Genomic DNA, 115,343 nt, shown 5'->3' with positions numbered 1-115,343 from the left:
AGTATAATATTTTATTAGATCTTAAGAGAATTTAAAGTGGGGCTATCTTATAAAGACTAGTCCCACTTTGTTTTTTTTAACTTTGTATGGATGATTCTTATTCCTGATCTTCAACTGATTATTTTAGTTTACCTTAAGAATATAATATAAGTTTTTCCTAAGTACACGACAAAAATCTAAAGCAATTGATATTTAGAGGATTGTACTTATTTTTAGACAGCAATAATCTTGATAAGTAGTCAAGTCCAAGTTTAAATACACTCATAAGCCTATTGCCATGATTCTTGATTGTGATAGGCTTAATAGTATCAATATCCTAGCATTCATAGGGGGGTAACCTTGTTTTTTTGCACAACACTTTTTTAAAGTATTTTAAAGGAAAATCAACGGATGGGTTTTAACAGATAAATGAGAAAATATTGTTGTTTTGGTTGAATAATTCACAATAAAAACGGAAGTGAATTTTTCGATTTGGACAGGTTATTTTCGATTTCAATTTCCACAAGAATACTTTTTTTGTCCTGAGATAAATGAGTGTTGTATATTTATTTTCTAGTATTTTCTTCCTGATTAACCTTTTCTCTACAATCCAATCTGTTTCAACTTTTTAGTAAAGATTGTTTTATATTCTTCTTTGTACTCATCAGTTAAAAAGCTTCGATCTATTAAGTCATATACTTTATTAGCTTGCTTAGAGAAATCTTTATAGATATTATTCCTTACAATTGCTGTAATACCTAAACTCATTGCAAGTTCATCAAAGTTTACTTGTTTAATCTTTTTCTTACGACCACTTAGGGTTAGTGCTAAATCTTCTTTTTCATCAGGAAAGACTAAATTCAGATTTAAAAGGTCATACGCTGGAGAAAATAAGATACCCTTATCTGTGTGCATTAAAGAGAAGTTCTTTAGGTGCATGTCGTTATTACCTGTTATAAAGCTAAACAAGACAAGTCTAAAGTATTTGATTGTATCTAAGCCCGAATTGGTAGCGTATCGTTTAATGATCTTCCCTACACGCTCATAGGAGCTTTTGTATTTTTGTTCAGTTAACAATTCTGATAACTGACATAAATCTTCTACATGAATTTTTTTGTTTTTCACTCGATCAAAACGCTTGGTAATATAAGCCAGCTCACCGGTAGAGGTGCGAATCAAAGCATGTTGTGCGGTTTCAATTTTAAATAGCTTAGCTAGGTGCATGGTCAAGTCTTCTACTTGTAGCATAAAAGCAAAATTAGGAGATTGAGGCTTGAGGATATAATCCCCCCATAAACTGACTAAGGTTAATCGTTTACTACCGTTTTCACTGTTTAAACTTAAGGATATCTTAGGTTGTACCCCTGTTAACGCTAATCGTTCGTTTACCGTTATTTGTGCTAACTTATCTAATTTTTCTTTATCTAATTCTAATATAGGAACTTTTGTAGTGCCAAAGAACTTCTTCGAACAAGTAGTATGATATTCGCCTGTTTCAACAGGCTTATAACAAAATAAACAGTTATTCATGATTTGCCGCCTCCATCGGATAAATTGAGACCGCTCCAATAGTGTCTCTACATAAGTTGATTAATAATTCAAATCGATCTCGGGGATTGAGCTTCCAATGTTTTTCTCCGATATCTAATAGCCATCCTTCAGGAATTAACCCATCGAAAAAAGGAAAGAGTACATTGCTATGATAGGTTTCTTCAGATAGGGGGAGCGTTAGGCTAATTGGATGCGGATGAGGTGTTCTTAGATAATCTTGATTATAGTAAAAGGAATATCCATCATCTCCTTCCAGGAGATAACCAGCTAACTGATCTTGAAAGTATATTTTAGCTTGTCGTGCCATTATTCTCTAGTTTGATCAATTACACCAACTTCTTTACCAAATAAAGCTAACACATCGTTTACTTTGTCTAAACGGAGTGTTTTTTTACCTTGTTCTAAATCACGTACAAAACGCAAGCCTACACCAGCATTTAGGGCTAAATCTTCTTGCGTAAGCTTTAATTCTTTTCGCTTTTGCTTTACAAATACTTGTATTGAATCCATATCTATACCTTTTCAGGTATAAATATACATAAAAAATGGAATAATACCCCTTCGGGTATAGTTTGTGTGAGATTCAATATTTTATACCCGATAGGTGGTATTTTATGAATTAAATAAAGCGTTTTTTCCTTCAAATGGTCTATTTAGATACTAATCCTATTACTTTTTTAGGAATTGTCCACGATTATTCAAATAACAACAAAGGCTTTACTGTTTGGAAAGGCTTATTAGAAGGGTGATTGACCTGCGGAAGGATTTGATTAAATTTGTGACAAATGTAAATCTTTTTTTATGAATGAATCTATTAGTAATCAGATAGTAGATAAGATTTCTAAATCTAAGCGTGGAGAAATTTTTTTCGCTATTGATTTTGTTAAATATGGTACAGCTGACAATATTTGACAAATACTCTCTCGTTTAGAAAAAGAAAACCTTATTGAACGATTAACCCATGGTATTTATATAAAACCAAAGCAAGATTCTTTATTAGGAACAATTTATCCTAGTATAGAGGAAATTGAAAATGAGATTGCAAAAAGAGATAAGGTGCGTATAGCGCCAACTGGTGTATTAGCGTTGTATCTATTAGGATTAACAACCCAGATCCCCTTAAAGACTGTTTATTTGACTAAAGGATCTCAAAGAGAAATTAAGGTTGGAAATAGGAAGATTAATTTTAAGAGAACTGTCCCTAAAAACCTTATGATAAAAGATGATCTGTTACATTTAGTAGTACAGGCTTTTAAAGAGAAGGGGCAAAGAGAAATTACGGATTCTTTTTTAAATGCGATTAAATTAGCTGTTGATAAAATAGATCAACAAGTGGTAGAATCTCAATTGAAATTTGCTCCGGTTTGGATTCAAAAAGAAATTAAAAAACTTTATTATAAACAGGAGTATGTGGATTAATTTATCTGAAGAACAAAGAGTTGCTGTACTAAAAAAAGCTGAAGTTGTTTATGGACTACCAGCTTTTGTAATAGAGAAAGATTGGTGGGTTTGTATTCTTTTAAAGGCAATATTTCAATCTAAGTATGCAGATTCTATTATATTTAAAGGAGGAACTTCTCTGAGTAAGGGCTTATAATTTAATACAGTGATTTTCAGAAGATATTGATTTGATTATTGACCAGCGTTTGCTGGGGTTTGGTAAGCTTGATTCTAAAACACAAATTAAAAAACTTAGAAAAGCTTCTGGAGGATTTATTATTAATGAATTTAGAGAAGAGTTAATACATCAATTAACTGAGTTGGGAGTAGATCCGAATTTATATGAAATTAAGCACACAGCACGTCAATGTAGAGACGATTTATCAACCGTGTCACACAGATAACATCCACAATCATATAGGCGTAAGGTGTTACGCCCATATGATTGTGTGCTGATCACATCCGTAAACAACAAAAGCACAAAAAAATTAATACAATAATCCAAATTGCCATAAAGGAATAACATTCAGAAAGCCAGTTTCTATATCATCTTTTACAACATAACTGTTCTCAATATTTTTAATTTGTTTTTGGCTTTTGTTTTTGCCTCCTATTTCAAAGGTTATATTCTCAATTAAGAAATCTGAGTCAGCAGAAGATATAACATTATGTTTTACTCGTGTCTGATTTAAGAAGAATGTTTCACGAATATTTCCAATATTTGAAGAATCACTTGCTAGGTTGTAAATCAAATTGGTATTGTCTAGATAGATTTTATCTACCTTGCCTAATCCTCTAATTCCCCCAGTATTGTTACGTAGTTGAGTGATTAGCCCAGCTTCTTCAATGTATAGACAATAGTCAGCAATATTATTTCTACTTACAGATAGCATTTCAGCTATTTTACTCATATTAGGTTTAAAAGGAGCACTTTGAGAAACGATAGCTAATAATTGTTTTAATTTTCTACCTGTAGCCACATTCATATTAGCATACATTGGAATATCATTCTCTAAAGTCTGATTAATTATCTGAGCCAAACGAATATCAAAGTCTTGTTCTAAGGCAAAAGGATAATAACCTTTCTTTAAGTAATCAGTATAGTATAATAAAGGCCTTTCTATCTCTGGAATATTAACCTTATGCTGTAGTACTTCTTGTAATGTATATGTTTTAGCAGAAATGTTATGAAATAGTTTCAGATACTCTCGAAAAGACAAACCTTGCATATTATAGATAATAGCTCTACGACTTAAATCAGAAGCTCCCTTTTTAATATCAAGTACAGATGAGCCCGTAAATACAACTTTTAAATTTTTATGGTAATCATAAATCAGTTTGAGGTCTTTTGCCCAATCAGGGTATTTATGAATTTCATCAATAAATAAATACTTGCCTCCAAACTTGACAAAGGTATCAACTAACTCAATGATTTTATTATCCACAAAATAAAAGTCCTCTGCGGTAATGTAAAGTGTTTCTGTAGGACTTAAATTCTGTTTGATATATTGCAGGACAAGAGTAGTCTTACCTACACCACGGGGACCAATTAGACCTATCATTCGATTTTCCCAATTGATTTGATTATATATGTAGCGAAAGAAATCTGTGTTAGCCTCATTGATTAACTTGTTTGAATACTCAAATAACCGTTCCATACTGTTTATTTTATTACAAATATAAGTATAAATGCACTCACATAGTGCATTTGTTTTAAATAAATGCACTATGTGAGTGCTATTTTATCTTTTTTTGTTGTTACGGATTGTAAATCTGAGCCATCGGGAGTTAATTGAGCCTTGAAAAGCGATAAGTAAATAATCGAGTAGGAGGCTGAAGAAATAATCTTCAGCCACCTACTCGATTATTTGATTTAACTCGTTTATAGGCTAAATTCAGATTTGAGAGACTTAGGATTTGTTCTAGTAAATCTAACTGTCCTAATTGTACTTCCATGAGGTTGTTTTCAGTTATCCCAATAAAAGTCTGCTACTGCTTGATAGCTCTCGGGTTCTGGCCTATCATTGTTGTCAAGGTAGTTATCAATATTAACCGATATTTTCTGCATTCTTCCCTTCATTAGGTAACATTTATTTACTACTCACTTAATTAAGTTCGGTCCTTCTGTGTTTTGTAAGACTTCTTGGTATTGCCAAGCTTGTTGCAACACATACTATGACCTCTGCTGACTTCTTACAGCTATTGTTATCCGTAGTTCTGTAAAAAAAACTCCCTACGTCTGTAAGACCTCTCCAGGTAAGAACAATAACTTTCACCTCATGTACCTGCTATATTTACCCGCATATCTCTGTACAGTTTGGGACTTCAGTTTGGGCTACAACCTTATCCGATACTCTATATGAAGATGAACATGATCCTTTGATACCACACCTTTTAAATTTGAATATCTTCTACTAGACTGATTTGAATAATAAAAATACGATAAAATCAAATTTTAAATAGAAATACTTTGAAATGTTTTTTAAAATAGTTTTTTATAAATGATTATTTGTTTTTTTATTAATATTTTTTATGTTTTTTAATTTTTTATTATTTAAGTTATCCTTGTAGGTGTGTTTTGTTATTTTGTTTTTTAATTTTTTTTAATTAAATTTATGTAAATTTTAATAAATATGTTTTATTGGGATTCGATATGTTTTTTAAGTATAGTAGTACTGAATAATAGAAAGGAAAATTAACCATTTAATAAAATTTATATGAGTCAGAATTATTTCAACTTAACCTTCTTGCTGTTTATTTGCTTTAATATCTTATCTTATGGACAAGGTGAATCGGAGCATATTAAGCTAGTGAATACTGGTTTATTCAGTGTTCTCCCAGAAACCATTGTGTCTACTCGTCTTGATTTTACAAATACAGCTTCTGGTGTTTTTGTGAATGATGGGAGTATATATTATTATAAGGATTTTACAAATGATGGCTATTATGGGATTTCTTCTTTTACGAAGAGTTCTTCTACTTTTTTTATTTTATCTAATTCTGGCTTAGCCAAGCGAATCGCTGGAAATAGTTTGGCTTCTTTTTACAATATTGAATTTTCTAGCGAATTAAATGGTATTGCTTTTGATTTAAGTAACAATATTGATATTTCGGGTTTGGCTCATTTTAAAAATGGTATTGTAAAAGTAGATTCAACAAAAAATAGAGCTACTTCAGTGTCTAAAGGTATGGTTACTTTCTTGGCTGGGGCTCAACATGAGAATGTTGGTAATCATAGTTATATTGAGGGAAAAGTGGAGAAAATAGGAAATGAAAATTTTGAATATCCTATCGGAGATCAAAATTTTTATCGAGCAGCATCCATTGGCGCACCCCAAGATGTTCTCGATGCAGTAGTGGCAGAGTATAAATTAAATGATGCTGCTTTCTTTGCTGATCGAAAATTAGGTACAGGTGTGGTGAAGGAAGTGAATACTAAAGAGTACTGGAAACTGGAAGGAAAGTTAAAGGAGGAAGAAACTGTCATTTTATCCTTGACTTGGGATGAAAATACCACGTTACCTTCCTTGTTGAAAAATCCAGAAAAAGAACTTCATATCATTCGCTGGGATGAAAAGCAAAAGATTTGGGTTGATGAAGGAGGAGTGGTAGATATGTCCACCCGTACAGTTACAACACCAGCAAAAATTAAAAAGTTTGGTTATTTCACACTAGGAACCGTACATGATGATTGGATTCTATATGATGGAGTTGTCATCTATAATTTAGTGACACCCAATGGAGACGGGAAAAACGACTACTTTATTATTGACAATATCCAAAAATATCCCAATAATCGCGTTGAAATCTATAACCGTTGGGGGGTAAAGGTGTTTGAAACCACGCAATACGACCCGAATGGCGATGGAAGTAGCAATGTATTTGCAGGATATTCAGACGGTAAGATTACCATAGATAAAAAGAAGAAGTTACCAAGCGGAACGTACTACTATATTGTGACGTATGAATACAAAGATGCCAACGGTAGTCGCATGATCAAGAAAGCCGCTAACTTACATTTAGAGACCAATTAAACCACAAGTAAATGAAAGCAAGTAAAATAGTAAAAACGATAGTTTTTGGAGGTGTAGGTTTGTTGGGAGTAGCGCAATTGTATGGTCAACAAGATCCGCAGTATACCCAATATATGTACAATCACTCCAATATTAACCCTGCTTATGCTGGGAGTAGAGAAGGATTGAATATTTTTGGTTTGTATCGTACCCAATGGGTGGGTTTAGAAGGAGCACCTAAAACAGCTACTTTAGCTGTGAATACACCACTTGGTGAATCTGGTTTGGGCTTAGGAGTAAGCTTTACAAACGACCATCTAGGGGTGATGGATGATAATACGTTTGCTGTAGATTTATCCTATGCGGTAGACCTAAATTACCAATATAAATTAGCCTTTGGTCTGAAAGGATCAGCCAATTTATTGGATGTTAATTACAGTAAATTACACATTTATAACCCAACAGATCCCGTAGCTGAAGACGATATTAAGAATGAATTCACACCGAATGTTGGGGCAGGTTTCTTCTTGTATTCCGATAAAGCCTACGTCGGATTATCTGCGCCAAATTTATTGACAAGAACGCGCTATGACGATAATGAAGTAAAGACCATGCGTCAAAAGATGCACTTGTATTTAACAGGGGGTTACGTTTTTGAGTTAAATCCAAATTTGAAGTTTAAGCCAGCGACCATGCTCAAAATGGAACAAGGATCTCCATTGCAAGTGGATGTAAGTGCAAACTTTATGTTTTTGGATAAACTTACTCTTGGAGCAGCTTATCGCTGGGACGCTTCTGTCAGTGGACTTGTAGGATTCCAAGTGTCAGAAAATATTTTTGTAGGTTATAGTTATGATGCAGAAACAAGTAAGTTAGCGCGTTATAATTCAGGCTCTCACGAGATATTTATGCGTTTTAGTTTGTTTAACAGCTACAAGCGCGTTGCTGCGCCGAGGTTCTTCTAAAAGAAAGTATTATGGTAAAACAAATCATACGAGTTGGAATATTGATTCTTGCCTTGAGTCTTGGACAGTTAAGCTATTGTCAGATTAAGAAAGAAAAGCAAGCGGATAAAAGCTTTGATCGAACCGCCTATATTGATGCCATTCAGATTTATGAAGGAATGGTAGAAAAAGGATATGTCAATGGTTCTATTCTACAAAATTTAGCGGATGCTAATTATTTCAATGGAAAATTGTTAGAAGCGAATAAATGGTATACCGAATTGTTTGAAGGACAATACGAAGATAAAAACTTAGGACAACTACCATCTGAATATTACTACCGCTATAGTCAGACTTTAAAAGCAGTCAAGAATTACGAGAAAGCAGATGAATTGATGGAACAATTCTCGCGCATCGAAAAGGAGGATCAAAGAGTAACGGAGTACAACAAAGATAGAGCCTATCTCTCGCGTATTGAAAAGTATGTGAACCAATATGAAGCTGAACTATTGCAGATAAACAGTGCGTTCTCTGATTATGGAGGAACAATTATAGGAAATGATTTTGTCTTTACTTCGGCTCGAGCAACGGATCATCAGCATAAACTCAAGATTCACTCCTGGACCAATGAGGGCTATACAAGTTTGTATCGTGCAAAAATAGACGGAAGTGGAATGGCAAATCCAGAACGCTTTCCTCTAGATGAAGCGCCTTATGTCAATGACGCAACGGCTGTGTTTAACCAAGATGGTACCATCATGTTCTTTACAAGAAATAATGCGAAATCCAATGGTAAAAGTAAACAAAACAAAGATCACAACTCATCGTTGAAAATTTATAGAGCATTAAAGCAAACGGATGGGTCGTGGGGACGAGTACTGGAATTGCCCTTTAATTCGGATAATTTCAATACAGCCCATCCGGCTTTAACTCCTGATGATAAATGGCTGTATTTTGCCTCTGATCGAGATGGAGCTATAGGACAATCCGATTTGTATCGTGTGGCTGTGTTTAAAAATGATGGCTATGGTCCAGTAGAAAACCTCGGTCCAAGCATCAATACAGAAGGAAGAGAGAATTTTCCTTTTATTTCATCAGACAATCAACTCTATTTTGCTTCTGATGGATATCCAGGTCTAGGAGGAATGGACGTATTTGTTACCCAACTCAATGGCGATGGTACTTTTGGTCCAATTGTCAATATGGGAGAACCCATCAATAGTAGTATGGACGATTTTGGTTTTTACTTGAAAGATGGTACTGGATTTGTGAGTTCCAATCGTGCGGGTGGAATGGGATCAGACGATATCTATAAATTGACAGAACGATCATGTGTTAAAAAAGTGGAAGGGAAAGTGTATGATATTGAAACGAAAGAAGTACTTGCTAATGCCAAAATTGTCGTTTCAGATGGGCTATACGAAAAGAGTACTACATTGCAAAGCAATGATAAAGGACAGTTTACAATTTCAGATTTAGGGTGCGGTATAAAATACCGTATCAGACCTGAAAAAGAAGCTTATAACACAGTAGAATTGGTGTTTTCATTTGAGCGTGATTCAGAGGTAAAAACGTTTGATATTGGTTTAGAACGCGCAGTGAAACCTTTGCAGGTGAATGATGACTTATTTAAACGTTTACAGTTAAAACCAATTTATTTTGATTTTGATAAAACAATCATACGCAAGGATGCTGCGATTGAATTGATGAAAATCGTAGAAGTTATGCAGCAATATCCAACCATGAAAATAGACGTTCGTTCCCATACAGATAGTAGAGGAAATGATACATATAATTTGAACCTATCTGATCGCCGTGTAAAAGCCACTATTGAGTGGATGACTAAACAAGGTATCGAAGCTAGTCGTCTGACTGGACGCGGCTATGGAGAAACACAATTGCTCAATGGTTGTAGCAATGGCGAACATTGTACAGATGCAGAGCATCAAGTCAATAGACGAAGTGAATTTATTATTAAAGAAATTTAAAATATAGGGAAATATAATTTAAACAACTAATCACATGAAAAAGAAATGGATTTTATTTGGTGCTTTTTGTACCGGAACAATAAGTTACGCTCAAGTTGGAATAGGTACGGCTACTCCTAATCCTTCTTCTCAACTTGAAATAACTTCTGATAAAAGAGGTGTTCTAATCCCTCGAGTTGAATTGAAAAGTATTACTGACAATGGTACGATTACCAATGGGAATGTTGAAAGTTTATTAGTATATAACTTAACAGATTCGGGAGGTCTACAACCAGGGTATTATTTTTGGAAAGGAAATAATTGGAATCGTTTTTTGACAGAATTAGATGTTAAAGAATGGAGTAATACAAAAAATAAAAAATTTGTAGTTGAAAATGATTTACTTAAACTATATGATGAAAACGATGATGTTATTTTTATAGATATTCAAAGTTTAAATATTGTTACTACCTTAATAAAGGATGCATCAGGCAACGGCAAGTACACCTATAAAAATGAGGCAGGGACAGAGGTTGTAATAGATGTTCAGGCTGATGTGATCAATAACTTTGAAGATATCATCAATCAAACCGATGTACAGGAGATTATCAATAACATCATTAAAAACGTAGGAGGAAACGTTCACTATGACGGAAATTCCTTTACGTATGTCAATGCAGATGGAGATACAGTTACCTTGGATATGTCAACGATAATCAAGGCCAATGAAACCATTACTACCTTAGTAAAGGATGCATCAGGTAACGGCAAGTACACCTATAAAAATGAGGCAGGGACAGAGGTTGTAATAGATGTTCAGGCTGATGTGATCAATAACTTTGAAGATATCATCAATCAAACCGATGTACAGGAGATTATCAATAACATCATTAAAAACGTAGGAGGGAATGTTTACTATGACGGAAATTCCTTTACGTATGTCAATGCAGATGGAGATACAGTTACCTTGGATATGTCTACAATCATTAAGGCCAATGAAACCATTACTACCTTAGTAAAGGATGCATCAGGCAACGGTAAGTACACCTATAAAAATGAGGCAGGGACAGAGGTTGTAATAGATGTTCAGGCTGATGTGATCAATAACTTTGAAGATATCATCAACCAAACCGATGTACAGGAAATCATCAACAATATCATTAAAAACGTAGGAGGGAATGTTCACTATGACGGAAATTCCTTTACATATGTCAATGCAGATGGAGATACAGTTACCTTGGATATGTCTACAATCATTAAGGCCAATGAAACCATTACTACCTTAGTAAAGGATGCATCAGGCAACGGCAAGTACACCTATAAAAATGAGGCAGGGACAGAGGTTGTAATAGATGTTCAGGCTGATGTGATCAATAACTTTGAAGATATCATCAACCAAACCGATGTACAGGAAATCATCAACAATATCATTAAAAACGTAGGAGGGAATGTTCACTATGACGGAAATTCCTTTACATATGTCAATGCAGATGGAGATACAGTTACCTTGGATATGTCAACGATAATCAAGGCCAATGAAACCATTACTACCTTAGTAAAGGATGCATCAGGCAACGGTAAGTACACCTATAAAAATGAGGCAGGGACAGAGGTTGTAATAGATGTTCAGGCTGATGTGATCAATAACTTTGAAGATATCATCAACCAAACCGATGTACAGGAAATCATCAACAATATCATTAAAAACGTAGGAGGGAATGTTCACTATGACGGAAATTCCTTTACATATGTCAATGCAGATGGAGATACAGTTACCTTGGATATGTCAACGATAATCAAGGCCAATGAAACCATTACTACCTTAGTAAAGGATGCATCAGGCAACGGCAAGTACACCTATAAAAATGAGGCAGGGACAGAGGTTGTAATAGATGTTCAGGCTGATGTGATCAATAACTTTGAAGATATCATCAATCAAACCGATGTACAGGAGATTATCAATAACATCATTAAAAACGTAGGAGGGAATGTTTACTATGACGGAAATTCCTTTACGTATGTCAATGCAGATGGAGATACAGTTACCTTGGATATGTCTACAATCATTAAGGCCAATGAAACCATTACTACCTTAGTAAAGGATGCATCAGGTAACGGCAAGTACACCTATAAAAATGAGGCAGGGACAGAGGTTGTAATAGATGTTCAGGCTGATGTGATCAATAACTTTGAAGATATCATCAACCAAACCGATGTACAGGAAATCATCAACAATATCATTAAAAACGTAGGAGGGAATGTTCACTATGACGGAAATTCCTTTACATATGTCAATGCAGATGGAGATACAGTTACCTTGGATATGTCTACAATCATTAAGGCCAATGAAACCATTACTACCTTAGTAAAGGATGCATCAGGTAACGGCAAGTACACCTATAAAAATGAGGCAGGGACAGAGGTTGTAATAGATGTTCAGGCTGATGTGATCAATAACTTTGAAGATATCATCAACCAAACCGATGTACAGGAGATTATCAATAACATCATTAAAAACGTAGGAGGGAATGTTTACTATGACGGAAATTCCTTTACATATGTCAATGCAGATGGAGATACAGTTACCTTGGATATGTCTACAATCATTAAGGCCAATGAAACCATTACTACCTTAGTAAAGGATGCATCAGGCAACGGTAAGTACACCTATAAAAATGAGGCAGGGACAGAGGTTGTAATAGATGTTCAGGCTGATGTGATCAATAACTTTGAAGATATCATCAATCAAACCGATGTACAGGAGATTATCAATAACATCATTAAAAACGTAGGAGGAAATGTTTACTATGACGGAAATTCCTTTACGTATGTCAATGCAGATGGAGATACAGTTACCTTGGATATGTCTACAATCATTAAGGCCAATGAAACCATTACTACCTTAGTAAAGGATGCATCAGGCAACGGTAAGTACACCTATAAAAATGAGGCAGGGACAGAGGTTGTAATAGATGTTCAGGCTGATGTGATCAATAACTTTGAAGATATCATCAATCAAACCGATGTACAGGAAATCATCAACAATATCATTAAAAACGTAGGAGGGAATGTTCACTATGACGGAAATTCCTTTACATATGTCAATGCAGATGGAGATACAGTTACCTTGGATATGTCTACAATCATTAAGGCCAATGAAACCATTACTACCTTAGTAAAGGATGCATCAGGTAACGGCAAGTACACCTATAAAAATGAGGCAGGGACAGAGGTTGTAATAGATGTTCAGGCTGATGTGATCAATAACTTTGAAGATATCATCAATCAAACCGATGTACAGGAGATTATCAATAACATCATTAAAAACGTAGGAGGGAATGTTTACTATGACGGAAATTCCTTTACGTATGTCAATGCAGATGGAGATACAGTTACCTTGGATATGTCTACAATCATTAAGGCCAATGAAACCATTACTACCTTAGTAAAGGATGCATCAGGCAACGGCAAGTACACCTATAAAAATGAGGCAGGGACAGAGGTTGTAATAGATGTTCAGGCTGATGTGATCAATAACTTTGAAGATATCATCAATCAAACCGATGTACAGGAGATTATCAATAACATCATTAAAAACGTAGGAGGGAATGTTCACTATGACGGAAATTCCTTTACATATGTCAATGCAGATGGAGATACAGTTACCTTGGATATGTCTACAATCATTAAGGCCAATGAAACCATTACTACCTTAGTAAAGGATGCATCAGGTAACGGCAAGTACACCTATAAAAATGAGGCAGGGACAGAGGTTGTAATAGATGTTCAGGCTGATGTGATCAATAACTTTGAAGATATCATCAACCAAACCGATGTACAGGAGATTATCAATAACATCATTAAAAACGTAGGAGGGAATGTTTACTATGACGGAAATTCCTTTACGTATGTCAATGCAGATGGAGATACAGTTACCTTGGATATGTCTACAATCATTAAGGCCAATGAAACCATTACTACCTTAGTAAAGGATGCATCAGGCAACGGCAAGTACACCTATAAAAATGAGGCAGGGACAGAGGTTGTAATAGATGTTCAGGCTGATGTGATCAATAACTTTGAAGATATCATCAATCAAACCGATGTACAGGAGATTATCAATAACATCATTAAAAACGTAGGAGGGAATGTTCACTATGACGGAAATTCCTTTACATATGTCAATGCAGATGGAGATACAGTTACCTTGGATATGTCTACAATCATTAAGGCCAATGAAACCATTACTACCTTAGTAAAGGATGCATCAGGTAACGGCAAGTACACCTATAAAAATGAGGCAGGGACAGAGGTTGTAATAGATGTTCAGGCTGATGTGATCAATAACTTTGAAGATATCATCAACCAAACCGATGTACAGGAGATTATCAATAACATCATTAAAAACGTAGGAGGGAATGTTTACTATGACGGAAATTCCTTTACGTATGTCAATGCAGATGGAGATACAGTTACCTTGGATATGTCTACAATCATTAAGGCCAATGAAACCATTACTACCTTAGTAAAGGATGCATCAGGCAACGGCAAGTACACCTATAAAAATGAGGCAGGGACAGAGGTTGTAATAGATGTTCAGGCTGATGTGATCAATAACTTTGAAGATATCATCAATCAAACCGATGTACAGGAGATTATCAATAACATCATTAAAAACGTAGGAGGGAATGTTCACTATGACGGAAATTCCTTTACATATGTCAATGCAGATGGAGATACAGTTACCTTGGATATGTCTACAATCATTAAGGCCAATGAAACCATTACTACCTTAGTAAAGGATGCATCAGGTAACGGCAAGTACACCTATAAAAATGAGGCAGGGACAGAGGTTGTAATAGATGTTCAGGCTGATGTGATCAACAACTTTGAAGATATCATCAATCAAACCGATGTACAGGAAATCATCAATAACATCATTAAAAACGTAGGAGGGAATGTTTACTATGACGGAAATTCCTTTACGTATGTCAATGCAGATGGAGATACAGTTACCTTGGATATGTCTACAATCATTAAGGCCAATGAAACCATTACTACCTTAGTAAAGGATGCATCAGGTAACGGCAAGTACACCTATAAAAATGAGGCAGGGACAGAGGTTGTAATAGATGTTCAGGCTGATGTGATCAATAACTTTGAAGATATCATCAACCAAACCGATGTACAGGAAATCATCAACAACATCATTAAAAACGTAGGAGGGAATGTTCACTATGACGGAAATTCCTTTACATATGTCAATGCAGATGGAGATACAGTTACCTTGGATATGTCTACAATCATTAAGGCCAATGAAACAGTAACAACCTTAGCAAATGCAAATGGAGTTCTTACCTATACTAATGAAGCTAATGTACCAGTAGTAGTAGATATTCCTGCTTTAGTTAAGTCTAATGAAACCTTAACGGTTCTTGAAAATATAGTAACGCAAGAGAGCGAGGAGAGTGGAGAGATTGTTGATATTTATACGCTAACCTACAAAGATGAAGCGGGAGATTTACATCCAATCGATATTAAAGTATTAGTGAAAGGAACAGAGACAGTAACTACCTTGGTTTATGATCCAATGGAGCATGTATTAACTTATAAAAATGAAAAAGGAGAAGTTACTAACTTAAAATTGACAGATTTAGTTGGTGATGGAGAATCGTTAACTAAGTTGGAATTTGATGCAGCGACCAATTCTTTACTATATACAGATGAGGATGGAATTATTCATACGATTGAAATCGAATCAATTAATAAACACCCTTGGTTAGATTCCTCAACACATAATGTCGCTACTAGTAGTACAGCTGATATTTATACTAAAGGATGGGTTGGAATTGGGTTTACTGAACCATCTGGCGCTCCTAATGAGAAGTTAAGAGTTAATGGAAGTATCACAGCTGTAAATAGTTACTATGCAGATTATGTATTTGAAAAGTATTTTGATGGGTATTCATCTTTAAAATATGATTATAATTTTAAAGGTTTAGATGCTGTTGAAGATTTTATTAAAGAAAATCGTCACTTACCTGGGATAACGCCTATTCATGAATTGAGTAAATCAGAGGACGGCTATTCTTTTAATGTTTCAGAATTATCAATTCAACTTTTAGAAAAAACAGAAGAATTGTATTTGCATATTATTGAGCAAAATAAAGAATTAGAGGAAAAGGAGTCAAGAATTAAAGAATTAGAGCAAGTTAACCAAAATGTTCAGCAAAAAGTAGAGCAATTAGAGCAAGTTAACCAAAATGTTCAACAAAAAGTAGAGCAATTAGAGAAAATGCTTCTAGACTTCATGCACAAAAACTAACTTTTTAAAATTATTAATTATGCGTTATAATAATACGATATACAAGGGAATGAAAGATATAATTTCATTACTATTGATCCTTTTTATAGGTATCTTTTCAAGTATGGCCCAAACTAATATGACTAAAATTAAAGATGGTACTATTTCTGGATCCGCTGCTGTACCTGGTTTGGGAGTAATACTTGAATTAGAAAGTGTTAATAAAGGATTTTTGACTCCAAGATTGACCACACAACAAAGAGATGCAATTGCAGTTGCCAATAGAACTGATGGTTTATTGATTTACAATAAAACAACAGGCTGTTTTAACTATTGGAGTGAAGTACAAGATACCTGGTTGAGTTTATGTGGTACGCCGCCTCCTGCTGTATTTGAAATTAGTGCAATACAATGTTCAGAGATAACGGTAAATGGAATATTTAAACAAGGAGAATATTTGAAACCTTCAAATTATTTGACTATACCTGTAACAGTAACACAAGCAGGTACCTATGATATTTTAGCTGCAACAAATAATGGTTATTATTTTTCAACTAAAGGAACTTTCCCAACCTCAGGAACATATACTTTGATTGCAGAAGGAGTAGGAACTCCTAATGTGGGCTATAATGTTGGTGAGAATGGAGATTTATTGACTATCTCATTAAACAATAAGCCTAGTACATGTGTTACTAAGTATGTCTTTGTAGACAAAGCAAGTGTTAGCTATGAAATAGATTGTAATGGTGCAATAGTTCAAGGTGACTATATGATCGGTAGATCGTTAGATGGGAATAATAAGATTGTTTTAGAGGTTGACGTGCAATCAGTAGGATATTGGAGTATATCAACTAATACAGTCAATGGTTATTCATTTAGAGGATCTGGGACATTTACGCAAATTGGAGGTCCTCAAACCATAGAATTATTGGGAACTGGAACACCAATAGTTTCAGGCTCAAATTCATTTAATTTGACTTCAAATTCTGATGCTGGTACAAGTACAAGTTGTACGGGTGTTCAAGTTGTAGTACAAGCTATTAAGTATACTGTAGATTGTTCTCAAGCAATTGTTGCTGGGGTGTATAAACAAGATGAAGCCATGACAGCTTCTAATACAGTAACGATAAAGGCTAATGTACAAGCAACCGGTGAAACCACAATTCGTACAAATACTGTGGGCGGTATTTATTTCACTTCAGGGCCACTTTCTTTTGATTCACTAGGTGAGAGGGATGTTGTATTAACAGCTGTTGGAACACCAACTACTCCGGGTGTAAATACCTTTACTTTAGATGCATCACCAGGTATGGTTGCTACTTGTGGATTTGATGTTACAATAACAGGACAACCTGTAGCTTATAGTTTAACTTGTTCTACTATAGTGGTAAATGGAACGTATGCTCCTAATATAGCCATGAATGCTACGAATACAATGACATTAAGTGTAAACGTTCAATATCCAGGTGCTTATACTATATCTACCAATACAGTAAATGGAGTGACGTTCTCAGCAAGCGGTACATTTACTTTGACCGGTACACAAGATGTAACATTACAAGCTTCAGGTACAGGTCTAACAGGAGGTACTCATCGATTTACAATTACATCAAATAGTAGTTTAGGAAGTAATACATGTAATAAAAATGTAGAGTTTGTTTATCGCAAAATAAATGTCCTTGGATTAGGAGGTGGTACCTATCAACCTGGAACGGCTAGTAATACGCAAAGTACAAGGGCTATATTACAATCACCTGCGAATTTTGGACCTACAGGAAAAGTTCAAGTAGATGGTATTACGATTGTTAATGGAGGTACAGGACAAGGAGCTACATTGAGAAATAACATCAATAATAATAAAATAGACGTAATTGTAATTGGTTATAATTACTTACCATCAGCAGCATCGATTGCCATTTTAGAAGACTTTGTTAAAAATAAGAAAGGGGTATTGATTCACTCTCAAGAGAATGATGCTACAGGGGCTAGGGATTTAATTAATGCAATAGCAAACTCTGCAACTACTAATGTATCAGGTACTGGAACTACTTATATCAATCCAATTTTAAATATGGATAATATATTGCTAAATGGGCCTTTTGGAGACATCCGAGGTAAAGCAGGAGGAAGTGATGTGAATAATTCTTATTACGTAACAGGTTTTTCGAATGAATATACTAGCTTTTCTCATCAACAAGGTAATACTTCTCGTTCTTGGTTGATTAAGCACAATACACTAGGATATATTTATGTTGGTGATTCTGGATGGACCTCTGGTGATGCTACTAATAGTTCGACAACTATTTGGCCAGCTGCTATGACAGCAGGAGGATTGCCAATCTCTAAAGCATATAATGGAGGTACTTTGGTTTATAATAGTATTTTATACGCTAATATTATGACTTGGGCTATCCAATATGTACAAGAGAATACAAATGTAGATTATATAGTTCCATAGCGAATGCAATGAATAATAATTGAAAAAAATAAGCTTGATTAATTCAAGCTTATTTTTTTATATTGAAGTCATCTTGATTTTTTAGTTCTATCACCAATAGTGTCCTAAACGTTAAAAAAAAAGCAAAAAAAAAGAGTGAATTAAGAATCTCAAATTATATTTGAGTTGCACACCAAAAAACACTCTCTATGACAAATGTAACTTTATTTTCTCAAATAATCCAAAAACTAAATCCTTCAAAGTTTAAGAAAATCGTAAAGGAAAAGTAAACAGATAAATATAACAAGGGCTTTGATAGTTGGAGTCATTTAATCTCTATGTTATTTTGCCATTTTGCTCGAAGTAAATATGTTCTTGATATTAGTAATGGACTTCGCTCTGCTATTGGAAACTTAAATTATTTAGGTTTAAGTATAGCAGAATCTAAATCAGCGGTAAGTTATTAGAATAAAAAAGATCCTATGAGCTCTTTAAAGAGTATTATTTTGTTTTGCTCGAAAGTTTAGTGTCCAGATGATAAAAAGATCAGTAATTGAAACTGTTAACGATGAATTAAAAAATGTATGTCAGGTAGAACACTCTAGACATAGATCGCCTATTAATTTCTTTACTAACCTTATCGCTGGAATTATTACATATCATTTCTTGCCTAAGAAACTTGACATAAGATATGAGAAAGTAAAAACTAATCAATTAGCCTTGTTATAATCGAACTCAGGTATTTAAGAAAATCAATCAATATGGGAGATCACTTTTAGGCTTTAAAACAAAAGTAAACACTGTATTATAGGAAAAATACATATCCACAACTCTTGAGCTTGATTCAAAAAAGAGGCTCCTATTTAGAAGCCTCTAAAATCAATTGTTGTTTATTAGCTCATTTATGAGCTACTTGAAAAAAGTGTGAGTTTTGTAGTTACTTCTTTTAAATCTAGTAACAAAGATTAAGTTGAGAATTAATAATGACTTATTCTCTTGATTAAAACATGTAAATTAAAAATAATAACTTTATCGCTTCCTGCATTTACTGCTTTAACAACAATGCAAAGCTAATTCTTGAACTCTTATTCAAGCTTATATAAAAACGAATAAAAACTGCGTTAATCACCATTCTCTTTATATTTATTTCTGAATTGCAAAGGAGTTAGACCTGTTTTTCTTTTAAAAAATACTGTTAGATGATTAGCTTCTTTAAATTTTAGTTTAAATGATATTTCATTTATGTGTAAATCTTTATATAATAACAATCTCTTAATTTCCATAATCATTCTTTCTGATACCCAGGCATAAGGAGTGATATTATCAGTTTTTTTAAATGCATATTCAATTGATCGAACACTTAGTTTTAATTCAGAGGCATACATTTTTACAGTCATACTTTTATCTATCTTATTATTAACTAAATGTTTGAAATTAGATACAATTAACTTATCGTGTGAAATATTTAGCTGTTGAGTAGTAGATTTATCAATAGCATTTTCTAAAATTAGTAATGTATTGAAAAGGTAATTATTTAAAATATATTGCTGTTTAGGGTAAAAACTTTTGTTTAACTCTTTTTTGATAAGTGTAAATAATAAAGTTAATTCTTCATACTGCCCACTTATATCAATTGACTGTAAATGATCAGTTAAATCAAAAAGTTTTGTATTATAGAAAAACTGAAAATGTAGCTCATCAATACAAAAGAATTCTTCAGTAAACATCAAAATCTCAGACTTATAATTTATAGGCTGACAATATTGCTCTACCTGATTCTTTGAGACTATTAAAACTCGTTTAGGAGCGACATCAATTGAAACAGAATCTAAATAATATGTTCCTTGTCCTTCCAAAAACAGATGAATACAAAAAAAAGTTAATTTATGAGGATAAAACAAGTGTTGATCCCTAATTTGTACTAATTTATTAACATCTTTGCAGTTGATGTATAATCTATTGTTAAATCGGTGAAGAAAAGGTTCCAAAGGTAACTTATTCATAAGTAAAAACAGTAGTGTTTGTTTTAGAGTAATCTCAATAATGACTAATATTACTCATTATTTTCTTTGTACAAAAGAAAAGAAAATTAGCTATACAATCTTATATTTTAACGAAAGTAATATGTATATCCCCACAAATAAAAGAGTAATTTGAGATAGAGTCTTTAAATATACCTATCTACCCCTGAGTAAGAGTTTTTTGTGAGATCTAAATATTATTGTACAGTGTTTGAGATTAACTTTTTGTAGTTATAAGTATGTAGATCCGAAATGTTTTTTTTCAGTTTGCAAAAAATATAAATTATAATAGCTTGTAATAAATACAGCATAAATCCCTTTCTTTCAATGTAAAAGCTTTATTTGATTACTCTGGTTGATAAAAACAAGTACACGCCCATTAACGTTTGATTAAGCTTGTTTTAAATAATGCCAAATAGAGAATAAAAACTTTTATCTATATCGCAGGGTGATTAAGATAAATTAAATTGATGCAAACTACTAAGGTTAAATATCAAACAAGGTTTACTGAGAAATCGATTTCACTTAGATTATCTGTATATACTTGTAGCTTAAATCACTAGGATAGAGCATTTCATATCCTTGAATGCTAGTTAACTGATTCTTTGTTAGACTTATAAAATTATTATATTAGGATTGTGTTGATTCTGTTTTATACTTAATTACCCAATAACTAAATGTTGCTGACTTAATTCCTACATTTTTACATTTTTTGCTTGTTTTAATGCACTTGCTTTGTAATGCTTTACAATAGTTACTTTATTGATCATAAAAATAAGCAAGAAGTTAGTATAAGTCAAAGAACCTTTAAATATACAAAAAAGGTTTGGAAAGCTTCAGAGTTGGTTTATGAACAAACCGGTTGCGAGTCATTAATCTCTATAGAGCAAGAGAAACAAAGATTAAAACAAGTTTATAACACTAACTCAGTATTTGCAGATATTACCTATAGTTAGGTATGATTGTATGCTACAATAAAAACATCTAATATTTTATTAGATATTAACAGAATTTAAAGTGGGGCTATCTTATAAAGACTAGCCCCACTTTGCTTTTTTTAACCTTTGTATGGCTGATCTTGATCCATGTAATCCTCAAGAGACTGTTTTAGTTTATCTAGAAACATAGTCCTTGAATAACTTCTTGTTTTCATGCGGTGAAAGGTGTGGTGAATATTATCTGAGATATTAATTTGGAAAACTTGCCCTAAAGCTTTTGATAGTTTTTTTATTTTAACCTTACCATGATTTACAGATTTTGTCACATACAAGGCATATATTAGTTCTATTAATGCGCTATTTGATTCAGACCAGGTTATAGCGTTTTGGGTGGCTGTACCTATAAGGGAATTGTAAGAGGTTGTTTTATTGTTTAAATACGCACTTAGAAGTTCATAGGTTATAATACGTGCTATTTTATAATCATAAAAGGTTGAGAATTTAGGGTTTATTTCAAAACTAAAACTATTTACCAGATGTGTTTTATTTATGTGCCCTGTTGTAAAGTATTCTATATCTCTATGTGAAGCCTTTGTTTTATAATATTTATAGATATCACTATATAGGTGGTATTTTTTATATTCACTGTGGAGTTGTTTTAGTTTTTCTTGAAAGTATATCTTAGCAGATACTATATCACTTGGAGACTCGCACTTAAAACCGTATAATTTATTGTAGAAGATAAGCTTTCCAAGAATTAAAGGTTTAATGTTTTTAAAAAAATCAATTTCTTGCTCTTGACTGGTAAAACCATAAACAAGAACTTGTTTTTTGATTTGTTTTAAAACAGCTTTTAAAAACTCGATCATTTCTAATGTACTTGAAATAGAAACAGATTCTAATGCCCCTAGTTCAGCTTCTTTTTTGATAATCTGACTAAGGGCATTTTTTGTTGTTGTTGTTTGATTCATGAGTTGTAATTTTTATTAAGGTTGGTTTTGTTTTTAGATTTATCATAAATGTTGGTTTTTGGATAACTGTGCTAAATAAGTAAAAATATTAATCTTAATCAATACGTATTTATACGTATAATTACGTAAAAATACGTATTGACTTTATAGTTTAAAGTATTAAACTTTATGGATTAATTATAAATCAGTATTTTTATGAAAATTTCAAATCAAAGTGGTCAAGTGATTACAAAACAAAAAGCTATTGAGTATATCACTGAGTTTAAAGCTCAGTATCCAGATGCGATAAATAGCTATTATGTAGGGATAGATAAACTACAAGCGCTTTTGAGTCAAACCAATTGTATAGGTATGCGTATCTATCCAGGGCTCAATAAACAAACCGCTTTAACCAATATGGTTTTAGTAGGAGTAGATCAAAAAGGGCAGGATATTAGCGATGGAATTATCCTAGAGGAATTAATCACTTGTCCTCCTGCTTGTTCGTATGATAATACTTTGGGATAAAAGCAAGCTTTATGTATCAATGGGGGTAATAGTATTAACTTTATTGTTTGGAATTATACCCTTTTGTCTTTACTTGTATAAAAGGCGAAAGGGTATTAATTGTGATAAAGCTTATTTGGGAATTGTTTTATTGTTTTTTATTGCTTCTTTGTACGAGACAATAGCAAGTCTTATTTTAAAGATTAATGTTCTTGTTTGGTTCCAAGTTTATTCCCTTTTAGAGTTTATAGCTCTGTTTTACCTTTTTATAAACTTATTAAATAGAAAACCAAAGGCTTACTTTTACCTGTCTTTAGGTCTTTTTGTAATAGTTTATCTGTTTTCATTCCGCTTTTTAACAAACCATCATTTTCTGGTATCAAAAACTATAAATAAGGTCTTTGTGATGATTTTTGTGATTGTTTCTAGTTTTATTGTAATTAATCAGAATTTTATTCAAAAAACAAGTCTAAGACTCTTTAAAAGGGCTGATTTTTATATGGTAATAGGCCTTTTTGTTTATTATAGTGTGACTATACCTTTGTTTGTGTTGTGTAGTTATAGAGTGGATAACAAATTATATTTTTTAGATTATTGGTTAATTAATATTCTAGGGAGCTTAACCCTTAGAATTGTAATATCTATTGTAATATGGAAAATAAAATAACGCTTATCTTTTGGCTGGCCACAATCTCGGCCACTGCTTTGTGTGGTGTGGTTATAGCTATTGTGATATTATATCAGAAAAATCTTAAGGAGTATCAAATCAAACTTTTAAACAACCGACTTAGTATTATTTTAGAAGCTGAGCACAAGGAAAGAGCTCGCATCTCAAGAGAACTTCACGATGGGGTGTGTAACGAGTTGGCATGTGTGTTAAGTTATCTACAGATAATAAAACTCTATCAAGATAAAAAGACAAAAAAAGATGCCTTAAAACAGATAAAGAAAATAACTTTAAACACTTATAAGCAGCTTCAAGAGCTGAGTTATCATTTATCTCCACCTTATATTGAGGATAATCCTTTAGAGTGTATTTTATCTGATTATATAGGCCGAATTAACAAGACAAGTAGTATTGAGTTTAGTTATCACTATGAGCCAGTTAGTTTTGAGTTAGATCAAAATGTAAAACTAACTTTTTATAGAGTAGTTCAAGAGCTGATACAAAACATCATAAAGCACAGCGGGGCTAGTAAGGTAAGTTTAAGACTTCTTTGGGATAAGGGTAAACTTATCTTATTAATTAGTGATAATGGAATAGGCTATGATTCTGATATAAAAAGTGATAACGCCCAAAAAGGTATAGGTCTTAGTAATATACATGCTAGATTAAAACAAATTAATGCTGATTTTAGGCATATAAGAGAAGAGAATTCAAATGCAATAGGTATTTATTATGCAAAGCAAAATAATAAAAGTAGCAATAGTGGATGATCACACAGTCTTTCGAGATGGTTTTGAATTGATCATATCTAAGATTAGCTCTGTAGAGGTGGTCTTAAAAAGTTCTAATGGGTTAAAATTATTACAAGGCTTAAAGACAATAGAGGTTGATATTGTGTTTTTAGATATTCAGATGCCTAAAATGGATGGTTATCAAACAGTGGCAGAGTTAAATAAAACTTATCCTTCTTTAAAGGTAATTATACTTTCTAGCTTTTATGATCATCATAGTATCGCTAGAATGCTTAAGTTTAATATCTCAGGATACTTAAGTAAAAAAGCCAAATCTAAGGATATTGAAAAAGCTATTTTAACAGTTAACAAATCATTAGAGTATTTTGGTAAAAGGGTTAGAAAGGTTCTAATAAAACTTAGCTTTGATATAGAAAACACCACATGTGTTTTCTCCCAAAGAGAATTAGAAATTATAACTCTTAGCGCTAGACAGCTTAGCTCCTCTGAAATAGCTGATAGCTTACATATTAGTTGTAGGACAGTTGAAAAACACAAAGAAGGTTTACTTGAAAAAACAGGATCTTATAATTTTACAGGTGTTGTTTTATATGCAATTTCAATGCATTATATTAAAAAACAGGATTTTATAAACAGTTATAAAACCTCTAAAAGAAAATGAATTATAAAAAAAAACTAACTAGCCTACAGCAAAAAAGATGTAATTAATTGCTTTAAATCACATTATAACAAGAAAAATAAACTAGAGTCTTTTGGTAATAGAAGATTAATTCTTACTAATTGAAGTCGTCTTGACTTTTGTAAAATAAAGAAGGGTTATAGAAATTTGTGTCGCTAAACAAACAAAACCTACAACTCCATATACCAAGTACTCCAAACTACCATCTTCAAAATTACATAGTTACTACATTAGAAAAATAGTTGATCTTCCTATTTTTGGTAAACAAACACTGATAAAATTGAAAGCTCGAAAATTCTATTGTTCTACATTAGAATGTCCTTTGAAAATCTTTACAGAGCGATTTAAATCGATCTTTTCTTCTTATCAAAGAAGAAGTGATAGGTTAACTAAAAAGTTATTGAATTTAGTTATTCTAACAGGAGGTAGACCTATTGAGAAAATATGCGCAGAATTTTCTGTTACTATTAGCGATACTTCTTTACTTCGAATTATAGCAAAACAAGAGCTTCCAACAACTACTAATGTTACACATTTAGGTGTAGATGATTGGGCTATTCGAAAAAGAGAACGCTATGGAAGTATTCTTATAGATCTAAATACCAATAAACCAATTGGTTTGTTAAAAGATAGGGAAGAAAACACATTTTATCATTGGCTTACTCAAAACAAACAAGTACAGTTAATTTCAAGAGACAGATTTATCAATTATCAAAGAGCTTCTACACAAGGAGCACCCCAAGCTTTACAAGTTGCTGATCGTTGGCATTTACTAAAGAACTTAGGAGAGACTGTTCGAAAGATTTTAGATAGAGAATATGCGGTTATTCAAAAAATGAGAAAAAAAAATACTATGACAATACAACCAGAAAATAAAAGGCAAAAGACTAAAACGTCAAATCATCAATTACAACGTTTTACCCAAGTCAAAGAGCTATTAGCTCAAAGTAAGAGTCATAGAGAAATAAGTAAATTGCTTCATATGAGTCGTGTTACAGTAAAAAAATATGAGCTGTATGATGAGTTACCTACGATACATTGTCAAAGCTCAACAGGTATAGAAAAACATCTCGAATATATCGAATCACGAATTATTCAAGAACCAACAATTCTACTTAAAACTTTACATTTTGAATTGAAAAATCGTGGATATACAGGCGCTTATAACACATTATCAGACTCACTTAAACGATTTCAAATTTCAATTGGAAAAGCTGCTAGAAACAAGGTGATTTTACCATCAAACTTAGTGTTTTGACGTCCTTCACGTACAATGATATTGTTTGTGACTAAAAAGGAGAGAATCAATAAGGCACAAAAGCATATACTAGATCAGTTTTATGAGTTATCACCTACCTTACGTTTTACATTGGAGGTAGTCAGAGAGTTTCGATGTATGATGTTTGAACAAAAATGTAGTGATTATTTTTATACTTGGATTGACAAAATAAACCTCAGTGGTATCCCAGAGTTTCAGAGTTTTTCTAAAGGGCTTTTAAAAGATACTAACGCTATTAAAAATGCAATAGATTTACCATGGAGTAATGGGCCTGTTGAAGGGAATGTAAATAAACTTAAGACTCTAAAGAGACAAATGTATGTCAGATGTTCAATTGATTTGTTAGAAAAAAGATTGGTGCTTTCGATAGATTAACCACCAAAAGTGGGGAAGATCCACTTTAACGGATTCGTGGTGCAGTATAGAGTGGAATATTCAGTATAGAATTAGATATAGTACCTCACTTACGCTATGTCAAAACCGATAGTAGGATTGTTTATTAATTAATGCTTGGTTAGATAGCTTTTGTTCTTTACTCAATAGATTTGAAACCATACTTTCTAACTGAATGGCGTGGAAATTCATAACTTTTATTGAATAAAAAATGCTCCAAAAGTTAAATACTTAAGGAGCATTTCTATTTATATATTTTAACTATTTAGAATTCAAATAATTAATCGCTTCATTTACCACTCTATCTACAAAAGTAGGTGAAGTCATCTGTGATACTTCACTATCTGTTAGTGGAGATACATGAATATTTGGCTTAACACCAACACCTTCTATTACCACCCCATCAGCATCTTTCATTGCTAATAATGGCATATAGAATGTTAATTTACCTCCTGCAACTTCATCTCTAGTACCTCCATTGAAATCATCTACAGCGCCTAATCCTGCTGTTGCTCCAGCACTATAGTCACCTACACTTACGACTTGATTTCCTTGAGATTTTAACATTAGCGTAGTAATTTCAGACATACTTGCACTACCTTTATCTGTTAAAATAGCAATAGGAATATCCGCTGGAATACCAAAATTATGTGGTTTAGTTTTAGCCTCTACCCATGGAGTGTAATTAAATCTACCATTCCCTTCTCTTGTTCTTTGATAAGCAAATACAGCATTTTTAGTAATAAAACGATCTGAAATAAAACGTGCATCAACAACAGCACCACCTCCATTAGAACGTAAATCTATTATTATTTTCTTGATTTCACCTTTATGTAAAGGATTTAAGAACTTCTGATAAAATTCTCCTCTAGTTAAAACTTGGCTTAATGCACCTGTTAATTCTGGAAATCTATAACCAAAATTAACGTGATTATCCATAAGACCTATAAACTCACCTACATAGAATTGTGTCGCTTCATTATATAAGTTTCCGTATGGAGCAACCGTTTTATATTTAGGCAACGCATTATATGCTCTTAAAGCATTTTGGGTAGCAAGCATTAATTCATTACTAACCACTTCAGTTTGGTTAAACTTCGCTGCCTCTTCTATAAATTCTTTATACGCTTTTGAATTAGAATACTCATTGTATTCTTTTAGTATATTAAAGGTCACCTCTTTAATAGCATTACGCATATTAACATCTTCAATTGCCTTTAATTCGTCAGTAGCTTCTAAAATATCTTCAGTCAATAATAGTGCATTGCCTTTTCCAGGATTTAAATAATTGTTCGCTAATGTTATTTTTAAATTATTTGTTACTGCAAATTGACTAAAAGAGAAATAATAGATATCTGGATTAGATTTTAAATTTCCTGCAATGATTCCAAAACTACTTGTATTAGACTTATATCCATTAGCAGTCACTCTATCTTTCATATAATTATACTTCTGTGCAAATGGATACACGTAAGGTCTTACTGTATCAAGTATTCCTCCATAGAGTGTTTCAGTTCTAATAATATTTTTATTAGTTGCAGGAAACTGAATCTTTACATAGAAATGGCGATCTATTATTGGATGTGCAATCTCTTTGAAGTACTGAAAAGCAGTTAAATAATCTTCATGTATTTGACCATCATCCTCATTAGGTCTACCATAAGTTTGTAGAGCGGCGAATTTAGGATAATATGTCTTATATACATTATCCCAGTCTAAACCTCCTTGATTTTTCTGCTCGTAAAAATAATTATACTGTTGATCCATTGTCTTCCAAAAAACTTCAAATAAATCGGCATAAGATTTTACATCTTCTGAAGTAAATCTTCTCGGATCAGTAATTGTAATATCATCAGTAGAACAAGAATTTAATACTGTTAGAGATGATAATGATAATATAGATAAACTAAATATTGTTATTTTATGTTTTACTCTTTTCATCGTGTGTAATTTTATTAAAATTTATAAGCAGCTCCTATAGAAATCATGTGCGAATCTCTAGTATTCTTTTTATTCCCAGGACTATCGTATTTATAAGTCTCTGTAAGACCATAAAGATAATTATAGCCTACATAGACATCTATTTTATCTATCGCATAACCAACTTGAACCTGTCCTTGTAATCCCATAGATAATCTACGTAACTGATTTTCATTCTTCTTAAAATCATATTTTTCAGAAACTGTTGTATAATTAAATGAACCATCAAGCTGTAACTCAGAAAAAACAGGATACTGCCCTTTAGTTTTCATTTTTGCCCAATATTCAGTGTAGATACCTCCTGCTGCTTTAACCCAAATCCCATTAGTATGATATGGATTGTTAATTAAGTATCCACCAACGAGTAAGGGTACTGATATAAAATCATTACTATACTTAGAATACCATCCTTCGCGACTACCTGTTCTTTCAAACTCATAGTTTCTTTGTAAGTATGAAACTCCTGTAGAGACAAATATATTCTTCCATACGGCCATTTCTGCAGAAACATTAACCCCAAAACCTCCACGAGAATTATACTTAGAATCTACTAAATTCGAAATATTAGTATTTAATGAGGTATTAGTATACCCTAAATCAACTCCTACTTTGAATCGGTTTTCTTTTTGTTCAGTTTGCGCATGGAGACTCATGCTAAACATTGAAAGAAAAATAGCTGTTAAGCTACCTAATTTTGTTGAAATCATAATTTATTATTTATTTAGTTGCTCTAAAATAGATAAAAATACTATGTATTTAAAATAATTTTAACTTAATAAAATATGATAAAAAAGATTATGATTATAAAAAAAAACAATAATTACAATATAATTAATTATATAACATATTAAACGATATATTAATAAATATTTGACATTTGTATCGTATGTTGTTTAAATTATACTTTTAGTGAAATATTTGAATTTTTATATAAAAAATTACTTTGTTAATATCAGTATAGGTTTTTTAGAAGTATTATATACCCTTAAAAAAGATACTTATGTTAAAGCTTAATGTAAGGGAGTGAGTTTGTTTAAAGGGTATCACATTACAAAATAGGTAAGTCTACAAGATAAGTGAATAAGAAATCATGTGCTCTTGTGTAGTGAATTGGTAAGTAGATCGATGGAATGTAATGAAATTTTCAAAGTGGCATAAATCAAACCGGAAAGAGGCAATTTAATTGTAATAGAGTTTTTTGTTAAAAACAAAAAACACATCAATTATTACTAATGATGTGTTTAAAAATACTAATATTTGCAAATTTAAAGCGAGCTTAGATGTGAAAATTAGTTCTAATACTGTGCTCTTTTTACATTTACGGCATTGAAACCTTTTTGTCCTTTCTCTACGTTATATGTTACATTATCACCTTGTTTAATGTCTTCTTCTAAACCAGTAGCGTGAACAAAAATATCTTCATTTCCATTTGTTATAAATCCGAATCCTTTTGTTTCATTGAAAAATTTTACTGTACCTTCTTGCATAATCTTAATTATTAATTTAATATTTTAATTGTCCCTAATAAAGTATTTACCTAGGGATTTTATTTTAGATAATTTATTCTATAACCCTCTTAATTTATAAACTAGATGGTTTTTTTTTAAATAGTTGAAGGTATAGTTGTAATATCCATCCATTCATACTTTTTGATATAATCATTTCTTCTAGGGTAAGATCATTTCTATGATCTAGGTGTTGTATTTCTATTCTATTCATATATATTGTTATTGGCTTGAAATTCTTTGTGGAATTCATAACCTATTTGTTTTTTATAATAAGATAATTTGGCTATTTAGTATAACTAAATGAATCTTTTTGTGTAAATATTTATTCTATTAAATGGATTTGTATTACTTACTTTAGTTAGATATAATCTTCTTAAATGCGTTGTGCAATCTAAACTCAATATTATAAATAAAGTATTAACTATCTAACTTTTTAATATGATTGTTAAAAATAATATTAGTGGTTAGATTTAAGTCTTTTATAAGTTGTAAGACATAAAAACACCTAATAAATGGTTGTTTTTTTTATTCATATTATATAGAAGGAGTATTTTTTAGATACTTTAAAAGATGTTGATTAAATTGAAAAAGAACAACTTATTTAAATCATCAATTACTTTTATTAAAAGAGGATAAATATTTAAAATCATTCAATGTCTATTTTTTATTTACTTTAATACAGTAGAGGTGTTGTATAAAAGATAACCATGTTTTGAGTACATGAAATTTTGCTTAAAAAAATAAAAAAATGATTTTTTTAAAAGTGCTATTAAATAATAGAATTTATTTTATACTGAAGTTTAAAGAGTAATAAATTCTTAATATAGTGTAGAACTACTAAAGTACATAATAAGCTATTATTTTGATTAAAAATTTCGCCTATTCATATTTACATCGGCAAATGTAAGTATATTATTTGTAATAAAAAAATAATTTTCATTATTTTACCTAAATATACTCTACCTATAAACAATAAGAACGTTATAATTGGTTTTGGAAAGAGTGTTTCTCTAAAACAAATTATTTTTTAAAACCCAAAGCGTTATTTTATTTACGATAATGCATACTTTGGTAGAATCATAGATTATAGAAGACACTTGATGAAAAATAAAATTATAATAGGACTTATAATAGTGTTGAATCTTTTTGTTATTGGTTATTATACTAATTTGCAACAAGAACAAAAAGTACTAAGCAATTACACTACAGGGTTTAAAGGAGTAGTTGTAGAGAAATTTAATCCTCGTGAAAAACTACCTCATACCTTTTTAAGAATTAAAATTCAAGATGATAAATTAATCAATGTATATCCCACTACTATCATTGGAAGCTATGCTGTAGTGGGGGATAGTATTATAAAAATGGAGAACTCAAATCAATGTATCGTCAAGAAAAGCAATGGAGTGATAGAGCATTTTTCTTTTGAAGGTCAGTATATTGAATTTTTAAATGAGTAAGGAGAAAATCAACAATTAGAAATAAACATTACACAGATGAAAACAACAAAACCACTTGTAGGTAAAAGCTTTAAAAAGATAACACTCTTAGTTTTTACTTTGTTTACTTGTCTGCTGGCTTTTGGTCAAAACAACCAGATTAAAGATGTTATTTTAGTGGATGCGACACAGCTTAAAAATAAAGATAAAATTGCACAGCCTGTTCTGTTTAATAAGAAGGCAAATGAATGGATTATAGAGCTAAACCAGCATGATGTATTTATTTTTAAAGTGATTAAAGAAATAAAATTAGAAGATATTCCTCGTGGATATCAAATCCTACCTCTTGATTCTTTTATTGATGATTCTATATCTAGATATGAGAAAGTAAATGGGAAAAAACCAGAGCCTCCATATTTTGGAGGAACACATATAGAGACTATGATTTATAAAAACTTATATTTAAAGGTTAAAGATACTGAAGAACGATATTATAAGGTGTCGATACGATATGAGTGGAAGATTGCGTAATTAAAAATAAGCCTCTTAACATGAATATATGATCAAAAATTGTATGGATACATTGGTAAAGGGAATGAAATGTTAAAGCTTTTCAAAACCTAACTATTAATGGGAAAAATGAAATAAAATTATCTCTACAAGAATATAAATCACTAAATAACAAGATAGAATGCAAATAAATATCAAATACATTATACTTTTATTATTTACACTTCAAGGCAGTATAGCTCAAATTAAAGATCCAATAATTCTGAATATAGACAACAATACTAGACTTAATGTCGATAAAAATAATAATTATAATTATGTACAAATTGATACACAAGAAGAAAATAATCTGCTTTCAAAGTTAACATTTGATCATATTAATTATGATATTCATATACAATATGTTTTTAAAATTGTAGAAGAACTAAGTTCGTTAGATGCTGATATAAAATATAAAGAAATGGATATTCTTCTTTTTATTAGTTATAGTGATTGTAAATATCAAGAACTAATGGAATATCAAAACAACAAGAACCTACCTCCTATATTACATGGGTCATTTACATTTGATAATGTAATTATTAAGGACAGTAGAGATAAAAACAATATTAAATTGTATAAAACAACAAATAATAATATTCAGGGCTACTTAAATAAGCGTTTTGATTAGTACTTAGTATAGTTAATTATTAATAAAACTCCTATTATTGTACAACATCCACCTGAATATATAGAACGAATAACAACACAATTGAATGTCAATAATATGAGAAACTATATTTTATCAATTATCCTATGTCTTATTGCTAATATTTCATTAGCCCAAGTTAATATTACTGATACAATTTTGGTAAACATAACCAAAGATAAAAGCTACAGACTACTAGAAGAAGAAAATAAAATCTCAAGTGTTTTTTTGCCTTCAAATGATGGAGGAGCTCGTCTAGATACTTATGAATTTACATTTCTTGAAGAAGTGCCTACTCATGCTTTTACAAAAGAATACTCTATAAAGGATTTTGATAAGTTTATGTTAGACTACTACTACAATAATATCTATAATAAAAAATTCTTAGATCTTGGCAGAATGTATTTTGGTAATTATAATTTTACAAACCTTTTTGTTAGGGTAAAATCAGGAAACAAAGAGAAACTATATAAGGTTAGGTTTAACTATATATCCGTCTCATATTAATTCCCCAAAACAATTTTATAGACTGATCTCTTATAAGATAGTTGTGAAACTTTAATTACGGGAACTTTTTTATTTCCTTCAAAAAGAATTATTCTATAGAGTTGATTATTTATTAAGGTGTAAATATTTTCTTTTAAAATGAAAAAGACCACTGTAGGCAAAGGCTATATGTAAGTGGTCTTTTTGGGCTTTATTTTTAATTTCTATCCTAGTAGTCCTTATCCATATAATCCTCAAGTGATTGTTTTAATTTATCTAAAAACATGGTCCTTGAGTAATTTCTTGTTTTCATCCGATGAAAGGTGTGATGAATATCATTTAGGGTAATATTAAAGTATTTCTGAAATAGATAGGCTATTTTTCTTATTTCTAAATCTCCTTGATTAATAGCTCTACTAGCATATAAAGCGTATATAAGTTCTATTAGTGCTGCTGAGGAATCAGACCAAGATAAGGCATTGTTTATGGTTATGCTTTTAGAAAAAGCAGGAGGATCTATTTGATTTAATCTTATACTTAGATACTCATAGAGTAGTTCACTTGATAAAATACGAGAGAGTTTATAATCATAATATGTTGAGAATTGAAGATCTATTTCAAATGCAAAGCTGTTTACCCCTTTTAAAACATTGATATTACCTCTTGTGTAATATTCTATATCTTTATCTGTTCTTTGACTTTTGTAGTATTTGTAGAACTCAGAACTAGTATAGTATAGCTTATATTCAGAAGATACTTGTTTTATTTTTTTTAAGTAGTATTGTTTTTGAGTTTTGCATGCAGTATTGGGAGAGTGGGTTTCTATTTTATATATTTTGTTATAATACATTAACTTGGAGAGAATCTTGGGTTTAAGAATCTTAAAGAAATAGATTTCTTCTTCTTGATTTGAAAACCCATGAGTTATAATCATTTGTTTTTGCTTTTGTAAAATACGGCTAAGGTATGTGGTCATGTATTTAGCCTCTTTAATAATTTGACTTGGATCTAGAGTTAACTTTGACTCTTCTTTAAGGATTAAGTCTTGAGTGGTTTTGCTGTTGAGTTTTATCATAATTTATTTGTTATTGGTTAATCTAAGTGTAAGAAATAAATTATTGTAAAGTTGTTTACAAGAGATTAAATTACTGATTTTGAGTCTTATATGTGTTAAAATCTTTACTTGTTGTGATTTTTAAGCTAATAAGTCTTAATTTGTAATGTTTTGTAAAACAATGAATTATGATTTTGTGTGATATTATAACAAAAGTCTGTTAAGATTTTCTTGTTATTCTGTAAGGTTTATTTAGGTAATGAGATTAGATTTAATTAAAGATTTTAGCGGTGTATTACAGCAGTGTTTTTCGATGTTTTTAGAGGGGTTAAATGATAAAACAGTTAATACTTTAGATCATAGATTATTACAGCATGCCTGTTTTGTTTTTGATAAGCTGCTTTATTTTGTATGCGCGAAAAAGTATTTTGGATTAAACCTTAAATTATACCAAAACCCTGATGCAAAATCTTTTGTTGTTATTAAAAAGCAAAGTGCAAAGTGGGATATCTCAGGGATGATAAAAAGTGATGAGTTATTTGGATTAGAAAACTCCGAAATTATTAATTGGTTAAAAACTACTACATCCAATGATGTGTTAAGCTTTAAAAAAGTGATAAGTCAAGTAATTATTAAAGATTCAAATGCCATTTTGTTATTAGGTTTTAGTATTAATACATCTTCAGTGAATCAGGTATTTTATATCTGGGGAATAAGGGTTAAGATTAAATCAATTCCCTCTGGGAATATTCTAATTAGTAAACAGCAAAGAGAGGTGTATAAAAGATACTATCAGGATTATTGTTTCTTAAAACAAGAAAATCCTAGTATTAGTTTAAAGTGGTTTACCCAAGAGATAAATATGCATCCTAAGACCTTTCAGCGTAATTTTAAAAAATATTTAGGTACTTCTTTCTATGACTATCATATTCAAAACAGACTCATTGAATCGTTACTTCTTTTAATGTTCTCTTCTTATTCTGTATCAGAGATTGCCTACAAATGTGGTTATGAAAGTTATAGAGGGTATTTAAGAGCTTTTAATAAAGACCAAAAGTACCAACCTTTATATTATCGCAACCTTTAAGAGATGATATTAGAGTTATTTATTTGATATATTTTGATTTTAATTTTAATTTTATAATTAATCAAAAATATTTAAATTAAATATGTCATTATTGTAAAAAAACAGATATAGTTTTGTTTGTGTGAGTATTTATTAATTTTGTCACATAGTAAAAACCTTAATAAAAAATAATGACTGCCCAAGAACTTAAATCTATTGCAGAGAATGCTTTAGAGCAGCAATATAATGGATTGATTTCAAATCTAGAAGAGTGTGCCAAGCAAGGAAAGAATATATATTTTACTGAAGAGTTATCTGATATATTATTAGATAAATTAATTCTAAAAGGTTATAGAATAACACCTGTTGTAAAATACAAGTATAGCTTTTTGTTTCAGAAGAAAAAAGTAAAGTATTATAAGATACAATTCTAGTGGTTAGATAAAAAGTATTAATAGTTAGACTGGGCTGTAAAAGAATGCGCCTAGTAACAAGCTTTAACCTTAATTAAAAAGTGAAGGTGGGAGTAAATTATTATGATTTATCCCACCTTTATTTTTTGTGATTGACTTAAAAAATGTAGCTTAATTTTCGCATTAAACTACTCTTAGGAGACCATTTAAAATAACAACATTTTACTTGTCTTTGGTTTCAAGGCTTTCAAAGTAGGCCTATTTGTCCTTTTTTATCATAAAATTGTCCTTTATATAGACACTTTTGTCCTTTTTGTACACAAGCCTATCTATATATATAATAGAGCTTTGTGAATCAATTTAGTAGGTAAAAATAACACAGTAACTAAATTAAAGAGTTTGTGCCTTTAGAATTTTCGTATTATTTATAGGCTGTTTTTATTATAAAGACCTCGCGAGTTTTTATAAATGTGGTGGATTGATTTAAAAAGCTAAAGTAAATCAACTAAGTAGAAGTTTTTGTTTGTTAACCTTAAAAATGAGATTATATATTTTAAATCAACTAGTAAGAGGCTAGTTGTTGTAACTAAAAATATTTATTATTATGAAAGCACTTATTAAAAACCTACTGATGCCATTGGCCGTTTTTGCAATGCTAACAGTAGGTGCATTTACTATAAATGCTAGTGAAAAAACAGATAATGCTGTTAACATAGAATCTGTAATGGATTTTGAAGTTGCTGATCCATATTATGGGGATCACTATATTAGAATTCCTGACCCTTCTGGACCAGGTTTTATTTTTGTTAAATTAGATGAAGATGAGGTTGAAGAAGGGAATTGTACTCTAACTGTACTTAATGTGAGATGTACAATTAAGATAGATGGCATAGATCATGATTTATGGGGAGAATCTCCTTTAGGGGGATATGCGGCTCTTTATAAATTATAAGAGTTTACAAAATTAATCTTAAAAATGATAAGGGAGGGGGACTAAGTATCCCCCTCTTTTTCATCCAATTAGAGGGTGCTTATAGAATATTTATTATAATCAAGTCCATTTTTTATCCATGGGATGTTTTTCTTGTTTTTTAAATGATAATCAAACCAGTCTAATACTCTTATACTTAAATCACGATTCTCAATAGGATCTGAAGAAAGAAAGCCATGAATTATATTTTTATAAAAAAGAGCCATTACTGGTTTTTGTTCTCTTTTAAGGGCTACAAACATCTTTCTAGTATTTTCCCAATCAACATTGTCATCTTGTAATCCTGTAAAAAGAAGCATCGCAGTTTTGGTTTTATATGCGTTTAGTATAGGGCTATTGTTGTAATATTTTTCAGGGTTATCCGAGAATTTAACTCCCATATTTGGTTGTTCACTTTCAACTATAAACCAATCAGGCATTCTTCTATAATAGTTATATGAAAACATTGAACCAATTAAATCATGAGCTCCTGCCCCAGGGACAGAGGCTTTAAATATATCAGAGAGTACAGATATGGCACTTGCTTTATATCCACCAAAAGAATGTCCTATTAGCCCTAGATTGTCTTTGTCAATTGTAGGTTCAATTTCTAGGGATTTGTTAACAGCATTAGTAACACAATCAACAGCGCTAATTCCTGGCCCTTCCTCAGTTACATATGTCTGAGTACTTAGAACAAAATATTCATTTTCAGTTAGTAATGAGCTGTTAAAACCTGAATTAGAAGTAACGTGTACTGGAATTGAAAATTCATTATAAGCTGGGTTTAATTTTAGATCATATATTTGAACAATCATAGGATATTTCTTTTTAGGATCATAGTTTTTAGGATAGAAAAGGTAACCATTAAGACTTTTATTAAACTTATCTGTGAAAGTGAAATCAACTCTTTTTCTCCATTTATACAAATCTTTATTAATATCAGATTCCATTACTGTGCTAACTCTCTTATTTTGAATAGCTAATATCTTTGTTGGTAAATTATAATCTTCTATTTGAAAAAGTACAGTGTTATAATCAGTACTAAACGTCTTACTTGATGTTGGCCTAAGAGATAAATCATTAATAGTCGTGTAAATAGGCTTTATTTTTTGTTTATCAAACATGTATATAGTTTTGTTGTTTTCTTGCGTACCTATAAAATAAAAAGGCATATTAGTATCTACATAAGAAGCATAAGATGGTATTGACTCTTTGTTTACTAGTCTACTAATGTGTACTTTGTCTGTATTTTTAAATTGAGTTAGGTTTATAGTTTTTCTATTTTCTAAATTATAAGAAAGCAAATTGCCATTATAAGCATAAAAGATGGTTTTTGAATCCTGTGACCAAATAGGGGAAAAGCCCTTACTTAAGTTATCAATATCAAAGGAATGCTTTTCTAATGTTTTTATATTTAATATTTCCCATTTATCTTTAGCGCGGTTAACTGGGTATAGAATGTGTTTTCCATCAATAGATGGATAAAAAGGGGATTGGGAAGTCATTGATAATGATGTAACATTTTTTTGTTTATTTATATCGTATAATGAATATTCTATAGGAGGGAAGTAAGTACCAAAGTCTATATCTTTAAAATAGTTATAAGACAATAAATAACCTGGGATACCTATATTTAAATAGTCTTTATCAATTTCCCTTTCTAATGGTAAAATAGTGTCTTGTTTATTTTTGTAAACAAAGGCTTTATAGATTTTTTTATACTTTGTTTTAAAATCACTAGGAACTAGTTGTTTAGAATTTCCTTGCCATATATCTACATATTCACTCTCTGGTATAATCTTATTAGAGTTGAGCTGATAGGAAACAAAAAGGTCATTATTTAAAAAAAAGCTTATTTTTAGGTTTTCAATATCTTTTTTCTCACTAATATCTATAATTCCTATTTTATTAGAGTTAAGATCTATTACATGGAGTTTATCGTTAATGTGTATAACAAAGCCATCTTGATTAATATTCCATTGTAGTGTCTTTATATTGTCTTTTAAATCAATAATTTTATTGGATGTAAAATCTTTTAGATCTACCTGTATTAATTCTTTCTTTTTACTTAGTACAACAAGTTTATTTGAATTACGCGATAAGTAATATTTATCTATTGCTTGAAGAGAGAGGTTGGTTTTAATTTTTTTAAGATTCTCACTGAGTTTAGTGATAGTAAATTCACTGTTATTTTTTAAGGTAAATAATAGATTTAGTTCAACATTAGTATCAAACTTTACTACCTCTTTAATTAGTAATGAATCATTCTGGTTTAAAGAAAAAATAGCAAGGTCTTTTTTGATATTCCCAACAACAACTCCTTTGTTTAAAAATGACTTATAAAAATTAGAAACATGTGTGAAATCTTTTTTTTCTTTTGTTGTTGTATTTACAAAGTATGTTTTTTTAGGTCTTGGATTTTTGTTGTATCGTTTTCCTACAACAGCCCATTGTCCATCTGGAGATAAAGCTCCAGTGGACAAACTACTCCATGTTAGATCATCGTCAAAGAAATTATTTTTTTCCGTTTCTTGAGAGACTGCCTTTTGAAAAGAATAAAGGCAAAGAGTAAGAAGTATTAATATTTTTAATATTGTTTTCATAATGTTATAGTTTAAGGTTTACAACAGTGTCATTTTTAGCTATGAAATTAATATAGCTTGGTCGGAATGGATCTATTGTAATGGGAGTGTTCTTAGGGACTTTAATGTTAAATTGCCCATATTTATCAGTAAAATGAAAAGAAGTCCCACCTTTTGTATTATTTAAAAAGTCAGTAATTACATAGATATTCTCTAAAGGAGTTCTAGTATCGGATTTAGAAATAGTTCCTGATACTGTTACTAAACTATCAGGGTTTACGTCTTGTAAAAAACGTGATAAAGCTTTATATCCAATTGGATTCTTTTCTTCAAAATCTTGAATTACCTTTTGAGGTAAAGGTTCTAATTCTATATTTAAAATTTGACTTTTGGTAAGTCCTGTAATATCTTTAGGTTTTTTATATAGATAAGAAATAGGAATAATGGAAAGAGTATCATTTTTATCAATAGTTATTTTGTAGTATCCTTGTTTATTTATAAATACTCTTTTGTTTTGTCCATAAGCTATTGTTTTTTTAGGTGATTCTTCTTTTAGAAAACTTGTTATATCTTTTGAAAAAGCCCATTTGTTTTTAATGTTTACAGTTGTAACCCCCAAAGAAACACTTTCTGTGTTTTTAACTGTAATTCGTCCTTGTATGGTAATACTGCCATCAAGATTCTCTAGGCAAGTGCTAGGCTGTGATTGCTTTTCTATCGTATTTAATTGTTTGTCTTGACAAGACAAGAAAATAAATAGGTTAACAATACATGTAATTATCAATATTATTTTTGCTTTCATTTTTGTATGTTTTAAAGGTTAGTATCCTGGGTTATTAGGAAGTAAGTTTTTGTTTATTTGTAACTGTTTATAGGGGATAGGGAATAAGTTGTGGTAAGGCTGAAAGTTTGGTTTTATGAGTTTTAAATCTTCAAGCCGATCAGTTATTTTTAAGTCAATAAAGCGCCTAGCATTCTCTGTAAAGAATTCCTTGCTACTTTCTTCTAAGTAATTTGTTATAAATTCTTGACTACTTAAGGTATAAGGTAGGTTCTCTAAGCCTCTTTTTTGTCTTACAATGTTTAGGCTTTCGATGGCTTGTTTTGTGTTTTCTTGCCTAAATTGGCTGTAGGCTAACTGAAAGTATACCTGCTCGATTCTGTAGAAGATTGAGAACTCGTCTGTGTTATTTTGTTGATTTTTGTATTTGTATACTTGATAAAATTCTTGATTATTAATATTTATCTTTTTTAACCACTGTTGTTTTCGTTTGTCATTATTGTCAAAAAGACTTAGTAAGTGATTACTCACGGTAGAGCTATTGTTTGTGAAATTAGAAAAAAGATAGAGTGATGCTTCTGATGTTATATCAGAGGCAAGTCTTGGTGCTATTTGCCAAATTGTACTTTTGGCATCTTTTTTAAATGTTCTATCTAGGTTGTCCTCTATACTGTATAATTTTTGATCTAAAATCAAGTGAGCAGTATTTTCAGCCTTGTCATATTTTTTCTGTAAAATATAGTTTTCAATTTGTAAAACCTGTACTATGGATTTATTTATATAGAATTTATTGGGATCTCTATATGAGTAATCTAGCAGCTCTGCAGCTAGAGTAAGATCTGATTCTATTTTTAAAAGTACTTCTTGATAAGGAAGCTTTTGTAAAGACTTATTTAGATTGTAGTTCGTAGATGTAGTATAGGGAATATCTCCATAGAGAATGCTTAAGTAATGGTAATATAAAGCTCTTAGCGCATAGGCTTCTCCTAGGAGAGACTTTTTTAACTCTGTTTCTAAAAAAGCAGAATTTGTGACTCCTTCAATAAAAGTATTAATAGAATATATGTTTTGATAAGAATTATTCCACCATGTGGCTATTCTAGAATGATTATCTAAAATAATATTTTCATATATGTCTTTGGTTGTAGTTACTGTGCCTGAGTAGTCCAGCTCGTCTGTAAAAAGACTAAGACTATAGCTAACTCCTGTACTTGATTTGTTAAAAATAGAAGGATTAGTTATTAAATCAAGGTAAAGGCTATTTAGTGCTGCTTTAGTAGTTGCTATATCTTTATAGACTTCAGACTGATCTATTTTATCATTTGGCATGTCTACTTCTATTTGACTAGTACAAGAAGTAATAAGTATGCCTATAATAAAGGAGATTGTTATTTTATATATATAGGTAGTGTTTTTCATGATTTTTAGTATTAAAAGGTTAGTTGAGTCCCAAAGGAAATTGTTCTAAGAGGTGGCAGTCCTCCAAAAGAAATAAACTCAGGATCCATTCCTTTATAAGAGGTAATTGTTAAAAGGTTTTGCCCTTGTAAGTAGAGTTTTACAGATTTCATTTTAAGCTTTGGCATTTTTAAAGTATAGGATAGAGCTACGTTTTTTAGTCTTATATAGGAAGCATCGGAAATGGTGGCAGTACTTTCTGTAAATGGTAGGCTATTATTCGGATTACCTATAAAGGCAGGCATATAGGTCGCATTTGGATTTGACTCAGAGTAGTAATCTGCCATAGCTGCAGGAAGATTAATAGATGCTATTCCAGGGGGGCTATAATATTTATTTATATTGTAATTATTTGTTTTAATGAAATAGAATAAAAAGTCAAGACTTAAGTTTTTGTAAGATATTGTGTTTTGTAACCCTCCAAAAAACTTTGGTGCAAGGCTGACTATATGTTGTTCGTCAAGAGATGTTATTTTTCCATCTCCACTGTAGTCTTTGAATGTAAAATTTCCTGTTTCTGGGTCTAATCCTTCATATTTATAGAGTTTTACAATGTTTATCGGTTTACCAATAACGTAAAAACTGCTTTCGGTTCCTTCTTCGAGTCCAGGGTAAGAAAGGAGTCTATTTTTAGAAAAAGAGATATTAAAACTAGTGTTCCAAGAGAAATCTTTGGTCTTTATGTTTTGACTAGAGATAGCAAACTCCCAACCTTGATTTTCTACAACAGCTAGAGAGTTACCATTAATAGAGGAAAATCCTGTTGTGCTAGGGAGAGTCATACCAACTAACTGATCTGATGAGCGATTGTTATAATAGGCAATAGAAGCATTTATGCGATCTTTAAAAAAACTAAGCTCTGTGGCTACTTCAAATTTTTTAGTTTTCTCCCATTTGTAGCTTGGGTTAAAAAGTGCAGTTGGTTTTAGAGTAGGCATATCATTGTAGATAGCTCCCACTGAGTAGGTATCTAAATAAGCATAATCACCGATATTATCACTACCTGTTATTCCGTAACTTGTTCGTAGCTTACCAAAGGATAACCAAGGAATACTTTTAGCAAAATCTTCTTTAGAGAATATCCATGCTGCTCCAACAGCTGCGAAATTTCCAAATTTATAATCATTTCCAAACCTGCTAGATCCGTCACGACGAGCTGTTAGATTAATAAAGTATTTAGAGTTATAAGAGTAGTTGATTCTAGTAAAGATGGAAGCATATTTATATTGATTTTTTACATTAGGGGAGAAGGCTTTTTCTTTTGCCGCTCCAATATTTTTAATAAAAGCATTAGAGGCAAAATTTTTACCATAAAACTGAATGGCTTCTGAGTCTGTTTGTTGGTATGAAAAACCTAAAAGCGAGTTTATTTGATGTTTACCTTTTGATAAAGCGTAGTTTAATTGAGGCTCTATTATAAAGCTATTGTGATTTTGATTTGAGAGGCTAGATTCAGAATATTCACTTGTTGGGTCAAATGCTGGATTATACATCGTGTGTGGTGAAATTTGTCTTTCTTCAAATTGATTTGTTGTATAACCAATGTTTAGTTTTGTGTATAGGTTTTTTAAAAGCCCATAAGAGATATTAGAGTTTAGTATAATAGTTGAGGTTTTATTCTCGTAAGTACCCTTTAGCTGTGCTAAGGGGTTTATGAAAGTGCTGTTCTCCCAATTTAGGCTTCCATCTTCTTTGTATAACGCAGGAGCATTAGGAGGTAAGGTAAGGGCTTGTCTTGTAAGATCCATAGTTGGTAGGTTATTACTTTGGTTAGAGTAGGTAGTAGAGGAGTTTACTGATAGTCTACTGTCTTTACTTTTATAATTGTAACTAAGTAGAGCTGAGTTTCTCTTATAACCTTTATCTGTTGGAAAAACAGTTGTGTTTTCGCTATGAGAATAATTGATATTGAAATTTGAAAACTCATTACCACCTCTTACTCCTAAAGAAAACTCTTGCCCTGTTGCAGTGTCTCCGATTAGCTTTTTTTGCCAATTGGTATATCTGCTTTTATCCCATACTCCATTTATATCATATGCACTAGCTGGAATTTCTCTATTGCCGTTTATATAAGCCTCTTCACGCATTTTTATGTACTGGGAAGTACTCATCATATCTAAATATTTACCAACTTTGCTAAAACTAGTAGAAGAGTTTAGGGTAAAGCTAGTTTTAGATTGGTTCCCTTTTTTTGTGGTTATCAGCACCACACCATTAGCACCACGCGATCCGTAGATAGCCGTGGCATCGGCATCTTTTAAGATTTCGATACTTTCTATATCATTGGGATTTATAGCATTTAAAGGGCTTATATTGGCAGATAATATTTCTGCTGATAAATTACCATTATTCATACCAAGAGCATCAGAGATAAATGGTACCCCATCGATAACATAAAAAGGATTGTTTCTTCCTGTTGCTTTTTGAGCTAAAAAGTTTTGTCCTCTAATCTCAATATCAATTCCACCGCCAGGGATACCTGTGAAATTTGTGATATTTACCCCTGGAGTTCTTCCTTGAAGAGCTTGAAGAGGATTATTAATAGGTTGAACTTCGATATCCTTGGCAGTAACACGAGCGATGCTTCCTGTACGCTCACGGTCTTTTACAGAGTAGTAACCAGCATTTATGACTACTTCATCAAGAGTGCTTATCTCTTGAGTTAATTTAATATTTAAAAAGGGTTGACCTGTGTAGGTAATTTGTTTAGTTGCATAGCCCATCATTGAAAAGACTAGGGTTTGTCCTTTGGCTATTTCAATTGAAAAATTACCATCTATATCTGTTATAGTTGCTATATTAGAATCTTTTACCATAACATACACTCCTGGTAGCTCGGCTGTGGAGTCACTAACTTTACCAGTTAGTTTTATTTTGTCTTGATAATCTAGATAAAATAGATTATCTTTAGACACAGCATAGGTAGGATAGATAAGAATGAAACTTAACATCAGAGCTATCCTGTAACCAGACTTGGTTAATAATTGAGTTTTCATAATTGTAATAATTGAATTTGACACAAGAAGACTTTTAATTCTAAAGATTTCCATTACAGAAGTATCTAAATAAGCCTTTGTATCAAGGGTTAGTTATTGGTTTATACACAATTGTTTTAATAGGACTATCTCCCTTTGCTCTTTGGCATGTCTCCCAAAATGCATAGTAAGAGCTTAGGGAGGATAGTCATGGACTTTTAGTATGACGTAAAATCCCTTTAAGCCATACAATGTGTTGTTTGTGTTTTGTGCCTACAGACTTAACTACTTTTAAAACCTTCTTACTAGTTAATTTCAAACAAACCCAACTAATCTAGCAGTAGTCTGTAAGCGTTTTTTTTCATAATGTGATAGTGTTTTATTTGGTTAATAAATACAACAGTGGATTGTATTGTTTCATAGCGTTTTTATTCTTACTAACTAATCATTTTTTATACTTACTAGCTGATCACTTTTTCATAGCATTTTATTCTTACTAATTGATCATTGTTATGCCTACTAGTATACAATAGACATTGTAACTAATAGGTAATAGAGGTCCTGTACGCATTCAGAAACTGTTCTGAACCTAGCGTAAAATGTCATTTTACTTGGTAAACTTTATGTGAATCCCTTAGAGTTATAGCTAAGTTGTTTATGAAATCAAAGTCTTAAAAAAACATAACTCTAAGGGTAGTTACACAAGAATCTAATCATAGGCTAAATGTGAGTTTAGTTACTAATAGTTTTGTTGTTTGTAATAAATAATTGAAAAAATTTCGAATTGAATCATTCGATAAGTCCATTAAGGATAAGGTATTGTAAGTACTAGAAAAAGAATACTAACAAATCTACCTTGTTTGTTTAAACCTTTATAGCCTAATTGGGAGACGGCCATGAACTAAAGGTTTTGGGTATTATGTAAGCTTTAGATAAGTTTAATATTAAACTGCTTTTCTAAAACTTTTATTCTCTTGGATAGTCTAACGTAAAACGTTAGACTATCGCATTTTGTCATCTTTTGCTTAAAAAATTACTAGCGATAGAGAGTTTTCTTTTTGGAAAACATTAAGAAAGGGTTTACTTTTAGAGTGCAAATCATTTAAAGAAAAACCAATCTTGCTTAAAACACTAGTGTTTTTAAGTAAAGATATAGTGTGAATAAATCAAGGAATCACGGCCTTTTTTTATCTCACTATTTGTATGAGAACAACTTAGAGTTTAAACCTTATACTGTGCTTTTTCTTTTTAAGAATCACAACAGTGAGTGGTTAAAACAAAAAATCGCTCACATAGATTATAATTTATAGGTCTTATGATATAAAAGAAAAGGGAGGACCCCAAACTGTACTAATCATAACACTTGATAAAACGACCACTGTTACAATTTTCCAGTAAGGAGCCCTCCCTTAAATGAGAAAGCAAATATATCACTTTTTCTTGAAAGGGCTATTCTTACTGTGCTCGAAGTGGTCGTTACTCAAGGTTCGAGACTTATAAATATTTTTTTATAAGCAGAGCTTACATAAAAGAGCTCTGTTTAAGATTTAAGGTAAAGATATGAAAAGTATTCCTAATTACAAAATTAATTAAATAAAGAATATTTAGTATGCATAAAATGGGTAGTTATATTGATATAAGAATGAATAAGTTAGGCTATACAGAAGAAATGGTAGCTACAAAGATGAATATGTCTCAAAGCCAGATTAATAAATTGAGAAATGGAAATGTATCTAAACTAAGTGCTTTTACTTTTTATAAAGCTGTTATTGCTTTAGGTGGTGATTTTAAAGAAGCAATAAGAATTGTTTTTCCAAATTTTCAGAAAATAAAGCTTAAGAGAGTGCCAAAGAAGAAAAGAAATCAATTTGGAACTTTTATGTTGAAATTTGAGAATGTAAAAAATACACCTAAAATTATATCGATAAAGACAGGGATTCCTGAAGCAAGAATTTCGGATTTGTTCTTTAGAAAGGGGAGTCTTGAAGCTTTCGAATTACTTTTAATTGAAAAAGCAATAGATAAAGAACCAGGGGAGCTTTTTATGAATTATTTTCTAAACCAATAAACCAATTAAATATAATTATGTATGTACTATCAAAGAACTTTAAAGAGTTCATTCAGAGTCAAAAATCAGAGAATAATTCTGTAAATGATATTATTTCTATTGTTGTAGCAAAAGATGCTACAATTGATAAACTAAAAGAATACTTATTGGAACATGATGGTGTTTTAGACCGTGTAAGAAATTCAACTCTAGATTATTTGTTACTGTATGCTTATGATACTTTAAAGGATGATTGTATAAAAGTAGAGGAGTTGAATGATTTTATTGCCTTAAAGAAAATATTTTCAATTAAAGAAGGGGATTTAATAAGGTATAAAGAGTTTGAAGTACAAGAGATTTTAAAACAACAATTCATTAGAATGTATTCTGATAAGTTTATAGATAACAAGGAGGCTATAACTCAGGTAAACCTTCAAATTATGTTTGATCTTAGTTATGACAAGTTTGAAGAGTTTAAAAAAGAAGAGGTGATATCAGCTCTTATTTTGGGAGCAGATCCTAGAAATCTAGACATATCAACCTTACCTAAAGGTTTTATTTTATAGTGAAATAGACTAATTATGTACTATCTAAAAAGCCATAGTAAGCCAAATCATTCCCTTAGCTACCTATTTGTATATAGTGGCTTATTTAGAGTTCTTTTTGATGTAGTTTATTATAGTAATTAAAGAAAAAGAAAATTGACACAACAACACAACATACTAAGGTATTGGAGAGACATTGAGGTATTTAATCTACCTGGCTTTAATAAAAACGCTGTTTTATTAGATTTAAATCAAATCTTGCCTTGGATGCTTGACCAAGCAAAGGCTAAAGATAATTATAAGTGGAGGTACACACTTTTTTTTGGTAAAGTAGGCAATAGTAATATTATTAGCTATTTAAATACATTACTTAAATCAGAACAGATTCAAGATTGGCAAGAACCTGTAACTGGTTTTAGCTGTTTATCTGCTTTAATACTTAATGAAAACGGATCTATAGAACAAGATAGCTACATACTGGCTAGTTATATATTAGGAATTAATGCTCTTAAAAGCGGCAAAGACTTATCTACTATATCTGAAGAGCTAGAAAAGGTTAAAGAAGATTTTCTAGAAAGACATAATTTGCTTGATAATTCTAGTGACTCACATCAACAAGGGCATAAGCCTTTTTGCTTAACACAAATCCAAAACGAGATTGTTTATCTGTCTTGGCTAGCTCCTTGGCTTAATTCTGATATTAAAGTGTTTGTTTTAAAAGAGCAAGTATATAAGGATAGTGAGGCTGTAATTAGCTTTTTAAATAGTTTTTTTCTTGATGATCTAAACTATTTAACGAGTATAAAAACCAGTGAGTTCAGCCCTAGTTTAAAACAATACCTTACCCTTAAACCAAGTATTGATAAAAGAAGAGATTTAATAAAAGACAAGCAGCATTTATTTAAGGCTCTTAATCCTTGTTATCTTACCATGGGAAGGTGGCCTTCTAAAATTGAATATGGACTTTACTCGGCTCAAAGCGCGGCGGTAAATACAATTTTTAAAGATCTAAAAGACTCTGAGGGGATTCAAGGCGTAAACGGGCCTCCTGGTACGGGTAAAACCACGCTATTGTTAGATGTTATTGCTGAGGTAGTTGTAAAAAGAGCTCTTGTTATATCAGATCTAGGTTGTGATCATATTTTTGATCAAGGACATAATGTTATTGCTAAAGAAAATGGATTTGATTTATATACCTATCCTCTTAATGCAAAGCTTCAAAGAGACTTTGGAATTGTGGTGGCAAGTAATAACAATGCAGCGGTTGAGAACATAACTAAAGAATTACCTGCTAAATCAAAAATAGACAATGAAACATTTTCAAAGGCTAGTTATTTTTCAAACTATTCCCAAAGACTTATAAGCCAGCCTAGTTGGGGAGTTTTGGCAGCAGCCCTTGGAAATAGTGAGAACAGAGGGCTTTTTAAACAGGCCTTTTGGGACTCTAATGAAAAAGAAAATTATTTTGGTTTTGAAGCTTTGCTTTATAGTGTTTATAAAAAGGCTGATAATACTAATCTTTACGCTAGAGAGTTTGAAAAGCAAAATCAAAAATTCAAATCCTTGATAAGCGAGTTTACTCAGTTTCAGAGCCTTTCTAGTAAATTTCATGATTTACTTCCGAAGTGTATTGAGAATCAGAATCAAAAAGACAAGCATTTGTCTGAGATAGTGTTAATTGATAAGAAAATTAAGGATTGTATAGATAGAGAAAGGGTACTTTTAAATCAAAAGCAAGAATTAGAAAATGATTTTAGTAAAATAGAATCTACTCTAGTGGTTTTATCACTTAGAAAACCCTCTTTTTTATTTTTTCATAAACTTTTTAAAACCAGTGATTTTACAAGTTGGGATGCTCAGGCTAGTGAAATACTACAAGAGTTTAATAAAATAAACAAACAAATATCTGATTTGAAAAATCAGATAAACAGCTGTTTAAAAAGTATAAAGGATTATCAATTAGAAAAAAAAGCATTAAGTCTTGAGATTGAAAAACTCGATGAGTTTTTTATTTATTATAATGATATTAAAAAAGAATTAAACCACAAATATGGCATTGATACTAATGATATTTGTGATTTAAATTTTTTCGATAAATCAATCAAGCAGATACATCTTTTAAACCCATATCACTCAAAGCAGATAGCACGTTTAAGAAGTGAGATATTTTTAACTGCTTTAAAATTGCATGAAAATGCGATTTTAGTTAATGCAAAGAAAATTAGAAATAATCTAAATGCTTATTTTCAGCTAATACAAAACACGATAAAGACAGAAGATAAAATCTATCAGAATCTTTGGGATACATTTTTTATCTGCGTTCCTGTTGTATCAACCACACTAGCCTCTGTGGGTAGGTTATTCTCGAGTTATAGTAAACAGCAAATAGGCTGGTTGTTACTTGATGAGGCAGGTCAAGCTACAGCTCAATCCGTTGTAGGGTTGATTCAAAGATCAAAAAGATGCGTAGTAGTTGGAGATCCATTACAGGTAGAACCTGTAGTTACAATGCCTGTAGAGCTTGTAAAAAGACTAAGACAGGAGTACAGGGTTGATATTGCGTGGTCTTATTCTAAAACATCAGTACAACAATTAGCTGATAGAATCTCAAAATATGGGACGTACATGGATGTAAGTGGAACTGATAAGAAAATATGGACTGGTTTTCCACTTCGAACACACAGGCGTTGTGATGATCCAATGTTTACAATTGCCAATGATATTGCCTATAATGGGCAAATGGTTAAGGCCACTAATCTAACCCATGAAATAGAATCATTAGCTATATCACAGTGGTATAATGTTAGTGATCAAGTAATGCTTCAAGACAGACATGTTGTTATTGAAGAGGTAAGACTATTAAAAGAAAAGATTTTTCAATTAAGAAGCTCAGGGTTTAATAAGCAGATTTATGTAATCTCTGCTTTTAAATCAATAGCTCGGTATTGTCACAATGAATTTTTATATGACAAAAAGATAGAATGTGGAACCATACATAGATTCCAAGGAAAAGAGGCAGATGTTGTGTTTTTAGTTTTGGGTAGTGATCCTAGATCACAAGGAGCAAGAAACTGGGTTAGCCAGAAACCCAATATGCTAAATGTGGCCTTAACTAGAGCAAAGCAAAGGTTTTATGTAATAGGCAATAAAAACCTATGGGGTAATTGTGAATATTTCAATGTAATGGCTAAGGAGTTACAATAAAAGCTAATTGTTTTGTTTACTATTAACTATTTAAATCTTTAAATAATCAAAAAAAACCTTCAAGAGAATTTCTCTTAGAAGGTTTTTTGCATTTATGAAAAGAAAATTAATTTATTAAAATTACAATTAGGATTTTGTAAACTGTACTTCAGCAAGTAATTTAATATCTTCTCCCACTAATACTCCTCCTGTTTCTAAGGCAGTATTCCATTTTAACCCAAACTCTTTGCGATTAATATTTCCTTCTAAAGACAAAGCAATCTTAGTGTTCCCCCATGGATCTGTTAATAATCCACTGTATTGAGCATTAAGCGATATTTCTTTAGTTATATCCTTTATTGTAAGCATTCCTGTGATTACATATTCGTGATCTGATTTTTTTTGAATAGAAGAGGACTTAAATCCTAACTCTCCATATTTGTCTACTTCAAAGAAATCTGCACTTCTTAAGTGATTGTCTCTATCTGTATTATTAGTATCTACTGAAGAAACTTTAGCTGTGAAGGAAATATCGGAATTTTCAAATGCTGATTGATCGTTAACAATAGTAGATGTAAAGTCATTAAACTTTCCTGATACATTTGTAAACATCATATGTTTTACTTTAAATCCTATTTCTGAATGTGTAGGATCAATATTCCAAACTGTTTTTGTCATAATAATTTATTTTAAGGTTATTGTAATATTATCCCTAGTAGGATTTTATATAAGACAAATATATAACCTATTTTGTCTTAGTGTACTTAATCTAGGTTAAGAATGCGCTAATTTATAAGATTAAATACATTATTTAGTAATATTTTTCTAAAATAGAATCAAAAAATGTGGTAAAATATAATAAAACATTGGTAATGTATTTTTGCTTATTCTACTGGTTATATCTACTAACTCTGTTATAAGGAAGGGGGATCTGTATGAATTGACTTAGATTATGTCAAAATTTAAAAGCGGAATAATTCAAAGAAAAAAAATTATAACAATCAGCAAAGAGTTTCGAGATAGGCAAAGGCAAAATAAAGATTCTGATGATCTAAAATAAACCAATTGTCAATCTAAGCCTAATTATGCCCATAAATACCATAATATCTTAAACGTTAGTTTTTATTACTAGTTTGCTTGTATCTAATATTTATGGTCATGGAAAAAAATACTAATAATAAAATAATAGAGAAGAAAAAGACGGTATGGCACAGACATACTTTTTATTTAACTAATCAGCAACAAAAAGAGTTTAGTAGATTGCTTTTAAAATATAGTATTAGTAATAAAACTAAGTTTATTGCTTCTTGTATTTTAAATGAGTCTACTAAAATAGTAGTGGTGGATCAGGCTTCTTTTGAATATCATGCAAGTCTTACAGGTTTGATTAATCATTTTAAAACTTTGGGTATAAATTATAATACACTTGTAAATAGACCTGATTTACCTTTAGATTCACAACCAATTTTAAAAGATATTGAAAAGACAACTTTAGAGTTATCAAAAGTTTGCCAAGAGGTTATAAAACTCACTTTAGATTTTGAGAGTAAGGTCTTACAGAAAATTAGGGATTATGGTAGTTAGAATAGTAAAGAGTAAAGATATTATAAAGGCTTTGGTTTATAATCAAAATAAACTAGATAATATGTGTGCTTGTATACTAGGAGTTAATAAGATAGCACTTCCTTTATATGAAACTCAGAATCCTATAGGGTATTTTTATAGTTATTTTGAACCCTATTTACTCAATAATATTAAAACCATCACGCCAGTTAGACATACATCACTTAATCCCAACCCAGTGGATAAATTAGATGATCTAACGCTTTTAAAGATAGCCAGGGCTTATATGGAAAAAATAGGCTATAGCCAGCAGCCCTATATTATCTATAAACATTTTGATCTTAAAAGAATACACCTTCATATTGTATCTATATCAGTAAATAGAAATGGATATCTAATTAATTGTGATTTTGATTTTTTAGTTGCTCAAAATGCGTGTAAGGAAATAATTAAAGAGTTTCAATTAACGGACTATGATAAAAGATACAAAAAAAAGAATGATCTAGATCTTAAGGTTGTAGATCATAGAGAGTCGAATCTAATTCATCAAATAGATAGTGTTGTTAGTAGTTTACCTAGGTATTATAGTTTTGAGGATTTAAAGAGTTATAATGCAATTTTACAACTCTTTAAAGTAAGGGCTATAATTGGAAAGACTATGGAGGATAGTGAGTCGGGACCTGTTATGTATTTGGCTTTAGATAATAAAAATCAAACAATTAGTAACCCAGTAAACTCAAGTAAACTTTCTTTAAAAGTAGATATAGACTTTTTAGAGAAACACTTTAAAAAGTCTATTAAAACTAAGGACTTAAATATTGATAATAAGCTTAGTGATCAAATAAGATCATATCTTTCTCAAAGTAAAGACTACAAACACTTTAAAAAACTGCTGAATTGCCAAGGAATTAATCTAGTTACCGATAGTATAGATAAAAGCGAGTTCTATTTTGTTAGTCATAAATATAGGCGAGTTTTCTGTTTTGCCCATATTAATAGACAATTGTCTAATAAATTAGATAACGATCCTTTTTTTAATACGCTTTTACATAACTCTAAAAAGAAACAAGACCCTATTGAGAGACTTGTAAGACATAGATTTATTGAGTTAAATAAAGAGTTTGATAGCTTAAAGGTTCATCCTTGTTTTGATTTTGTAGATAATTATTACAACTCTTATAATAAAGCAGAGTTTGTTAGTTTTTTTAATTTTCTATTTACTGGTCCTGTAGATGATTTAGATCAGAAACAGTTTATGAATCTTAAAAAGAAAAAACGCAAGAAGAAAATTCATACTCTTTAAGAGAATGAAATACTTTAATAGGCATAGAGATATGTTGGGTAAGTATTTAAAAAATAGGTGTGGTTATTTAAAATTTAAAGGTATGATAAGTAAGTTTTTAGGTCTTTGCTTTTCAATTAAAAGTTTTGTTTCTTTTCTATTAGGGGGTAAGTCTAAAGAAGATAGCTCTGTAGTAACTACTGATATTATTGGAAAAAGCACAACTAAAATAAATTATAAAAAGCTAAATAAAGCTAAGAGATCCTCAGAGAGTCTAACGGATTTACTAGAAAAAAAACAGGATGACTCTTTTAAAGAAATAGCAAGAAGACTTAAATAGTTATAACTTGGTTTTAAACAAGAAAAAATTGTACGGTTTGTCTCTTTTTTATTAATCGTCTTGGGTGTTTCTTGATTTTAAAAAAAAATATAAATCCAATAATAAGATTCAGTATACTGACAAATATTTCTTTGTTTAATTCATCAAAATTATCAGTTCTAGTATTATAACAATACACTAGATTAATTAATATAAACAGAGATGCACTTATAAGTAAGTAACTTATAAAACGTAGTTTGTTTTTCATTTCGTTTTTCTTTTGTTTATGCAGTTATTTGAAAATAATCTGTTTGATTAATGTGTTGTAAATCAGTGTTTTTTTTTTAATAGTTAGAGCTAGTTAATAAAGAGTGATTTTTAGGGAGTTAAAAACGCTTTTTGATTACTTAGCTCAATAAATACTTTTTATTGTATAAAATATGTTATTATTTTAAATTAACGATTAATAAGTGTTAATTATTGTAAAAAAGTATTATTCTTAATTGTATTTTGTTTTAACTAGCATTTATGGGGGTGTTTTTAGTTTAATTGTTTTTTTATTTAGCTTAGAATTACTTTAAGACTAGCATTTGTTCAATCTGTTTTGCTCTTTTTGTAGCTTTATGAGTTGTATGTTAACTTATCTTTAAAAAGTATAGAAATAAATAGTATGTTTTTTAATTATTTGTAAATCAGATGTCTATTGGCTTTGTGATTCAGAAAAAATTCGTATATAAGAAGAGGTTTTCTGGCTTTTTATTTTGTTTTCTTTCCTTAAAGCCTTATTGCATCTAGTCTTGTGACTAGTTAGGTGTAAACTCTTGTCGATTTTATAAGATTTTCTGTTTTTTTAGTGCCAATTGGCTTTATACCTTTTTTAAGCTTTTGAATTTTGTATGGTTAGCTAACAAGACTATTAACCATTAAAAATTTAAATCATGAATGTTACTCGTTTAGAATTCATCTCCTGGATGGAACGCCTCTCTACAAAACTTGATACTTTAAGTGAGCACATTGCCAAGGTTCAGCTTCAAACTTTAAATATCGATGGAGAAGAACTTTTAGATAATCAAGATGTTTTACAGATTTTAAAGATAAGTTCTCGCTCACTTCAAAGATATAGATCTGATAAAAAGCTTCCCTATTATAGATTAAAAGGTAAGATATACTATAAGCTCTCCGATATACAGCAGTTCATACGAGACAGCTTTGCTGTTCCGGTAAGAGAGTAATAAAACGACTCTAAAGGTCAAACACATACCTTTTTGTGCCAAAAATAAGAACAAAGCGGTCTGGGAGATACTTTTAGGTATTAATCAATTAATCTATTAATTATGGAAGTAAAAAAAAGCAGTGAATCAAAACATGATATTTTACTTGTTAGTGATTCAAAGGATAACAAAATTAAAGCCGTACAGGGCTTAAGTGAAAACGGTAATCTTAAAAGTGCACCGATTAGTAAGAATAATTTAAACTCATTTTTAAGATTAGATAAAAATGGGGATTTCTTTTCTAATTTTTTCACCAATTTCTTTTCTCAATTAAAAGACCCCACTAGGTTTAGTTTTTTTAGGGTTCCAGAGAATTTAGCCATTAGTTTGTCCAAGCAGATGCAAGGTGAGTTAGACTTGAAAAACACTTTAAATCATCAGCTGTATCTATCCCATCAAGTAGATCCGAAGCAAATGATTCAAAGTATAGATAATAGTACCAATAAGGATATAACCTCTTGTAAAGAATATAATCCATATAAATACAATATTGACCATATAAACTGGGAATCACTAAGTCAGATAGGACTCTCAAAAGAGAAACTTGAAGAGATGGATCTCTTAGAACCTTTATTAAAGGGATATAAAACAAAAGATTTAGTTCAAGTTAATCTTAATTTGGGATCTGCTGAGTTTTCATTAGATGCACGTCTTGGACTTAAACATGCACCTAACGGAGAGGTTGTAATGACTCTTGAGGGAGTAAAAAAGTACCCAAATTTAAATATACCTTTTCAAGGACATGAGTTTACCAGGCAAGATAAACACAATCTTTTAAAGACAGGTAATATGGGAAGGGTAGTGGAGCTTTTAGATCCTGAGACTAACTCTTATATCCCATCGGTTGTAAGCGTGGATAGATTAACCAATAATATAATGGTTACTAGTGTTGAGAAAATGCAAATTCCAACACATATAAAAGGGGTTGATCTTTCTGATAATCAATTAAGTGAGCTAAGACAAGGAAAAGCAGTTCTAGTTAAGGCTATGAGTTCAAGTAAAGGAAATCCTTTTGATGCTCATATTCAGTACAATGCATCTAAAGAGCATATTGAATTTTTGTTTGATAAGACAAATAAAAATAAGAAGATCTCAAATCCTGAAGACTTAAAGATCTTTAGAGGAAAGACCCTAGATGAAAATCAGTATAAAGAGCTCTTAGAGGGCAAGACTGTGGCCATTGATGGACTTATTGATAAAAGAGGCAAGCCTTATAAGGGTTTTATAAACTATGATAAAATAAACAATAGAACTAATTTTTCTTTCACTGATCCAAGTAACCCTAAGACCATAGAGAGTCAAACGCAGAATAATAAAGAGACTCAAAACAGAAAAAAAGGCTTAAAAATTTAATATGGAACTTATTATAACACAATCAGCAAGCGTGGCTAGAATTCTAGCCACGCTTTTTAATGCAAACAATAGGCATTTTGATTATTATAGCTCACAGACTCATTTAGTTATTTGGATAGATGATTGCCTGGTAGACTTAAAGCCTTTAAAATTTAAACAAGATAATGACTCTTTTGGAGCTAAAAACTTCTTTGAGTATAAATTAAAGCTTGTAAGAAGGACTAATAAAAACATTCCTTGTGTTGTTCAAAGTAAAAAAGTGCAGTTAATAAAGCGTCTCATCCTTAAATCTAAATCTATTGTTATAGCCACAGAGCCAAGTCAGACCCAAAGAAGAATGTTTGAGTATTTCAAAGAATTCTTTAATATAACCCAGCCCTGTAAAACCCTATGGCTTTATAGTTTAGAGAAATCCTTTTTAAAAAATCACTTATGTTTAGATAATACTACTTCTTGTTTTAAAACTTATTACAACAGGGACCTTATCTTTAAGATTGTTCAAAATAGGTTAAGTAGGTATTATTACAATCAAACAGGAACAAAAATTAAATTAGGTCTTATTAAAACTGCTCTTATCGCTTTGTTATCTAAAAAACATCTAAAGAGTGAGGCCAGTAAACCTAAAACTCGCTATAGAGTAAGTGTCGAGCTTAGTTTTAAGGAGAAACTGTTTTGTTGCTTTTTTGAAAAAAAGTATAAAAAACTAAAACAAGCAAAGAACTTATCTGATTTACTTAATAAAGATTCAAGGGTAGAGATAAGCGAAAAAAACATACAAACTCTAAGGCAAAAGCAATTACTTTTATATGACTTTATAAGTCTTATAATATGCGTTAATAAATTATATGGATTTTCTTTTAGTAAAACAAAACAGGCCTTGCTTAGTCTTTACAGACAAAGATTTATTAGTTATCCCCTTACTTTAAATAATTATCTGCCTAGTTGGTATAAATCAAGTATACCAAGATTATTAAACGCCTTAAGAGATTATCCCTTGTTTAAACAAGAGCTGTTAACTTTAAAATTAGCTAGGCTTAATTATAAAGATGTGATAGTAGATAGTGATTTAAAAACTCACGGCATTATACCTACTTTAAAGATTCCAACTTGTTTAAATACGTGTGAAAAAGTAATCTATCAATTGATAGTAAAAAGAACAATAGATTGTTTTACTCCTAAAGAAGATGTAAAAAAAGTTAGTTTAAATCTCTTTGTAGATGATGCAGGTCTTGATTTACCTTTAGAGATTTACAAGGGAGAGTTCTTAAAGGATAATTTGGTAAACCAAGTTGATACTCTAGAGCAGCTTAATGGTATGAAAGTCTTTAAAATAGAATCTGTAAATATTACAACACACACAAAAAAGCAGAATGCTTTGTTTAGTATAGAGGGTTTGTTTAAAAAACTAAAAAAAGATTTTATTAAAACCTTACACGAAAACGCAATTTCCCAAATACATTTTTGTTATTTTACAGATCTTTTTTTGGGTCTTAGTTTAACCCTTGATCAGTTAATAAAACAAGAGTATTTGTATATAGACAATAAAAAGCTTGTTTGTACAAACAAGGCTCTTGATTATTATTTTAAAACAAAAGATTTACCTGTTTCTAGCTTTGCTTATTTATTTGATTTTGAGGTTTTATTTTTCAAGGCAAATCAAGCAGAGATAAACAAGCAAATGTTTTATAGTATCAGTTGTGAAAAGCTTAAGGAGTTAAGCCAAAGCATCTCTTATTTAAAAGAGTCAAAAGAGCCTTTAAAAGGATCTTGTCCTAAGTGTTTAGGTAGTAAATTTGAGCTTAGCTATCAAAGGCTTGTTTGTTTAAATAAAACTTGTAATTGGACTATACCTAGATTAGTCTTTGGAGTACATCTGTCTAAGAAAGAACTTGAAGAATTACTGGAACTTAAAAAAACAAGTAGAGTATTTATCTTTAAAGCGAGAGATAACATTTGTTTTAAAGCGTATTTGTTTTTAGATAAAAACGTAAGACTTATGTTTGATACAGTAAAATAGTATTTAAACTAGAAGATAGATAGAGATAGTTTGTTTTAAAACACCTATCTCTATCTTTAATTTATTTGTTGTTATTAAGTAGGTGTACTAAATCTGGATCGTTTTCAATGCGTTTAATTTCATTTTTAACCAACAGCTCAACGTCTTTTTTTATTTGATTGTAATTATCTGTAATAGCCCTATCTAGGTGATCATTGCCTTTGTAGTCTGTAAAAGAGGTAAGAGTTGGTATTTTTTTATAATTCATTTCTTGATTTTTTATCCTATCAGAGTCTATTAGTATTTGTGCGTGGAAAAACTTCTGCTTTATTTTTTGGGAAAAATCATCAGATACAGCCCCAACAAACATCCCTTGACTTAAAGACGATATTTTAGAAGCGGGGATAAGCATATCGAGCTGAGTGGAAAAAGAGGTGGATCTATCTTGCCTAGTAATAGATATACTTTGGCGTTTTTGAAGTATTTTTCCAAAACGCTCAGATAAGCTCTTGGCTGTATCTCCAACTACTTGACCAGAGAAGATGTTACCCACCGTGTTTTGAATGACTTTGCTCTCTTTATCTCCATAGTCTCTTACTAGTTGAGAGAAATCCTGAAAACCTAAGCACACCGCTACTTTATTACTTCTAGCCGTTGCAATTAAGTTATCAAGGCCTCTGAAGTAAATAGTTGGAAGCTCATCTATTATAACGCTACTTTTTAGCTGGTCTTTTTTGTTTATCAGCTTTACAATACGGGAGTTGTAAAGACCAAGTGCTGCTGAGTAAATACTTTGGCGATCTGGATTATTTCCCACACAGAGAATCTTGGGCTCACTGGGATTGTTAATATCAAGGGAGAAATCATCTCCACTCATAACCCAATATAGAGAGGGAGAGATCATACGAGATAGCGGAATTTTTGCCGATGCGATCTGTCCTTGAAGCTGATCTTGAGCTCCTCCTTGCCAGGCGTCCATAAAAGGAGAGAGATAGTTCTCTAAGGAGTCGTACGAGGTTAAAATAGTAAAAACATCTTTGTAGGGTTTGTTAAGTAGCTCAATAGCATGAGGAAAGGTGCAGTGTTTACCATTTTTGTAAATCTTTAAAAACCATATAATAGCCGCTAGAAGGATAATAGGCGATTCTACAAAAAAATCACCTTGTTTTTGTATCCAAGATCGGTTAAGATTAAGCATAATGGTATAAGCTGATTCATATGCGTCGGAGATATCTGTTATAAACCTAGGGTTTATTGGGTTACACCTGTGGCTTTTTCTTGGATCATCGAAGTTTATTACATAAAACTTAGGCGTTATTTTGTATTTATGAGCATGTAAAAGAAGATGGTTATAGGCAATAGTTGAAAGATCATCGTATTTAAAATCATAGATATACATGGCAAAGCCTTTTTCTATTTGCTGCTTGATAAAACTGTTTATAACCGCATAGGTTTTACCCGAACCTGGAGTCCCTAGAACAATTGTAGCTCTAAAGGGATTAACTACATTAATCCATCCATTATGCCATTTTTTTCGGTAGTAAAATTTAGTTGGAAGATTAACCGAATACGGGTTTTGCAAAAGTCGAGTCTCTTGATAAAAACTTTCATTCTCTAAATTAAAAACATCTTCTAAAAGCTCCTGATTTATAAGTCTACTTAAATATGCTCCCGATACAAGAAGTAGTATATACCCGATTGATAAAGTTGTGATGTATAGGATATTTACAATAAGTAAGTTTATTTTTAAAAGAAAAAAGTTTAAAAAGAAAAGCCCAGCTCCCATTAAAAATAAAATAGCTACTTTCTTTAAAGTGATTTTTTGATTTTTTACCCCTTTGTTTCCCAAAAGACTTAAAGCTAGAAGTAAAATAGAAAATATCTTAGTATAGAGTGGATGTGCAAATAAACTTGCTTTAGCGTTAAATCCTAAAAGGATTTTATCAATCACAGGGTGGGTTAGCCCAAGGCGTATAAATAAAGAGTAACAGAACCAGTATATGTGCAGAAGTAGTATAATAATACTAACGGCTCTTAAAAAAGATAAAATCTTTGAAAGGGCTCTTAAATCATCTTCGCTTTGCATAGTTTTATATCTTTAAAAATTAGAATATTAAAAATATAGGTTATTGCTTCTTTTTTATCTTATTGACTCTTAAAGGGGGTGTTTGTCCTTAAGAGGCTGGCTTTATTTTTTTAATAAGATGAGCTTTGTTGTTATTGTTGAGAAAAAACTATTTTATCTTGTAAAAAATAAAAGACAAGACTATGTTTTATATTAAACCAACAAAAAATGTTATAGGTTTTCAGCTTTGGGGAAGTCGTGAAGGTTTAAGTTAGCTGTATGATTCTTTTTCTATTTTCTTTAATGATCAAATCTATGATTCGGAATTAGAATTTGATTCTTGTGATAAAATTATAAGTGGTATTTTATATAAGATTAGAAAAGTCTTTAATGATAGTATATTAAAGCGAAACTCGGGTCATTTAAGTGATAGTGAGTCTATTTAATGTATCTCCGTTTATTGACATAATGCTATTTTTGTCGTGTACTTAGCCATTTTTAAATAGAAAAATAGATAGGGGGGGATTGAATATACGCCAGGAGAGTTGTAAGAGAAAAATGATATAATCATTAAGAGTTAACTCAAAGCTAACTCTTAATGAATTATAAAATAAATCTCAGTCTTTTATATGCTTTATCCTATGGGTTAAACTCGTTTGTTTTTATTGATTTCATCTTGAAGCTGTCTTCTGATTTTTTGTTCTCGCTCTAAGGATGATTTTTTATATTCTTCAAGTTCACTTTCTGCTTCGATTTGTTTTCTACAGGCATCCTTTGTGTTGGTAAAACTTTTCTTGAATTGGATAAATAAGATACCTAAAACCAATAGGAGTATTAAAATAATAGACCAAACTATTGTTTTAAAAGTACTTTTATGGGTACTGATACCTATAAAGTCAAGATTGTTTTCTTTATCAATTGCAATTGTTAGGTTTTCTTGAAGAACTTGTAATTGATTGGATAAAGAATCTATAGATTTTTTTTGTTCTATAAGAGAATTCTTATTCTCTCGTATAGTAGTTTGTAGGTTGTTTATCGAATCCTTTACATTTTGTTGTACTTGTTGTAATTTATTTTTCTCTACTACCTTGTAATTTTGCCAATTATTTGATTGGCTAATTAGTGTGTTAAATTGGTGTTCTATTGTATTTGTATCGCTTTGTGAGTAGCTTGATAAGGTAAATGTTAGTAAGGTGGCAGATAAAATAATGGCTTTTTTCATTAATTAAATTTTTGAATAAGATTTGTCTATAGGCATATATAAAGATTGAATGATTTATTTAAATTAAACGTAAAGATATTTAGAAAAGTATACACTTACCCATTAGTGTCCGATAAAACTTATTATTAAGAGATTATTTTATCATACTATCTTGATAGTAAGCTTTATATTGTTTTTATCTCATAGTTAGACTATAAATAGGCTGTCAAAATAAAGAAAGTTGTTTTATCTCTTGATCTTCAATAATCCAATCTTGCTCAGGATTTTCTAAGAAATGTAATAGTTTAATATGGTTAAACAGATGAATCTTACAAAAACTCACCAAGTTTGAGAAAGCCCAACTTCTATTTGCCATCTCAGTTTGTATAAGGTAGCTATCATATCCGACTTTATTTGGAAAAGATTAGTTATAAACAAGAATTCCCTCTTATGCTCTCTATTAAAAAACTTTACCTTGCGCAGTTTAAGCTTCGTTGTAATGTTATTTTTTTAAATAAGCTTATTTATATAAGCTTCAGAAACAAGAAGCAGTATGTATCCTATAGATAAACTACTAATGTATAGCCTAACTGCTAGAGATGAGTTTAGAAAGAAAAGTGATGCTCCAATACAAAATAGAATAATTATTTTCTTTTAGGTGATTTTTTACCCCTGCGTATCCCAAAAGATTCAGTCCTAGAAATAAAATAGAAAATAGCTTCGCGTAGATAGGATAGAGAAATAAACTTGCTTTAGCGTTAAATCCTAAAAGGATTTTATCAATCACATGGTGGGTTAGCCCAAGGCGTATAAATAAAGAGTAACAGAACCAGTAAATGTGCAGAAGTAGTATAATAATACTAACGGCTCTTAAGTCATCTTCGCTTTGCATAGTTTTATATCTTTAAAAATTAGAATATTAAAAATATAGGTTGTTGCTTCTTTTTTATCTTATTGACTCTTAAAGGGGGTGTTTATTCTTAAAAGACTTGGTTTATTTTTAATAAGATGAACTTTGCTGTTATTGTTGAGAAAAAACTATTTTTATCTTGTAAAAAATAAAAGACAAGACTATGTTTTATATTAACCCAACTAAAAATGCTATAGGTTTTCAGCTTTGGGGAAGTCGTGAAGATTTAAGTGAGTTGTATGACTCTTTTTCTATTTTCTTTAATGATCAAATCTATGATTCAGATTTAGAATTTGATTCTTGTGATAAAATTATAAGCGGGGTTTTATATGAAATTAGAAAAGCCTTTAATGATAGTAGATTAAAGCGAAACTCGGGCCATTTAAGTGGTAGTGAATCTGTTTATTATGGATGTTGGTTATCGTGGGTTCAAGGAATATTTTTATTCAGGCCATTAGATACAAGCAAAGTCTATTGCCAACTAATAAACTAGCTCTAGCACATTTGTTAGAGTTTGAGTATTGGATGGAAAAAGCAATGTATGAATTTGACTTAAAAACAGCTTTAGAATTAAAAGGTTTTATAACCGGTAGAATAGATACCTTAAATGATTGCCTGTATATTTATATGAGAAAAATTAACTTAGAATACTTCTTGCTAAATGGTGGTAAAAAGGCCTTTAAGGCCTTGCCAGGATTACTAGAGAAAGCCTGTTATGGAACTTTGGGTTATAATCTTTGCAGAGAAGAACTAGAACGTGAGGCTAAAAGATTAAAAATTAAGGTAACAAGTTTAGAGCTTGATGATGATTATTTTGATTATGAAAGCGTGAAGTGGTAATTGTTTCTTTTAGTAAGTTTAAGTAGAGAGTATAATAAAAAGTCAGCAATGTATAAAATAAAGATAGATAAGATTTTAAAAGAAATTCAAAAAGAAGAATTAGAAGAGTTTATTGTGTATTACAGTGAGAGGAATCCTCAGTTTAAACTGGATCTAGAGACCTATTTCTCAGATAAGTTTAAAAATGATGATATTCAAAATAGGTATAGAGCGCTTTTAAAAAGTATTATAAGCTCTTATAATTATAAGGGCTTTATAGATTATAATAACACACCAAGACTTGCTAGTGAGTTGCAAGAACACTTAGAGACTTTAGAGGTGTTGATTCAACGTCACAGGTATAAAGAGTCTTTAGACATTATAAAGGCGGCTTTAACAGAAGTAATTAAAGTTGTAGAGTATTGTGATGATAGTAGTGGGCATATAGGTGTTTTGTTATCTGAGATATTGCAGTATTTAGATAAGCTAATAGAATCACAAGAAATAGGTGAGCTTAAATTAGAACTAATAGAGTTTTTAGAAAGTCAAATAAACAAAGAGATTTACTTTGACTATGGAGACTATGGCTATGATTTATTAGACTCATATAAAATGCTTTGTTTTAAAACGGAAAATAAAGAACGTTTTTTAACCTATATTGATAAAAAGGCTAGTAAAGAGAAAGATAATCGTTTTTTGCTTGAACACCTTATTAAGCTCAAATTAGATTTTTTTGAACATTATAAGGATATAGATTCTTTTTTAGCCACTTTAATGAATAACTTAGAGCTATCAGATGTAAGGATTAGACTGGTTAACTATTATAAAGACAATAAAGAATTTGACAAGGCTAAAGAACAAGTTTATATAGGTATTAAACAAGCTAAGGAGTTAGATTATTTAGGGCTTGTTTTTAGGTGGGAATGTCTTCTTTTAGAGATTTATGAGTTAAGCGGTGATATAGAAAAGATGCGCTGTCTATATAAAAAGTTTGCCCTAGAAAGTAAGGGGGATAAATCTGAGTATATAATTAAGTGGAAAAACACCTATACGGATTCTAATTGGAGTATTGTTTTAAAGGATTATATAAACGAAGTAATTCAAGATGTAGATAAGTTTTGTAAGAAAAATACTTATATGACCAGAGATGCATATAATAGAATGTTACTGGAAAGATTAGGTAAGGTTTATGTTTTGGAAAATATGATACAGGATTTGTTTAATTTAGTGAGTCAGGTTAAAGATCTAGGATTAGTGCTAAGTTATATTGATGTTTTACAAGAGCATTACGATGACTTTGTTTTAGTAGATCTTTTAATGCCATTAGTACTTTTACAGGCTAAAGGACTTAATAATAGGTCAGGTTATAGAAGTCTAGCTTACATTATTAAAGAATTACAAGATAGATTTATTAATCAATCTGTAAAAATAGAAACTACTATAAAAACCCTTCAAGAATTATATCCAAGAAGAACTGCTATGATTGATGAGCTTAACAAATTAAGGTCGTCTTGACTTTTGTAAAATAAAGAAGGGTTATAGAAATTTGTGTCGCTAAACCAACAAAACCTACAACCCCGTGTACCAAGTACTCCACAAAGATAGTATAGAATTAGATATAGTTCCACATTTACCACTTCCAAAAAGAGGATTTAAATCAAAAGCTCCCCTTTATGAGATAGTTAATGCTATATTATACAAACTAAAAACAGGTATTTAAGTGGAGTTATTTACCAGTTCAAGCTTTGTTTAGCTCTGAGGTATTAAGTCATAAAACAGTATTTGGACATTTTCGTAATTGGTGTAAAGCAGGTGTATGGCAATCTTGTTGGACTGAATTATTAAAAAAGAATAAGTCTCTTATTGATTTGTCAAGTGCAGATTTAGATGGAAGTCATACTACAGCTTTAAGAGGAGGAGAACAAGAAGCTTATCAAGGAAGAAAAAAACGTAAAACGACTAATTCTTTATATTTTACAGATCGTCAAGGTTTACCATTAACTATGTCAGAACCGATAGCAGGAAATCACAATGATTTATTTGATATAGAAATCTATTTTGAAGATATAACTAGTCAACTAACTAATGCTGAAATATCTCTCTCAGGATTATTTATTAATGCTGATGCTGGTTTTGATTCTCAGAAACTTAGAAAAATAATGAGTGATAAAGAAATAATAGCTAACATCTATCCTAATAAACGAAATGGGCAAGATAGTGAAGATGACTATTTTGATGAACAACTATACAAAGAAAGATATGCTATTGAAAGAACCAATGCTTGGTTAGATAGTTTTCGTTCTTTACTCAATAGATTCGACACCACACTTTATAGCTGGATGGCGTGGAATTTCATCGCTTTTATTGTTATAGGGCTAAAGAAATTTCAGAAAACTAAAAAGTCAAGATGACTTCATTAAGGTTTATGTAATAAAAAAAGATGTAGTTAAAAAAATATAGGAAAAAGAAAGAGGGAGCCTTTACTAATAAAAAACACCACTTCGCACAAAAAATCACATTTTTGCTAGTACCAATATTTTAAAAGTGTACATTTGTAACTTATTGTTAAAAAACATTGACACTTACTGACGATACGGTATCTTTAGACAGTAACAATAATGAAAAAAAGTATGGAAAAAGAAGTTAAGATTGCTGTAATAGGGCAGGGCTATGTAGGATTGCCTCTAGCACTAGCTTTTGCACAACATTTCCCAGTAGTGGGATTCGATATTAAAGAAAGTCGTGTAAGTGAATTACAGCAAGGTATCGACCTTACAAAAGAAGTAGACGAAAGCCAGCTAAAGGTGTCTATCTTTACTTATCAAAATTCAGGAGGGATTAAAGGGTATAAACCGAGTACGAATATCAGTGATATCGCAGAGGCTAATGTATATATCATTACGGTACCAACCCCGATTAACCAATTTAACGCTCCTGATCTTAGCCCATTAAAATCATCGTCTAAATTAGTAGGTACTGTATTAAAGCAAGGAGATATTGTGATTTATGAATCTACCGTATATCCTGGTTGTACAGAAGAGGAGTGTATTCCTGTATTAGAGGAGACTTCTAAGTTAGTATTTAATAAAGATTTTTACGCAGGATATTCACCAGAGCGTATCAATCCAGGAGATAAGGTCAATACTTTAGAGACGATCATAAAAGTTACTTCAGGGAGTACACCAGAAGTAGCGGATTATATAGATGATTTATACCGCACCATTATCAAAGCGGGAACACATAAAGCACCATCCTTAAAAGTAGCTGAAGCAGCCAAAGTGATAGAGAACGCACAGCGCGATGTCAATATCTCTTTTGTAAATGAATTAGCCTTAATCTTTGATCGATTAGGGATAGATACACAGGATGTATTAGAAGCGGCAGGTACGAAGTTCAATTTTCTTAAATACAAACCAGGACTTGTAGGAGGACACTGTATCTCTGTAGATCCGTATTACTTAGCGCATAAAGCTATTCAAGTAGGGGATTACTTAAATGCGATTTTATCAGGACGTCGTGTGAATGATGAGATTCCTGTGTTTATTGCAAGTAAGGTCGTAAAACTGATGATACAAAAGGGAATTGATGTAAGTCGCTCTAGAGTATTATTATTGGGGTTTGCGTTTAAAGAGAACTGCCCTGATACCCGCAATACGAAGGTAGCGAAGATTTATGAGGAGTTGGTGTCTTATGGGATAGCAGTAGATGTTTATGATCCTTGGGTAAATGTTGAGGAAGTGAGAGAGGAGTATGGGATAGAGGTGATGACAAATATAGAGTATATCACTAATAAAGGTTTTCAAATGAATGATCATAGATTGCCTTTAAGTGGTAAACATTATGATGGAGTAGTGTTAACGACTGCTCATGAGGATTTCCGTAAGCTTAATATTGAGAATATGGTATCTTCGCCTGCAGTTATCTTTGATGCGAAAGCAGCATTAGATAGAAAAATAATAGATAGTAGATTGTAATAATATAAATTGATATGAAGAAAAATTTAATTGTATTCGGTACAAGACCAGAAGCTATTAAGATGGCTCCTTTGGTAAAAGAGTTTAAAAAGCATAATGACAAATTTGATACTCGTGTATGTGTAACTGCACAACACAGAGAGATGCTTGATCAGGTGTTGGAATTCTTTGATATTATACCTGAGTATGATTTAAATTTAATGAAGCCGAATCAGAATTTGTATTCTTTAACAGGGGATATCATTATTGGTTTAAAAGATGTATTAGAAGAGTTTAAACCTGATTATGTGTATGTTCATGGAGATACAACTACAACTATGGCTTCTAGTATAGCTGCCTTTTATAGTGGAGCTGAAGTATGTCACGTAGAGGCAGGATTGAGAACACACCATAAACGTGCACCATTTCCAGAGGAGATAAATAGACAGATAACAGGTAGAGTGACAGATTATCACTTTGCTCCAACTACAGCTTCTCAAGAGAATTTACTTAGAGAAAATATCGCACAGAAAGATATATTAGTTACAGGTAATACGGTAATTGATGCTTTGTTAGAAAGTGTAGAGCGAGTAGAAGATTTACAAAATGCTGAGATAGATAACTTAAAACAGATTGTTGATTCTACTAAGAAGTTGATTTTAGTAACAGGGCATAGACGTGAGAATCACGGTGATGGTTTTATCCGTATTTGTGAGGCCTTAAAAGAAATAGCAACTACTCATGCTGATGTACAGATTATATACCCAGTACATTTAAATCCGAATGTAAAAGGACCTGTATATGAGATTCTTTCAGGCATAGATAATATTAAGCTTATTGATCCACTAGCTTACCCATCATTTGTATGGTTAATGAACAAGAGTTATATGATTGTAACTGATAGTGGAGGGGTTCAAGAAGAAGCACCAAGTTTGGGTAAACCAGTGCTTGTGATGCGTGATACTACAGAACGCCCAGAGGCTGTAGCAGCTGGTACGGTAATATTAGTTGGGACTGATAAAGAAAAGATAGTTAGTGAGGCTAATAGCTTATTAACCGATAAGCAACGATACACGAAGATGACACAATTACACAATCCTTATGGAGATGGTAAAGCTTGCGCTCGTATCGTTGAATTTATCGGAAAACTGTAGATACATAGTATTTTAAATAGAAAAGAAAATTGTAGAGACGCAATACACTGCGTCTATTTAAATAAAGATATATAAATGAATACACAAGTAGTAACAATAGGATTAGGGTATATTGGATTACCAACATCTGCACTAATAGCACAAAATAAAATAGGAGTGCATGGAGTAGATATTTCACAGCATGTAGTAGATACTATTAATGCAGGAAAGATTCACATTGTGGAACCAGATTTAGATAAAGCAGTTGCTGAGGCGGTTGCAGCAGGGTATTTAAAAGCGGCTACAACACCTATTGAGGCGAATATTTATTTAGTGGTAGTGCCAACTCCTTTTAAAGGAAATCACGAACCTGATATCTCTTATGTTAGGGCAGCTACTACTGCAATTCTACCTCTTTTAAAAGAAGGAGATTTGTATATTATTGAATCTACTTCTCCAGTAGGTACAACTGAGAAGATGATGGAGTATATCTTTACAGAGCGCCCAGAGTTAGCAGGAAAGATTTATTTAGCTTATTGTCCAGAGCGTGTATTACCTGGAAATGTAATGTATGAGTTGGTACACAACGATAGAGTAATTGGTGGGGTTAATCCAGAGTCTACAGATAAAGCAGTAGCTTTTTACAGTCAGTTTGTACAAGGAACTTTACACAAAACCAATGCTAGAACAGCAGAGATGTGTAAATTAACTGAGAACTCTTCTCGTGACGTTCAAATTGCTTTTGCTAATGAGTTATCTCTTATTTGTGACAAAGCAGGTATTAATGTATGGGAATTGATAGAGTTAGCAAATAAACACCCTCGTGTAAATATCTTACAACCTGGATGTGGAGTTGGTGGGCATTGTATCGCAGTAGATCCTTACTTTATTGTATCAGAATTCCCTATGGAATCAAGAATTATTGCTCAAGCACGTGAGATTAATAACTATAAATCATTCTGGTGTGCTGAGAAAGTTAAATCAGCGCGTTTAGAATTTGAATTGAAAGAAGGTCGTCAACCAGCTATTGCTGTTATGGGATTAGCATTCAAACCAAATATTGATGACTTGCGTGAATCACCTGCTATCTATATTGCAGAACGTATTTTACAAGATTCGGGAGATGCAGATATGTTTATCGTAGAACCTAACGTGCATGATCATAAAGTATTTAAACTGACTGATTATAAAGTAGCTGTTGAGAAAGCGGATATCATTGTATTCTTAGTAGCTCATAATGAGTTTAAAACAATAGAAATTCCTACAAACAAAGTTGTATTAGATTTTTGTGGTATAAATAAGTAATATGAAAAAAATATTAATTACTGGTGGAGCAGGATTCATTGGATCTAATTTAACGGAATATTTTTTAAATAAAGGATATTTTGTACGTTGTTTAGACAATTTCGCAACAGGATATAAGCATAATATTGAGGAGTTTATGTCAAATCCTAACTATGAATTAATTGAAGGAGATATCCGTGATTTAGAGACTTGTCAGAAGGCAGTAACTAGAATGGACTATGTGTTACATCAAGCTGCATTAGGGTCAGTTCCTCGTTCTATTAATGACCCTATTACATCTAATGAGGTAAATATCAATGGGTTTTTAAATATGTTAGTGGCAGTGCGTGATGGCGGAGTGAAACGTATGGTATATGCGGCGAGTTCTTCTACGTATGGAGATTCTCCTACTTTACCAAAAGTAGAGGATATTATTGGAAAGCCACTTTCTCCTTATGCAGTAACAAAATATGTAAATGAATTGTATGCAGATGTGTTTGCTAAAACGTATGGAATAGAAATCATAGGATTGAGATACTTTAATGTATTTGGACGTCGTCAAAATACAAGAGGTGCTTATGCAGCGGTTATTCCATTGTTTACTAAACAGTTTATTCAACACGAGAGTCCTACGATTAATGGTACAGGAGAAAATTCTCGTGACTTTACCTATATTGATAACGTAATTCAGATGAATGAGCGTGCAATGCTGACTACTAGCCCTGAAGCAGTTAATACAGTGTATAATACAGCTGTAGGAGATAGAACGAATCTAAATGAATTAGTAGGCTACCTAAAAGAGTTCTTAACAGAATATGACGGTAATATTGCTAATGTAGAAGTGAAACATGGCCCTAATCGTCAAGGAGATGTAGCTCACTCTTTAGCCGCTGTAGATAAAGCAAAATCTTTGTTAGGATATGAACCTACTCATGTAATTCGTGAGGGATTAAAAGAGGCTGTTAAGTGGTATTGGGAACACAAAGATATACTTTAATTTAGGTGAATTAAATAGAATTAAAATAGTAAGAAGATAAAATACAGTTTAAGTAAATGAGTACACAACATAAAATTGCAGTTATAGGATTAGGATATGTAGGATTACCTTTGGCGAGATTATTTGGAAGTAAATTTCCTACAGTAGGGTTTGATATTAACAAAGGACGTATTGCAGAGTTAAGAGAAGGGAAAGACAGTACTTTAGAAGTATCTGATGAAGTGCTTCAGTCTGCTTTAGTTGATACTAATCCTGTGTTACATGGCGGAGAAAAAGGACTATTCTGTTCTTATGATATGGGTGATATCACTGATTGCAATGTATATGTGGTGACTGTACCTACTCCAGTAGATAAGCATAACCGTCCTGATTTAACTCCTCTATATAAGTCTTCTGAGACAGTGGGGAAAGTATTGAAGAAAGGAGATATCGTGATTTATGAATCAACAGTATATCCAGGGGTTACTGAGGAGGAGTGTGTACCTGTATTAGAAAGAGTATCAGGATTAAAGTTTAATGAAGATTTCTTCTGTGGATATTCGCCAGAGCGTATTAATCCTGGAGATAAAGAACATACCGTAGAGAAGATTTTGAAAGTAACTTCTGGTAGTACACCGGAGATAGGAGTAGTGGTAAATGATATCTATAAAGCTGTGATCACAGCAGGTACTCATTTAGCTCCAACGATTAAGGTAGCTGAAGCGGCTAAAGTAATTGAAAATTCTCAACGAGATATCAATATTGCTTTTGTGAATGAATTAGCGAAGATTTTTAATCTATTAGATATTGATACACATGCTGTATTAGAAGCAGCAGGTACAAAGTGGAACTTCTTACCATTTAAACCGGGTTTAGTGGGAGGACACTGTATTGGGGTAGATCCATATTATTTAGCACAAAAAGCAATGGAAAAAGGATATCATCCTGAGATTATCTTAGCAGGACGTCGTCTGAATGACTCTATGGGGGAATACGTAGCGTCTCAGGTGGTAAAAACGATGATTAAAAAAGGAATTAATGTAAGCAAGGCAGAGGTGTTGATGTTAGGAGTAACGTTTAAAGAGAATTGTCCTGATGTACGTAATACAAAGATTGTTGACGTAATAGCTGCTTTAGAAGATTATGGAGTGAAAGTAACTACTTATGACCCATGGGCAAATCCAGCAGAAGTTATGCATGAGTATGGAGTGGAGAGTTTAAAAGTACTACCAAATAATCAGTTTGATGCTATTGTATTAGGTGTTGCACATAAAGAGTTGTTAAAGTTAAATTTTGATTCTTTGAAAAAGGATTTAGCTATCTTGTATGATGTGAAAGGTGTGTTAACTGAATGTGATATAAGATTATAACTAGAGAACACATTGAATGAAAATCTAAAAAAACAAGCGGTTAATGGAGTAGTTTGGACATTTGCACAGCAATTTAGCATTCAACTTATTAATTTTATTGTTCAAATTTTCCTTGCTCGTATGCTATTACCAGAGATGTTTGGTATGATAGCAATGCTTAGTATATTTATTGCAGTTGGTCAAGTTTTGATGGATGGAGGGATGACCTCTTCTCTTATTAGACTTAAGGAGCCTACACAACTAGATTATTCTACCGTTTTTATGACAAATTTAATGATGAGTCTAGGTATTTATATTTTAGTTTTTTTTAGTGCTCCTTTTATAGCTGATTTTTATCAGTTAGAACCTCTTAAGAACATTGTTAGAATATATGCTTTAACTTTTGTTATTCGAGCTTTTGTAGCTGTTCATGTTGCAAAACTAACAAAAGAAATGAATTTTAAACTTCAAATGAAACTTCAAGTACCATCAACTATTTTAGGTGCTATAGTTGGTCTTACGTTAGCTTATTTTGGATATGGAGTATGGAGTTTAGTGTGGTTAAACATAAGTCAAGTTTTAATGTTTACTATTCAAAATTGGATTTTAATAAAATGGAAACCATCTTTTAGTTTTGATAAAGCAACTTTTAGACATCATTTTGATTTTGGATATAAGATGACTTTATCGGCTATATTAGATACAATTTACAATAATTCATATAATATTGTTATAGGAAAGTTTTTTTCACCTGCAATTGTTGGATTTTATAATCAAGCAGATAATTTGAGATTATTACCAGTAAATCAGATTTCTACTGTTATGGGAAAAGTGACCTACCCTTTGTTCTCGAACTTATCTAATGATATTGAATTAAAAAAAGCTTATAAGGCATCTATGCGTTTAGTTCTTGTAGTTGTAATACCTATCATGATTTTATTACTTGTTATTGCTGAAGTTTTTTTTAGGTTTTTATTTGGAGATAAGTGGTTACCTGCTGTTCCATATTTTCAAGTCTTAGCAATAGCGTCTATTTTTCGACCAATTGGAACCTATAATTTGAATATTTTAAAAGTTAAGGGGAGAAGTGATTTATTTTTAAAGTTAGAAATTATAAAGAAGACAATTGGAGTTTTAGCTATTGTTTGCGCTTTGCCTTTTGGTATAATGGCAATGGTTTATTCATTAACTATTACATCAATACTTTTTGCTTTTTTAAATGCATATTTTTGTGGAAAATTAATAAATTACAATGTAAAACAGCAGGTTAGTCATATTTATAAGCTTTTCGCAATTGGAATTATTAGTGGGGCTTTGAGTTATTTTGTGTTTGGATTAATAAAGAGTTGGGAATATGATTTTGTTATATTAATTATTACTAGTGTTGTTTATTGTGTGCTTTATTTTATATTGATTTTTTTCTTTGAAAAAGAGATAATGACAACAATTAAAAATCTATTAAAAAAAACTAAGTGATGTTTAAAACAGATATATTATTTACTGGGTTTTATGGACATAAAAATACAGGGGATGATGCCTTTGTAGAAGTAGCATCATGGGGAAGTCAAAATTATTGGAATAAGAAGAATAATCGTTTTTTAGCTATTTCAAAAAATCTACCCGATACAATTGTAGATTCAAAGGGATATCCTTTTACAATGCCTAAGACATATGGCTTACAGTTAACTCAGCTGATTAAAGAGACAAATTATCTTATATCAGCAGGTGGATCTACTATTCATAGTAAAATGTTAGAGCAGAATCCAAAGATGATAGCTGTAAAAGAAAAAAAAAGAAATAAAAAATTAAAAATTGGTGGAATCGGAGTTTCCATTGGTCCTTTTAATTCAATTAAGGATGAAGAGGCAATAAAGGAGTATTTAAAGTCTATTGATTTTTTAGCTGTTCGAGACCAAACTTCTTATGATTATGCTAATTCATTAGAATTACCTTATAAACCTATTAGAGCTTTCGATTTAGCGGCGCTTTTGCCAGGTATCTATGACTATTCAAAAGAAGTAAAAGATTCGCAAAATATAAAAGTGATAGGAGTGAGTGTTTGCCCAGTAGAATCAGTTCATAGCGGTATGGATGTAGTTGAAGAAATAAAACGTAATGAAAGATTAGTCGATTTGTTAAAGCAATTAGATAAAAAAGAGGAAGTTCATTTTAGATTTTATGTGATTAATGGAAATTTAAATTTTGGGGATTTAAAACTAACCCAAGAAACTATTTTAAAAGTAAATCCAAAAAGCTTTGAATTAATAGGGTATCAGAAGAACACTAAGCTTGTATGGAATTCAATTGCAGATTGTGATTTTGTTGTATCAACACGTTTGCACGCTTCTATTTTTGCTTGCTTTGCCAACACTCCTTTTATGTTAAATGAGTATCATAGAAAATGTAGTGATTTTCTTATGGATATTGGGTATAATGATAGATTTAGACTGTATAATTCTGAATATGATGTAGCAGAAAAAGCTAACCAGATATTGAGCGTTTTAGCAGAACCAAAAGAGTATTCATTCCCTTTATATGTAGATGTAATGAAAGAATTAGCTCAAGATAATTTTACAAAAATTTTATTATGATGTTTTCAGTTATTATTCCTTTGTATAATAAACAAGAAAGTATACAAAATACAATACAATCTGTTTTGAATCAAACAGAGCAAGATTTTGAAATTATAGTTGTAAACGATGGTTCTAAGGATCAAAGTATAGAAAAAGTACAAGAATTTAAAGATCCTCGTATTCGTATTATAAATAAGCCAAATGGAGGTGTGTCAAGTGCAAGAAATAGGGGTATAGATGAGGCAAATTATTGTTGGATTGCTTTTTTGGATGGAGATGATTTATGGCAAAAAAATCATTTAAGGGAAGTAAAGGGAATGATGGATCATTTTTCAAATGAAAAAGTGTATGTTACTTCGTTTGAATATTCTGATAAGCGTGAATTTTTTAAACACTCTAGGGAGACAAATATTTTTAAGATTGAAAACTATTTTAAAGAAGCAATGAGAGAGCCTCTAATATGGACGAGTATTGCTGTGGTACATAAGAGTTGTTTTATTGATGTCGGTAATTTTAATGAAAAATTAAGTAGAGGTGAAGATCTTGATGTATGGGCGCGCCTTGCAAGTAAAAATAACATTATAAAAAGTTCAAAAGTTACTGCTACTTATAGGGTTGATGCAGAGAATAAGATTAGTATTGGTAAGTCTGAGTACCATAAATCTTTATTATCTGTAATTGATTTATCTGGATTAGAAGGAGACAAGAGAAGATATTTTAAGAATATAGTTGTTAGAAGATTGAAGGTTGATTTAAAGACATTTGACTTAAAAGAGTTGCTTTTTCTTTTAATGAAGCATAATTTAGAATTATTAAAATAGTTATAAAATGAAAATAGCAATACATCATAGAAAAGGTAGTTTTTCAGAACGTTGGATTCAATATTGTCAAGAGAATCAAGTCGATTTTAAGTTAGTCGACGCGTATGCAACTGATATCATTTATGAACTTCAAGATTGCGATTTTTTAATGTGGCATCATTTACATACTAATTATAAAGATGTTCTTGCAGCTAAAAATATACTTAATACTTTAGAACAAATTGGTATTAAGGTATTTCCTGACTTTAATACTGGTTGGCATTTTGATGATAAAGTCGCTCAAAAATATTTGTTAGAAGCTATAAACGCACCTCTTGTACCTAGTTATATTTTTTATGATAAGAAGACTGCCTTGGATTGGATAGAGCAAACTACCTTTCCTAAAGTTTTTAAGTTGAAAGGAGGTTCTGGATCGAGAAATGTAAAACTAGCACATACTAAAAACGATGCTATAAAATTTGTTAAAAAAGCTTTTTCTAATGGTTTTTCTCAATTTGATAGATTTGAGCATTTACGTGAAAGATTTAGAAAGTTTAGATTAGGTAAGGATACTTTTCTAGGGGTTTTGAAAGGAGTATATAGAATTTTTGTACCAACATTATTTGCAAAAATGAGTGGTAGAGAGAAAGGTTATGCTTATTTTCAAGATTTTATACCTAATAATTCATATGATACTAGGGTAATTATTGTAGGTAATAGGGCCTTCGCTATAACAAGAGGAGTTCGTCAAGGTGATTTTAGAGCATCAGGTAGTGGAGATATTCGCTATGATAAAGAAGCTATTAATATAGATATGATTAAAGCAAGTTTCGAAATAAATAATAAGATTAAAGCACAAAGTATTGCATTTGATTATGTATTTCATGAAAACAAGCCGTTAGTAGTTGAAATTAGCTATGGTTATGCTATTGATGCTTATGATGCTTGTCCAGGTTATTGGGATGAAAATTTAAACTGGAATGAAGGAACTTTTAATCCTCAAGCATGGATGATAGAAGATATAATAAATCTATATTAAATTGAGCTTAAATGGTTTTTTTTGTTTTTTTAAGTTTTCTATTTTTAATTCTCAGTTTGACAAAGTCAAAATTATTATTGAGAATTTCTTTTATTTTACTTTTTATTCTAAGTGCGTTTAGGAGTGAATTAGTTGGTACAGATACTAAAGGATATTTTATGTTGTTTGAGAGAATGCAAAGAGGCATTGAAATTCGACAAGAAGTCTTATGGAGATATTTGAACCAGTTGGTCGTTTATGTTGGAGGAGATTTTAATTTGTTGTTAATCATCTCATCATTACTCGTTTTAGTACCTGTATATCTTGTAATTAAAAGCCATAGTCCGTATAAGTTTTTTTCATTATTCTTATATTATTCACTGTATTTTTATTTATTTTCTCTAAATATTACAAGACAATCTATTGCAGTAGGGTTTACCTTATTGGCTTTGGTTTATTTGATCGATGATAAGAAAAAGAAATTTGTTCTTTTTGTCTTATTAGCCACAGGCTTTCATACTACAGCAATTTTGTCTTTGTTTTTATTATTTATTGACAGAATACCAAATAAAGATCGTTTTTTATTGCTTATTTCAGGTATTACTATTTTCATAGGTATATTTTTATCTGGTCCTTTGTTTACTTTGGCAGGTAGTTTATTTGGTTATTTGCAATATGTAGAAGCATATGAATTAGGAACGATTCCAGGAAATTTTGCTTATTTGTTAATTTTGAGTTTATTTTTATATTTTTTAATGAAAACCTCCGATTATAGGGGGAGATTATTTAAACTTTTCTATGTGTTTATTATTGTTTCGAATTTGGTTATTCGTATTCCTTTTGGGGATCGTATTGTATTATACTTTGCCATAATTCAAATAATATATTTGCCTTACTATTTATATGTGACGAAATTAGAACCTAGGCAGTTAGCTGTTTTTATTGTTGTTTTATATGCTTTTGTTATGTTCTTTAGAAAACTGGGAGCAGGTGAAATTTTTCCATATTATAATACTTTATTTTAAATGAAAATATTACTAGTGGTTACAGGCTTACCAGATACTAAAAATCCTGCTCGAAGTGTTTATAATTTAAATTTTGCTAAAGAATTAATAAATACTGGTCATCAAGTGAGTATTGTTTATTTGAGAGCATTAAAACCAGGTAGATCTCTAATTAAGTTTTATTCTACTGAAGATAAAATAGAAATTATTGAAGTAGGTTGTGTGGTTCCTCAAAAGGTTTTTAGAGCAAAAACAATATCTGAATTGATTTTCAAAAAACTAATCAAAAGATCAAAAGTATTTGGGAGTTTAAAAGATGTTGATGTTGTACACGGTATAAATGGAAATGCAGCTGTTTACACAAATATGTTAGCTTCAATTTATAGTAGAAAGTATCTTTTGCAGTTTGTAGGGTCGGATGTTAATTTAAATTTGAAAGAGTCATTAGTACGTAAATCATATCGTCAAGCATTAAGTAATTGTAACTTCTTTGCATTCAATTCTAAAGCTCTACAAGATGAATTTGAGAAATTTGTTACTATAGGTGATATAACTAAAAGAGTTATATATCGAGGTGTTAAATTAGAAAAATTTATATTTGGATTTTCTGAAATAAAACAAGAGATTAAAGTGCTTTTTTTGGGAGGATTTCCTAATATGGGAAACTTAAAAGGAGGATTAACGTTACTTGATGCAATTAAAAGAATAGATGCTACATTAGATATTTCTAATCCTAGATTAAAATTTGTTATTGGTGGCCCCAATGCAGATGTTATTAAATTTGATATTAAAACAATGAATATTGATATTGAGTTTATTGGTGCCGTTCCAAAAGAAGATATAAATAAGCTGATGCAAGAATCTCACATTGTGATTATCCCTTCTTTAAATGAAGGATTACCAAATGTTTTATATGAAGCAATGGCAACTGGAAATTTAGTTATGGGAACTAAAGTTGGGGGGATTCCAGAGTTTATTGATCATGATGAAGTTGGGATATTGTTTCAACCAAATTCTCCTCAGAATATTGTCGATAATATAACTACAATAGTTAGGAAACCTGAACTGATAAGAAATCTAGCATATAATGCAAGAAAAAAAATAGAACAATATGATTATTCAAACTTCGTTACTATTTATATAGCTATTTATGAAAATCTTAAAAATAAATAAATGAAGTTTTTTTCAATTGTTTTAACTGTGCTCTTAATTTCATCATGTAGTAATAATGTGAGTAGTCAGAATATTGCGTTTAATAAAAAATATATGTTTTCTGAAGAGCCTAATTATTCATCAACAAGAGGTAGTGATGATAAAGATTTAACGGATGGACAAAAAAAAACTGGGAATAGATTTTGGCAAACTAATTCAACTGTTGGGTGGGCTAACAGAAGTGAAATTCAAATTGATTTAGATTTAGAGTCTATTTTTTCTATAGAAGGTATATTAATTAATACTGCAAGAAATACAGATGCAGAAGTTGATTATCCATTAAATTGTTTAGTTTTCAGTAGTATTGATAATAAGGAATTTATATATGGAGGTGATTTGATGCTTCATAATGAAAATGTTAGTGGACTATATAAAGTAAGTTCTTTTAAATTAGATCAGTTAGATTTAATAGGGCAATATGTAAAACTTGTAATTACGACAAAAAGTAAATTTGTTTTTCTTGATGAAATTGAAGTTTTTGGAAGCCAATTTAATCTTGGAAGAAGTGATTTAAGTCAGTATAAAAGTACAAATAAAATCGTTCAGATTGATGACATGAAACGTTTTATAAAAGAGAGTATATCGGAGTCAGCTAGTCTGCAGGAAAAATATGTTGGTATAAAAGCCATTCAAACATTTATTGGGGACTCAGAGAATATAAAAGAGTTTCAAATACAATCACTAACAAAGCAAAGTTTATTAGAATTAGAAGATAAAGTTAAAAATGAAAAAAATGAATTGCAGTTAAGGTCTTTACCTAGTGGAATTGTATTTACTCCAGTACAAGGTATTAAAGAATTGAGAACCTTTAGTTTAAAAGATGTTATACAAAATGTAAAGGAAACAAAAAGCAATCAGATTGACAAAGTTGAGTCATTACCTAGATCTTTTTTCTTCATGTCTTTAATTAATAATGATTCGAAGGAGAAGGAGATATCTTTTGAAATAGAGATGAATAGTAATAGTGAGGTTTATGAAGTTTTACCTGTTACTAGTTTGAAGGGTAGGGTTATATGGGATGCTTTAAGACCAATAAATAATAGAAATAGTGTTTTAAAAAGTGGTGAAAATAAGTTTTTTGTTATTACCAATTTTAATGGAGGATTTACAATTAAAAATATAGTAGATAATAGTATCGTTAAAAAGGTAGAAAGAATTTCATCAGAGAGTAAACGAATTGACGTAGGGAAGAATAAATTACATGTTAATGTTTGGGCTTATTTGGATAAACCTTTACTTTCAGATAATAAGAATTTTGTTTTAACTGATTTAGAGAATGCAGGAGTTGATGTTATTGTTGTACACTCGGCATTTATAGATAAATATGGTACAAAGGATTTTTTAAAATTGAGGGAGTACTTGAGTCAGTTTAAAAAACTAGATAATAAAAAAATACTAATTTTTAATAATTTAAAATCAAATGCAGCAAAAAAATTTAATGCAGAAAATGTATTAGATGACAAATGGAAAACCAATTTTAAATCATGGTATGATTTAATGATTGATGAGCTCTCTAAAATTGGTGTAGATAAAAATGAAATCTACTTTTATCCTTATGATGAGATCAAACCACACGAAACTAGTAATTTTATTGAGTTAACCAAATGGGGAAAAGCAAGTATTAATAACTTTAAAACGTTTGTTACGATTGTGGATGATAAATCTCTTGAAGTGTCTTCCTATGCTGATATTGTTCAATTGTCTAATTTTCAAGTTCAAAAATCGAATATAATTAAAAGTAAGGAGTTTTGGATGTATCATGTTTTTGATCATTCTAGAGAAAAGGAACCCTATAAAGATTATCGATTGATGGCATGGAATGCATATTATAATGATTTAACAGGAGTAGGTTTTTGGAATTATAGTGCTTTAAAAGCAAGTTCTGAAGCCAATTATAATGTTGCTTTAAATGGTAGTCAGGATTATTCAGTTCTTTATTTAGATGAAAATGATGAAGTATTATCAAGTCTTAGATGGAGGTACTTTATTCAAGGTATTCAAGATTATCAAGTATTAAAGAATTATGAAAATAAAATAGGTAAAGAAAAAATGAAAGCAATAGTAAAAGATGTTTTGGATAATTATGAAGATCAACATCGCGCAGATAAAACTATTCAATATTTTAAATTTAAGTTTTAAATGAAAATAGCATTTATATTGGATCATAATTTAATGCATTATCGTATACCTTTTTTTAATCTTTTACAAGTAAAAGGATTTGAAATTACTGTAATGCATACAGGTAAGAATATTGATAATACAAAATTTAAACAACTCAATTTAAAAAAGATAAATTTAGGTCCTTTTTTTTATCGTAAAACACCTAGATTAGGTGCGTATGATATAGTTGTATATATGCAAAATATACGTTATATAGATTTTATTTTATCTTGTTTGAACATATTTAAAAAATATAAATTAGTTCATTGGGGAATTGGAGTATCATCTTCGAATGGTTTAACAGTTGAACGAGATTTAATTGCTAAGTTCAGAAGTTGTTTAGAGAATTATGCTGATGGAATTGTTTATTATTCTGGTTTTCCTGTACAATTTGTAAAGGGAAAAAATAAAAGAAAGGTCTTTATAGCCAATAATACTATAGAAAATCCTTTAAAAATTGATTGTAGTCAATTTAATAAAGACTCTTTTTTATTTATTGGAAGTCTTGATAATCGTAAGGGATTAGATGTGTTGGTAGAGGGGTTTAGAGAATATATTCAATCTCAATCTAGTCCTATTATCAAAAAATTATTTATTATTGGTGATGGTACTGAACGAGATAATATTAAAAAAAATATAGAGAAATATCAATTAGAAGATAGTATTATTTTACCGGGTAAAATAATGACATTTGAAGCGAAACTTCCTTATTTCCAACGTTCTATTATGACTATATCACCGAAGCAAGCAGGTTTGTCTGTTTTAGAATCCTTTAGTTTTGGTGTGCCATTTATGACATATAAAAATGCTATTTCTGGTGGAGAACATTTAAATATTATTCATCAAGAAAATGGAGTAATGTTGAATAATGTATCTGCTTTAGAAATATCGAATAAATTAAAGGATATAAATGCTAGTATAGAGTCATTTAGACAATTAGGTCATAATGCTTTTCATTTTTATAATAATGAACGCTCGATGGAAAAAATGGTTCAATCTTTTGTTGATTGTTTTAAGCAATTGTAAAATGGAGAGAGAAAGTTATGAATAAGGTTTATTTGATTTTAAATACAATTAAGCATTTAAAATTTCAACAATTATTTTATCAAGTAGTTTATCGCTTAAAATCCAAATCAATACTTTCATTAATTAATAATGAGAATATTATATATGAAGGGATTACTTTTAAACAGTTCAGCTTTGTTGATAAAAATATGATTACAGGTCAGTGTACATTTTATTTTTTAAATCTAACTAAGAGTTTTAATTCTGTTATAGATTGGAACTTCATGGAGTATGGTAAACTGTGGAATTATAATTTAGAATATTTTAATTATTTAGATCACGAAGATTTAGCAAAAGACACAAAAGTAGAATTAATAAATGATTTTTATAATTTCTCGATTAAAAATAAGCGAGCTCTAGAGCCATACCCAGTTTCTTTGCGAAGTATTAATATAATAAAGTTTGCTGTAAGAGAAGGTTTAAAAAATGAATCATTTATGGGATGTACTTATCAAGAGTTACAATTTTTACATGCTAGTTATGAATATCATATTTTAGGAAATCATTTATTAGAAAACTGTTTTGCTATGATTTTAGGAGGGGCATTTTTCAATGAGCAAACTTGGTTAGATAAAGCTAAGAGAACATTATATAAAGAATTGGATGAACAAATTCTAGATGATGGAGCTCATTTTGAACTAAGTCCAATGTACCATCAAATCATTTTGTATCGAGTTTTAGAATTGGTTGATTGGTATGAAACATATTCAAAAAAAGATGAAGAATTTTTATCGTTTTTGAAAGATAAAGCAAGTAAAATGCTCTCTTGGTTAGAACAGATTTCTTATAAAACTGGAGATATTCCTTTCTTTAATGATACTGCTAATGGTATTACTTATGATACTCATAAACTACTTCATTATGCTAGTTTATTGGATATTGATAGGACAAGGATGCCTTTAGGTAAGTCAGGATATAGAAGTTATCAAGGAGTAAACTATGAAATAAAAGTGGATTACGCACAGGTGGGGGCTAGTTATCAACCTGGACATTCTCATGCAGATTCTTTAGGGTTTGTTTTATACTATAAGGATAAACCATTATTTGTTGAAGGAGGAACTTCAACATATCAGATTGGTAAACAAAGAAATTATGAAAGATCAACAATTGCTCATAATACAGTTGTTGTGAATAACTTAAATCAATCAGAGGTGTGGGGTGGATTTCGATTAGGTAAACGTGCAAAAACATATATTGAACATGATGATAAAAATCGAATTAAAGGGTATCATGATGGTTATAAACATATTGTAGGTAATGTATATAGAGAATTTATTCTTGAAGATGATCAAGTTGTAATTATAGATTCAATTGAAAAGAGAATAGGAGAGTGTAAAGCATATTTTCATTTAAGTGAATATGTTAGTGTTTTAGAAAAAAAGGGTAGTACGTTAGTATTATCTAACGGTGTTTCTATTTCTTTTGAGAATGCAATTAGATATGATGTAATTAAAAGCACATATGCAGAAGAATATAATGTTTATAAAGAAGGTATTACAATAATTGTAGATTTTGTTAGCTCTTTAAAAACAACAATAATTTTACTATGAAAAAAATATTATTCTTATCTTTTTATTTTGAGCCAGATTTATGTGCTGGTTCTTTTAGGAATAGCCCATTATTAACTGAAGTATCAAAGAGGTTAAGTGATAGTGGTAGAATAACAGTTATAACAACAAAGCCTAATAGATATAGTAGTTTTAAAGAAGATGCATTATCTTTAGAAGAAAAAACTAATTACACAGTTCATCGTATCCAATTACCTTCGCATCAAAGTGGGATGAAGGATCAAGTAATAGCTTTTAGAACTTACTATAATGAAGTTAAGAAAATTGTGAGAGATGAAAAATATGATTTAGTGTATGCTTCATCTTCACGTTTATTTACAGCTTATTTAGGTTATACAATTGCAAAAAAGCAAGGTATTCCCCTTTATTTAGATATTAGAGATATTTTTGTAGACACAATGAATGACGTTTTACAACAAGGAATGATAAAACGACTTGCTCTACCTGTATTGAAAATAATTGAAAAAAAGGTATTCTCTTATGCAACTCATATCAATTTAATATCAGGGGGATTTAAAGATTATTTTGAAAAGTATAAATCAACATTTTCTTTTTACCCTAATGGGATTGATGATGTTTTTTTAGAAAATGAATGTGATTATGTTTCTGATGGGAATAAAAGAATTATAACTTATGCAGGAAATATTGGACAAGGACAAGGATTACATAAGATAATTCCTCAAGCAGCTCAAGAACTTGGAGATAGTTATATATTTCAGGTGATTGGAGATGGGGGAGCTAAACAACAACTTGTAGATGAAGTGACACAAAGATCTTTGACAAATGTGATTTTTAAGGATCCAGTACGTCGTAATGAATTAATTGATATTTATAATTATTCGGATTATTTGTTTATTCATCTTAATGATTTTGATGCTTTTAAAAAGGTATTACCTTCTAAAATTTTTGAATTAGGAACTTTTAAAAAACCAATTATTGCAGGTGTAGGTGGTTTTGCTAATAGTTTTATGAGAGAGAATATTTCAAATATCATCCTTTTTAAACCTTGTGATGTTAATGATATGGTAAATCAAGTAAAAGGTTATAATTATCATTTAGAAGATCGTGTGGAGTTTAAAAATAGATTTAAAAGAAGTCAAGTCAATCAAGAAATGGCTAAAAGTATTCTTCAATATCTTAATTAAAGGATTAATAAATGAAAATAGCAATTACTGGAGCTTCAGGTTTTGTAGGTCAAAATTTAGTACCTTATTTAGGTAATAAAGAACATTGCGTTCATACTTTATCGTTACGTAATAAAGATTGGCAAAATAGAATTCCTACAACGACAGAAGTGATTATTCACTTAGCTGGTAAGGCACATGATACAGCTAATACGTCTAGTGCTGATGAATATTTCAGAGTAAATAGAGATTTGACGATAACATTATTTGATCATTTCATTAAAAGTGATGCAAAAGATTTTTTTTACTTTAGCTCTGTAAAAGCAGTAGCGGATACAGTGGAAGAAGTTTTAAAAGAAGATGTAACACCTAATCCTTATACTCCTTATGGACAATCAAAGCAGGAAGCAGAGAAGTATTTATTAAATGCTTCTCTAACTGAAGGAAAGAGAGTGTTTATCGTTCGTCCTTGTATGATACATGGTCCTGGAAATAAAGGAAATTTGAATTTATTATATAAAGTAGTGGAGAAAGGTATTCCTTGGCCATTGGCATCTTTTGATAATCATCGTTCTTTTCTATCAATAGATAACTTGTGTTATTTAGTGAATGAAATGATGCAGAATACTAATATCCCTTCAGGAGTGTATAATTTTTCTGATGATAAAGCTTTATCAACAAATGAATTGGTTACTTTAATCGCTAAGGTGTCTAATAAGAAACCTAAACTGTGGCATATCTCTAAAGGATTTATGAATACAGTATCTTCTATAGGTGATAAGATTAAATTACCTTTGAATTCTGAACGATTGAAGAAATTGACAGAGAATTATGTAGTATCTAATGATAAAGTGAAAGTGGCTTTAGGTATAGATAAATTGCCAATAAGTGCAGAAGAAGGGTTAGAAAAAACGATACGCAGCTTTGCTGCACGTGATTAGTGTAATGAACGTGATGAGGGGATACGTAGTGACGTCATATGACTATAACGCATTATGTTTTTCACATAACGTTCTTAACGGGCAAAGTGATTAGCGATTAAAAAGAAAAAAATGGAATACATTATAGTATTAGCAGTATTATTTATTGCAGAGTTAGTGTACTTTAAAATAGCAGATAAGTACAATATTATAGATAAACCCAATGAGCGTAGTTCTCATTCTCAAATTACTCTTAGAGGAGGTGGAGTAGTATTCTACTTCGGAGCATTGGCATACTTTATTTACTCAGGATTCGAGTATTCTTATTTTATTATAGGACTAACAGCTATAACGATGATAAGTTTCTTAGATGATATCTTTACATTATCCAATAAGATACGCTTATTGGTACATTTGGGTTCTGTGTTGTTGATGTTCTATCAATGGAATTTGTTTGGATTATCTTGGTTGTGGATATTACCAGCTCTAGTTGGGGTGATTGGTACTATCAATGCTTATAACTTCATGGATGGGATTAACGGGATTACAGCATGGTATAGTATTGTGGTATTAGCTCTATTAGCTTTAGTGAATCAAACGATTGGCTTTGTGGCTATGGATTTGATTTTGTTTGCTTTATTAGGAGCTGTGGTATTTGCCTTCTTTAACTTTAGAACAAAGGCTAAGGCCTTTGCGGGAGATGTAGGTAGTGTGAGTATGGCATTTATTGTTGTCTTCTTATTAGGACAGTTAATTATCACTACTGGTAATTTTAGTTACATCTTATTTTTATCTGTATATGGTATAGATACGGTATGGACAATTATTCGTCGTGCATTGAATAGAGAGAATATTTTTCAAGCACATCGTACTCACTTATATCAATATTTAGCCAATGAGGCTAGGGTCAATAAACTGTATGTTTCTTTTGGATATGGTGTACTACAGTTTGTAATCGGATATGGTGCTATTGATATGGCTGATCAAGACATGACTACGCAAATAGTATTTGCTGTATCATTATTGGTAGTCATGAGCGTGGTGTATTTGGTTATAAAGAAGAAGGTGATAGGAAGATATGTTTCTTAGTAAAAGAAGAATAACCTTATAAAGTTTACAAAAAAAAAGATTATTTATTTTACTTTTTTGGCTTGACCCTAAAAAGTAACAAAAAAAGTCAAGGCTGTAACTCCTAAGCGGTCAATTACGGAACAAATTCTGAAACAAAATGAACTCGCTACACTCAAACAGAATTTTGTTTCTTGGAATTTGCACCTATTGACACTCGCTTATACGTTAAGGCCATAAGATCGCTTCGCAAGGATAATTGCAGTGAGTAGTTCACTTATCAATCGCTTTGCAAGTGTAATTATTTTTAAGAGTTTATTTAATTTATTACTTCGTAAGAATAATCGTTCAAGAATGAAAAAATATTTAATATACGGTAAAGGTGGTCATGGTAAGGTAGTAGAAGATGCGATTTATCAGTTAGACAATGATAATAGTGTGGAGTATTTCGATGATGCTTCTAATCCTTATAGTGAGGATTATGAGAAGGAGGCAGAGTTGATTATAGGTATAGGGAATAATGAGGTACGTAAACGTATAGTGGAAGAGGTAAAACATAGCTTTGCTACTGTTATACATCCTACTGCTTATGTGTCTTCATCTGCAGAGATAGGTGAAGGTACAGTAATATTAGCGAATGCTGTAGTACAGGCTGATGCTAAAATAGGGAAGCACTGTATTATCAATGCGAATGTGACTGTGGATCACGATGCAATAGTAGAGGATTATGTATGTACTTATCCTGCATCTTACGTGGCTGGTTTTGCACGTATTACTGAAGGCCAGACTTTGAAACCTGGACAGGTAGTGTGGAAGAGTGAAGTGTTTTAATTACGTTATTTTGTTTTTTTGTGATTTCGTAAAGAGGAATTACTTGAGAGTTTTAAGATTATAATAAATAGGAAAGCCTACATTAAGACAACAGCTTTTTTTATTCCTGTCGTTTTGCTTTTTGTTATTCTGTGATTTTGTAACGGATAATTTTTTTGTAGAGATCAAAAAACCGAAAAAACAAAAAGACATCCTTGCTTAGGTGTCTTTTTATAATCAATTATCGTTTATTATAATATATTTCTATTCCCTTCTCTATACAGAAGTTCTTCGCGGTGAAGTCTTTTCCTTTATACTCTTCACCAATGATACGTATGTCTATTTTATAAGAGCGCATAATGTCTTCTAAATCTTGTTCTGTGATATAAGGAACAATTTCGTCTACGTATTTACAACCTTTGAGTTGGATATAACGTTCTACCAGAGTCTGAGGTGCTAATCCTTTATAATTATTGTCAGTATGGGGGTTAGTTTGTAAGCCTACGATTAGATAGTCGCATTGTGTTCTGGCTTCTTCTAGCATCTTGATGTATCCTGCGTGTAGGTGATCAAAAGGGCTGAAGGTAATTCCTATTTTCATGTTCTGTTGTGATTTTTTGGTTTTTTGGTTTTTTGTATTTCTGTGTTTTTGTGATTTTGTTTTTCTGTTGTTTTGTTTTTTTGAAAAGATGTTTTTGTTTCAAAAAGACAAAAGACCAAATAAGCGAAAGACTTTTTCTTTGTTTCTGAGGAGCAAATGTAGTATATATTAGGGAAACTTAACAATCTAGTAATAAGGAAAGCTTATATATGGAATGTTCTTTGAAACTAATTACTAAAAAGATAAAAATTATGTATGAGTTTTATTTTGAAAAATTGGAGGTATGGAAAAATGCTAGAACCCTTAATAAGGATGTCTATTTATTGACTAGCAAATTTCCTAAAGAAGAATTGTTTGCTATTGTATCTCAGTTAAGACGAGCTACTTCAAGTATATCAGCTAATATTGCTGAGGGTATGTCTAGAGAGACTTCAAAGGAGAAGAAGCGGTTTTTGAATATTGCGTATGCTTCTGCAATGGAAGTTATTAGTTTTTTGACTTTGAGTTTGGATTTAGAATTCTTGAATGAAGTAAAGTATAGGGATATTCGTTCTAAAATAGAGCATATAACTAATCAGTTGAGAGCATTGAGTAAGACGGTTTAGTTCTTTCTTTTTTGTTTCTTTGTTTTTCTGTTTTTCTATAAGATGTTTGTTTCAAAAGACCAAAAAGGCGAATAAGCGAAAAACTTTTTCTTTGTTTTTCTGTGTTTTTGAGAAGCAAATGTAATATATATAGGGAAACTTAACAATCTAGTAATACAAAAAGGTTCTATGTGGAATGCTCTTTGAAACTACTGTTTATAAAAAGGAATATTATACAAAAGCTATTCTTTCTTTTCCTTTTTTCCTTGATGAAAAGACGAAACCGGACATTTTCTTTACGCTCGGCCCTCCGTTTCCCATTTCCTGTTCTCCGTTCCCTGTTTTCTGTTCTCGACAAAGATATTGTTTCAAAAAAAAATATACTTTAGCCGTACCTGCCTGTTTTACTCAAAAAAGCAAGTAATTCACCCATTGTGATGATGCTCGCAAAATATAAATGACTATATTTACAGAATAGAATTACTCCAAAAAAGAAAGAACACCTATATGGGTGTTTTGTCGTTGGTCTCTGTTATGAAGAAAAAGGACAGGGTGTATAAATTAAAAAAGAAGGGAGGATATATAAAAATTGTTTTATTGTAGCTAAGGAAAAGATAGATGAGTGAATTATTTAAAACGCAAGAAATTACATATAGCAAAGGAGACGCTATTAAAGTATACTCAGATAAAGATATTGCTTCGGCTTATGTAGCAGAACGTATTGCGAAAATTATAAAAGAAAAACAAAATAGGGGGCAGCGTGCAGTTATCGGACTAGCAACGGGGTCAACACCTAAAGGAGTATATAAAGAGCTGATACGCCTTCACAAAGATGAAGGGTTAAGCTTTCGAAATGTAACTACATTTAACCTGGATGAGTACTATCCTATACTACCTATAGATGATCAGAGTTATGTGTCGTTTATGAAAAGTAATTTGTTTAATCATATCGATATTGATCCTGAATATGTCCATATACCAGATGGAACACTTTCTATAGAAGGAATACAAGCGTACTGTGATCTGTATGAAAAAAAGATAGTAGATTTCGGAGGATTAGATTTGCAGTTATTGGGAATAGGCCGTACAGGACATATCGGGTTTAACGAGCCTGGTGCAGTATTAGAATCTCGTACTCGTCTGGTAACGCTAAATGATATTACTCGCGAAGATGCGAAGGATGATTTCGGTGGGAAGGATAAAGTGCCTACTCAAGCGATAACCATGGGAGTGCAGACTATCACGCAAGCGAAAGAGGTAATTCTGATGGCGCTGAGTCAGCGCAAAGCAGAGATTATTAAAAAGGCGTTAGAAGGGGATATCTCTGCGGAGATTCCGGCGACTTTCTTACAGACTTTATCCAATGTAGAGTACATCTTAGATAGCGAGGCTGCTTCGTTGTTAAGAAAGTAAGGTAGAGAGGGAGCTGGGAACAGTAAACCAACAACATATCGTTTATATATAGAAAGCTGTTACTTTTGGTAATGGCTTTTTTACTTTTTGAAACTGGGAACTGTTCATCGAAAGCCTTTTGAACACTGTTCCCTCAAAAAAACAAAGGTTTTAGCATTTGGTTATTGTTAAAAATTACAAAAGGTCTATCTTTGAAGATTAAAGTATGAAAAAACTGTAAGAAGATGAAGATACTAGTTACGGGTGGATTGGGGTTTATAGGATCTCATACCGTAGTAGAATTACAAGAACAAGGATATGAGGTGGTTATCGTAGATGACCTGTCTAATGCCTCTATTAGTGTATTAGAAGGCATAGAAGGGATCACTGGGATACGTCCTGAGTTTGTACAACTTGATCTAAGAGATAAGCAAGGAGTATTTTCGTTTTTTCAAACGAATCAAGATATAGATGGAGTGATTCACTTTGCAGCTTCAAAAGCTGTGGGGGAGAGTATGCAAAGGCCACTGATGTATTATGAGAATAATATAGTACCCTTATTAAATCTTTTAAAGGAGTTAGAAAAGAAAGAGAAGGCACATTTTATCTTTAGTTCTTCGTGTACTGTATATGGACAAGCCGAAGTGATGCCTATCACAGAAGAGGCGCCTATACAAGTAGCACTATCTCCATATGGAAATACAAAACAAATAGGAGAGGAGATTATAACAGATGTTACGCGTGTAAGTAGTATAGACGCTATACTATTGCGTTACTTTAATCCTATCGGGGCGCACAAGTCTGCTTTAATAGGAGAATTACCAATCGGAGTACCTCAAAATCTTATTCCATTTATTACACAAACAGCTATAGGTGTGCGAAAAGAGCTATCTGTATTTGGTGAAGATTATAATACGCCTGATGGAACGTGTATTAGAGATTATATCCATGTAGTGGATTTAGCAAAAGCGCATGTAGCTGCTTTAGATAGACTGGTAAAAGGTGAAAATATAGAGAAAGTAGAAACTTTTAATGTTGGAACAGGAAAAGGATCTTCTGTTATGGAGATTATTAACGCTTTTGAGAAGGTATCTGGGGTGAAACTACACTATAAGATAGTAGATAGAAGAGAAGGAGATATTACTGAGGCTTATGCTTGTACTAGAAAAGCAAATCAAGTGCTAGGTTGGAAAGCTGAGCTATCATTAGAGGTAGCGTTAGACAGCGCATGGAAATGGGAACAAAAAGTGCGTAAGCATTAAACAGGATGTAACTTTTATTCTATAATGTTGTCTTATATAAAGACACTGTCAAAATTAAAATACAATACAGCAATAGAGAAGTAAAAACAATTTTTAACAATTTGTCCTTTTACTATCGCTTATAATAACTCTATTGCTTTTTTATAAGAGCCCACCTTTTGGTGGGTTTTCTTTTTTAATCCTGTTTTGTAAATCTACTTACTAGTTCGTGTGGAGTTTAGGTGTAAATCCTTGCTAACGATTTTTGTTATATATAAATTATTTTGGTTAAAAATGAGAATATTTTAATTTTTTGTGTTTTTTGTCACAAAATGTCTTATTTTTGTGTTTTATTATTAATAATAATGTTGTTTTTTGATTTATTTTTGTTAATTCTAGTGTGATAAATTAATTGGCGTGATATGAGGTTTTCTAATTCTATTTTATGGTTGAGTTGTTTTGTAGTGACTCTTAGTTATGGACAAGAACAACCAAATAATACAGCTGGACAGGCTGTTGGTATTAATACTTACTTGCCTCGTACAACTTTAGATATAAATGGGAAGTTGACCATTAGGAATATGGATAATATCGAAAATGATGGGCATGTGAAGGCATTGTATAAGATAAAGAAACAGGGTTAGTAGGTACAGTGGCTCCGTCTACTCCTACAGCGCCTATTTCGGTACTTACGGCTGTTGATTCAGAGTTACTACCTAGTAATGCAGAGAATGCAGCCATTTTTAATCAAGGAAATACAGAACTTATTATTCCTATAACAACAGCTGATTTAGCGCCTAATAATTTAGGATTAAAAATAGAGAATCATGCTATTATAATACAAGAGGATGGTACTTATTAGATTAATGCATATCTAAATATGATTATTAGTTCTGCAAATGTGAATAAGAAAATAACAGTAAACTTTCCCACGGTATCTACAACAACTGGTAAACCTCTACCAGCTACTCAAACTATAGAAATACCCGAGGCTTATAGAATGATATTTATCTATGCCAAGTTAAAACAAAATTCAACATCTATAGCTGGGGCAAGACCTATTTTAAATAATATATTAGGGAGTCAATCTGATATTATTACCTTGCCAACAGTGACTTTAAAATTAACCAAAGGGGACAAGCTTTCATTAGCATTTAATAGAACAATGATTTCTTCTGGTGGAGTGCTAACTCCTGCAGGTGATGATGTGACAAGGATCGGAATTGGGGCAAATTATGGGGCAAAGGCTTATAGTATAACGATAACAAAATTGTAAAATAGACATAGTACATAGCGCAATATACTAGTGAAGCACTGATTAAAAGAGAATTTTTTTTCTTTTACATCAGTGTTTTTTTTAAGTATAGACTATGTGTTTCTTATAGAACTAGTTCGCGCAGATTTAAGGTTGTAATTCCTGCTAAGTATGAATTATAAACCCACGATAATAAAAAATAGGTTTTTACGGTTTTCCGTAAAGGATGAATGTTTTCTATTGTTATTTTTGTCAGCAGTAAGGTACAAGAGGAACTATCTTTATTAATCACTCTTATTTATATTTTCCCAAAAAAATAAATAACCTTTTGCCTTACCATAATAAAAAACCTTTCTTTTATAAGAGAGGTTTTTATTTTTTACAATATACCTAAGTTGATATCCTTTGATAAATATTTGAATTTCTTCATTAGTTTAGAATAGATATAAATAAAAAAATTGAATCAGCCTGTTAGATAAGAATAAATTGTTAATTTTAGCCCGTATTAGGTATAGAAAGTATGAGAAAAATAATAGTAACAGGTTTTGCATTGTTGTGTTTAGGGGTTTATGATCATTATGGACAGACAATCTCTACGCGTAGTGCAGTAAGGGCTACTTATGATTTAGATAAAGCGACTAGAGAAATCAATGCATATACTACCAAAGCAGCTAAAAATAAACAGGAGGCTTTTCTGGAGGCTGAGAAAAGGAATGTACCAACAAGTGGGGTGAATGCCAGAGGGAATTATTTTGAGCTAAGTGGGATAGATGCTAATGGAATTCTACTTTATAAGTCCACTCTGAACTATGGTTCTAGACTAACAGCTAGGGTGAATGGTATCCAAAAGGAGGTTGGCGTTAATCAAGACCTAGAAGGAGAAGGAATGACAGTTGGGATCATCGACGGACTTCCTCTATTAGATACGCATCAAGAGTTTTATACAACTACTTCTAATACAACCTCGAGAGTAACCTTAGGAGAGTCTGTACCTACTCTGACTACATATAATGCTAAAGGGCATCAAAAGAGTCGTTTTCACGCTACTCATGTAGGAGGAACGATGGCAGGGCTAGGATATAATAACAAAGCTCAAGGAATCGCTCCTAAGGCAAAACTAGTGAGTTATTCATGGAGTAACGATTATCGCAAGATGGGGCAAATGGCCTCTGGAGGGATTTTAGTGACTAATCATTCTTATGGGTATAACTACTTCGATGATTATGGATATTTAAATGAGCCTAGTTTGGTGAAGAATTTTGGGGCTTATTCTGAGCACAGTAGAGAATTTGATAGAGTGGCTTATTTATTTCCTTATTATCAACCTGTAATAGCAGCGGGGAATGATGGGGAGTTTCACTATAATGTCTATGGTGGGAGTCAAAAGGAAAACTGTAATTGTGATTTACTAAATGATTCTTCTGTGTCTAAAAATGCTGTGGTAGTAGCTGCTGTAGAAGAGGTCGCTCAATATACTGGGCCTTCTGATGTGATACTAGCCAGCTTTAGTAGTCAAGGGCCTACTAATGACTTTAGGATAAAGCCTGATATTTCGGCTAAAGGGGTAGATGTATTATCAGCTGCTTATCGCAATCCAAGTCCTTTATATGGGGTGCCTGAGACGAGTCTATATGCTTATAGTGATGGTACATCGATGGCTGCTCCTGCTGTCAGTGGAGTGTTTACCCTATGGCAAGAATGGGCTATTCACGCTTCTAGTACAAATATGCCTTTTAAATCGGCTACTTTGCGCGCCTTAATGGCACATACGGCTGATGAGGCAGGTCGTGCTGCGGGACCTGATCATTTGTTTGGTTGGGGAGTGATTAATGCTAAGGCTGGTGTGGATGTCATGCTAGCAGCAAAAGATAAGCGCAGTACCTATATCCTGGAGAATGAACTTAGAGAGCAACAAAAATATACACACGAAATCCAAGTAAGTGAAAAGATGAGTAAGATGGTGGTAACCTTGGCTTGGACAGATGCTCCTGGTATTGTAACGTATCAAAACTCAGATGAGAACTATAAAAGAAATAATAGCGACCTTGTCAATGATCTAGATGTAGTGGTTAGAAAAGGGAAGAATACCTATTATCCATGGAAACTAAATAAGGATTTTAATGACCTTAGAGCTATTCAAGGAGTCAATGATGTAGACAATATCGAAAAGATAGAATTATATGATGTGGAGCCTGGAACGTATGTAATCGAGGTCACTCATAAAGGAAGACTACAGAGTGGTAAGCAGCAATATTCGCTAATCAGTACTGTAGGGGAGTTTGACGACTTACAAGAAAGTAAAGTAGAGACAAAGCAAGAGGTAAGGTTATGGCCTAATCCTGTGGTGGATCATCTATATGTGTCTTTAGATAAGACATACAATGGCAAGGTGATCGATATGAAGGTGTATGATATGAATGGACGTTTAGTACTTAGTAGTAGTGATACTGTACAACAAGAAAGAGTGAGTATCAATATGGCAAGTCTAAACTCTAATATCTATGTGGTAGAGGTAAAAGCAGATAATCTCTCTAAAACGGTTCGTATCGCAAAAAGATAAAAGTTATTAATAGTATATAGTAAAAGCACGAAGGCGAACCTTCGTGCTTTTTTGTTTTTACTTCACTTATCGTAAAAACAAGTATTAGTAGTAGGTTAAAGAAGTACTTTTTTAAAAGCAATGGATGTCTGCCTTTAGGTAAATAATGAATATAAAAATTGTATGGAAACTCAACTGGGTTGAGTGTTATCAAAAATTACTAAAGGCATTCATTTCATCTTTATTTCAATATTCTAACGCTTTGTAATAGGTAAAGTAAAGAGTGTAAGAACAATTATGAAAACTAATTTTAATGATTAGAATATTATTTGATGTAAATTTAGTTTTTTAGCGTGTATTTGTGTTAATAAATATGTATAATTAAATGTTTTATAGTTAATAATGTGAGTTATTGTGTTTTTTTGTTTGGATTGTGTTTTAAAGGAACTATTCTTTTTTATAGGCAATATTTTTTAGAGATAATTCAGCTCTATAAACAATAAAATAGAGTATGATAGAATAGTTAATATTTAGTGAATAGTTTTTGAAATATTGCGGTATTTTATTTCATTTGTTATGTACTTTTTATAAATAGAGGATATAGTTTGAATATTGTCTTGCTATCAAGTGGTATTTTGCCTTACTAACAAAATAATAGTTTGAAAGTAAAACAGTTAGCAATATGAAAAAGAAAGTAATTTTAGGGGCTTTTATGCTTATGGCCTCTTTCGCTAGTGCTCAGACTAAAGTGAGCAGTACTAGTATCGGTATTGATCTGGGGGGATTAGTATCTCTAGTGTATGATGATGTGACTACTCTGGGATTAAAAGATAGTCAGTGGAGAAAGATCAGGGAGTATCAGAGTGATTATGAGAGAAGATATAATCATTGGGCTAGTTCTAAACATTATAAGCAGTATGAATTAGATCGCAAAAGAGAAGAGTTATACAAAGAAATCAGAATACAGATAGGCGATATCTTAACTGTAGAACAACGTGAGAAATGGAATACAGGTGATTACCATTATAAACATTATCACCCTTATGATCACAAGAGAGAACATCACTACAGAAAAAGTAATAAGTATAAAAATAAACACAATAAAAAGTATAAGCACAAGCATAGACACGATGATTGTGACTAGAGATTAAGGAGTCTGCTCTATATGGGGGCAGACTCTTTTTTTATGCACTAAGTAAGGGAAATTTAGATATGTAGATAACCGTTAAATCTTACGCAAGAGTAAACAAATAGAGATACCTATATAAAAAAGAGTATCCCTAATTTATAGAAGAAGTATTAGGTCTACAATTCAATAAAAAAAGCAGTAGTTTATAGCACTCAAGTATTAGACTCTTGCTTTTTAAAAACAAGAGGAATTAGAGTTATATTAAAAGCTTGTTTAAATTAAATACAGAAGTATTAATAAGAGATATTAGATTATTCTTAACAATTAATAAGTAACATAGACTCAAATAAAAATAGGTTTATTTTACTTTTTTTTCTCTTTTAGCACTAAGTTATTATGTTATTATTCTTAATATGAGAATGTATGATTATCAAAAAATCATAATCCAAAATGGCTGTTTTTTTTGTGTTAAAAAAAGTATATAATCATGCTAATACGACGAAAAAATAGATCCAGAGTAGTTTTTGACTGTAAAAACAACAAAAAATCTATTGTAGAAAATGTAAAATCCCTACAAAGTGCAATAAATCACCTTGTGTGATTATAGGCAGTATAACAAAAAGAACATTAGTTTGTGTGTGACAATATGTGATTTTTCTTTTTTAAAAGAATTACCAAACTGAGTTATTTATAATTTTTATAAATAGAGTTAATCTGTTAATTAATGGTTTTTTTTGAATATTAATTTTTGTTTTAGGGTTTTATTTTGTTTTTTCTGCTAAAAAAAATACTTATTATTAATAATAATGTATTATGTGTAATTTTACAAAAGTTAGTTATGAAGAAGTAATTCATAAGAAAAAAGTAAAATTATGATTAAGAAAATTATTCCATTAACAGCACTTTTCTTCAGTGGTTATGTTACTGCTCAAGTTGGGGTTGGAACAAAAAAACCTGCAGATGCAACAATGTTAGATGTAACTGCTACTGATAAAGGGGTTTTATTACCTAGGGTAAATTTATTAAGTCAGACAGATAATACTACTGTAAAAGGAAAACTAATAGAAAGTTTGCTTGTATATAATATAGGGTCAAGTAATTTAAAAGCTGGTTTTTATTATTGGTTTGAAAATAAGTGGACTCCATTAATGTCAGGAGCTACTTTTACAGATACCACTAATAAATCTTTTACAATTAGTGAGGATCAAGAAAGATTAGTTATTACAGATACTGAAAATAATAAAGTTGAATTAGAGATTAAGGATATCGCTAAAAACAGCGTATTTGTTACTAACCTAACTGAGAACAGTGAGTTTGTAACAAAACTTGTAGAGAACAAAGAGTTTATAACAAAACTTGGAGATAATATTGAGTTTGTAGAGAACATCACAAACAACCAGGAGTTTATAGAGAACATCATCAATAAACTAGAAGGGGATTTTGGTAATGTTGGCTATGACAAAGACAAAAATCAGTTCTTTTATTTAAAAGATGGGAAGGTAAACTATATCGACTGGTCAGATCTAGATACTGTAAATGTTAAGTTTTCTTTTGATGATACAAAAGCGAATTTAGTAATCACAGATTCAAAAGGTGGTGTGGTTTCTATTTCAACAGATGAGTTAGGAGAGACCATTGCTAAAAACAGCGTATTTGTTACTAACCTAACAGAGAACAGTGAGTTTGTAACAAAACTTGTAGAGAACAAAGAGTTTATAACAAAACTTGGAGATAATATTGAGTTTGTAGAGAACATCACAAACAACCAGGAGTTTATAGAGAACATCATCAATAAATTAGAAGGAGATTTTGGTAATGTTGGTTATGACAAAGACAAAAATCAGTTCTTTTATTTAAAAGATGGAAAGGTAAACTATATCGACTGGTCAGATCTAGATACTGTAAACGCTAAGTTTTCTTTTGATGATGTAAAAGCAAATTTAGTAATCACAGATTCAAAAGGTGGAGTAGTTTCTATTTCAACTGATGAGCTAGGCGAGACAATTGCTAAGAACAGCGTATTTGTTACTAACCTTACAGAGAACAAGGAGTTTGTAACAAAACTTGTAGAGAACAAAGAGTTTATAAAAAAACTTGGAGATAATATTGAGTTTGTAGAGAACATCACAAACAACCAGGAGTTTATAGAGAACATCATCAATAAATTAGAAGGGGATTTTGGTAATGTTGGTTATGACAAAGACAAAAATCAGTTCTTTTATTTAAAAGATGGAAAGGTAAACTATATCGACTGGTCAGATTTAGATACTGTAAACGCTAAGTTTTCTTTTGATGATACAAAAGCAAATTTAGTAATCACAGATTCAAAAGGTGGTGTAGTTTCTATCTCAACTGATGAGTTAGGAGAGACTATAGCTAAAAATGATGTATTTGTTACTAATCTTACAGAGAACAAGGAGTTTATAACAAAACTTGTTGAAAACAAAGAGTTTATAACAGAGATTACAAACAACCAGGAGTTTATAGAAAACGTAATTAATAAATTAGAAGGTCAGTACGGAAACGTAGGATATGACGTTGCTAAGAATGAGTTTTTCTACATTGATACAGACGGAAGTGTTAAGCCAATATCTTGGTCAGATCTAGATACTGTAAACGCTAAGTTTTCTTTTGATGATACAAAAGCAAATTTAGTAATCACAGATTCAAAAGGTGGTGTAGTTTCTATCTCAACTGATGAGTTAGGCGAGACTATAGCTAAAAATGATGTATTTGTTACTAATCTTACAGAGAACAAGGAGTTTGTAACAAAACTTGTAGAAAACAAAGAGTTTATAACAGAGATTACAAACAACCAGGAGTTTATAGAAAACGTAATTAATAAACTAGAAGGTCAGTACGGAAACGTAGGATATGACGTTGCTAAGAATGAGTTTTTCTACATTGATACAGACGGAAGTGTTAAGCCAATATCTTGGTCAGATTTAGATACTGTAAACGCTAAGTTTTCTTTTGATGATACAAAAGCAAATTTAGTAATCACAGATTCAAAAGGTGGTGTAGTTTCTATCTCAACTGATGAGTTAGGAGAGACTATAGCTAAAAATGATGTATTTGTTACTAATCTTACAGAGAACAAGGAGTTTATAACAAAACTTGTAGAAAACAAAGAGTTTATAACAGAGATTACAAACAACCAGGAGTTTATAGAAAACGTAATTAATAAACTAGAAGGTCAGTACGGAAACGTAGGATATGACGTTGCTAAGAATGAGTTTTTCTACATTGATACAGACGGAAGTGTTAAGCCAATATCTTGGTCAGATTTAGATACTGTAAACGCTAAGTTTTCTTTTGATGATACAAAAGCAAATTTAGTAATTACAGATTCAAAAGGTGGAGTAGTTTCTATTTCAACTGATGAGCTAGGCGAGACTATAGCTAAAAATGATGTATTTGTTACTAATCTTACAGAGAACAAGGAGTTTATAACAAAACTTGTAGAAAACAAAGAGTTTATAACAGAGATTACAAACAACCAGGAGTTTATAGAGAACATCATCAATAAATTAGAAGGTCAGTACGGAAACGTAGGATATGACGTTGCTAAGAATGAGTTTTTCTACATTGATACAGACGGAAGTGTTAAGCCAATATCTTGGTCAGATTTAGATACTGTAAACGCTAAGTTTTCTTTTGATGATACAAAAGCAAATTTAGTAATCACAGATTCAAAAGGTGGTGTGGTTTCTATTTCAACTGATGAGCTAGGCGAGACTATAGCTAAAAATGATGTATTTGTTACTAATCTTACAGAGAACAAGGAGTTTATAACAAAACTTGTAGAAAACAAAGAGTTTATAACAGAGATTACAAACAACCAGGAGTTTATAGAAAACGTAATTAATAAACTAGAAGGTCAGTACGGAAACGTAGGATATGACGTTGCTAAGAATGAGTTTTTCTACATTGATACAGATGGAAGTGTTAAGCCAATATCTTGGTCAGATCTAGATACTGTAAACGCTAAGTTTTCTTTTGATGATACAAAAGCAAATTTAATAATCACAGATTCAAAAGGTGGAGTAGTTTCTATTTCAACTGATGAGTTAGGAGAGACTATAGCTAAAAATGATGTATTTGTTACTAAGCTTACAGAGAACAAGGAGTTTATAACAAAACTTGTAGAAAACAAAGAGTTTATAACAGAGATTACAAACAACCAGGAGTTTATAGAAAACGTAATTAATAAATTAGAAGGTCAGTACGGAAACGTAGGATATGACGTTGCTAAGAATGAGTTTTTCTACATTGATACAGACGGAAGTGTTAAGCCAATATCTTGGTCAGATCTAGATACTGTAAACGCTAAGTTTTCTTTTGATGATACAAAAGCAAATTTAGTAATCACAGATTCAAAAGGTGGTGTGGTTTCTATTTCAACTGATGAGCTAGGCGAGACTATAGCTAAAAATGATGTATTTGTTACTAATCTTACAGAGAACAAGGAGTTTATAACAAAACTTGTTGAAAACAAAGAGTTTATAACAGAGATTACAAACAACCAGGAGTTTATAGAGAATATCATCAATAAACTAGAAGGAGATTTTGGAAATGTAGTTTATGATGATACTACTAAAGAGTTTACTTATATAAAACAAGATGGTAGTGTGGGGGTTATTGACTGGTCAGCAGCGGTTAAATCTGTAGAAACAGAAACCACTCTTATAGCAGAGAAAGACGCTAGTGATAAGTTAACAGGAAAGTATACCTATACTAACGAGAAAAAAGTAGTTACTCAGATAGATGTGGTACAATCAGTTATTGATAATAGCAAAACTATCTTTGAGGATAACTCGGTTATAAAAGAGATCATCAACCAAATCGAGAAAGAGGCAGCTCCAGGTACGGTAACAGTTGTTGAGAAAGATGGTGATTTTATCTTTACTTGGAAAGACACCTCTGGTACAGAACATACAACAACAATTAAAGAGATTGTATCTAAGTTTGAGACTCTAACTTTATTAACAGGGGCAAATACAGATGATAAAGCTTTACTTGTTTACACAGATGAAGACAAGAAGATTCATGAGTTAGACTTAACGGTTCTACTTCAAAACAGTAGTGTGTTTAATGAGTTTTTGAAAAACTTTGTAAACTCGGTTAGTGTAGATGAGACAATCACAACAATTGTAGCGGAGCAAAAAGATGGAAAAAACACAGGTAACTACGATTACTTTAACGAGGAGCGTGCACTAGCAGGTTATAAACCACTACGTATTTCTGTTGTTAGTGATGTTGAGAATAATTTCCAAGAGATCATCAACAATAAAAATGTTCAAGAGCTCTTAAACAAGTATATCACAGATAACGTAGAAGGAAACGTGACCTATGAAGGAGGTAAATTCTATGTGACTGTAAAAGATGGAGATACTTACAAAACAGAACAAATCAACATTGAAGAAATTGTTAAGTTATCAGAAACAGAAACCACTCTTATAGCAGAGAAGGACGCTAGTGATAAGTTAACAGGAAAGTATACCTATACTAACGAGAAAAACGTAGTTACTCAGATAGATGTAGTACAGTCAGTTATTGATAATAGCAAAACTATCTTTGAGGATAACTCGGTTATAAAAGAGATCATCAACCAAATCGAGAAGGAGGCAGCTCCAGGTACGGTAACAGTTGTTGAGAAAGATGGTGATTTTATCTTTACTTGGAAAGACACCTCTGGTACAGAACATACAACAACAATTAAAGAGATTGTATCTAAGTTTGAGACTCTAACTTTATTAACAGGGGCAAATACAGATGATAAAGCTTTACTTGTTTACACAGATGAAGACAAGAAGATTCATGAGTTAGACTTAACGGTTCTACTTCAAAACAGTAGTGTATTTAATGAGTTTTTGAAAAACTTTGTAAACTCGGTTAGTGTAGATGAGACAATCACAACAATTGTAGCGGAGCAAAAAGATGGAAAAAACACAGGTAACTACGATTACTTTAACGAGGAGCGTGCATTAGCAGGTTATAAACCACTACGTATTTCAGTTGTTAGCGATGTTGAGAATAATTTCCAAGAGATCATAAACAATAAAAATGTTCAAGAGATCTTAAACAAGTATATCACAGATAACGTAGAAGGAAACGTGACCTATGAAGGAGGTAAATTCTATGTAACTGTAAAAGATGGAGATACTTACAAAACAGAACAAATCAACATTGAAGAAATTGTTAAGTTATCAGAAACAGAAACCACTCTTATAGCAGAGAAGGACGCTAGTGATAAGTTAACAGGAAAGTATACCTATACTAACGAGAAAAACGTAGTTACTCAGATAGATGTGGTACAATCAGTTATTGATAATAGCAAAACTATCTTTGAGGATAACTCGGTTATAAAAGAGATCATCAACCAAATCGAGAAGGAGGCAGCCCCAGGTACGGTAACAGTTGTTGAGAAAGATGGTGATTTTATCTTTACTTGGAAAGACATCTCTGGTACAGAACATACAAAAGGCCTTGTTGAGCTTATTAAAGAAAACTCTACAGTGGCTAGTTTAGTGTTAAAGGATACTGAAAATACCAATAAAGTTAAAGCTGGTTTTGTTTTTAATAGCGGAGCTAATAATACGGCTGATGTTGTTTTTGCAGAAACTTTAACTGAATTAGAAAAAGGTTATAGAACACATAATGTAAATGGAGAAGATATTGATCTAAAAGAGTATTACTTTATCGATGAGACAAGAAATAGAGATGATGTTATTATTAAAGTCTCTGAAACAATCATAGATGAGTTTGATAAGCTTGTTAAGTTTGATAAGGTGAAAAATACCTTAAATGAGTTCATTTCTAATGTCTCAGGTGATGTATCAGTGGTTAAGGTTGGAGATGATATTGTTATTAAGGATAATAAATCTAAAGTAGAGGTAAACTTAACTAACGAGATTAAAGATAAGGAGACTAAAACTACCCTAGAGGCTGTTAAGTATGATATGTATGTTTACATGGTAGAGGTTAATGGAGAGTATCTAGAGGAGCATACTGATGTTAAACGAGAAGGAGAAACAGCCTTAAGAGAATACCAAGCCACTAAATATGTTTATACAAATGAGTTAGGAATAGAAAAAGAGATAAAAGGTAGCGAACTTTTTGGCGCAACTGGAAGCGGATCAGGTAGCCTAGAGACTCTTACATCTTTGTCTTTTGATGCGAAGTATGGGGAAGATTTAAATGCAGGACAAGCCGGACGACCAGCTCTTATTTATAAAGATGAAGAAAAGAATATTTCTCCAATTTTCATAGATCAAATGTTCCAATCATCAGAAACATTAACTTCTTTAGAGGCAAAAGCCGATACAAGAGAATTAATTTATATTGATGAGCAGAAAAATAAACACTTTATATCATATGATGTTTTAGTTCAAGAGCCTTGGTATACAGGTCAGGATCAACAAGCAACTAAAAATGATCAAGATATCTATACTATGGGATGGGTAGGAATTGGTTATAAGGAAAAATCAGGTGCTCCAAATGAGAAGCTACGTGTTAATGGTAGTATTACTGCTACTAATAGTTACTATGCGGATTATGTATTTGAAAGCTACTTTGATGGATATTCTAGTTTAAAATATGATTATAAGTTTAATGACCTAAACACGGTTGATAGTTATATTAAATCTAATAGACACTTACCTGGTATTACACCAATTAGTGATTTAGAAAAAACTGAGACAGGATACTCATTTAATGTTTCTGAGTTATCAATTCAACTGCTGGAAAAAACAGAGGAGTTATTCCTACATGTAATTGATCAACAAAAAGAACTAAATGCAAAAGATAGTGAGATTAAGGACCTTAAAAAGGATGTTAATGATCTAACTAAGCGTTTAGAGGCTTTAGAGGCATTATTGAAATAATTAAATATTAATCAAATATTATATTGATGAATAGTATAAAAATAAATAAAGTATCTATTAATTCATTTATCTTATTGATTGTAGCTATGTTTTTTAGCATAGCTACATCATTTGCTCAAAATGATTTATATACAACAAAGATAAAAGATGGTAGTGTGGCCAATAGCAGTGCTGCCGCTAGTGAGAATACGGTGCTAGAACTTGAGAGTGTTAGTAAAGGTTTTTTATTACCACGTTTAACCACCTCGCAGCGTAATGCAATTTCAATTGCAGATAAAGAAAGAGGAAACGGACTTACAATCTATAATATTGATACAGATTGTGTTAACTATTGGAGTAAAACAGGAAATAGATGGTTGAGTCTTTGTGGATCATTACCTCCTGCAATTATGGATATATCTAATTGTAATGCTATAAAATTAAGCGCTTCTGGAAGTGATATGTTAACTCAAGGTAAATACTTAAGAGAAACAGATGTATTATATATAACTGTTAAGGTAGAAGAACCAGGATCTTTTAATATCAGCGCGGTAAGTAACAATGGTTATTCTTTTTCTAAATCAGGAACCTTTGATACAACAGGAGTGTATACTATTGCTTTAGATGGTTTAGGAACTCCTTTACAGGCTAATGAACAAAGTGGAGATTTAATATCATTTAGTTTTAATGGTAAACCAGCTCCAACAAATTGTATGTTTAGTATTAAAGTGAAGTCTTCAGCCCTTAGTTTTACACTAGAGCCTCAAGATGTACAAGCTAATTGGGATGCTTATATAGGTGTGCCGTTAAATGCAAATGATAACAGAATAGATCTTACAGTTAATGTAACTGCTTTGGGCTTTTGGAGAATTACAAGTAATAGTGAAAATGGAATGTCTTTTAATGGAACAGGAGAGTTTACCAGTACAGGAAGCCAAACAATCTCTGTTGTAGGGCAAGGAATTCCGGTTAAATCAACACCAATAAGCAACCCAAGCATATTTAATTTTACTACAAATTCAAGTGCTAATAACGCACCTACAAATGTTAAGGCTAGAGTTAATGTAAAACCAGTATCTTATAATTATCTATGTGATGACCCAAATAATAAAGTAGAGTTTAGAGGTGAGTACAAACAAGATGTTAAGCTTGGAAGAAATAATGCTATTTTATTGCCTGTTACAGTTTTAGCTCCAGGAACTACCACTATTGAGCTTATTGGAACAATGCACGCAAGTAGTGGAAATACGCAGGTTAAATACACAGCTAAAGACGTATATCTTAGTTTTAATAAATCTCGCAACGATGTTCAATACGTAACTTTATATCCAGAAGAAGTATTAGTACCTAGAGGGGTTAGTGCAATAACTTTTGATTCAGCTTTAAATAGTAATATTTGTACTACTTTCCCTGAGATAAAGGTAAAAGAACAAGTGGTTCGCTATAGTGTGGAGTGTAGTAGTGTTGTTGTTAATGGGAATTATTTAGTGGATACAGATATTAGCAAAAATAGTATTTCGCTAAAAATAAGTGTTGATTATCCAGGGGATTATTCCATTGTAACAAATCAATTAAATGATGTGAGTTTCTCGGCAAGTGGAACTTTTGATAAACCAGGACAGTATGTGGTGGAGTTAAAGCCTTCCGGTAATTATAAACAATCAGGACGTTTAACCTATATGATTACAACAGATAGTCAATCTGGAAGCACAGTATGTTCAACAACTGTTAATGTAATAGATAGAGATATAGTTATATTAACCTTAGGAAACGTAAACTATGGAGCTAGTCCATCAGGAAACACCTATGCGGGAAGTGCTATTTTAAAGAGTATTAAAAACTTCGGACCAAACGGGATTGTTAAGGTAAATAATATAAGAGTGTTAACCACAGGTCTTCAAGGAGAATCTCTACGTAGTTATATTATCAATAATAAAGTAGATATTATCCATAATGTGATTGGGTATAATGCTAATCAAGCTACTTTAAATGTTTTTGATTGGTTTGTGAAAACTGAAAAAGGAGTACTGATTATCAGTGATGAAAACACTGCCCATACCTCTAGTAAACAGTTTATGGAATCTCTAACAGGACAGAGCATTGGTAATGCAAGTAGTAGATTTACAATGATTAATCCTGTTTTAGATTCAGCTCAAGATGAAGCTATTGTAAAAGGACCTTTTGGTAGTTTAAAAGACAAGTACATTGGTAATGACGCGTCTAATGGATGGTATTTTGATGGAGTTAGATCAAATACTGAGCTTACCCCACTTATTGTTAGAAATGATGGATCAGGTGATACATGGGGATTAAAACATAAAACTTTAGGTTTTGCTTTCTTCGGAGATGGAGGATGGGTAGTTGGTACTATGACAAACACAAGTACAAATGTTTGGCCATCTAGATACACAGCAGATGGAACACCTATTGGTAAGCCTTACGATCAAGGGTCAACAGTGTATAACAGTGTTCTTTATGCAAATCTAATGGCATGGGCGATAGAATATGTAAAAGAAAATAAATCAGTGAAGTAATTAAGAATTAGGCTAGAGCATTTTTGCTCTAGCTTATTTTAAAAAAATGCTTATGAGAAAAAATAGAAAATTTAAAGATATAATCCTATTTTTTTGTTTACTTATTTTAAGTGTATTTACATCTATAAATGTACAAGGACAAAGAAAAGGAGCTCAGATTTCAGATAATTCTGTTTTACAGAATACTCTAAATCCATTATCATTTAGCATACTGGATTTAAGTTCTGTAGAACGTGGTTTTCTTCTGCCTCGTATGACAATGGAACAGCGTCAGGCAATACCTGTGAAGAATTTACAACCAGGACTGATGATTTATAATACAACAAGAGATTGTATGGAGTTTTTTAGCGCAACAAGAAATCAGTGGTTAGGGCTTTGTGGAGATGGAGAACCAGCCGAGTTTGTAATTACAGATGCAAGTTGTGGTAAGATTCGAATTGAAGGAAACTATAACGAAGGAGTGTTTTTACAATCACGTGCTAACTTGATTGCTATGGAAGTAAATGTTTCTACCCCTGGAACTTATCAAATAGAGGCAGAGGCATATAATGGAAAAGAAAAAAATGGTTATGCTTTTTCCTCAAGCGGTATTTTTCCTTCACCAGGAACATACAATGTTTTTTTAAGAGCAACAGGAACTCCTAAAAAAGGTTATCCAAGAGATAATACAGGTAAACCTACAAGTGTAGGAGATATAATTAAGTTTAAATTCAACGGTAAAGATATAGATTGTCAAACAAATATTTTTGTAGAGAAAGAATCTTTACAATATCAGATAGATAGAGTTGTACCATCTGGGGAGTTTTACACAGGTGTGAGTTTAAAAGACAAGCGTAGTGGTTTTTTAGATGTACATATTAATCAAATCACAATGGGAGGAATCGTAGAGATTCATACTCCAGAGATTAACGGTATTCGCTTTATAGGAAAACGCGCTTTAACCAGCGCGGAGGTAGCTTCTAAACAGGCTATAATTAGGCTCTATGGTGAAGGAATCCCTTTATTGCCTCGTACAACACCTATGGACTTTATTAGTAATTCTTATGTTAGGTTAGAACTAGGGGAGTCGCCTAAGGTAAAAGTGGAAAATGTAGATATAGAAAAATTAAACTTTGATGTGCTTTGTGATAATACAGGTCAATACAAAATTAGTCATCAGGGAGAGTTTGAGTATAATGAGCCTTTGACAAATGATCATAAATTGAATGTACCAGTTAAGGTATTAGCCCCTGGAAGAGGTAAGCTTGTAGCTACAGTAGATGTTACAGGTAGCGGCTTTGGACAACAAACCCAAAAGATTGAGTTTAGTTCAGAGGTGGTTGATTTTGAGTTTAATTCTCTAAGGGATGATGTACAAAATGTAGTGCTAACTCCAGTTAATGGAACTGGTAAGCCAACTGTATCTAATAAAGATATAACCTTTAAATTTAAGATGCTATCAAAAGGAGCTCATGAGTATGATTCTAGTTACCCAATAGAGAACAATGATAGAGATATTGTGGGATGTGAATATAATGTGCCTGTAACAGGAGCTCCAGTGCAGTATGAAATACTATGGAATGATATTCAAATAGGAGGAAAACTCAGACCTTACTCAGTGGCAACTAACGCTAATTATATAGATGTACCAGTTAAGATTATCTTCCCAGGTGAAGCTGTTATAGAATCTGATGTTCAGGTAAATGGAGTAAGTTATAAAGGGTCGAAAGTATTAACAGATAATGATATTAATACAAATGGAGGAGTAACAACTATTCGATTACAAGCCACTGGTAGACCAGAGAAGGCCGATCAATCTGTATTTACTTTAAAAGGAAACAGTATTGGTAATAATCCTCAAATAGGACCTGTTACTGTACCTATTTTGTATAGACCAATGGTTTTATTATCCTCTGGAAATAGTTCAGGATATCGTGTAGATGCAGGAACAAAAGCTGGATTGTTAAACAATAAGGATTATTTTGGTCCTAATGGACTTGTTAAAATAGAAAGCTTAATTGTTGTTTCAGGAAGTCATACATCAGCTTCAACGTTCTCAACTGCTTTAACAAATAATAAAGTAGATATAGTTATAGGAACGCTAAACTTTGGGTTTGATAATACTAAAAATGATGTTCTTTATGATTTCTTAGTTAATCAAAAAGGAGCAGCAATGATTAATAATGAAGTAAATGAGTCATCTGCAGCAGCATTTATAAATTTATTAGCAGGTGGAGGAAGTGCAACTATTTCAGGACAAAGTACATTCCATACTTTAGTAAGTATTAATGATCCGCTTCTTGTGGGGCCATTTGGAGACTTAAGAGGCTTAACCCTTGGGGAGGATGTAGCAGGTAGAACAGTTAATAATTTACCGTCTTCTTATATTACCTACGATGCAGACCCAAACAAACGTTGGGTTATAAGACACAATAAGTATAATTTTGTTTATACTGGAGATAGCGGATTTATGCAACCAGGTAATGTTTATGGAGTTAGTGGTAATTCTACTAAAGCAACTGTAACAACAGGTAGAGGATCTGCAGGAAACGCTAGTCTTCCAACTTATAATAGTCACTTTACAATGAACTTCTTGGCCTATGCAATTGATCAAATTCAAAGAGATAGACCAAATGAGTAAAAAAATAAAAGAGAGCTAAAAATAGCGCTTTTTAGACAGAAGAGGTAAAATAGGAATAAATGTGTTCTTAGTTTACCTCTTTTTTTTGGTTATAAAATTTAAATAAGAATCAGTAAAGCAAAATTAATGAGTCTTAGGTTAGTTAAAACTTTATTTTTATAGACTAATTAGAGGGTATAGTAATTAATAAATTAAATGAAGAAAAATCGTGTATATACTTGTGATATATCTATTATGTTTTAAGCTAATAAATCAAATAATTCTTCCTTTTATTCTAAGGGTAATTATTTTAAGTATAAAGCTAATTATCATCAGAGAAAGTAAAAAAAACACAAAGGAAAGTACCATAAGAAGTATCACAAATACAATCGGGATTATTTTGGCTAAATAAGGCCATAGTGTAGGATTACCTGGATTAGAGGTGATCTTTTTTTGTTAAAAAATTCTAAGTTTACGGCTTTTTTTACCTATAAAATCTTATGTAAAAAGTTGTAATACGACGAAAAACCTCTTGTATTGACAAGAAGCTTAGAATATTTATTAAAAACTGGATAAGAATACTTTAAAAAGTTGTACATAAGGTGAATTTATGCAAATTGTGATATTCGTTTTTTTAAGCAGGTGATTTTTATATGGATATTGTCTTGTGTGATTAAGTGTTTTTGTATATGTGATTTTTGGTGATTAATTGAAAAAACCTGCAACTAGGGATTGTTTTAAGATTGTTGTAATTTTTTTTTAGTTTTTCTTTTTTTTCGGTATTTAATAGGGTTTTATTCAATAATGATTAGTTAATTGTTTGTTTTACAGGCTTTTTGTTATTTTGTTTTAAGAAATAGTATTGGTAATTAATGAGAACAATAGCAATCCATTTTGTTTTTTAACATTTAAAAATATGGATTGGGTATGTTCTTTGTTAAAGTCTATTTACTAGTAATAAATAACAAAAAAGGTTATGAAAATAAAGGTAGATATTAAAAAGATAGGAGTGAGTTTACTGACTTTAGGATGTTTTACAACTATGCAAGCTCAACAAGACCCTCAATTTACACAATATATGTATAATACCTCAAACATCAACCCTGGGTACTCAGGTACTCGTGGAGTGCTTAATGTTTTTGGTATGTATAGAGCACAATGGGTAGGGCTTGATGGATCTCCTCAAACAGCAAATATATCCATAGATACTCCACTTGGGAAAAATGGACTCTCAGGAGGTATTAACTATACCAATGATAGAATTGGAGCTATTTCAGAGAATAACTTTTCTGTAAACCTAGCCTATGCGGTAGATTTAAATGACCAGTACAAATTATCATTTGGTTTAAAAGCAACAGCAAATCTTTTAAATTTTGATAAAGACAAGCTTGATATATATGATCCAAGTGATGTTTCTTTTGTTGATGTTAATAATAAATTTAGTCCAAACATAGGAGCAGGATTGTACCTATATTCAGAGAAGTCTTATCTGGGGGTGTCTGTGCCTAATTTTATGACTACAGATAGAACAGAGAATGAGGGGCAAAAATTAATGCGTCAAAAAATGAACTTTTATCTTATGGGAGGATATGTTTTTGAACTTAATCCAAGTTTAAAATTCAAACCTGCTTTTTTGGCTAAGTCTGTTTCTGGCGCTCCTATGCAGGTTGATTTAACAGCAAACTTCTTGATTATTGATAAATTCACACTAGGGGCATCTTATCGTTGGGATGCTTCTGTAAGCGCTCTGGCTGGATTCCAAATAAATGAAGGATTGTTTATAGGATATTCTTATGATGCTGATACCACTAAATTAGCTAGATACAATTCTGGATCACATGAGGTGTTTCTAAGATTTGATATTTTCAATAAATACAATAGAGTAACCACAGCTCGTTTCTTCTAAAAAAGCTATAAATATAATATAAGAAAAAGAATGAAAAAGATTTACAAAACAGGGTTTATAATGTGTTTAAGCTTGTTTTCTTTGACCAATTTTGCCCAAAACAGTTATGTTAAAAAGGCAAATAAGCAAATACAGAAAATGGCTTATGCCGAGGCAATTACTACTTATGAAAAAGCAATAGCAAAAGGAAAACAAGCAGATGATATACTTTTTAATTTAGCCAATGCTTATTATGAGAATGGTATGTACTTACAGGCAAATCACTGGTATAAAAAATTGTTTGAAAACGTAAGTCAGGCTAGTGATATAAAAGATATAGAGGCTTACTATAGATACATTCAAACAATTAGAACAACAGGTGATTATTTTTTAGCAAACTCAAAGATGGAGCTATTTGCCGAGAAGGCCCCTGGAGATTCTAGAGTAAAAAAGTATTTGAGTAATCCTAACTACTTAGAACAGGTTAATACCAATAGAGATGGGTATAGGGTAAAGCAACTAAATAGCGTAAACACCCCAGGATCTGAGTATGGCTCTGCATTATATAAAGGAGAAATTGTTTATGCATCATCGGCTAAAAAAGGTAAACAAAAAGGTATTCACTCTTGGACCAATGATCCTTATACTAAGCTTTATTCTGCTTCGGTAAGAATTGATGGGTATATTGGCAAGGCGAAACCTTTTGCTAGAAAACTAGAAGGGAATTATAATGAGGCTAATGCTATTTTCTCAGCCGATAGTAGAACCATGTATTTTTCTAGTAATAATCGAGCAGATAAAAACGTGAGATACTCAGATAAAGCTTTACTAGTTAATCTATATAGAGCCTATAGCTTTGGACCAGGAAAATGGGGAGATGTAGAGAAATTAAGTATTAATGTAGAACATGCCAATACAGCTTCTCCTGCTTTATCACCTGATCAAGATTGGATTTATTTCTCATCAGATAGACCCGGAGGATACGGTCAGTCAGATTTATATAGAGCTAAAGTATTTAGAGATGGATCTATTGGAACTCCAGAGAATTTAGGAGATAAAATAAATACAGAAGCTAGAGAGAGTTTTCCTTTTGTGAGTTCTGATAATGTATTATACTTCGCCTCGGATGGTCATCCTGGATTAGGAGGACTTGATCTTTATGGAGTACAGATTTATCAGGATGGAAGCTTTGGAGAGGTAGTTAATTTAGGTAACTCAATTAATAGCCCTTATGATGATTTTGCTATGTATTTAGATCCTGAGGCTAAGTTTGGGTTTATTACCTCCAACAGACCCAATGGAAGTGGTAAAGATGACTTGTATTATGTGAGAATGAAATTAGGAACTGAGCTTAATATCTCTCAAGATATCACAGGAAAGATTATTGATCAAAAAACTAAGCAACCAATTCTAGATGCTTTTGTGTTTTTATATGACAGTAAACATAGAATGATAGAGCAAATAGAGGTTGACAAGCGTGGTGAATATGTTTTTAAAGACGTAAAAATAAACAGAGATTACTATGTGTCGGTAAAAGCAACTGGCTATGTATCGGAAGAAAAATCAGTAGAAGATGTTACATTAACAGATGTGAAGGTTGTGAATTTTCAGCTTTTAAAAGATACAGCTCTGGATATTGATCACTATAACAATTCTGGTGAAGCACAATCCTATAAAGAGATACAAAAAGGAGAAGATTTAGGTAAACGTTTAGCACTTGCACCAATTTATTTTGATCATGATAGCGCTATAATTAGAACTGATGCTCAGTTTGAGCTTGCTAAAGTAGTTATGATGATGAAAAATAATCCAACTATGAAAATACAGGTTCGTTCACATACAGATAGCAAAGGGTCTGATGCTTATAATATGGGATTATCAGAACGCCGAGCTCAAACAACAGTTGATTGGTTAATTTATCAAGGTATTAATCCTTCTAGGTTAAGCGCTAAAGGCTATGGTGAGACTAATATTATTAATCATTGTCAGAATAATGTTCCTTGTTTAGAAAAAGAACATCAACAAAACAGACGTAGCGAGTTTATTATCATGGAGTTATAATATGTAGTCATTATAGAATAATATGTAGTAGAGCTACCTTCTTATAAAAAGAAGGTAGCTCTTTTTTATAGGAGATTTTTCTTTGTCTTTTGAAGTGTTTTTTATAGAGAAGAAGTTGAAAATAGATAGAGATTTTGGATGTACAATTATTCATGATTTTCCGCCTCCATCGGATAAACTTAGACAGCTCCAATAGTGTCTCTACATAAGTTGATTAATAATTCAGATCGGTCACGTGGATTAAGCTTCCAATGTTTTTCTCCGATGTCTAGTAACCAACCTTCAGGAATTAACCCATCGAAAAAAGGAAAAAGTACATTACTATGATAAGTTTCTTCAGATAAGGGTAAACTAATTGGCTTAGGATTAGTTGTTTTTAGATAATCCTTTTCATAGTAAAACGAGTAACCATTATCTGTTTCAAGAAGATAACCAGCTAATTGATCTTGAAAATATATTTTCGTTTGTCTTACCCTTATTATCTAGTTTTATCAATTACACCTACTTCTTTACCAAATAGAGCTAGTACATCGTTTACTTTGTCTAAACGAAGTGTTTTTTTACCTTGTTCTAAATCACGTACAAAACGCAGTCCTACACCAGCATTTAATGCTAAATCCTCTTGTGTTAGCTTTAATTCTTTTCGTTTTTGCTTTACAAATAATTGTATTGAATCCATATCTATACCTTTTCAGGTATAAGGTATACATAAAAATATTATATAATACCTCTTCGGGTATAGTTTGTACTTAATTTGTTTTTTTATACCCGATAGGTGTTATTTTATGAGTTAAATAGAAAGTGTTTTTAGTTGGAAAGTTCTTAAAGAATAAGCTTCTATTTATATGTTTTTTCCTCTGATAAGTTTAAGTCAAAGATTCTATTTTTTCATTCTTGATTAGAAAGAGGTCAAAATAGTATTGGTACAAACAACGCACTACTTCTATAAGTGCTTCTGCTGGTCTATGGAAAAAAAAGTCCTTTCTCTGTTGACATACTATTTCAAACAGAGATACGCAACCTAAAAACAGAAGAATAAAAAACGATTAACCTTTATGAATTAACAAGTTATAACTATTTGCCAGAAGTAAAGTTTAATTATGTATTGTCTAGAAAATGGCAAGCTCAATTACAGCTCTCTGCTTAATTGACTACTTTAAAAGAAAAAGAAAATAGATATAGTTATAATAGGGTAAACGATGATTTTTCTGGTGTTTATGATTATGTTAAAAAAGGAGAGATAAAAAAACCTTATGTACTAGATGAGAATCAATATAGAATTGAGGTGAGTACTACTTATAGACATAGTCAGTTTTGGTTATACAGTTTAGGGGTGAGTTACCAAAAAGACAGCTATGATGAGTATTATAAGCAGACACTTTTTAAATCTCAACTTGATAAACAAACTCCAAAGGCTGAAGCTAAGGTACTTTATCAAAAACAAAAATATCAAGTAGGGGTAGGAGTGAGTTTTGAAGCTCAGAAATCACAAAAAGCTTTTACACAAGAAGACACTACTTTTCAAAGTTTGTATCAAGAGATTTACCTTCCTGCTTTTAGATATCGAACGATGGATAAAAATTATTTGACACTAGAGCTAGATTATATTTACAGTCTAAAAGAGAGACAGCAGATAGGAGCTAGATTTACTTTAGGTAAACTATGGGCAGATAAAAGTGAGTTAATACTAAATGACCAGGCTTATAAAGTTAGAGCTCATCAAGTTTATATGAGTTTATATTTTCAGTTTTAGTGCGTATAACAATAATTAGATTTTTATAAGTATCTTGCTATCAGTCACTTTTTTTCTATAGATATGTAAAACTGTAAGGACGAGTCATTTATAGGATATACCTTTGTCGTTCCTAAGGAAACAAAGGAAGTAGTATTAATAATAAAAAAAATATGAAATGAAAAGAATTGTTCTATTACTAATGATGGCATCTATGGCACTAGCTTGCTCTTCTGATAATAATGAGGTAAATGAGAGTGAAATAGTTGATGGAATTTCTACCTCAACTAAGATTCAAACACCAAAATGGCTTCAAGGAAATTGGAGGATAAGTGGGGGGGGACTTCACCATTTGTTCCTGGTTTTAGTATTTCTTTAAATGAGTTATGTTTCATTTCTCTAACAACAGAATGTTTTCAAGAGATGATTAATCAGGCTTATCAAGTGAATCCTGATGTAGTCAAAGTAGAACAAGAATATAGAGAAGGATTACAACAAGGGTATAGAGAAGGGTATTATCGTCTAGCTATTTACCTTAATAATACTACAACAGAATTTATATTTACTGAAAAAAGTAATAGTGAGGTTAGATATACAATGGGAAATGTAAAAGGTACCTTATTT

General features: G+C 31.3%; 87 protein-coding genes and 4 pseudogenes (1 of these 91 cut by a window edge). 67 read left to right on the top strand and 24 right to left on the bottom strand.

The annotated features are described in order from the left end of the window. Window positions 1–582: 582 nt before the first annotated feature. From BK054_RS15890 to BK054_RS15880, 3 genes are read right to left on the bottom strand one after another with little or no spacing between them, the layout of a single operon-like run. Window positions 583–1,509, bottom strand: a complete 927-nt coding sequence (locus BK054_RS15890; RefSeq protein WP_071307522.1) for a HipA domain-containing protein — start codon at window positions 1,507–1,509, stop codon at window positions 583–585. Then, the gene (locus BK054_RS15885; protein ID WP_006258117.1) at window positions 1,502–1,837 is read right to left on the bottom strand and encodes a HipA N-terminal domain-containing protein; all 336 of its coding nucleotides are present in this window, start codon (window positions 1,835–1,837) and stop codon (window positions 1,502–1,504) included. Before BK054_RS15885 ends, BK054_RS15890 begins: the two co-directional genes overlap by 8 nt. Continuing rightward, window positions 1,837–2,040, bottom strand: a complete 204-nt coding sequence (locus tag BK054_RS15880) for a type II toxin-antitoxin system Y4mF family antitoxin (protein ID WP_002992043.1) — start codon at window positions 2,038–2,040, stop codon at window positions 1,837–1,839. Before BK054_RS15880 ends, BK054_RS15885 begins: the two co-directional genes overlap by 1 nt. 405 nt (window positions 2,041–2,445) lie before the next feature. On the opposite strand from BK054_RS15880, the gene BK054_RS18490 reads away from it, so the two are divergent. Genes BK054_RS18490 through BK054_RS18675 form a run of 3 tightly spaced genes read left to right on the top strand, consistent with a single transcriptional unit; the run spans window position 2,446 to window position 3,374 of the window. Then, complete coding sequence (locus tag BK054_RS18490; RefSeq protein WP_255404282.1) at window positions 2,446–2,949, top strand: DUF6088 family protein; 504 nt, start codon at window positions 2,446–2,448, stop codon at window positions 2,947–2,949. After that, window positions 2,939–3,127, top strand: a complete 189-nt coding sequence (locus BK054_RS18680) for a nucleotidyl transferase AbiEii/AbiGii toxin family protein (protein ID WP_006258113.1) — start codon at window positions 2,939–2,941, stop codon at window positions 3,125–3,127. The genes BK054_RS18490 and BK054_RS18680 overlap by 11 nt, the downstream gene beginning before the upstream one ends. A 31-nt stretch (window positions 3,128–3,158) precedes the next feature. Beyond that, window positions 3,159–3,374: a hypothetical protein gene (locus BK054_RS18675; RefSeq protein ID WP_225581824.1), complete on the top strand. Its 216-nt coding sequence runs from the start codon at window positions 3,159–3,161 to the stop codon at window positions 3,372–3,374. Between the two features lie 84 nt (window positions 3,375–3,458). Here the strand turns inward: BK054_RS18675 and BK054_RS15865 are convergent, their stop codons facing one another. Both BK054_RS15865 and BK054_RS18670 read right to left on the bottom strand, forming a co-directional pair. Next, complete coding sequence (locus tag BK054_RS15865) at window positions 3,459–4,628, bottom strand: ATP-binding protein (protein ID WP_006258112.1); 1,170 nt, start codon at window positions 4,626–4,628, stop codon at window positions 3,459–3,461. Window positions 4,629–5,308: 680 nt separating this feature from the next. Then, window positions 5,309–5,412 (bottom strand): annotated as a pseudogene (locus tag BK054_RS18670) (IS200/IS605 family transposase); the annotation flags it as partial. A gap of 275 nt (window positions 5,413–5,687) precedes the next feature. Between BK054_RS18670 and BK054_RS15860 the strand changes: the two are divergent. The 7 genes and pseudogenes from BK054_RS15860 to BK054_RS15835 all read left to right on the top strand — a co-directional run. Next, on the top strand, window positions 5,688–7,004 hold the full coding sequence (locus BK054_RS15860) for a gliding motility-associated C-terminal domain-containing protein (RefSeq protein WP_006265581.1): 1,317 nt from the start codon (window positions 5,688–5,690) through the stop codon (window positions 7,002–7,004). Between the two features lie 11 nt (window positions 7,005–7,015). Beyond that, on the top strand, window positions 7,016–7,948 hold the full coding sequence (locus BK054_RS15855; protein ID WP_006263894.1) for a type IX secretion system membrane protein PorP/SprF: 933 nt from the start codon (window positions 7,016–7,018) through the stop codon (window positions 7,946–7,948). Between the two features lie 11 nt (window positions 7,949–7,959). Beyond that, window positions 7,960–9,915, top strand: a complete 1,956-nt coding sequence (locus tag BK054_RS15850; protein WP_016649207.1) for an OmpA family protein — start codon at window positions 7,960–7,962, stop codon at window positions 9,913–9,915. 2,032 nt (window positions 9,916–11,947) lie between these two features. Next, window positions 11,948–16,219, top strand: a complete 4,272-nt coding sequence (locus BK054_RS18665) for a hypothetical protein (protein WP_410503910.1) — start codon at window positions 11,948–11,950, stop codon at window positions 16,217–16,219. Between the two features lie 19 nt (window positions 16,220–16,238). After that, window positions 16,239–18,656: a hypothetical protein gene (locus BK054_RS15840; RefSeq protein WP_071307519.1), complete on the top strand. Its 2,418-nt coding sequence runs from the start codon at window positions 16,239–16,241 to the stop codon at window positions 18,654–18,656. Between the two features lie 317 nt (window positions 18,657–18,973). Beyond that, window positions 18,974–19,102, top strand: coding sequence for a hypothetical protein (locus BK054_RS18660; RefSeq protein WP_230493084.1), 129 nt, complete (start codon window positions 18,974–18,976; stop codon window positions 19,100–19,102). Window positions 19,103–19,175: 73 nt separating this feature from the next. Continuing rightward, window positions 19,176–19,364 (top strand): annotated as a pseudogene (locus BK054_RS15835) (transposase); the annotation flags it as partial. A 392-nt stretch (window positions 19,365–19,756) separates the two neighbouring features. Here the strand turns inward: BK054_RS15835 and BK054_RS15830 are convergent. Next, complete coding sequence (locus tag BK054_RS15830) at window positions 19,757–20,638, bottom strand: AraC family transcriptional regulator (protein WP_071307517.1); 882 nt, start codon at window positions 20,636–20,638, stop codon at window positions 19,757–19,759. A gap of 1,075 nt (window positions 20,639–21,713) precedes the next feature. After that, complete coding sequence (locus tag BK054_RS15820; RefSeq protein WP_058699847.1) at window positions 21,714–22,565, bottom strand: RteC domain-containing protein; 852 nt, start codon at window positions 22,563–22,565, stop codon at window positions 21,714–21,716. 195 nt (window positions 22,566–22,760) lie between these two features. Between BK054_RS15820 and BK054_RS15815 the strand changes: the two genes are divergently transcribed. The 5 genes from BK054_RS15815 (at window position 22,761) to BK054_RS15785 (ending at window position 26,803) form a co-directional block, all read left to right on the top strand. Further along, window positions 22,761–23,072 (top strand): hypothetical protein, encoded by a 312-nt coding sequence (locus tag BK054_RS15815; RefSeq protein ID WP_006258099.1) that lies wholly within the window; start codon window positions 22,761–22,763, stop codon window positions 23,070–23,072. 630 nt (window positions 23,073–23,702) lie between these two features. After that, window positions 23,703–24,488 carry a sensor histidine kinase gene (locus BK054_RS15805; RefSeq protein ID WP_071307516.1) on the top strand — a complete coding sequence of 262 codons (786 nt, stop codon included), beginning with the start codon at window positions 23,703–23,705 and terminating at the stop codon, window positions 24,486–24,488. Then, the gene (locus tag BK054_RS15800) at window positions 24,451–25,131 is read left to right on the top strand and encodes a response regulator transcription factor (RefSeq protein WP_071307515.1); all 681 of its coding nucleotides are present in this window, start codon (window positions 24,451–24,453) and stop codon (window positions 25,129–25,131) included. Before BK054_RS15805 ends, BK054_RS15800 begins: the two co-directional genes overlap by 38 nt. A 157-nt stretch (window positions 25,132–25,288) precedes the next feature. After that, the gene (locus tag BK054_RS18200) at window positions 25,289–26,407 is read left to right on the top strand and encodes an ISL3 family transposase (RefSeq protein WP_317042578.1); all 1,119 of its coding nucleotides are present in this window, start codon (window positions 25,289–25,291) and stop codon (window positions 26,405–26,407) included. A 27-nt stretch (window positions 26,408–26,434) separates the two neighbouring features. Beyond that, window positions 26,435–26,803: a transposase gene (locus tag BK054_RS15785; protein WP_198032306.1), complete on the top strand. Its 369-nt coding sequence runs from the start codon at window positions 26,435–26,437 to the stop codon at window positions 26,801–26,803. 279 nt (window positions 26,804–27,082) lie between these two features. Here the strand turns inward: BK054_RS15785 and BK054_RS15780 are convergent, their stop codons facing one another. From BK054_RS15780 to BK054_RS18485, 4 genes are all read right to left on the bottom strand, one after another. Next, window positions 27,083–28,762, bottom strand: coding sequence for a S41 family peptidase (locus BK054_RS15780; RefSeq protein ID WP_006258092.1), 1,680 nt, complete (start codon window positions 28,760–28,762; stop codon window positions 27,083–27,085). Window positions 28,763–28,776: 14 nt separating this feature from the next. Next, window positions 28,777–29,508 (bottom strand): outer membrane beta-barrel protein, encoded by a 732-nt coding sequence (locus tag BK054_RS15775; protein ID WP_006258091.1) that lies wholly within the window; start codon window positions 29,506–29,508, stop codon window positions 28,777–28,779. 588 nt (window positions 29,509–30,096) lie between these two features. Then, complete coding sequence (locus BK054_RS15770) at window positions 30,097–30,288, bottom strand: cold-shock protein (protein ID WP_006258090.1); 192 nt, start codon at window positions 30,286–30,288, stop codon at window positions 30,097–30,099. 94 nt (window positions 30,289–30,382) lie between these two features. Continuing rightward, window positions 30,383–30,520, bottom strand: coding sequence for a hypothetical protein (locus tag BK054_RS18485; protein ID WP_165868435.1), 138 nt, complete (start codon window positions 30,518–30,520; stop codon window positions 30,383–30,385). Window positions 30,521–31,409: 889 nt separating this feature from the next. Between BK054_RS18485 and BK054_RS15765 the strand changes: the two genes are divergently transcribed. The 4 genes from BK054_RS15765 (at window position 31,410) to BK054_RS15750 (ending at window position 33,450) form a co-directional block, all read left to right on the top strand. Continuing rightward, window positions 31,410–31,766, top strand: coding sequence for a hypothetical protein (locus tag BK054_RS15765; protein WP_071307513.1), 357 nt, complete (start codon window positions 31,410–31,412; stop codon window positions 31,764–31,766). Between the two features lie 36 nt (window positions 31,767–31,802). Continuing rightward, the gene (locus tag BK054_RS15760) at window positions 31,803–32,276 is read left to right on the top strand and encodes a hypothetical protein (protein ID WP_071307512.1); all 474 of its coding nucleotides are present in this window, start codon (window positions 31,803–31,805) and stop codon (window positions 32,274–32,276) included. A 160-nt stretch (window positions 32,277–32,436) separates the two neighbouring features. Beyond that, complete coding sequence (locus BK054_RS15755; protein WP_071307511.1) at window positions 32,437–32,925, top strand: hypothetical protein; 489 nt, start codon at window positions 32,437–32,439, stop codon at window positions 32,923–32,925. A 96-nt stretch (window positions 32,926–33,021) separates the two neighbouring features. Next, window positions 33,022–33,450, top strand: coding sequence for a hypothetical protein (locus BK054_RS15750; protein WP_071307510.1), 429 nt, complete (start codon window positions 33,022–33,024; stop codon window positions 33,448–33,450). Window positions 33,451–33,658: 208 nt separating this feature from the next. Here BK054_RS15750 and BK054_RS15745 read toward each other — a convergent pair whose 3' ends face one another. Then, on the bottom strand, window positions 33,659–34,504 hold the full coding sequence (locus BK054_RS15745; protein WP_071307509.1) for an RteC domain-containing protein: 846 nt from the start codon (window positions 34,502–34,504) through the stop codon (window positions 33,659–33,661). A gap of 238 nt (window positions 34,505–34,742) precedes the next feature. On the opposite strand from BK054_RS15745, the gene BK054_RS15740 reads away from it, so the two are divergent. The 3 genes from BK054_RS15740 (at window position 34,743) to BK054_RS15730 (ending at window position 36,914) form a co-directional block, all read left to right on the top strand. After that, a complete protein-coding gene (locus BK054_RS15740; RefSeq protein ID WP_071307508.1) occupies window positions 34,743–35,570 on the top strand; it encodes a helix-turn-helix domain-containing protein in 828 nt (275 codons plus the stop codon). A gap of 170 nt (window positions 35,571–35,740) precedes the next feature. Further along, window positions 35,741–35,983, top strand: coding sequence for a hypothetical protein (locus BK054_RS15735; protein WP_071307507.1), 243 nt, complete (start codon window positions 35,741–35,743; stop codon window positions 35,981–35,983). Between the two features lie 583 nt (window positions 35,984–36,566). After that, the gene (locus BK054_RS15730; RefSeq protein ID WP_071307506.1) at window positions 36,567–36,914 is read left to right on the top strand and encodes a hypothetical protein; all 348 of its coding nucleotides are present in this window, start codon (window positions 36,567–36,569) and stop codon (window positions 36,912–36,914) included. A gap of 68 nt (window positions 36,915–36,982) precedes the next feature. Here the strand turns inward: BK054_RS15730 and BK054_RS15725 are convergent, their stop codons facing one another. Genes BK054_RS15725 through BK054_RS15710 form a run of 4 tightly spaced genes read right to left on the bottom strand, consistent with a single transcriptional unit; the run spans window position 36,983 to window position 44,752 of the window. After that, a complete protein-coding gene (locus BK054_RS15725) occupies window positions 36,983–39,538 on the bottom strand; it encodes an alpha/beta hydrolase family protein (RefSeq protein WP_071307505.1) in 2,556 nt (851 codons plus the stop codon). Window positions 39,539–39,542: 4 nt separating this feature from the next. Continuing rightward, on the bottom strand, window positions 39,543–40,319 hold the full coding sequence (locus BK054_RS15720) for a hypothetical protein (protein ID WP_071307504.1): 777 nt from the start codon (window positions 40,317–40,319) through the stop codon (window positions 39,543–39,545). Window positions 40,320–40,337: 18 nt separating this feature from the next. Continuing rightward, the gene (locus BK054_RS15715) at window positions 40,338–41,717 is read right to left on the bottom strand and encodes a RagB/SusD family nutrient uptake outer membrane protein (protein ID WP_232234297.1); all 1,380 of its coding nucleotides are present in this window, start codon (window positions 41,715–41,717) and stop codon (window positions 40,338–40,340) included. An 11-nt stretch (window positions 41,718–41,728) separates the two neighbouring features. Further along, window positions 41,729–44,752 (bottom strand): SusC/RagA family TonB-linked outer membrane protein, encoded by a 3,024-nt coding sequence (locus BK054_RS15710; RefSeq protein WP_071307503.1) that lies wholly within the window; start codon window positions 44,750–44,752, stop codon window positions 41,729–41,731. A gap of 1,621 nt (window positions 44,753–46,373) precedes the next feature. Here BK054_RS15710 and BK054_RS15705 point away from each other — a divergent pair. The 3 genes from BK054_RS15705 to BK054_RS15695 all read left to right on the top strand — a co-directional run bounded on the left by BK054_RS15705 (window position 46,374) and on the right by BK054_RS15695 (window position 50,527). Further along, the gene (locus tag BK054_RS15705) at window positions 46,374–46,799 is read left to right on the top strand and encodes a helix-turn-helix domain-containing protein (protein ID WP_232234296.1); all 426 of its coding nucleotides are present in this window, start codon (window positions 46,374–46,376) and stop codon (window positions 46,797–46,799) included. A 17-nt stretch (window positions 46,800–46,816) separates the two neighbouring features. After that, window positions 46,817–47,344, top strand: a complete 528-nt coding sequence (locus tag BK054_RS15700) for a hypothetical protein (protein WP_071307501.1) — start codon at window positions 46,817–46,819, stop codon at window positions 47,342–47,344. A 135-nt stretch (window positions 47,345–47,479) separates the two neighbouring features. After that, window positions 47,480–50,527, top strand: a complete 3,048-nt coding sequence (locus BK054_RS15695) for a DEAD/DEAH box helicase (protein WP_071307500.1) — start codon at window positions 47,480–47,482, stop codon at window positions 50,525–50,527. A gap of 126 nt (window positions 50,528–50,653) precedes the next feature. Here BK054_RS15695 and BK054_RS15690 read toward each other — a convergent pair whose 3' ends face one another. Next, on the bottom strand, window positions 50,654–51,184 hold the full coding sequence (locus tag BK054_RS15690; protein ID WP_071307499.1) for a YceI family protein: 531 nt from the start codon (window positions 51,182–51,184) through the stop codon (window positions 50,654–50,656). Window positions 51,185–51,664: 480 nt separating this feature from the next. Here BK054_RS15690 and BK054_RS15685 point away from each other — a divergent pair, with 480 nt between their 5' ends. The 6 genes from BK054_RS15685 to BK054_RS15660 all read left to right on the top strand — a co-directional run bounded on the left by BK054_RS15685 (window position 51,665) and on the right by BK054_RS15660 (window position 58,311). Continuing rightward, window positions 51,665–52,090 carry a hypothetical protein gene (locus BK054_RS15685; protein WP_071307655.1) on the top strand — a complete coding sequence of 142 codons (426 nt, stop codon included), beginning with the start codon at window positions 51,665–51,667 and terminating at the stop codon, window positions 52,088–52,090. Continuing rightward, the gene (locus BK054_RS15680) at window positions 52,080–53,372 is read left to right on the top strand and encodes a relaxase/mobilization nuclease domain-containing protein (protein ID WP_071307498.1); all 1,293 of its coding nucleotides are present in this window, start codon (window positions 52,080–52,082) and stop codon (window positions 53,370–53,372) included. Before BK054_RS15685 ends, BK054_RS15680 begins: the two co-directional genes overlap by 11 nt. A 4-nt stretch (window positions 53,373–53,376) precedes the next feature. Next, window positions 53,377–53,691, top strand: coding sequence for a hypothetical protein (locus BK054_RS15675; protein ID WP_232234295.1), 315 nt, complete (start codon window positions 53,377–53,379; stop codon window positions 53,689–53,691). Window positions 53,692–54,608: 917 nt separating this feature from the next. Beyond that, window positions 54,609–54,902, top strand: coding sequence for a helix-turn-helix domain-containing protein (locus BK054_RS15670; protein ID WP_071307497.1), 294 nt, complete (start codon window positions 54,609–54,611; stop codon window positions 54,900–54,902). Window positions 54,903–55,004: 102 nt separating this feature from the next. Next, window positions 55,005–56,294: a DUF4099 domain-containing protein gene (locus tag BK054_RS15665; protein WP_071307496.1), complete on the top strand. Its 1,290-nt coding sequence runs from the start codon at window positions 55,005–55,007 to the stop codon at window positions 56,292–56,294. A 1-nt stretch (window position 56,295) separates the two neighbouring features. Continuing rightward, on the top strand, window positions 56,296–58,311 hold the full coding sequence (locus BK054_RS15660; RefSeq protein ID WP_071307495.1) for a DNA topoisomerase: 2,016 nt from the start codon (window positions 56,296–56,298) through the stop codon (window positions 58,309–58,311). 61 nt (window positions 58,312–58,372) lie between these two features. Here the strand turns inward: BK054_RS15660 and mobC are convergent, their stop codons facing one another. The 4 genes from mobC to BK054_RS18185 all read right to left on the bottom strand — a co-directional run bounded on the left by mobC (window position 58,373) and on the right by BK054_RS18185 (window position 62,448). Then, window positions 58,373–60,376, bottom strand: coding sequence for a conjugal transfer protein MobC (mobC, locus tag BK054_RS15655; protein ID WP_071307494.1), 2,004 nt, complete (start codon window positions 60,374–60,376; stop codon window positions 58,373–58,375). 625 nt (window positions 60,377–61,001) lie between these two features. Next, window positions 61,002–61,577: a hypothetical protein gene (locus BK054_RS15650; protein ID WP_071307493.1), complete on the bottom strand. Its 576-nt coding sequence runs from the start codon at window positions 61,575–61,577 to the stop codon at window positions 61,002–61,004. Window positions 61,578–61,782: 205 nt separating this feature from the next. Next, window positions 61,783–61,932 (bottom strand): hypothetical protein, encoded by a 150-nt coding sequence (locus tag BK054_RS18370; protein ID WP_156860100.1) that lies wholly within the window; start codon window positions 61,930–61,932, stop codon window positions 61,783–61,785. Window positions 61,933–62,142: 210 nt separating this feature from the next. After that, window positions 62,143–62,448, bottom strand: a complete 306-nt coding sequence (locus BK054_RS18185; protein ID WP_083387853.1) for a YWFCY domain-containing protein — start codon at window positions 62,446–62,448, stop codon at window positions 62,143–62,145. A gap of 181 nt (window positions 62,449–62,629) precedes the next feature. Between BK054_RS18185 and BK054_RS18850 the strand changes: the two are divergent. From BK054_RS18850 to BK054_RS15545, 21 genes and pseudogenes are all read left to right on the top strand, one after another. Then, window positions 62,630–63,306: pseudogene (locus BK054_RS18850) on the top strand (DUF6904 family protein). A 48-nt stretch (window positions 63,307–63,354) separates the two neighbouring features. Continuing rightward, window positions 63,355–64,800 (top strand): hypothetical protein, encoded by a 1,446-nt coding sequence (locus BK054_RS15640; RefSeq protein WP_071307653.1) that lies wholly within the window; start codon window positions 63,355–63,357, stop codon window positions 64,798–64,800. A 64-nt stretch (window positions 64,801–64,864) separates the two neighbouring features. Beyond that, a pseudogene (locus tag BK054_RS15635) lies at window positions 64,865–65,696 on the top strand (IS5 family transposase). A 219-nt stretch (window positions 65,697–65,915) separates the two neighbouring features. Continuing rightward, on the top strand, window positions 65,916–67,259 hold the full coding sequence (locus tag BK054_RS15630) for a nucleotide sugar dehydrogenase (protein WP_071307492.1): 1,344 nt from the start codon (window positions 65,916–65,918) through the stop codon (window positions 67,257–67,259). A 14-nt stretch (window positions 67,260–67,273) separates the two neighbouring features. Next, entirely contained in the window at window positions 67,274–68,392 is a 1,119-nt protein-coding gene (gene wecB, locus BK054_RS15625; RefSeq protein ID WP_071307491.1) for a non-hydrolyzing UDP-N-acetylglucosamine 2-epimerase, read from the top strand. 75 nt (window positions 68,393–68,467) lie between these two features. Beyond that, on the top strand, window positions 68,468–69,676 hold the full coding sequence (wecC, locus tag BK054_RS15620; RefSeq protein ID WP_071307490.1) for a UDP-N-acetyl-D-mannosamine dehydrogenase: 1,209 nt from the start codon (window positions 68,468–68,470) through the stop codon (window positions 69,674–69,676). Between the two features lies 1 nt (window position 69,677). Beyond that, complete coding sequence (locus BK054_RS15615) at window positions 69,678–70,652, top strand: SDR family oxidoreductase (protein WP_071307489.1); 975 nt, start codon at window positions 69,678–69,680, stop codon at window positions 70,650–70,652. Window positions 70,653–70,708: 56 nt separating this feature from the next. Further along, entirely contained in the window at window positions 70,709–72,001 is a 1,293-nt protein-coding gene (locus BK054_RS15610; RefSeq protein WP_071307488.1) for a nucleotide sugar dehydrogenase, read from the top strand. A 12-nt stretch (window positions 72,002–72,013) separates the two neighbouring features. Beyond that, window positions 72,014–73,456 carry a lipopolysaccharide biosynthesis protein gene (locus BK054_RS15605; RefSeq protein ID WP_071307487.1) on the top strand — a complete coding sequence of 481 codons (1,443 nt, stop codon included), beginning with the start codon at window positions 72,014–72,016 and terminating at the stop codon, window positions 73,454–73,456. Then, window positions 73,456–74,571, top strand: a complete 1,116-nt coding sequence (locus tag BK054_RS15600; RefSeq protein ID WP_071307486.1) for a polysaccharide pyruvyl transferase family protein — start codon at window positions 73,456–73,458, stop codon at window positions 74,569–74,571. The genes BK054_RS15605 and BK054_RS15600 overlap by 1 nt, the downstream gene beginning before the upstream one ends. Continuing rightward, window positions 74,568–75,374, top strand: coding sequence for a glycosyltransferase family 2 protein (locus BK054_RS15595; protein WP_083387852.1), 807 nt, complete (start codon window positions 74,568–74,570; stop codon window positions 75,372–75,374). Before BK054_RS15600 ends, BK054_RS15595 begins: the two co-directional genes overlap by 4 nt. Before the next feature lie 7 nt (window positions 75,375–75,381). Further along, window positions 75,382–76,392, top strand: coding sequence for a RimK family alpha-L-glutamate ligase (locus BK054_RS15590; RefSeq protein ID WP_071307485.1), 1,011 nt, complete (start codon window positions 75,382–75,384; stop codon window positions 76,390–76,392). Window positions 76,393–76,448: 56 nt separating this feature from the next. Then, window positions 76,449–77,396: an EpsG family protein gene (locus BK054_RS15585; protein WP_071307484.1), complete on the top strand. Its 948-nt coding sequence runs from the start codon at window positions 76,449–76,451 to the stop codon at window positions 77,394–77,396. Beyond that, window positions 77,397–78,548, top strand: coding sequence for a glycosyltransferase family 4 protein (locus tag BK054_RS15580; protein WP_071307483.1), 1,152 nt, complete (start codon window positions 77,397–77,399; stop codon window positions 78,546–78,548). Beyond that, the gene (locus tag BK054_RS15575) at window positions 78,549–80,726 is read left to right on the top strand and encodes a glycoside hydrolase domain-containing protein (RefSeq protein ID WP_071307482.1); all 2,178 of its coding nucleotides are present in this window, start codon (window positions 78,549–78,551) and stop codon (window positions 80,724–80,726) included. Further along, complete coding sequence (locus BK054_RS15570; protein WP_071307481.1) at window positions 80,727–81,773, top strand: glycosyltransferase; 1,047 nt, start codon at window positions 80,727–80,729, stop codon at window positions 81,771–81,773. It begins immediately after the preceding gene. Window positions 81,774–81,790: 17 nt separating this feature from the next. After that, window positions 81,791–83,362 carry an alginate lyase family protein gene (locus BK054_RS15565; RefSeq protein WP_071307480.1) on the top strand — a complete coding sequence of 524 codons (1,572 nt, stop codon included), beginning with the start codon at window positions 81,791–81,793 and terminating at the stop codon, window positions 83,360–83,362. After that, window positions 83,359–84,525 (top strand): glycosyltransferase family 4 protein, encoded by a 1,167-nt coding sequence (locus BK054_RS15560; RefSeq protein WP_071307479.1) that lies wholly within the window; start codon window positions 83,359–83,361, stop codon window positions 84,523–84,525. Before BK054_RS15565 ends, BK054_RS15560 begins: the two co-directional genes overlap by 4 nt. Window positions 84,526–84,536: 11 nt before the next feature. Beyond that, window positions 84,537–85,445: an NAD-dependent epimerase/dehydratase family protein gene (locus BK054_RS15555; protein ID WP_071307478.1), complete on the top strand. Its 909-nt coding sequence runs from the start codon at window positions 84,537–84,539 to the stop codon at window positions 85,443–85,445. 111 nt (window positions 85,446–85,556) lie between these two features. Beyond that, entirely contained in the window at window positions 85,557–86,513 is a 957-nt protein-coding gene (locus BK054_RS15550) for an MraY family glycosyltransferase (RefSeq protein WP_071307477.1), read from the top strand. A gap of 333 nt (window positions 86,514–86,846) precedes the next feature. Beyond that, on the top strand, window positions 86,847–87,323 hold the full coding sequence (locus BK054_RS15545) for a transferase (RefSeq protein ID WP_071307476.1): 477 nt from the start codon (window positions 86,847–86,849) through the stop codon (window positions 87,321–87,323). 220 nt (window positions 87,324–87,543) lie between these two features. Here the strand turns inward: BK054_RS15545 and BK054_RS15540 are convergent, their stop codons facing one another. Further along, entirely contained in the window at window positions 87,544–87,903 is a 360-nt protein-coding gene (locus BK054_RS15540) for an adenylyltransferase/cytidyltransferase family protein (protein WP_071307475.1), read from the bottom strand. 251 nt (window positions 87,904–88,154) lie between these two features. Between BK054_RS15540 and BK054_RS15535 the strand changes: the two genes are divergently transcribed. The 13 genes from BK054_RS15535 (at window position 88,155) to BK054_RS15475 (ending at window position 112,987) form a co-directional block, all read left to right on the top strand. Beyond that, the gene (locus tag BK054_RS15535) at window positions 88,155–88,508 is read left to right on the top strand and encodes a four helix bundle protein (RefSeq protein ID WP_071307474.1); all 354 of its coding nucleotides are present in this window, start codon (window positions 88,155–88,157) and stop codon (window positions 88,506–88,508) included. A 597-nt stretch (window positions 88,509–89,105) separates the two neighbouring features. Continuing rightward, a complete protein-coding gene (gene nagB, locus BK054_RS15530) occupies window positions 89,106–89,900 on the top strand; it encodes a glucosamine-6-phosphate deaminase (RefSeq protein ID WP_071307473.1) in 795 nt (264 codons plus the stop codon). A gap of 224 nt (window positions 89,901–90,124) precedes the next feature. Further along, window positions 90,125–91,141: a UDP-glucose 4-epimerase GalE gene (galE, locus tag BK054_RS15525; RefSeq protein ID WP_071307472.1), complete on the top strand. Its 1,017-nt coding sequence runs from the start codon at window positions 90,125–90,127 to the stop codon at window positions 91,139–91,141. Window positions 91,142–91,542: 401 nt separating this feature from the next. Then, complete coding sequence (locus BK054_RS15520; protein WP_071307471.1) at window positions 91,543–91,764, top strand: hypothetical protein; 222 nt, start codon at window positions 91,543–91,545, stop codon at window positions 91,762–91,764. 8 nt (window positions 91,765–91,772) lie between these two features. Then, window positions 91,773–91,982: a hypothetical protein gene (locus BK054_RS15515; protein ID WP_071307470.1), complete on the top strand. Its 210-nt coding sequence runs from the start codon at window positions 91,773–91,775 to the stop codon at window positions 91,980–91,982. Between the two features lie 18 nt (window positions 91,983–92,000). Beyond that, on the top strand, window positions 92,001–92,396 hold the full coding sequence (locus tag BK054_RS15510; protein WP_071307469.1) for a hypothetical protein: 396 nt from the start codon (window positions 92,001–92,003) through the stop codon (window positions 92,394–92,396). Between the two features lie 499 nt (window positions 92,397–92,895). Beyond that, window positions 92,896–94,935, top strand: a complete 2,040-nt coding sequence (locus BK054_RS15505; RefSeq protein WP_071307468.1) for a S8 family serine peptidase — start codon at window positions 92,896–92,898, stop codon at window positions 94,933–94,935. Between the two features lie 661 nt (window positions 94,936–95,596). After that, window positions 95,597–96,058 carry a hypothetical protein gene (locus tag BK054_RS15500; protein ID WP_071307467.1) on the top strand — a complete coding sequence of 154 codons (462 nt, stop codon included), beginning with the start codon at window positions 95,597–95,599 and terminating at the stop codon, window positions 96,056–96,058. An 857-nt stretch (window positions 96,059–96,915) separates the two neighbouring features. Next, entirely contained in the window at window positions 96,916–103,929 is a 7,014-nt protein-coding gene (locus BK054_RS15495; protein WP_071307466.1) for a hypothetical protein, read from the top strand. A 26-nt stretch (window positions 103,930–103,955) separates the two neighbouring features. Next, the gene (locus BK054_RS15490) at window positions 103,956–106,442 is read left to right on the top strand and encodes a hypothetical protein (protein WP_071307465.1); all 2,487 of its coding nucleotides are present in this window, start codon (window positions 103,956–103,958) and stop codon (window positions 106,440–106,442) included. A 52-nt stretch (window positions 106,443–106,494) separates the two neighbouring features. After that, on the top strand, window positions 106,495–109,062 hold the full coding sequence (locus BK054_RS15485; protein ID WP_071307464.1) for a hypothetical protein: 2,568 nt from the start codon (window positions 106,495–106,497) through the stop codon (window positions 109,060–109,062). A gap of 955 nt (window positions 109,063–110,017) precedes the next feature. After that, window positions 110,018–110,947 carry a type IX secretion system membrane protein PorP/SprF gene (locus BK054_RS15480; RefSeq protein WP_071307463.1) on the top strand — a complete coding sequence of 310 codons (930 nt, stop codon included), beginning with the start codon at window positions 110,018–110,020 and terminating at the stop codon, window positions 110,945–110,947. 30 nt (window positions 110,948–110,977) lie between these two features. Next, window positions 110,978–112,987: an OmpA family protein gene (locus tag BK054_RS15475; RefSeq protein ID WP_071307462.1), complete on the top strand. Its 2,010-nt coding sequence runs from the start codon at window positions 110,978–110,980 to the stop codon at window positions 112,985–112,987. Between the two features lie 179 nt (window positions 112,988–113,166). Here BK054_RS15475 and BK054_RS18180 read toward each other — a convergent pair whose 3' ends face one another. Next, window positions 113,167–113,466, bottom strand: a complete 300-nt coding sequence (locus tag BK054_RS18180; RefSeq protein WP_083387863.1) for a HipA N-terminal domain-containing protein — start codon at window positions 113,464–113,466, stop codon at window positions 113,167–113,169. Further along, window positions 113,466–113,666, bottom strand: coding sequence for a helix-turn-helix transcriptional regulator (locus tag BK054_RS15470; RefSeq protein WP_006259945.1), 201 nt, complete (start codon window positions 113,664–113,666; stop codon window positions 113,466–113,468). The genes BK054_RS18180 and BK054_RS15470 overlap by 1 nt, the downstream gene beginning before the upstream one ends. Window positions 113,667–114,134: 468 nt before the next feature. On the opposite strand from BK054_RS15470, the gene BK054_RS15465 reads away from it, so the two are divergent. Together BK054_RS15465 and BK054_RS15460 are read left to right on the top strand one after the other, a co-directional pair. Continuing rightward, window positions 114,135–114,740 (top strand): hypothetical protein, encoded by a 606-nt coding sequence (locus BK054_RS15465; RefSeq protein WP_232234292.1) that lies wholly within the window; start codon window positions 114,135–114,137, stop codon window positions 114,738–114,740. Between the two features lie 285 nt (window positions 114,741–115,025). Continuing rightward, window positions 115,026–115,343, top strand: partial view of a hypothetical protein gene (locus BK054_RS15460; protein ID WP_232234291.1) — the 5' portion only. It continues 12 nt past the right edge of the window; 318 of the gene's 330 nt are visible here — the first part of the coding sequence; its start codon is at window positions 115,026–115,028; its stop codon lies beyond the right edge, outside the window.

This window comes from Myroides sp. ZB35 (genome assembly GCF_001865835.1).
Taxonomy (GTDB): domain Bacteria; phylum Bacteroidota; class Bacteroidia; order Flavobacteriales; family Flavobacteriaceae; genus Flavobacterium; species Flavobacterium odoratimimum.
This window is presented reverse-complemented; position numbering and strand designations above follow the sequence as displayed.

What these genes read in the sequence shown, in the direction of transcription:
- BK054_RS15890 (WP_071307522.1), bottom strand. Translation starts at nt 1,509, where the DNA reads ATGAATAACTGTTTATTTTGTTATAAGCCTGTTGAAACAGGCGAATAT.
- BK054_RS15885 (WP_006258117.1), bottom strand. Translation starts at nt 1,837, where the DNA reads ATGGCACGACAAGCTAAAATATACTTTCAAGATCAGTTAGCTGGTTAT.
- BK054_RS15880 (WP_002992043.1), bottom strand. Translation starts at nt 2,040, where the DNA reads ATGGATTCAATACAAGTATTTGTAAAGCAAAAGCGAAAAGAATTAAAG.
- BK054_RS18680 (WP_006258113.1), top strand. Translation starts at nt 2,939, where the DNA reads ATGTGGATTAATTTATCTGAAGAACAAAGAGTTGCTGTACTAAAAAAA.
- BK054_RS15865 (WP_006258112.1), bottom strand. Translation starts at nt 4,628, where the DNA reads ATGGAACGGTTATTTGAGTATTCAAACAAGTTAATCAATGAGGCTAAC.
- BK054_RS15860 (WP_006265581.1), top strand. Translation starts at nt 5,688, where the DNA reads ATGAGTCAGAATTATTTCAACTTAACCTTCTTGCTGTTTATTTGCTTT.
- BK054_RS15855 (WP_006263894.1), top strand. Translation starts at nt 7,016, where the DNA reads ATGAAAGCAAGTAAAATAGTAAAAACGATAGTTTTTGGAGGTGTAGGT.
- BK054_RS15850 (WP_016649207.1), top strand. Translation starts at nt 7,960, where the DNA reads ATGGTAAAACAAATCATACGAGTTGGAATATTGATTCTTGCCTTGAGT.
- BK054_RS18665 (WP_410503910.1), top strand. Translation starts at nt 11,948, where the DNA reads ATGTCTACAATCATTAAGGCCAATGAAACCATTACTACCTTAGTAAAG.
- BK054_RS15840 (WP_071307519.1), top strand. Translation starts at nt 16,239, where the DNA reads ATGCGTTATAATAATACGATATACAAGGGAATGAAAGATATAATTTCA.
- BK054_RS18660 (WP_230493084.1), top strand. Translation starts at nt 18,974, where the DNA reads ATGTTATTTTGCCATTTTGCTCGAAGTAAATATGTTCTTGATATTAGT.
- BK054_RS15830 (WP_071307517.1), bottom strand. Translation starts at nt 20,638, where the DNA reads ATGAATAAGTTACCTTTGGAACCTTTTCTTCACCGATTTAACAATAGA.
- BK054_RS15820 (WP_058699847.1), bottom strand. Translation starts at nt 22,565, where the DNA reads ATGAATCAAACAACAACAACAAAAAATGCCCTTAGTCAGATTATCAAA.
- BK054_RS15815 (WP_006258099.1), top strand. Translation starts at nt 22,761, where the DNA reads ATGAAAATTTCAAATCAAAGTGGTCAAGTGATTACAAAACAAAAAGCT.
- BK054_RS15805 (WP_071307516.1), top strand. Translation starts at nt 23,703, where the DNA reads ATGGAAAATAAAATAACGCTTATCTTTTGGCTGGCCACAATCTCGGCC.
- BK054_RS15800 (WP_071307515.1), top strand. Translation starts at nt 24,451, where the DNA reads ATGCAAAGCAAAATAATAAAAGTAGCAATAGTGGATGATCACACAGTC.
- BK054_RS15780 (WP_006258092.1), bottom strand. Translation starts at nt 28,762, where the DNA reads ATGAAAAGAGTAAAACATAAAATAACAATATTTAGTTTATCTATATTA.
- BK054_RS15775 (WP_006258091.1), bottom strand. Translation starts at nt 29,508, where the DNA reads ATGATTTCAACAAAATTAGGTAGCTTAACAGCTATTTTTCTTTCAATG.
- BK054_RS15770 (WP_006258090.1), bottom strand. Translation starts at nt 30,288, where the DNA reads ATGCAAGAAGGTACAGTAAAATTTTTCAATGAAACAAAAGGATTCGGA.
- BK054_RS18485 (WP_165868435.1), bottom strand. Translation starts at nt 30,520, where the DNA reads ATGAATAGAATAGAAATACAACACCTAGATCATAGAAATGATCTTACC.
- BK054_RS15765 (WP_071307513.1), top strand. Translation starts at nt 31,410, where the DNA reads ATGAAAAATAAAATTATAATAGGACTTATAATAGTGTTGAATCTTTTT.
- BK054_RS15760 (WP_071307512.1), top strand. Translation starts at nt 31,803, where the DNA reads ATGAAAACAACAAAACCACTTGTAGGTAAAAGCTTTAAAAAGATAACA.
- BK054_RS15755 (WP_071307511.1), top strand. Translation starts at nt 32,437, where the DNA reads ATGCAAATAAATATCAAATACATTATACTTTTATTATTTACACTTCAA.
- BK054_RS15750 (WP_071307510.1), top strand. Translation starts at nt 33,022, where the DNA reads ATGAGAAACTATATTTTATCAATTATCCTATGTCTTATTGCTAATATT.
- BK054_RS15745 (WP_071307509.1), bottom strand. Translation starts at nt 34,504, where the DNA reads ATGATAAAACTCAACAGCAAAACCACTCAAGACTTAATCCTTAAAGAA.
- BK054_RS15740 (WP_071307508.1), top strand. Translation starts at nt 34,743, where the DNA reads ATGAGATTAGATTTAATTAAAGATTTTAGCGGTGTATTACAGCAGTGT.
- BK054_RS15735 (WP_071307507.1), top strand. Translation starts at nt 35,741, where the DNA reads ATGACTGCCCAAGAACTTAAATCTATTGCAGAGAATGCTTTAGAGCAG.
- BK054_RS15730 (WP_071307506.1), top strand. Translation starts at nt 36,567, where the DNA reads ATGAAAGCACTTATTAAAAACCTACTGATGCCATTGGCCGTTTTTGCA.
- BK054_RS15725 (WP_071307505.1), bottom strand. Translation starts at nt 39,538, where the DNA reads ATGAAAACAATATTAAAAATATTAATACTTCTTACTCTTTGCCTTTAT.
- BK054_RS15720 (WP_071307504.1), bottom strand. Translation starts at nt 40,319, where the DNA reads ATGAAAGCAAAAATAATATTGATAATTACATGTATTGTTAACCTATTT.
- BK054_RS15715 (WP_232234297.1), bottom strand. Translation starts at nt 41,717, where the DNA reads ATGAAAAACACTACCTATATATATAAAATAACAATCTCCTTTATTATA.
- BK054_RS15710 (WP_071307503.1), bottom strand. Translation starts at nt 44,752, where the DNA reads ATGAAAACTCAATTATTAACCAAGTCTGGTTACAGGATAGCTCTGATG.
- BK054_RS15705 (WP_232234296.1), top strand. Translation starts at nt 46,374, where the DNA reads ATGAATAAGTTAGGCTATACAGAAGAAATGGTAGCTACAAAGATGAAT.
- BK054_RS15700 (WP_071307501.1), top strand. Translation starts at nt 46,817, where the DNA reads ATGTATGTACTATCAAAGAACTTTAAAGAGTTCATTCAGAGTCAAAAA.
- BK054_RS15690 (WP_071307499.1), bottom strand. Translation starts at nt 51,184, where the DNA reads ATGACAAAAACAGTTTGGAATATTGATCCTACACATTCAGAAATAGGA.
- BK054_RS15685 (WP_071307655.1), top strand. Translation starts at nt 51,665, where the DNA reads ATGGAAAAAAATACTAATAATAAAATAATAGAGAAGAAAAAGACGGTA.
- BK054_RS15680 (WP_071307498.1), top strand. Translation starts at nt 52,080, where the DNA reads ATGGTAGTTAGAATAGTAAAGAGTAAAGATATTATAAAGGCTTTGGTT.
- BK054_RS15675 (WP_232234295.1), top strand. Translation starts at nt 53,377, where the DNA reads ATGAAATACTTTAATAGGCATAGAGATATGTTGGGTAAGTATTTAAAA.
- BK054_RS15670 (WP_071307497.1), top strand. Translation starts at nt 54,609, where the DNA reads ATGAATGTTACTCGTTTAGAATTCATCTCCTGGATGGAACGCCTCTCT.
- BK054_RS15665 (WP_071307496.1), top strand. Translation starts at nt 55,005, where the DNA reads ATGGAAGTAAAAAAAAGCAGTGAATCAAAACATGATATTTTACTTGTT.
- BK054_RS15660 (WP_071307495.1), top strand. Translation starts at nt 56,296, where the DNA reads ATGGAACTTATTATAACACAATCAGCAAGCGTGGCTAGAATTCTAGCC.
- mobC (WP_071307494.1), bottom strand. Translation starts at nt 60,376, where the DNA reads ATGCAAAGCGAAGATGATTTAAGAGCCCTTTCAAAGATTTTATCTTTT.
- BK054_RS15650 (WP_071307493.1), bottom strand. Translation starts at nt 61,577, where the DNA reads ATGAAAAAAGCCATTATTTTATCTGCCACCTTACTAACATTTACCTTA.
- BK054_RS18370 (WP_156860100.1), bottom strand. Translation starts at nt 61,932, where the DNA reads ATGGCAAATAGAAGTTGGGCTTTCTCAAACTTGGTGAGTTTTTGTAAG.
- BK054_RS18185 (WP_083387853.1), bottom strand. Translation starts at nt 62,448, where the DNA reads ATGCAAAGCGAAGATGACTTAAGAGCCGTTAGTATTATTATACTACTT.
- BK054_RS15640 (WP_071307653.1), top strand. Translation starts at nt 63,355, where the DNA reads ATGTATAAAATAAAGATAGATAAGATTTTAAAAGAAATTCAAAAAGAA.
- BK054_RS15630 (WP_071307492.1), top strand. Translation starts at nt 65,916, where the DNA reads ATGGAAAAAGAAGTTAAGATTGCTGTAATAGGGCAGGGCTATGTAGGA.
- wecB (WP_071307491.1), top strand. Translation starts at nt 67,274, where the DNA reads ATGAAGAAAAATTTAATTGTATTCGGTACAAGACCAGAAGCTATTAAG.
- wecC (WP_071307490.1), top strand. Translation starts at nt 68,468, where the DNA reads ATGAATACACAAGTAGTAACAATAGGATTAGGGTATATTGGATTACCA.
- BK054_RS15615 (WP_071307489.1), top strand. Translation starts at nt 69,678, where the DNA reads ATGAAAAAAATATTAATTACTGGTGGAGCAGGATTCATTGGATCTAAT.
- BK054_RS15610 (WP_071307488.1), top strand. Translation starts at nt 70,709, where the DNA reads ATGAGTACACAACATAAAATTGCAGTTATAGGATTAGGATATGTAGGA.
- BK054_RS15600 (WP_071307486.1), top strand. Translation starts at nt 73,456, where the DNA reads ATGTTTAAAACAGATATATTATTTACTGGGTTTTATGGACATAAAAAT.
- BK054_RS15595 (WP_083387852.1), top strand. Translation starts at nt 74,568, where the DNA reads ATGATGTTTTCAGTTATTATTCCTTTGTATAATAAACAAGAAAGTATA.
- BK054_RS15590 (WP_071307485.1), top strand. Translation starts at nt 75,382, where the DNA reads ATGAAAATAGCAATACATCATAGAAAAGGTAGTTTTTCAGAACGTTGG.
- BK054_RS15580 (WP_071307483.1), top strand. Translation starts at nt 77,397, where the DNA reads ATGAAAATATTACTAGTGGTTACAGGCTTACCAGATACTAAAAATCCT.
- BK054_RS15575 (WP_071307482.1), top strand. Translation starts at nt 78,549, where the DNA reads ATGAAGTTTTTTTCAATTGTTTTAACTGTGCTCTTAATTTCATCATGT.
- BK054_RS15570 (WP_071307481.1), top strand. Translation starts at nt 80,727, where the DNA reads ATGAAAATAGCATTTATATTGGATCATAATTTAATGCATTATCGTATA.
- BK054_RS15565 (WP_071307480.1), top strand. Translation starts at nt 81,791, where the DNA reads ATGAATAAGGTTTATTTGATTTTAAATACAATTAAGCATTTAAAATTT.
- BK054_RS15560 (WP_071307479.1), top strand. Translation starts at nt 83,359, where the DNA reads ATGAAAAAAATATTATTCTTATCTTTTTATTTTGAGCCAGATTTATGT.
- BK054_RS15555 (WP_071307478.1), top strand. Translation starts at nt 84,537, where the DNA reads ATGAAAATAGCAATTACTGGAGCTTCAGGTTTTGTAGGTCAAAATTTA.
- BK054_RS15550 (WP_071307477.1), top strand. Translation starts at nt 85,557, where the DNA reads ATGGAATACATTATAGTATTAGCAGTATTATTTATTGCAGAGTTAGTG.
- BK054_RS15545 (WP_071307476.1), top strand. Translation starts at nt 86,847, where the DNA reads ATGAAAAAATATTTAATATACGGTAAAGGTGGTCATGGTAAGGTAGTA.
- BK054_RS15540 (WP_071307475.1), bottom strand. Translation starts at nt 87,903, where the DNA reads ATGAAAATAGGAATTACCTTCAGCCCTTTTGATCACCTACACGCAGGA.
- BK054_RS15535 (WP_071307474.1), top strand. Translation starts at nt 88,155, where the DNA reads ATGTATGAGTTTTATTTTGAAAAATTGGAGGTATGGAAAAATGCTAGA.
- nagB (WP_071307473.1), top strand. Translation starts at nt 89,106, where the DNA reads ATGAGTGAATTATTTAAAACGCAAGAAATTACATATAGCAAAGGAGAC.
- galE (WP_071307472.1), top strand. Translation starts at nt 90,125, where the DNA reads ATGAAGATACTAGTTACGGGTGGATTGGGGTTTATAGGATCTCATACC.
- BK054_RS15520 (WP_071307471.1), top strand. Translation starts at nt 91,543, where the DNA reads ATGAGGTTTTCTAATTCTATTTTATGGTTGAGTTGTTTTGTAGTGACT.
- BK054_RS15510 (WP_071307469.1), top strand. Translation starts at nt 92,001, where the DNA reads ATGATTATTAGTTCTGCAAATGTGAATAAGAAAATAACAGTAAACTTT.
- BK054_RS15505 (WP_071307468.1), top strand. Translation starts at nt 92,896, where the DNA reads ATGAGAAAAATAATAGTAACAGGTTTTGCATTGTTGTGTTTAGGGGTT.
- BK054_RS15500 (WP_071307467.1), top strand. Translation starts at nt 95,597, where the DNA reads ATGAAAAAGAAAGTAATTTTAGGGGCTTTTATGCTTATGGCCTCTTTC.
- BK054_RS15495 (WP_071307466.1), top strand. Translation starts at nt 96,916, where the DNA reads ATGATTAAGAAAATTATTCCATTAACAGCACTTTTCTTCAGTGGTTAT.
- BK054_RS15490 (WP_071307465.1), top strand. Translation starts at nt 103,956, where the DNA reads ATGAATAGTATAAAAATAAATAAAGTATCTATTAATTCATTTATCTTA.
- BK054_RS15485 (WP_071307464.1), top strand. Translation starts at nt 106,495, where the DNA reads ATGAGAAAAAATAGAAAATTTAAAGATATAATCCTATTTTTTTGTTTA.
- BK054_RS15480 (WP_071307463.1), top strand. Translation starts at nt 110,018, where the DNA reads ATGAAAATAAAGGTAGATATTAAAAAGATAGGAGTGAGTTTACTGACT.
- BK054_RS15475 (WP_071307462.1), top strand. Translation starts at nt 110,978, where the DNA reads ATGAAAAAGATTTACAAAACAGGGTTTATAATGTGTTTAAGCTTGTTT.
- BK054_RS15470 (WP_006259945.1), bottom strand. Translation starts at nt 113,666, where the DNA reads ATGGATTCAATACAATTATTTGTAAAGCAAAAACGAAAAGAATTAAAG.